This is a genomic window from Faecalibacterium sp. PGM34 (genome assembly GCF_054456555.1).
In genome coordinates this window covers 171,824-282,354 of record NZ_CM136898.1, presented here as the reverse complement: position 1 = coordinate 282,354, position 110,531 = coordinate 171,824, and the positions used below count along the sequence as shown (strand labels likewise).

General features: G+C 59.7%; 105 protein-coding genes, 5 tRNA genes, 1 pseudogene and 1 riboswitch (1 of these 112 cut by a window edge). Of the genes and pseudogenes, 72 read left to right on the top strand and 39 right to left on the bottom strand.

Features of this window, described 5'->3' with window-relative positions:
* The first annotated feature begins 670 nt into the window (after window positions 1-670).
* The 9 genes from ACXPUX_RS01355 (at window position 671) to pgsA (ending at window position 10,447) form a co-directional block, all read left to right on the top strand.
* Complete coding sequence (locus ACXPUX_RS01355; protein ID WP_458829461.1) at window positions 671-1,984, top strand: hypothetical protein; 1,314 nt, start codon at window positions 671-673, stop codon at window positions 1,982-1,984.
* A 17-nt stretch (window positions 1,985-2,001) separates the two neighbouring features.
* Complete coding sequence (locus tag ACXPUX_RS01350; RefSeq protein WP_458829459.1) at window positions 2,002-2,706, top strand: response regulator transcription factor; 705 nt, start codon at window positions 2,002-2,004, stop codon at window positions 2,704-2,706.
* 87 nt (window positions 2,707-2,793) lie between these two features.
* Entirely contained in the window at window positions 2,794-4,218 is a 1,425-nt protein-coding gene (locus ACXPUX_RS01345; RefSeq protein WP_249241220.1) for a sensor histidine kinase, read from the top strand.
* Window positions 4,219-4,350: 132 nt separating this feature from the next.
* Window positions 4,351-5,298, top strand: a complete 948-nt coding sequence (locus tag ACXPUX_RS01340) for a DUF1385 domain-containing protein (protein WP_458829457.1) — start codon at window positions 4,351-4,353, stop codon at window positions 5,296-5,298.
* Window positions 5,292-6,263 (top strand): N5-glutamine methyltransferase family protein, encoded by a 972-nt coding sequence (locus ACXPUX_RS01335; RefSeq protein WP_458829455.1) that lies wholly within the window; start codon window positions 5,292-5,294, stop codon window positions 6,261-6,263. The genes ACXPUX_RS01340 and ACXPUX_RS01335 overlap by 7 nt, the downstream gene beginning before the upstream one ends.
* Before the next feature lie 116 nt (window positions 6,264-6,379).
* A complete protein-coding gene (gene recA / locus ACXPUX_RS01330; RefSeq protein WP_081028509.1) occupies window positions 6,380-7,555 on the top strand; it encodes a recombinase RecA in 1,176 nt (391 codons plus the stop codon).
* Window positions 7,556-8,059 (top strand): regulatory protein RecX, encoded by a 504-nt coding sequence (locus ACXPUX_RS01325; RefSeq protein ID WP_458829453.1) that lies wholly within the window; start codon window positions 7,556-7,558, stop codon window positions 8,057-8,059. It begins immediately after the preceding gene.
* Between the two features lie 442 nt (window positions 8,060-8,501).
* Complete coding sequence (gene rimO, locus ACXPUX_RS01320) at window positions 8,502-9,827, top strand: 30S ribosomal protein S12 methylthiotransferase RimO (RefSeq protein WP_458829451.1); 1,326 nt, start codon at window positions 8,502-8,504, stop codon at window positions 9,825-9,827.
* A 20-nt stretch (window positions 9,828-9,847) separates the two neighbouring features.
* Entirely contained in the window at window positions 9,848-10,447 is a 600-nt protein-coding gene (gene pgsA / locus ACXPUX_RS01315; RefSeq protein WP_458829449.1) for a CDP-diacylglycerol--glycerol-3-phosphate 3-phosphatidyltransferase, read from the top strand.
* A gap of 669 nt (window positions 10,448-11,116) precedes the next feature.
* Here the strand turns inward: pgsA and ACXPUX_RS01310 are convergent.
* Entirely contained in the window at window positions 11,117-12,280 is a 1,164-nt protein-coding gene (locus ACXPUX_RS01310) for a trigger factor (RefSeq protein ID WP_458829447.1), read from the bottom strand.
* A 263-nt stretch (window positions 12,281-12,543) separates the two neighbouring features.
* Here ACXPUX_RS01310 and ACXPUX_RS01305 point away from each other — a divergent pair, with 263 nt between their 5' ends.
* From ACXPUX_RS01305 to ACXPUX_RS01275, 7 genes are all read left to right on the top strand, one after another.
* Window positions 12,544-13,716 carry an NAD(P)-dependent malic enzyme gene (locus ACXPUX_RS01305; protein ID WP_129872202.1) on the top strand — a complete coding sequence of 391 codons (1,173 nt, stop codon included), beginning with the start codon at window positions 12,544-12,546 and terminating at the stop codon, window positions 13,714-13,716.
* 15 nt (window positions 13,717-13,731) lie between these two features.
* Window positions 13,732-14,571, top strand: a complete 840-nt coding sequence (locus tag ACXPUX_RS01300; protein ID WP_458829444.1) for a fumarate hydratase — start codon at window positions 13,732-13,734, stop codon at window positions 14,569-14,571.
* 13 nt (window positions 14,572-14,584) lie between these two features.
* Window positions 14,585-15,139, top strand: coding sequence for a Fe-S-containing hydro-lyase (locus tag ACXPUX_RS01295; RefSeq protein ID WP_458829442.1), 555 nt, complete (start codon window positions 14,585-14,587; stop codon window positions 15,137-15,139).
* A gap of 206 nt (window positions 15,140-15,345) precedes the next feature.
* Entirely contained in the window at window positions 15,346-15,735 is a 390-nt protein-coding gene (locus ACXPUX_RS01290) for a metal-dependent transcriptional regulator (RefSeq protein ID WP_015537258.1), read from the top strand.
* Window positions 15,736-16,172: 437 nt separating this feature from the next.
* Window positions 16,173-19,478 carry a DEAD/DEAH box helicase gene (locus ACXPUX_RS01285; RefSeq protein ID WP_458829440.1) on the top strand — a complete coding sequence of 1,102 codons (3,306 nt, stop codon included), beginning with the start codon at window positions 16,173-16,175 and terminating at the stop codon, window positions 19,476-19,478.
* A gap of 15 nt (window positions 19,479-19,493) precedes the next feature.
* Entirely contained in the window at window positions 19,494-20,483 is a 990-nt protein-coding gene (locus tag ACXPUX_RS01280; RefSeq protein ID WP_458829438.1) for a dipeptidase, read from the top strand.
* Between the two features lie 159 nt (window positions 20,484-20,642).
* Window positions 20,643-21,416, top strand: a complete 774-nt coding sequence (locus ACXPUX_RS01275; RefSeq protein ID WP_458829436.1) for a TSUP family transporter — start codon at window positions 20,643-20,645, stop codon at window positions 21,414-21,416.
* 176 nt (window positions 21,417-21,592) lie between these two features.
* Here the strand turns inward: ACXPUX_RS01275 and ACXPUX_RS01270 are convergent, their stop codons facing one another.
* Window positions 21,593-22,450, bottom strand: coding sequence for a DegV family protein (locus tag ACXPUX_RS01270; RefSeq protein ID WP_458829435.1), 858 nt, complete (start codon window positions 22,448-22,450; stop codon window positions 21,593-21,595).
* A 200-nt stretch (window positions 22,451-22,650) separates the two neighbouring features.
* On the opposite strand from ACXPUX_RS01270, the gene ACXPUX_RS01265 reads away from it, so the two are divergent.
* The 4 genes from ACXPUX_RS01265 to ACXPUX_RS01250 all read left to right on the top strand — a co-directional run bounded on the left by ACXPUX_RS01265 (window position 22,651) and on the right by ACXPUX_RS01250 (window position 26,221).
* A complete protein-coding gene (locus tag ACXPUX_RS01265) occupies window positions 22,651-23,040 on the top strand; it encodes a lysostaphin resistance A-like protein (RefSeq protein WP_458829433.1) in 390 nt (129 codons plus the stop codon).
* Window positions 23,041-23,053: 13 nt separating this feature from the next.
* Window positions 23,054-23,554: a nucleoside deaminase gene (locus tag ACXPUX_RS01260; protein WP_044959752.1), complete on the top strand. Its 501-nt coding sequence runs from the start codon at window positions 23,054-23,056 to the stop codon at window positions 23,552-23,554.
* A 240-nt stretch (window positions 23,555-23,794) separates the two neighbouring features.
* The gene (gene ymfI, locus ACXPUX_RS01255; protein WP_458829430.1) at window positions 23,795-24,796 is read left to right on the top strand and encodes an elongation factor P 5-aminopentanone reductase; all 1,002 of its coding nucleotides are present in this window, start codon (window positions 23,795-23,797) and stop codon (window positions 24,794-24,796) included.
* Window positions 24,797-24,847: 51 nt separating this feature from the next.
* The gene (locus ACXPUX_RS01250; RefSeq protein ID WP_458829428.1) at window positions 24,848-26,221 is read left to right on the top strand and encodes a sigma-70 family RNA polymerase sigma factor; all 1,374 of its coding nucleotides are present in this window, start codon (window positions 24,848-24,850) and stop codon (window positions 26,219-26,221) included.
* A 215-nt stretch (window positions 26,222-26,436) separates the two neighbouring features.
* On the opposite strand, the gene ACXPUX_RS01245 is transcribed toward ACXPUX_RS01250, so the two are convergent.
* Together ACXPUX_RS01245 and ACXPUX_RS01240 are read right to left on the bottom strand one after the other, a co-directional pair.
* Complete coding sequence (locus ACXPUX_RS01245; RefSeq protein WP_005921241.1) at window positions 26,437-26,787, bottom strand: type II toxin-antitoxin system PemK/MazF family toxin; 351 nt, start codon at window positions 26,785-26,787, stop codon at window positions 26,437-26,439.
* 276 nt (window positions 26,788-27,063) lie between these two features.
* Window positions 27,064-27,333: pseudogene (locus ACXPUX_RS01240) on the bottom strand (4'-phosphopantetheinyl transferase superfamily protein); the annotation flags it as partial.
* Window positions 27,334-27,497: 164 nt separating this feature from the next.
* On the opposite strand from ACXPUX_RS01240, the gene ACXPUX_RS01235 reads away from it, so the two are divergent.
* Complete coding sequence (locus ACXPUX_RS01235) at window positions 27,498-27,743, top strand: IreB family regulatory phosphoprotein (protein WP_005921243.1); 246 nt, start codon at window positions 27,498-27,500, stop codon at window positions 27,741-27,743.
* Between the two features lie 58 nt (window positions 27,744-27,801).
* On the opposite strand, the gene ACXPUX_RS01230 is transcribed toward ACXPUX_RS01235, so the two are convergent.
* Both ACXPUX_RS01230 and cysK read right to left on the bottom strand, forming a co-directional pair.
* Window positions 27,802-28,752 (bottom strand): tRNA dihydrouridine synthase, encoded by a 951-nt coding sequence (locus ACXPUX_RS01230; protein ID WP_458829426.1) that lies wholly within the window; start codon window positions 28,750-28,752, stop codon window positions 27,802-27,804.
* 438 nt (window positions 28,753-29,190) lie between these two features.
* On the bottom strand, window positions 29,191-30,123 hold the full coding sequence (gene cysK, locus ACXPUX_RS01225; RefSeq protein ID WP_005922795.1) for a cysteine synthase A: 933 nt from the start codon (window positions 30,121-30,123) through the stop codon (window positions 29,191-29,193).
* Between the two features lie 236 nt (window positions 30,124-30,359).
* Here cysK and ACXPUX_RS01220 point away from each other — a divergent pair, with 236 nt between their 5' ends.
* The 4 genes from ACXPUX_RS01220 to ACXPUX_RS01205 all read left to right on the top strand — a co-directional run bounded on the left by ACXPUX_RS01220 (window position 30,360) and on the right by ACXPUX_RS01205 (window position 32,346).
* The gene (locus ACXPUX_RS01220; RefSeq protein WP_113992640.1) at window positions 30,360-30,791 is read left to right on the top strand and encodes an RrF2 family transcriptional regulator; all 432 of its coding nucleotides are present in this window, start codon (window positions 30,360-30,362) and stop codon (window positions 30,789-30,791) included.
* A 207-nt stretch (window positions 30,792-30,998) separates the two neighbouring features.
* Window positions 30,999-31,358: a CidA/LrgA family protein gene (locus ACXPUX_RS01215; RefSeq protein WP_458831126.1), complete on the top strand. Its 360-nt coding sequence runs from the start codon at window positions 30,999-31,001 to the stop codon at window positions 31,356-31,358.
* Window positions 31,351-32,058 carry an LrgB family protein gene (locus ACXPUX_RS01210; protein ID WP_458829423.1) on the top strand — a complete coding sequence of 236 codons (708 nt, stop codon included), beginning with the start codon at window positions 31,351-31,353 and terminating at the stop codon, window positions 32,056-32,058. The genes ACXPUX_RS01215 and ACXPUX_RS01210 overlap by 8 nt, the downstream gene beginning before the upstream one ends.
* A 102-nt stretch (window positions 32,059-32,160) precedes the next feature.
* The gene (locus ACXPUX_RS01205) at window positions 32,161-32,346 is read left to right on the top strand and encodes a hypothetical protein (protein WP_458829421.1); all 186 of its coding nucleotides are present in this window, start codon (window positions 32,161-32,163) and stop codon (window positions 32,344-32,346) included.
* On the opposite strand, the gene ACXPUX_RS01200 is transcribed toward ACXPUX_RS01205, so the two are convergent.
* Together ACXPUX_RS01200 and ACXPUX_RS01195 are read right to left on the bottom strand one after the other, a co-directional pair.
* Window positions 32,336-32,563: a heavy-metal-associated domain-containing protein gene (locus ACXPUX_RS01200; protein ID WP_458829419.1), complete on the bottom strand. Its 228-nt coding sequence runs from the start codon at window positions 32,561-32,563 to the stop codon at window positions 32,336-32,338. The two genes, ACXPUX_RS01205 and ACXPUX_RS01200, sit on opposite strands and share 11 nt — an antisense overlap.
* 26 nt (window positions 32,564-32,589) lie before the next feature.
* A complete protein-coding gene (locus tag ACXPUX_RS01195) occupies window positions 32,590-33,447 on the bottom strand; it encodes a helix-turn-helix transcriptional regulator (RefSeq protein WP_458829417.1) in 858 nt (285 codons plus the stop codon).
* A gap of 186 nt (window positions 33,448-33,633) precedes the next feature.
* On the opposite strand from ACXPUX_RS01195, the gene ACXPUX_RS01190 reads away from it, so the two are divergent.
* Window positions 33,634-35,895: a glycogen/starch/alpha-glucan phosphorylase gene (locus tag ACXPUX_RS01190; protein ID WP_458829415.1), complete on the top strand. Its 2,262-nt coding sequence runs from the start codon at window positions 33,634-33,636 to the stop codon at window positions 35,893-35,895.
* Window positions 35,896-36,048: 153 nt separating this feature from the next.
* Here the strand turns inward: ACXPUX_RS01190 and tatC are convergent, their stop codons facing one another.
* From tatC to ACXPUX_RS01165, 5 genes are all read right to left on the bottom strand, one after another.
* Window positions 36,049-36,858 (bottom strand): twin-arginine translocase subunit TatC, encoded by an 810-nt coding sequence (gene tatC, locus ACXPUX_RS01185; RefSeq protein WP_458829413.1) that lies wholly within the window; start codon window positions 36,856-36,858, stop codon window positions 36,049-36,051.
* A 2-nt stretch (window positions 36,859-36,860) separates the two neighbouring features.
* Window positions 36,861-37,058: a twin-arginine translocase TatA/TatE family subunit gene (gene tatA, locus ACXPUX_RS01180; protein WP_458829411.1), complete on the bottom strand. Its 198-nt coding sequence runs from the start codon at window positions 37,056-37,058 to the stop codon at window positions 36,861-36,863.
* 101 nt (window positions 37,059-37,159) lie between these two features.
* Window positions 37,160-37,711: a Sec-independent protein translocase subunit TatA/TatB gene (locus tag ACXPUX_RS01175; protein ID WP_458829409.1), complete on the bottom strand. Its 552-nt coding sequence runs from the start codon at window positions 37,709-37,711 to the stop codon at window positions 37,160-37,162.
* Between the two features lie 257 nt (window positions 37,712-37,968).
* Window positions 37,969-39,744 (bottom strand): ABC transporter ATP-binding protein, encoded by a 1,776-nt coding sequence (locus tag ACXPUX_RS01170; RefSeq protein WP_458829407.1) that lies wholly within the window; start codon window positions 39,742-39,744, stop codon window positions 37,969-37,971.
* Window positions 39,741-41,480, bottom strand: coding sequence for an ABC transporter ATP-binding protein (locus tag ACXPUX_RS01165; protein WP_458829405.1), 1,740 nt, complete (start codon window positions 41,478-41,480; stop codon window positions 39,741-39,743). Before ACXPUX_RS01165 ends, ACXPUX_RS01170 begins: the two co-directional genes overlap by 4 nt.
* A 148-nt stretch (window positions 41,481-41,628) precedes the next feature.
* Here ACXPUX_RS01165 and ACXPUX_RS01160 point away from each other — a divergent pair, with 148 nt between their 5' ends.
* The 5 genes from ACXPUX_RS01160 to mscL all read left to right on the top strand — a co-directional run bounded on the left by ACXPUX_RS01160 (window position 41,629) and on the right by mscL (window position 46,716).
* Complete coding sequence (locus ACXPUX_RS01160) at window positions 41,629-42,726, top strand: SseB family protein (RefSeq protein WP_458829403.1); 1,098 nt, start codon at window positions 41,629-41,631, stop codon at window positions 42,724-42,726.
* Window positions 42,727-42,808: 82 nt separating this feature from the next.
* A complete protein-coding gene (gene dnaK / locus ACXPUX_RS01155; RefSeq protein ID WP_458829401.1) occupies window positions 42,809-44,626 on the top strand; it encodes a molecular chaperone DnaK in 1,818 nt (605 codons plus the stop codon).
* A gap of 74 nt (window positions 44,627-44,700) precedes the next feature.
* Entirely contained in the window at window positions 44,701-44,928 is a 228-nt protein-coding gene (locus ACXPUX_RS01150; protein WP_044960207.1) for a DUF1653 domain-containing protein, read from the top strand.
* Between the two features lie 88 nt (window positions 44,929-45,016).
* A complete protein-coding gene (locus tag ACXPUX_RS01145) occupies window positions 45,017-46,066 on the top strand; it encodes a hypothetical protein (protein ID WP_458829399.1) in 1,050 nt (349 codons plus the stop codon).
* A 200-nt stretch (window positions 46,067-46,266) separates the two neighbouring features.
* On the top strand, window positions 46,267-46,716 hold the full coding sequence (gene mscL, locus ACXPUX_RS01140) for a large conductance mechanosensitive channel protein MscL (protein ID WP_270192541.1): 450 nt from the start codon (window positions 46,267-46,269) through the stop codon (window positions 46,714-46,716).
* 600 nt (window positions 46,717-47,316) lie between these two features.
* On the opposite strand, the gene ACXPUX_RS01135 is transcribed toward mscL, so the two are convergent.
* Complete coding sequence (locus tag ACXPUX_RS01135) at window positions 47,317-48,864, bottom strand: alkaline phosphatase (RefSeq protein WP_458829397.1); 1,548 nt, start codon at window positions 48,862-48,864, stop codon at window positions 47,317-47,319.
* Between the two features lie 542 nt (window positions 48,865-49,406).
* Between ACXPUX_RS01135 and ACXPUX_RS01130 the strand changes: the two genes are divergently transcribed.
* The 3 genes from ACXPUX_RS01130 to ACXPUX_RS01120 all read left to right on the top strand — a co-directional run bounded on the left by ACXPUX_RS01130 (window position 49,407) and on the right by ACXPUX_RS01120 (window position 52,001).
* Window positions 49,407-50,228, top strand: a complete 822-nt coding sequence (locus ACXPUX_RS01130; protein ID WP_458829395.1) for a Cof-type HAD-IIB family hydrolase — start codon at window positions 49,407-49,409, stop codon at window positions 50,226-50,228.
* Between the two features lie 7 nt (window positions 50,229-50,235).
* Window positions 50,236-51,228, top strand: a complete 993-nt coding sequence (locus ACXPUX_RS01125) for a 3'-5' exonuclease (protein WP_458829393.1) — start codon at window positions 50,236-50,238, stop codon at window positions 51,226-51,228.
* Between the two features lie 170 nt (window positions 51,229-51,398).
* Window positions 51,399-52,001 (top strand): TVP38/TMEM64 family protein, encoded by a 603-nt coding sequence (locus ACXPUX_RS01120; protein WP_458829391.1) that lies wholly within the window; start codon window positions 51,399-51,401, stop codon window positions 51,999-52,001.
* 112 nt (window positions 52,002-52,113) lie between these two features.
* On the opposite strand, the gene ACXPUX_RS01115 is transcribed toward ACXPUX_RS01120, so the two are convergent.
* Together ACXPUX_RS01115 and ACXPUX_RS01110 are read right to left on the bottom strand one after the other, a co-directional pair.
* Entirely contained in the window at window positions 52,114-53,067 is a 954-nt protein-coding gene (locus tag ACXPUX_RS01115; protein WP_458829389.1) for a SurA N-terminal domain-containing protein, read from the bottom strand.
* Between the two features lie 16 nt (window positions 53,068-53,083).
* The gene (locus ACXPUX_RS01110; protein WP_458829387.1) at window positions 53,084-53,461 is read right to left on the bottom strand and encodes a DUF3592 domain-containing protein; all 378 of its coding nucleotides are present in this window, start codon (window positions 53,459-53,461) and stop codon (window positions 53,084-53,086) included.
* Window positions 53,462-53,859: 398 nt separating this feature from the next.
* Here ACXPUX_RS01110 and ACXPUX_RS01105 point away from each other — a divergent pair.
* The 4 genes from ACXPUX_RS01105 to ACXPUX_RS01090 all read left to right on the top strand — a co-directional run bounded on the left by ACXPUX_RS01105 (window position 53,860) and on the right by ACXPUX_RS01090 (window position 58,286).
* A tRNA-Leu gene (locus tag ACXPUX_RS01105) sits at window positions 53,860-53,946 on the top strand.
* A 238-nt stretch (window positions 53,947-54,184) separates the two neighbouring features.
* Window positions 54,185-55,285, top strand: a complete 1,101-nt coding sequence (locus tag ACXPUX_RS01100; protein ID WP_458829385.1) for a leucine-rich repeat protein — start codon at window positions 54,185-54,187, stop codon at window positions 55,283-55,285.
* Between the two features lie 14 nt (window positions 55,286-55,299).
* Window positions 55,300-56,730 carry a vWA domain-containing protein gene (locus ACXPUX_RS01095; protein WP_458829383.1) on the top strand — a complete coding sequence of 477 codons (1,431 nt, stop codon included), beginning with the start codon at window positions 55,300-55,302 and terminating at the stop codon, window positions 56,728-56,730.
* Window positions 56,731-56,747: 17 nt separating this feature from the next.
* Window positions 56,748-58,286, top strand: coding sequence for an AAA family ATPase (locus tag ACXPUX_RS01090; RefSeq protein WP_458829381.1), 1,539 nt, complete (start codon window positions 56,748-56,750; stop codon window positions 58,284-58,286).
* 138 nt (window positions 58,287-58,424) lie between these two features.
* On the opposite strand, the gene nifU is transcribed toward ACXPUX_RS01090, so the two are convergent.
* The 4 genes from nifU to ACXPUX_RS01070 all read right to left on the bottom strand — a co-directional run bounded on the left by nifU (window position 58,425) and on the right by ACXPUX_RS01070 (window position 61,293).
* On the bottom strand, window positions 58,425-58,868 hold the full coding sequence (nifU, locus tag ACXPUX_RS01085) for a Fe-S cluster assembly scaffold protein NifU (protein WP_005922938.1): 444 nt from the start codon (window positions 58,866-58,868) through the stop codon (window positions 58,425-58,427).
* 2 nt (window positions 58,869-58,870) lie between these two features.
* The gene (locus tag ACXPUX_RS01080; RefSeq protein WP_458829379.1) at window positions 58,871-60,088 is read right to left on the bottom strand and encodes a cysteine desulfurase family protein; all 1,218 of its coding nucleotides are present in this window, start codon (window positions 60,086-60,088) and stop codon (window positions 58,871-58,873) included.
* Window positions 60,089-60,263: 175 nt separating this feature from the next.
* The gene (locus tag ACXPUX_RS01075) at window positions 60,264-60,695 is read right to left on the bottom strand and encodes a hypothetical protein (RefSeq protein WP_458829377.1); all 432 of its coding nucleotides are present in this window, start codon (window positions 60,693-60,695) and stop codon (window positions 60,264-60,266) included.
* A 274-nt stretch (window positions 60,696-60,969) separates the two neighbouring features.
* Entirely contained in the window at window positions 60,970-61,293 is a 324-nt protein-coding gene (locus tag ACXPUX_RS01070; protein ID WP_097782969.1) for a rhodanese-like domain-containing protein, read from the bottom strand.
* Window positions 61,294-61,425: 132 nt separating this feature from the next.
* Here ACXPUX_RS01070 and ACXPUX_RS01065 point away from each other — a divergent pair, with 132 nt between their 5' ends.
* The 5 genes from ACXPUX_RS01065 (at window position 61,426) to ACXPUX_RS01045 (ending at window position 64,215) form a co-directional block, all read left to right on the top strand.
* Window positions 61,426-61,896 (top strand): RrF2 family transcriptional regulator, encoded by a 471-nt coding sequence (locus tag ACXPUX_RS01065; RefSeq protein WP_458829374.1) that lies wholly within the window; start codon window positions 61,426-61,428, stop codon window positions 61,894-61,896.
* Between the two features lie 67 nt (window positions 61,897-61,963).
* Window positions 61,964-62,039: transfer RNA gene (locus tag ACXPUX_RS01060), tRNA-Trp, on the top strand.
* Between the two features lie 579 nt (window positions 62,040-62,618).
* Window positions 62,619-62,695: transfer RNA gene (locus ACXPUX_RS01055), tRNA-Asp, on the top strand.
* A gap of 3 nt (window positions 62,696-62,698) precedes the next feature.
* Window positions 62,699-62,774: transfer RNA gene (locus tag ACXPUX_RS01050), tRNA-Thr, on the top strand.
* 223 nt (window positions 62,775-62,997) lie between these two features.
* Window positions 62,998-64,215 carry an iron-containing alcohol dehydrogenase gene (locus tag ACXPUX_RS01045; RefSeq protein ID WP_458829372.1) on the top strand — a complete coding sequence of 406 codons (1,218 nt, stop codon included), beginning with the start codon at window positions 62,998-63,000 and terminating at the stop codon, window positions 64,213-64,215.
* An 89-nt stretch (window positions 64,216-64,304) separates the two neighbouring features.
* On the opposite strand, the gene ACXPUX_RS01040 is transcribed toward ACXPUX_RS01045, so the two are convergent.
* The 10 genes from ACXPUX_RS01040 to ACXPUX_RS00995 all read right to left on the bottom strand — a co-directional run bounded on the left by ACXPUX_RS01040 (window position 64,305) and on the right by ACXPUX_RS00995 (window position 76,791).
* Window positions 64,305-65,201: an IS3 family transposase gene (locus tag ACXPUX_RS01040; RefSeq protein WP_173016548.1), complete on the bottom strand. Its 897-nt coding sequence runs from the start codon at window positions 65,199-65,201 to the stop codon at window positions 64,305-64,307.
* The gene (locus ACXPUX_RS01035) at window positions 65,150-65,506 is read right to left on the bottom strand and encodes a helix-turn-helix domain-containing protein (RefSeq protein WP_173016547.1); all 357 of its coding nucleotides are present in this window, start codon (window positions 65,504-65,506) and stop codon (window positions 65,150-65,152) included. Before ACXPUX_RS01035 ends, ACXPUX_RS01040 begins: the two co-directional genes overlap by 52 nt.
* Before the next feature lie 256 nt (window positions 65,507-65,762).
* Window positions 65,763-67,160 (bottom strand): cysteine--tRNA ligase, encoded by a 1,398-nt coding sequence (gene cysS / locus ACXPUX_RS01030; RefSeq protein ID WP_458829370.1) that lies wholly within the window; start codon window positions 67,158-67,160, stop codon window positions 65,763-65,765.
* Between the two features lie 505 nt (window positions 67,161-67,665).
* Window positions 67,666-68,418 (bottom strand): pyruvate formate-lyase-activating protein, encoded by a 753-nt coding sequence (pflA, locus tag ACXPUX_RS01025; protein WP_097785378.1) that lies wholly within the window; start codon window positions 68,416-68,418, stop codon window positions 67,666-67,668.
* A complete protein-coding gene (gene pflB, locus ACXPUX_RS01020; protein ID WP_458829367.1) occupies window positions 68,405-70,657 on the bottom strand; it encodes a formate C-acetyltransferase in 2,253 nt (750 codons plus the stop codon). Before pflB ends, pflA begins: the two co-directional genes overlap by 14 nt.
* A gap of 579 nt (window positions 70,658-71,236) precedes the next feature.
* A complete protein-coding gene (locus ACXPUX_RS01015; protein ID WP_458829365.1) occupies window positions 71,237-71,695 on the bottom strand; it encodes a hypothetical protein in 459 nt (152 codons plus the stop codon).
* A gap of 4 nt (window positions 71,696-71,699) precedes the next feature.
* On the bottom strand, window positions 71,700-72,737 hold the full coding sequence (locus ACXPUX_RS01010) for a lysylphosphatidylglycerol synthase transmembrane domain-containing protein (RefSeq protein ID WP_458829363.1): 1,038 nt from the start codon (window positions 72,735-72,737) through the stop codon (window positions 71,700-71,702).
* 439 nt (window positions 72,738-73,176) lie between these two features.
* On the bottom strand, window positions 73,177-74,781 hold the full coding sequence (locus tag ACXPUX_RS01005) for a glycosyltransferase family 4 protein (protein WP_458829361.1): 1,605 nt from the start codon (window positions 74,779-74,781) through the stop codon (window positions 73,177-73,179).
* A 34-nt stretch (window positions 74,782-74,815) separates the two neighbouring features.
* Window positions 74,816-75,610, bottom strand: a complete 795-nt coding sequence (locus ACXPUX_RS01000; RefSeq protein WP_458829359.1) for a hypothetical protein — start codon at window positions 75,608-75,610, stop codon at window positions 74,816-74,818.
* Between the two features lie 65 nt (window positions 75,611-75,675).
* Window positions 75,676-76,791: an acyltransferase family protein gene (locus ACXPUX_RS00995; protein ID WP_458829357.1), complete on the bottom strand. Its 1,116-nt coding sequence runs from the start codon at window positions 76,789-76,791 to the stop codon at window positions 75,676-75,678.
* Between the two features lie 372 nt (window positions 76,792-77,163).
* Between ACXPUX_RS00995 and ACXPUX_RS00990 the strand changes: the two genes are divergently transcribed.
* From ACXPUX_RS00990 to ACXPUX_RS00975, 4 genes are all read left to right on the top strand, one after another.
* On the top strand, window positions 77,164-78,639 hold the full coding sequence (locus ACXPUX_RS00990; RefSeq protein WP_458829355.1) for a class I adenylate-forming enzyme family protein: 1,476 nt from the start codon (window positions 77,164-77,166) through the stop codon (window positions 78,637-78,639).
* A 27-nt stretch (window positions 78,640-78,666) separates the two neighbouring features.
* Window positions 78,667-78,909, top strand: a complete 243-nt coding sequence (locus ACXPUX_RS00985; protein WP_005922973.1) for an acyl carrier protein — start codon at window positions 78,667-78,669, stop codon at window positions 78,907-78,909.
* Between the two features lie 6 nt (window positions 78,910-78,915).
* A complete protein-coding gene (locus tag ACXPUX_RS00980; RefSeq protein WP_458829354.1) occupies window positions 78,916-80,124 on the top strand; it encodes a hypothetical protein in 1,209 nt (402 codons plus the stop codon).
* A gap of 143 nt (window positions 80,125-80,267) precedes the next feature.
* Complete coding sequence (locus ACXPUX_RS00975) at window positions 80,268-81,407, top strand: MFS transporter (protein WP_458829352.1); 1,140 nt, start codon at window positions 80,268-80,270, stop codon at window positions 81,405-81,407.
* Between the two features lie 399 nt (window positions 81,408-81,806).
* On the opposite strand, the gene ACXPUX_RS00970 is transcribed toward ACXPUX_RS00975, so the two are convergent.
* A complete protein-coding gene (locus ACXPUX_RS00970) occupies window positions 81,807-82,436 on the bottom strand; it encodes an epoxyqueuosine reductase QueH (protein WP_458829350.1) in 630 nt (209 codons plus the stop codon).
* 66 nt (window positions 82,437-82,502) lie between these two features.
* Here ACXPUX_RS00970 and ACXPUX_RS00965 point away from each other — a divergent pair, with 66 nt between their 5' ends.
* The 9 genes from ACXPUX_RS00965 (at window position 82,503) to ACXPUX_RS00925 (ending at window position 90,301) form a co-directional block, all read left to right on the top strand.
* Window positions 82,503-82,727, top strand: coding sequence for a DUF896 domain-containing protein (locus ACXPUX_RS00965; protein ID WP_458829348.1), 225 nt, complete (start codon window positions 82,503-82,505; stop codon window positions 82,725-82,727).
* A 150-nt stretch (window positions 82,728-82,877) separates the two neighbouring features.
* On the top strand, window positions 82,878-83,672 hold the full coding sequence (locus ACXPUX_RS00960) for an NAD(P)-dependent oxidoreductase (RefSeq protein ID WP_458829346.1): 795 nt from the start codon (window positions 82,878-82,880) through the stop codon (window positions 83,670-83,672).
* The gene (locus ACXPUX_RS00955; RefSeq protein ID WP_112090894.1) at window positions 83,669-84,262 is read left to right on the top strand and encodes a dipicolinate synthase subunit B; all 594 of its coding nucleotides are present in this window, start codon (window positions 83,669-83,671) and stop codon (window positions 84,260-84,262) included. The genes ACXPUX_RS00960 and ACXPUX_RS00955 overlap by 4 nt, the downstream gene beginning before the upstream one ends.
* An 81-nt stretch (window positions 84,263-84,343) precedes the next feature.
* Window positions 84,344-85,675 (top strand): D-alanyl-D-alanine carboxypeptidase family protein, encoded by a 1,332-nt coding sequence (locus ACXPUX_RS00950; RefSeq protein WP_458829345.1) that lies wholly within the window; start codon window positions 84,344-84,346, stop codon window positions 85,673-85,675.
* A gap of 67 nt (window positions 85,676-85,742) precedes the next feature.
* Window positions 85,743-86,309: a dTDP-4-dehydrorhamnose 3,5-epimerase gene (gene rfbC / locus ACXPUX_RS00945; protein WP_005923016.1), complete on the top strand. Its 567-nt coding sequence runs from the start codon at window positions 85,743-85,745 to the stop codon at window positions 86,307-86,309.
* Between the two features lie 6 nt (window positions 86,310-86,315).
* A complete protein-coding gene (locus tag ACXPUX_RS00940; RefSeq protein WP_458829344.1) occupies window positions 86,316-87,125 on the top strand; it encodes an ABC transporter permease in 810 nt (269 codons plus the stop codon).
* 12 nt (window positions 87,126-87,137) lie between these two features.
* Window positions 87,138-87,881, top strand: a complete 744-nt coding sequence (locus tag ACXPUX_RS00935) for an ABC transporter ATP-binding protein (RefSeq protein ID WP_458829343.1) — start codon at window positions 87,138-87,140, stop codon at window positions 87,879-87,881.
* A 1-nt stretch (window position 87,882) separates the two neighbouring features.
* Complete coding sequence (locus ACXPUX_RS00930) at window positions 87,883-89,760, top strand: glycosyltransferase family 2 protein (RefSeq protein ID WP_458829342.1); 1,878 nt, start codon at window positions 87,883-87,885, stop codon at window positions 89,758-89,760.
* Window positions 89,761-89,764: 4 nt separating this feature from the next.
* Window positions 89,765-90,301 (top strand): DUF5662 family protein, encoded by a 537-nt coding sequence (locus ACXPUX_RS00925; protein ID WP_117554455.1) that lies wholly within the window; start codon window positions 89,765-89,767, stop codon window positions 90,299-90,301.
* Between the two features lie 126 nt (window positions 90,302-90,427).
* Here the strand turns inward: ACXPUX_RS00925 and ACXPUX_RS00920 are convergent, their stop codons facing one another.
* Window positions 90,428-90,553 (bottom strand): hypothetical protein, encoded by a 126-nt coding sequence (locus ACXPUX_RS00920; RefSeq protein WP_256466526.1) that lies wholly within the window; start codon window positions 90,551-90,553, stop codon window positions 90,428-90,430.
* A gap of 302 nt (window positions 90,554-90,855) precedes the next feature.
* On the opposite strand from ACXPUX_RS00920, the gene rsxC reads away from it, so the two are divergent.
* From rsxC to ACXPUX_RS00890, 6 genes are read left to right on the top strand one after another with little or no spacing between them, the layout of a single operon-like run.
* Window positions 90,856-92,190 (top strand): electron transport complex subunit RsxC, encoded by a 1,335-nt coding sequence (gene rsxC / locus ACXPUX_RS00915; protein ID WP_458829340.1) that lies wholly within the window; start codon window positions 90,856-90,858, stop codon window positions 92,188-92,190.
* The gene (locus tag ACXPUX_RS00910) at window positions 92,190-93,149 is read left to right on the top strand and encodes an RnfABCDGE type electron transport complex subunit D (RefSeq protein ID WP_458829338.1); all 960 of its coding nucleotides are present in this window, start codon (window positions 92,190-92,192) and stop codon (window positions 93,147-93,149) included. The genes rsxC and ACXPUX_RS00910 overlap by 1 nt, the downstream gene beginning before the upstream one ends.
* Complete coding sequence (locus ACXPUX_RS00905) at window positions 93,146-93,700, top strand: FMN-binding protein (RefSeq protein ID WP_458829336.1); 555 nt, start codon at window positions 93,146-93,148, stop codon at window positions 93,698-93,700. The genes ACXPUX_RS00910 and ACXPUX_RS00905 overlap by 4 nt, the downstream gene beginning before the upstream one ends.
* Window positions 93,701-93,717: 17 nt before the next feature.
* Window positions 93,718-94,383 carry an electron transport complex subunit RsxE gene (gene rsxE, locus ACXPUX_RS00900; RefSeq protein ID WP_458829334.1) on the top strand — a complete coding sequence of 222 codons (666 nt, stop codon included), beginning with the start codon at window positions 93,718-93,720 and terminating at the stop codon, window positions 94,381-94,383.
* 1 nt (window position 94,384) lies between these two features.
* A complete protein-coding gene (locus ACXPUX_RS00895) occupies window positions 94,385-95,017 on the top strand; it encodes an electron transport complex protein RnfA (RefSeq protein ID WP_458829332.1) in 633 nt (210 codons plus the stop codon).
* Window positions 95,018-95,032: 15 nt separating this feature from the next.
* Complete coding sequence (locus tag ACXPUX_RS00890; protein ID WP_458829330.1) at window positions 95,033-95,875, top strand: RnfABCDGE type electron transport complex subunit B; 843 nt, start codon at window positions 95,033-95,035, stop codon at window positions 95,873-95,875.
* Window positions 95,876-95,929: 54 nt separating this feature from the next.
* Here ACXPUX_RS00890 and ACXPUX_RS00885 read toward each other — a convergent pair whose 3' ends face one another.
* Window positions 95,930-96,892 carry a biotin--[acetyl-CoA-carboxylase] ligase gene (locus ACXPUX_RS00885; RefSeq protein WP_458829328.1) on the bottom strand — a complete coding sequence of 321 codons (963 nt, stop codon included), beginning with the start codon at window positions 96,890-96,892 and terminating at the stop codon, window positions 95,930-95,932.
* A 172-nt stretch (window positions 96,893-97,064) separates the two neighbouring features.
* On the opposite strand from ACXPUX_RS00885, the gene ACXPUX_RS00880 reads away from it, so the two are divergent.
* Genes ACXPUX_RS00880 through ACXPUX_RS00865 form a run of 4 tightly spaced genes read left to right on the top strand, consistent with a single transcriptional unit; the run spans window position 97,065 to window position 99,672 of the window.
* A complete protein-coding gene (locus tag ACXPUX_RS00880) occupies window positions 97,065-97,610 on the top strand; it encodes an RNA polymerase sigma factor (RefSeq protein WP_458829326.1) in 546 nt (181 codons plus the stop codon).
* Window positions 97,597-98,118, top strand: coding sequence for an anti-sigma factor (locus tag ACXPUX_RS00875; protein ID WP_458829324.1), 522 nt, complete (start codon window positions 97,597-97,599; stop codon window positions 98,116-98,118). Before ACXPUX_RS00880 ends, ACXPUX_RS00875 begins: the two co-directional genes overlap by 14 nt.
* 11 nt (window positions 98,119-98,129) lie before the next feature.
* A complete protein-coding gene (locus ACXPUX_RS00870; protein WP_458829322.1) occupies window positions 98,130-98,855 on the top strand; it encodes a hypothetical protein in 726 nt (241 codons plus the stop codon).
* The gene (locus ACXPUX_RS00865; protein WP_458829320.1) at window positions 98,839-99,672 is read left to right on the top strand and encodes a hypothetical protein; all 834 of its coding nucleotides are present in this window, start codon (window positions 98,839-98,841) and stop codon (window positions 99,670-99,672) included. Before ACXPUX_RS00870 ends, ACXPUX_RS00865 begins: the two co-directional genes overlap by 17 nt.
* Window positions 99,673-99,771: 99 nt before the next feature.
* Here the strand turns inward: ACXPUX_RS00865 and ACXPUX_RS00860 are convergent.
* The 3 genes from ACXPUX_RS00860 to ACXPUX_RS00850 all read right to left on the bottom strand — a co-directional run bounded on the left by ACXPUX_RS00860 (window position 99,772) and on the right by ACXPUX_RS00850 (window position 102,454).
* A tRNA-Thr gene (locus ACXPUX_RS00860) sits at window positions 99,772-99,847 on the bottom strand.
* Between the two features lie 128 nt (window positions 99,848-99,975).
* Window positions 99,976-100,644 carry a hypothetical protein gene (locus ACXPUX_RS00855; protein ID WP_458829318.1) on the bottom strand — a complete coding sequence of 223 codons (669 nt, stop codon included), beginning with the start codon at window positions 100,642-100,644 and terminating at the stop codon, window positions 99,976-99,978.
* Between the two features lie 115 nt (window positions 100,645-100,759).
* The gene (locus ACXPUX_RS00850) at window positions 100,760-102,454 is read right to left on the bottom strand and encodes a M3 family oligoendopeptidase (protein ID WP_458829316.1); all 1,695 of its coding nucleotides are present in this window, start codon (window positions 102,452-102,454) and stop codon (window positions 100,760-100,762) included.
* A gap of 202 nt (window positions 102,455-102,656) precedes the next feature.
* Window positions 102,657-102,753: riboswitch (THF riboswitch) on the top strand.
* A gap of 149 nt (window positions 102,754-102,902) precedes the next feature.
* On the opposite strand from ACXPUX_RS00850, the gene ACXPUX_RS00845 reads away from it, so the two are divergent.
* Window positions 102,903-103,415 carry a folate family ECF transporter S component gene (locus tag ACXPUX_RS00845; protein WP_458829314.1) on the top strand — a complete coding sequence of 171 codons (513 nt, stop codon included), beginning with the start codon at window positions 102,903-102,905 and terminating at the stop codon, window positions 103,413-103,415.
* A gap of 89 nt (window positions 103,416-103,504) precedes the next feature.
* Window positions 103,505-104,776: a bifunctional folylpolyglutamate synthase/dihydrofolate synthase gene (locus ACXPUX_RS00840; RefSeq protein WP_458829312.1), complete on the top strand. Its 1,272-nt coding sequence runs from the start codon at window positions 103,505-103,507 to the stop codon at window positions 104,774-104,776.
* Window positions 104,777-104,859: 83 nt separating this feature from the next.
* Here ACXPUX_RS00840 and ACXPUX_RS00835 read toward each other — a convergent pair whose 3' ends face one another.
* From ACXPUX_RS00835 to ACXPUX_RS00825, 3 genes are all read right to left on the bottom strand, one after another.
* Window positions 104,860-105,399, bottom strand: coding sequence for a hypothetical protein (locus tag ACXPUX_RS00835; RefSeq protein WP_458829310.1), 540 nt, complete (start codon window positions 105,397-105,399; stop codon window positions 104,860-104,862).
* Entirely contained in the window at window positions 105,374-105,835 is a 462-nt protein-coding gene (locus ACXPUX_RS00830) for a DUF4430 domain-containing protein (RefSeq protein WP_458829308.1), read from the bottom strand. Before ACXPUX_RS00830 ends, ACXPUX_RS00835 begins: the two co-directional genes overlap by 26 nt.
* Before the next feature lie 75 nt (window positions 105,836-105,910).
* On the bottom strand, window positions 105,911-106,831 hold the full coding sequence (locus ACXPUX_RS00825) for an ROK family protein (RefSeq protein ID WP_458829306.1): 921 nt from the start codon (window positions 106,829-106,831) through the stop codon (window positions 105,911-105,913).
* Window positions 106,832-107,011: 180 nt separating this feature from the next.
* Here ACXPUX_RS00825 and rlmD point away from each other — a divergent pair, with 180 nt between their 5' ends.
* The 4 genes from rlmD to ACXPUX_RS00805 all read left to right on the top strand — a co-directional run.
* Complete coding sequence (gene rlmD, locus ACXPUX_RS00820; protein WP_458829304.1) at window positions 107,012-108,439, top strand: 23S rRNA (uracil(1939)-C(5))-methyltransferase RlmD; 1,428 nt, start codon at window positions 107,012-107,014, stop codon at window positions 108,437-108,439.
* Between the two features lie 108 nt (window positions 108,440-108,547).
* The gene (locus ACXPUX_RS00815; protein ID WP_458829303.1) at window positions 108,548-109,282 is read left to right on the top strand and encodes a FadR/GntR family transcriptional regulator; all 735 of its coding nucleotides are present in this window, start codon (window positions 108,548-108,550) and stop codon (window positions 109,280-109,282) included.
* A 177-nt stretch (window positions 109,283-109,459) separates the two neighbouring features.
* Complete coding sequence (locus ACXPUX_RS00810) at window positions 109,460-110,485, top strand: TRAP transporter substrate-binding protein (RefSeq protein WP_458829301.1); 1,026 nt, start codon at window positions 109,460-109,462, stop codon at window positions 110,483-110,485.
* Window positions 110,486-110,501: 16 nt separating this feature from the next.
* On the top strand, window positions 110,502-110,531 hold the beginning of the coding sequence (locus ACXPUX_RS00805; protein WP_458829299.1) for a TRAP transporter small permease. Its footprint extends 471 nt past the window's final position; the window shows 30 of its 501 coding nt (coding positions 1-30); the start codon lies at window positions 110,502-110,504; its stop codon lies beyond the right edge, outside the window.

Genomic DNA, 110,531 nt, shown 5'->3' with positions numbered 1-110,531 from the left:
ACCGCTGAAGCCTTCACCTGCCGGGGGAAGGTGGCGCGCAGCGCCGGATGAGGAGCAGCACCCGTTAGCCTTGCACGCCCTCTCAGGCGCTCCCGCGCCAGATTCCCCCTTTTGTCACCTACGGTGACATCTTCCCCCGGAGCGGGGGAAGTCTTTCCTCTCACAAGGGGAGAGCCAAGCCGTTATGCTCGTTGCTAAAGTTTTAAGTGTAATGAGAAAGTTTCCGGCAGTGCTCTTGGCTCTCCCTTTGGGAGAGCTGTCACCGCAGGTGCCTGAGAGGGCGAGCCCACTCTCCCCGCAGCGCCGCGCTTTCGCGGAAAGCGGTGCGGCAGCTGCCGTTTCCCTCCACGACCCCACCTATGAAAATGCAATGCCGGAGCGTCCGCAGACGCTCCGGCATTGCTCTATTAAAAATAATCTTTCCGCTGCAACGACGACGACCGCCGCCAGCGGCGGAAACAGGGAGCAGCTGTTGGGGCAGCGGCCAGCAAGATGCGAGTGCCGCCCAAGGCACGATGCGGATACTGGGTGCCGCAACCCGGAAGACGCGGCGCGCATTCAAAATCGTCCCACGCGCAAGCTTGCCGGATATGCCTCACCCCCTTTTTTGTGCCCGCAAAGTGTGGTATACTGAAAATAGCATTTTATGCCCGGAAGGAGGTTGACCGGTATGAACAGGACCCGCAGGCTGCGGCTGGTGCTGTGTATGCTGCTGTGCTTTGTGCTGTGCAACTGCCAGACCGTGCTGCCGGCCAACGAAAAGGCACAGGTAGAGGAGCTGCTGCGTGCCCCGAAGCTTTCCGGCGATTACGGCGCGCTGCAAACTGCCCTGAACGACTGGCTGGGGGAGAGCGCCCAGCTGAAATATCCCATTCAGGGCGAGCTGCTTTCTCCCTTTGTGCTGCAAGATTTGGACGGCGACGGTCAGCAGGATGCGGCGGTACTGTATACCACCGCCCAGACCGCCAACGTTTGCGTGGCCATTTTGCAGCGGGATGACGCCGGAAGCTGGCAGGTGCGCCAGAGCGTGGAAGGTCTTGCCGAAACGGTGGAGAACGTCAGCCTTGCCCAATTGCAGGATACAGACAGCTGCCAGCTGGTGGTGGGCTATACCGCCGCCCAGAATGACCACTATCTGGCGGTGTATTCCTATCAGGACGGCACCCTGTCCACCATTCTGGAGCAGCAGTACGAGCAGTATCTGGTGGAAAATATCACCGGCGGCAGCAGTCAGGATCTGATCCTGATGTCCACGCAGGAGGACGGCAGCGTGCAGATCGAGCTGCTGACCGCGGACCGCAAAGGCAGCTTCCGGCAGGTGGCAGTCAACGGCCTTTCCGCAGATAAGTTCTCCGGCTGCGCTTCGGTGGCGGCGGGCGCAGGCGCGGACGGGCGGCACTATCTGGTGCTGGACGGCTGGACCGGCATTTCCGGCAACAATCTGGCCTCGGTGCTGCTGTGCTACGATGAGAACAGCCAGCAGATGGTGCCCGCCACAAGGATCAGCAGCCAGCGGCTGTATAATGCCTCTCTGCGCAATGTGCCTACGCTGGTCAGCCGGGACTTGGATGGGGACGGCATCGTGGAGATCCCCACCCAGCCGGACGAGGCGGGTCTGCTGAACCTGAGCCAGAGCCGCCGCATGGACTTTATCGTCTGGATGGACTACACCAGCAGCCACCCGGAAAAAAGCTTTGGCCTGCTGGACGAGGAGACCAACTGTTATATCGAGCTGCCCGCCGAGTGGGAGGGCAATCTGAAACTGGCCGACAGCGAGGAATATGATGACGCGGTGGAGCTGCGCACCGTAGACGAGGATCAGCTGGTGCTGACGGTACGGCTGGCAAGGACCTCGGCCAACTCCACCGGCTGGACCCGGCTGGGCGTGGTGGCGTCCCGTCAGGTGCAGGCCAAAATGGGCCCGGGCGTTTTGCTTGCCGACACGAACTACCGCCTTTCCAAGGCGTTGTATCTGCTGAATTAAGGAATGGAGGATGCTGCATGGTACGAGTGCTTGTTGTAGAAGATGAAGCCAATATCCGCGATATGATCGCCCTGAACCTGCGCCATGCGGGGATGGAGGTAGTGGAGGCCGAAAGCGCCGAAGCCGCCCTGCCGCTGCTGGCGCAGAAGCCCGGCTGCGATGCCGCCATTCTGGACGTGATGCTGCCGGGCATGAACGGGTTCTCGCTGTGCGAGACCATCCGCCGCACCGACCAGCAGATCGGCATCATCATCCTCAGCGCGAAGGGGCAGGAGCAGGATAAGATCCGCGGTCTGTCCATCGGTGCAGACGATTACATGACCAAGCCCTTCAGCGTCAGCGAGCTGCTGGCGCGTGTGGAGGCGCTGTGCCGCCGGGTCATCCGCACCAAGGAAGGGGAGAGCCGGGAGAACACCCCGCTGGGTACCCTGACCAGCGGCGACTTTGTGCTGGACGAGAACCGCCGCGTGCTGCTGAAGGCCGGTCAGCCCATCGAGCTGACGCAGGTGGAGTTCCAGATCATGGAGCTGTTCTTCCGCAACCCGGGTACCGCGCTGGTGCGCGAAAAGATCCTGAAAGGGGTCTGGGGCGAGAACTACTTCGGCGATGTAAAGATCGTGGATGTGAACATCCGCCGTCTGCGCATGAAGGTGGAAGACGAGCCCAGCCACCCCACCCACATCATGACCGTGTGGGGCTACGGCTACCGGTGGGAAGAATAAAAATGTGATTCAGGAAAGTCCTGCGGACTTTCCTGAATCACAAAAAATATTTTTTTCGTCTATACTCACCGAAAGGAGGACACTGTTATGCGAAGCGGTATCACCCGCCGCTGGCTGCGGGGCAACCTGCTTATCACCGTACTGGTGGTGCTGCTGGCCGAGGCAATGTTTTTGTACAGCTATACCCGCAGCTACTACGGCAGTGTGCAGCAGATCATGTACCGGCGGTTCTCCTCGGTGACCGGTCAGCTGAAAATGTATACCGGCGATACCGCCCAGAGCGCCGCCGCCAGCCGCAGTCTGGCGCTGCGGCGCATGGTGGAACAGTTTGCCGATAAGGATAAATACGAGTTCATGCTGCTGGACAGCTACGGCGGCGTCATCGCCTCCTCCAGCGGTACAGATGCAGAGGGCATCGTCAGCAGTAAGGATTTTGAACAGGCGCTCGGCGCACCGGACGGACTGGGCGTGGCGGTGTACCGCACCCAGTCCGGCGAGATGGTCATGGCGGCCTGCTCGCTGGTGCCCTACGACGCCGAGGACGTGGCTGCTCTGCGGCTGGTCACCAGTCTGGCGCTGGTGGAGCGGCAGGTCAAAAACGCCGTTATCGTCAGCGGATTCATTGCAGTGGCAATTTTGCTGTTTACGGTTATGTCCGGCCTGTACTTTGTGCGGGGTATTGTGGTGCCGCTGGGGCAGGTGGAGCGCACCGCCGCCGGCATCGCCCGGGGCGAGCTGGATGTGCGTCTGCCCCTGACCGGCGACCCCCACGACGAGGTGGACCGGCTGCGCGGCACCATCAACCAGATGGCCGAGGGGCTGGAAGAGACCGAAAAGATGAAGAACGAGTTCATCAGCTCGGTGTCCCACGAACTGCGCACCCCGCTTACCTCCATCCGGGGCTGGGTGGAGACCTTGATGACTTTGGACGACCCCACCGACGAGAACTACCGCAAGGGGCTGGAGATCATCAACAATGAGACCGGGCGGCTGAACAACATGGTGGAGGAGCTGCTGGATTTCAGCCGCCTGCAGAACGGACGCATCCGCATGGAGTGCCGCCCGCTGGACTTGGTGGCAGAGCTGACCGATGCGGTGCTCTTCTGCGAGGCACGCATCCGGCAGGAGGGGCTGTTGCTTCACTACACCGAGCCGGAGGAGATGATCCCCGTCTACGCCGACCCTGACCGTCTGCGGCAGGTGTTCATCAATATTCTGGATAACGCCATCAAATACTCTGCCCCCGGCGGACGCATCACGGTCAAGCTGTGGGCAGGGGAGTACAAGGCCTTTGTGGAGATCATCGATCAGGGGCGCGGCATCCCGCCGGAGGATCTGGAAAACGTAAAGACCAAGTTCTACAAGGGCAGCAACTCGGTGCGCGGCAGCGGCATCGGTCTGGCGCTGGTGGATTCCATCATGACTGCGCTGGACGGTACGTTGGATATCAAGAGCACCCTCGGGCGCGGCACCGTGGTCACCTTGGGTCTGCCGCTGTACCATAAGGCGTGAGCAATGCCCCCAGAACACAGATTTTGTCACATTTGTGTGCTAGAATAAATTTTGCCCGGGTCTTGACCCGGATAAAATACAAAAAGACCGCTCTTTGCCCAAAGCGGCAGGGGCGGATATCGGGAGAAACCAATGAATCAACCTAAAAAGGAACGCTTTAAAACCAGCGTGGGCGGGCAGGCGCTGATGGAGGGCATCATGATGCGCGGCCCCAAGCAGATGTGCTGCGCCGTGCGCAAGCCGGACGGCACCATCGAGACCAAGCTCGACCCTACCCCCGCCCACGGGGTATGGACGAAGATCCCGCTGGTGCGCGGCGCTATTTCTATGATCGAGAGCATGATCGTGGGCTACCGCTACATGATGTACTCGGCACAGGTGAGCATGGGGGACGACTACGACCCCGCCGAGGAGGAGACCGCCTTTGAAAAATGGGTGGGGGAGCATCTGGGCGAGAAAGCCGAGAACGCACTGTTGACCGTGGCTGCGGTGCTGGGCGGCCTGCTGGCCATTTTGCTGTTCACCGTGCTGCCCACCTTCCTTGTGGGCGGGGTGAACCGTCTGCTGCCGCTGGGGCGCTGGGGCAAGGTGGTGCTGGAGGCCGTGCTGAAGGTGGCCATCTTCCTGACCTATATGGTGGGCATCTCCAAAATGAAGGAGATCCATCGCGTGTTCGAGTACCACGGTGCGGAGCACAAGACCATTGCCTGCTACGAGGCGGGCGACCCACTGACCGTGGAGAACGTGCGCAAGTACACCCGCTTCCATCCCCGCTGCGGCACCAGCTTCCTCATTCTGGTGGTCATCGTCAGCGTGTTCTTGTACAGCGTGCTGCCGTGGGGCAGCATCGGTCTGCGGGTGGTGTGCAAGCTGCTGCTGCTGCCGCTGGTCATGGGCATCAGCTACGAGCTGCTCAAGTGGTGCGGCCGGTCGGACAATATTGCCACCCGCATTATCCGGCAGCCGGGCATCTGGGTGCAGCATCTCACCGTCTTTGAACCGGACGACAGCATGATCGAGGTGGCCATTGCAGCCGTTACCCCCGTGCTGCCGGAGACCCCGGAGGAGGGCAAATGGTAAGCGAAGCAATGCTCCCCCGCGCAGCGGTGCGGGAGGTGGAGCAGCGGCTGACCGCCGCAGGCTGCCCGGACGCAGATTTTGACGCGCGGGAGCTGTTCCGGCTGGCGACCGGGCGGGACGTGCGCCTTTCCGACCGCCCGCTGACCGCAGAGCAGGCAGCGGCGCTGGAAGTGCTCTGCACCCGCCGTGCCGCGCGGGAGCCGCTGCAATACCTCTGCGGCAGCTGGAGCTTTCTGGACTTTGAGCTGGCGGTGGGCCCCGGGGTGCTCTGCCCCCGGGCAGACACCGAGGTGGTGGCGCAGGCCGCCGCCGAGACCCTTGCGGGCATCGCATCGCCCCGGGTGCTGGACCTGTGCGCCGGCACAGGCTGTCTGGGGCTGGGGGTCAAGCGCTTCTGCCCCGCCGCGCAGGTGACCTGTGTGGAAAAAAGCCCGGCGGCCTTTGCTTATCTGGAAAAGAACGCCCGCTGCGCTCTGACCGGGCAGGGCAGACAGACCGAGAACGTGCTGGAACCCTCTGCCTTAGAGCAGGCGGATGCCCCTGCTTTTGACTGGGGCCCGGCGCTGAACGCGCTGCGGGCAGGCAAAAAGCCCGCCTACGCGGTGCAGCCGGTGCAGGCAGATCTGTTCACCTACTGGGAAACGCTGCCGGAGGGGCAGCTGGAACTCATCGTCTCGAACCCGCCCTACCTGACCGCTGCCGAGATGGAGCAGCTGCAGCCCGAGGTGGCGCAGGAACCTGCCATGGCGCTGGAAGCCGGGGAGGACGGCCTTGTGTTCTACCGGGCGCTGGCGCAGCACTACCAAAATGTGCTGTGCCCCGGCGGGGCGCTGGTGCTGGAGATCGGCTGGCAGCAGCGGGAAGCCGTAACCGCCCTGCTGGCTGAGAACGGCTGGGCAGAGATCCGCTGCATCCAGGACTTTGGCGGCAACGACCGCTGCGTGATCGCCCATCGCCCAAAATAAATTGGAAAAAACAAACAACTTCTTGTTGTAATATTTTGATTTTGTGTTATACTAAGAAGGAAAGCAAAGCACCGCCCGCCCTCTGCGGGCCCAAAGGATAAAAGGAGCAGCAGGCTATGGCAAAAAATCAGAACAACAACGTTGCACCGGCTACCCAAAAGACCGAGCCGGAAGCCAAGAAGGACGCGCTGGCTACGGCGCTGGCGCAGATCGAAAAGCAGTTCGGCAAGGGCGCCGTTATGAAGCTGGGCGACAACGCCTCCATGCAGGTGGATGCCATTTCCACCGGCAGTCTGGGGCTGGATCTGGCGCTGGGCGTGGGCGGTGTGCCGCGCGGCCGCATCATCGAGGTGTACGGCCCGGAATCCAGCGGTAAGACCACGCTGGCACTGCACATCCTTGCCGAAGCCCAGAAGAAGGGCGGCGAGGTGGCCTTTATCGACGTAGAGCACGCACTGGATCCCACCTATGCCGAGGCACTGGGCGTGGACATCAATAACCTGCTGGTCAGCCAGCCGGACACCGGCGAGCAGGCTATGGAGATCTGCGAGGCACTGGTGCGCTCCGGTGCCATCGATGCCATCGTAGTGGACTCGGTAGCCGCCATGGTGCCCCGCGCCGAAATCGAGGGCGAGATGGGCGACAGCCATGTGGGTCTGCAGGCACGTCTGATGAGTCAGGCTATGCGCAAGCTGACCAGCGTCATCGGCAAGACAAACACGGTCTGCGTGTTCATCAACCAGCTGCGTGAGAAGGTGGGCGTCATGTACGGCAACCCGGAGGTGACCACCGGCGGCCGCGCCCTGAAGTACTACGCCTCGGTGCGTATCGACATCCGCCGCGTGGAGGGTCTGAAGGACTCCTCCGGTCAGTTCATCGGCAACCACACCCGCGCCAAGATCGTCAAGAACAAGGTGGCTCCGCCGTTCCGTGAGGCCGAGTTCGATATCATGTTCGGCGAGGGCATCTCCAAAATGAGCGAGCTCATTGACGTGGGCGTCAAGCTGGGCATCGTGCAGAAGAGCGGCGCATGGTTCAACTACGGCGATATCCGTCTGGGTCAGGGCCGCGACAATGCCAAGCAGTTCTTAAAGGATAACCCCGAGATCGCCAATGACATCGAGGGGCAGATCCGCGCCAACGCCGATAAGCTGTACGCCACCCGCCGCCCGGCAGGCCGCGCCGCAGCCGCAGCGGAAAAGCCCGCCGAGCCCGCCGCCGCAAAGGAGCCGGTAGTCAAGGCACCCACCCGCAGCAGCGAGAGCGAGCTGGACATCATGGTGGAGGACTAAATGGCCTTCTACCGACGCCGACCCCGCCCGGATGCGGAAAAGTGCGCCGACCCCGCCAAGGCGCGGGCCAGCGCGCTGGAAACGCTGGCCGGGCAGGAGGTCTCTGCCAATATGCTGTATGAGCGGCTCTGCCGCCGCTATACCGAGCAGGCCGCCGCCGCCGCTGTGGCGGAGATGGTGCAGCTGGACTATGTGAACGATGCCCGCTATGCCGAAGCACGGGCGCACAGCCTGCTGGCTGCCCGCAAAAGCCGCCGCGCCGCCGCCCAGAGCCTGCGCCAGAAGGGGCTTGCTCCCGCCGAGGTAGCAGGTGCGTTGGAAGCGGTCTACGCCCCGGAGGACGGCGATGACCCGGAGCTGGAAGCCGCCGCCGCGCTGGTGGACAGCCGCTACCGCAAAAAGCTTTCCATCGGCCGCCGAGACCTTGTGGTGGCCGCTCTGCAGCGCCGCGGCTTTGCCTACCCTGTCATCAAAGAAGCCATCCGCAGGGTGGAGGAGGAATAAAACGCCCTCTCAGGCGCTCCCGCGCCAGATTCCCCCTTTTGTCACCTACGGTGACATCTTCCCCCGGAGCGGGGGAAGTCTTTCCTCTCAGGGAGAGCCAAGCCGTTACGTTCGTTGCTGAAGTTTTAAATGTAATGAGAGAGTTTCCGGTAGTGCTCTTGCCTCTCCCTTTGGGAGAGGTGGATTTGCGAAGCAAAGACGGAGAGGGCGCACGCCGTTTCCCTCGGTGCTAAAGTCTCAAGTGCAATAAGAAGCTTTCCCGCCATGCTAAAGGCTCCCTCCCAGAGGGAGCTGTCAAAACCGACAGGTTTTGACTGAGGGAGTTCGTTCTAAACCCCTCCTGTGAAAATAGCGTTTGGAGCGCTCCGCGGAGCGCATTTTAAATCCTTAAATCGTCAAAATCAAAAGCATCCCTCAAAAGAGAAAGAGAGTATCGTCCCTTATGAAAATTGCGTGTATTTCCCTTGGCTGCCCGAAAAATCAGGTGGATCTGGATGTGATGGTGCACATCCTGCTGTCTGCCGGGCACGAGACCGTGGCCGATCTGGCCGAAGCCGATGTCATTCTTGTGAACACCTGCGGCTTTATCGAGAGCGCCAAGACCGAGGCCATTGAAAACATTCTGGAAGCCTGCGCTTACAAGCAGCAGAACCCGAACCTGAAGGTCATCGTTACCGGCTGCCTTGCCGAGCGCTACCGCAGCCAGATCGAGGAAGAGATCCCCGAGGTTGACGCTGTTGTGGGCTGCGCCTCCAACAAGGCCATTGACACCATCGTGGAGCGGCTGTTCCACGGCGAGGATCATCTGGAAAGCTACGGCGCCAAAAAGGACTTCCCGCTGGGCGGCAAGCGCGTCATCGGCACGCCCGCCCACTATGCGTACTTAAAGATCGCCGAGGGCTGCAACAACCGCTGCCACTACTGCGCCATCCCGGGCATCCGCGGCCCGCTGCGCAGCCGCGATATGGCCGACTGCGTTGCCGAGGCCCGCTGGCTGGCCGGTGAGGGCGTGAAGGAGCTTATCGTTGTGGCGCAGGACCCCACCGCCTACGGCGAGGACTGGGGCAAGCCCGGCAGCATCTGTGAGCTGCTGGACAAGCTGAACAAGGTGCCGGGGCTGGAATGGATCCGCATCATGTACGCCTACCCGGAGCGCATCACCGATGAATTCATCGCCGCCATGAAGCGCAACGAGAAGGTGGTGCCCTACCTCGATCTGCCCATCCAGCACTGCAATGATACCATCCTCAAGAACATGAACCGCCGCTCCACCCGTGCGGAGCTGTTGGAGGTCATCGGCAAGCTGCGCCGCGAGATCCCCGGCATCACCCTGCGCACCACCCTGATCGCGGGCTTCCCCGGCGAGACCGAGGAGCAGTTCGAGGATCTGTGCAACTTCGTCAAAGAAGTGCAGTTCGACCGTCTGGGCTGCTTTGCCTACTCCGCCGAGGAGAACACCGTGGCAGCACGGATGGACGGTCAGATCGAGCAGGAAGTCAAGGACAAGCGCGCCGAGCTGGTGATGCAGATCCAGACCGGCATCATGGCGCAGAAGCAGGCCGAAAAGGTGGGCCAGACCGTGCACGTTCTGTGTGACGGCATCGACGAGGAAAACGGCCTGTACCTCTGCCGCACCACCGGCGATGCGCCGGAGGTGGACGGCTGCGTCTGCGTTTCCAGCGAGGAACCGCTGTACCCCGGCCAGTTCTATGATGTGCTGGTAGAGGACAGCGACCTTTACGATCTGTATGGTACAGTCGTAAAATAACGAATTGGAGGATAAAATCTATGAATCTGCCCAATAAACTTACCCTGACCCGCATTATTCTGGTGCCGGTGTTCATGATCTTTGTGTCCCTGACCGGTCTGGACGGCATCGTAGACGGCACTTTCAACCCCACCTTCTACCTGCTGGCCGGTATCGTGTTTGCGGCTGCCAGCTTCACCGACTTTCTGGACGGCCATCTGGCACGCAAGTGGCACATGGTCACCGATTTCGGCAAGTTTGCCGACCCGCTGGCCGACAAGCTGCTGACCACCGTGGCCTTCATCTACATGCTGCGGGACGGCGTGTGCAGCCCTGTGGTGCTGTGCATCATTCTGGCCCGTGAGTTTGCGGTGTCCGGTCTGCGCATGGTGGCTGCTGGTGCCAAGGACGGCAAGGTCATCGCCGCCAATATGTGGGGCAAGGTAAAGACCGTGCTGCAGATGCTGAGCATCATCTTCTACTTCTTCGGCACTGCCCTGAGCTACCGCGGCACGCTGGAAAGCGTTTCCATCGTGGTGGTGGTCTCCATCGCCCTGTGCTGGCTGGTGGCTGCTGTGACCGCCATCTCCGGCATCAAGTACCTGTGGGATAACCGCAGCTTTATCAACACTGCCAAGTAAAGATGTGGAAAACCAAAGGCCGCTGCACCTCACCGTGCAGCGGCCTTTTGCTTTGTAAGGAGAAAATGCAGCGGAAAATTCATCTGCAACGCCGCTGGGGGAAAGCTTCTGCTTGCTTTCAGCGTGCAAAGACGCTCCGCTGGGCCAGAGGCAGGGAGGGGTGTTCCGACTCCCCCCTCCCTACCTCTGGACTCCACCCACCCCGCAACGCAACAACTGCGACCGCCGCCAGCGGCGGAAACAGGGAGCAGTTGTTGGGACAGCGGCCAGCAAGACGCGAGTGCCGCCCAAGGCACGAAGCGGATGCTGGGTGCCGCAACCCGTCGTCAAGGGCTGCACGCCCTTAACAATCCTAAAGAAGAAGTCGAAGCACAAAAAAGCTAGCGCTGCGCCGGTCGGCGCTAGCGCTTTAACGCTTTTTTCGCTTCTCCATTTATAACCCCTCAGTCGCTGCGCGACAGCTCCCCCCGGGGGAGCGGGCACGCCCGCCGCGCCGCGCTTTCGCAGAAAGCGGCGCTGCAGCTGCCGTTTTCCGTTACGACCCCTCCCGTGAAAATGGGGTTCAGGAAAGTCCGCAGACTTTCCTGAACCCCAAAATTTAAAATAATCTTTCCGCTGAACATGGCTAGAGCGCAGCGGAAGCCATTTTAAATCGTGTTTTGACGTCTGTCAGGAAAGCACGGCGCTTTCCTCCACCTTATCCAGCACCGCCAGCTGCAAAGCGTTCAGCATACTGCGCTGTGCGCCGTAGGTGTCGGCGTAGGAGCTGTTGGCGCTGTCGATCTGCTCCTGTGTGGGGGTGATGTCCAGCTGCTCTGCAATGGCTTGCATTACAAGATCCTGCTTTGCCAGATGCTCAAAGTAGGCATCGGAATCTGCCAGAAATGCGTCCGCATCGGCGTAGCCCTTGGCCTGTGCGTAGGTATCCAGCTCCATGTCGTACTTAGCGGCAAGCTGAGAGTGGTAGTTCAGGAACATACGAATGTAGTAGCTGGTGATCTGGGTGGGGACTTCTTTAAAGGTGGAGTTCGTGAGCAGATAGTCCATCGCGGCGGTGTCCAGATTGTTGGCATACAGGGCACGGTCAAAGTACTGGCGCAGGGCGTCTGCGGTGTGCAGGTCGTCGCTGGCGGCAAAATTGCTCTCCACCCACTCGTCGGTCAGGGTGGGCACAACGCTCTGGGTGATGGCGTTCAGGGTCACGCTGAACACGGCCTCCTTGCCGCTGAGGGGGATGGTGTTGCCCTCGGCATCGGTGGAGTCGCCGTAGCCCTCCGGGAAGGTAACGGTCACGTCAAAGACATCGCCGATGTTGTGACCGATGATCTGATCCTCGAAGCCGTCAATAAAGGTGTGGCTGCCCAGCGTCAGGTCGTAGCCGGTGGCGGTGCCGCCGGTAAAGGCTACGCCATCCACCGCGCCGGAATAGTCGATGTTCACGGTGTCGCCGCTCTGGGCCGCCCGGCCGGTGATGTTCTGGGTGGTGGCGTACCGGTTCAGCAAAGTGTCGATCTGGGTCTGGATCTCGGCTTCGGTGGGCTCAATGTCTGCCTTAGAAAGCGGCAGCGCGGATACATTATCCGGCAGGGTCACATAGTCCAGTGCGCGGATGCCGGTCCAGTGGCCGTTATCGTCCAGTCCCTCGGAGTAATCGAAGCTGGAATAGTCGAAATCCGACACCTTGCCGTAGGTGGACACGCTTGCGCCGGATGCGGCAGAGGATGCCGTGGTGCCGCTCTGCTTCTTGGTCAGCATAAAGCAGGCGAAAACCACGCACAGCACAGCGGCTACCGCGCACAGCACACACAACAGGGTCTTGGTATTGCGTTTCAAAAGAGGTACCTCCTAAAAATAGCAGACCGTTTTCACGGAGAATGCAAATATCATACCTTACTATTATAACGGAAAAATGCGAAAAGAAAAGATTTTTGCTAAAATTCCACAAATGCCGCCCGGCACAGGTATCACTTTTGACCGCTTTGAGGCGGGAAATACCGCAAAACCGGTGGAAATACCCCGGCGGTTCTGCTACAATAAAACTGTATGAGCCTTTCCCTGCGGGGGAAAGCCTTTTGCTGAAATTGGAGGATAAAACCATGGATTACAATAAAGCAGCTCTGGAAATGCACGAGACCCACAAGGGAAAGGTGGGCATCGTGAGCAAGGTGGAGGTCGCCACCCGTGACGACCTGTCCACCGCCTACACCCCCGGTGTGGCCGAGCCCTGCCGCAAGATCAAGGAAAACCCCGACGATGTGTATAAGTACACCTTCAAGGGCAACATGGTGGCCGTTGTCTCCAACGGTACCGCCGTGCTGGGCCTCGGCGATATCGGCCCGGAAGCCGGTCTGCCTGTCATGGAGGGCAAGGCCGTGCTGTTCAAGGAGTTCGGCGGCGTGGACGCCTTCCCGATCTGCATCGACGCCCACGACGCTGCCAGCGTCATCGCTGCCTGCAAGGCCATCGCACCCACCTTTGGCGGCATCAATCTGGAGGATATCAAGAGTCCCGAGTGCTTCGAGATCGAGGAGACCCTGGAGCGGGAGCTGGACATCCCCGTGTTCCACGATGACCAGCACGGCACCGCCATCGTGGTCACCGCTGCTCTCATCAACGCCCTGCGGGTGGTGGGCAAAAAGATGGAGGACGTGCACATCGTCCTGAACGGCCCCGGCGCTGCCGGTACTGCCATCATCAAGATGCTCATGACCGCCGGTGCCAAGGACATCGTGGCAGTGGATCAGTTCGGCACCCTGTACAAGGGCTGCAACAGCGCCGAAGCCCACAAGAACTGGCTGGGCGAGGTGACCAACCCCCGCCAGATCAAGGGCGGCCTGAAGGAAGCGCTGGAGGGCGCAGACGTGTTCATCGGTGTGTCCCGCCCCGGCATCCTGACCACTGAGCTGTGCAAGACCATGAACAAGGACGCCATCGTCTTTGCCATGGCAAACCCCACCCCGGAGATCATGCCGGACGAAGCCAAGGCGGGCGGCGTGCGCGTGATGGCTACCGGCCGCAGCGACTTCCCCAATCAGGTCAACAACGTGCTGTGCTTCCCCGGCCTGTTCAAGGGCGCGCTCAGCGTCCGCGCCCGGGATATCAACAACGAGATGAAGCTGGCTGCTGCCTACGCCATTGCAGACCTCATCACCGATGCCGACCGCAGCGAGGAGAACATCATCCCCGGCGCGTTCGACCCCCGCGTGGCTGAGGCTGTGGCAAATGCCGTGGCAAAGGCTGCCCGCGAGACCGGTGTGGCACGGCTGTAAGCGGAGGATACAGGCATGAGAACGATCTCCGCACAGAGCATTACGGATACGGTGGCGCGCCTTTGCATCCGAGCCAACACCCAGCTGCCGCAGGACGTGCAGGCCGCGCTGGAAAAGGCGCGGGAAGAAGAGCCGTGGCCGCTGGCAAAGAACACATTAGACCTGCTGTGGTCGAACCTTGACGCTGCAAAGGAGAAAGAACTGCCCATCTGTCAGGACACCGGCATGGCCTGTGTGTTCGTGGAGCTGGGCACCGAGGTGCACATTGACGGCAGCTTTGAAGCCGCCATCCACGAGGGCGTGCGCCGGGGCTATACGGACGGCTATCTGCGCAAGAGCATCGTGGCCGACCCGCTGCGCCGGGGCAACACCGGCGATAACACCCCCGCAGCCATCACGGTGCATCTGGTGGACGGCGAGGGCTGCCGCATCACGGTGGCGCCCAAGGGCTTTGGCAGCGAGAATATGAGCCGCATCCAGATGCTCAAGCCCGCCGACGGCGTGGAGGGCTTTAAAAAGTTCGTGGTGGATACCGTAAAGCTGGCCGGCTCCAACCCCTGCCCGCCCATCGTGCTGGGCATCGGCGTGGGCGGCAGCTTTGACAAGGTGGCGTATCTGGCCAAAAAGGCGCTGCTGCGTCCGCTGGATATCCCCAACCCCGACCCCTACTACGCCCAGTTGGAGCAGGAGCTGCTTACCGCCATCAATGCACTGGGCATCGGTCCGCAGGGCTTTGGCGGCAAAACTACCTGCCTTGGCCTTGCCATTGAGCAGATGCCCACCCATGTGGCGGGTCTGCCGGTGGCGGTGAACGTTTCCTGCCATGTGACCCGCCGCGCCAGCGCGGAGCTGTAAGGAGGGGAGAAGAATGGAATACAGACTGACGACCCCCTGCACCGCGCAGGATCTGGCCCCGCTGAAGGCGGGGGATACCGTGCTGCTTTCCGGTGTGGTGTACACCGCCCGGGATCAGGCACACAAGCGGATGATGGAAGCGCTGGACAAGGGCGAGACCCTGCCTTTTGATCTGGAAGGCAGCGCCATCTATTATGTAGGCCCCACCCCGGAACGCCCGGGCGAGGTCATCGGCTCGGCAGGGCCTACCACCAGCGGACGCATGGACGCCATGAGCCCCCGGCTGCTGGATCTGGGCAACAAGATCATGATCGGTAAAGGCAAGCGGGACGCCGCCGTCAAAGACGCTGTGGTGCGCAACGGTGCGGTGTATCTGGCTGCGCTGGGCGGTGCCGGTGCGCTGATGGCAAAAAGCGTGCAGACGCTGGAAGTGATCGCATGGCCGGACTTGGGCTGTGAAGCGGTGCGCCGCCTGACCGTGCAGGATATGCCCCTGACCGTGGTGCTGGACGCCCACGGCGGCGACCTGTACGAGGCAGGCCCTGCGGCCTATCTGGCTGCGCTGTAAATTGCACCCTTTGCACAAAACAGGGGCGGTGCAAAACCGGCAAAACAGCAGTTCTGTGCAGAAAAGTATGGTTAGTTTAACAAAACTTGCTGCGAATTACTTGCATCAACCGCAAAAGTGTGATATCCTTTAACATACGACAGAGGGTACACATACCCTGTCGGAAAAATCCCCCAGAGGGAATAAGGCAGGAGGCCGGACAAACCATGCAGATCCACCAGTCCGCGGAAGATTATCTTGAAACGATCCTGATGCTGAGCCAGCGTATGGGTAAAGTGCGCTCCATTGATGTTGTCAATGAGCTGGGCTTTACCAAAGCCAGCGTGAGCATCGCCATGAAAAAGCTGCGGGAGAACGGCTATATCGCGGTGGACGGCGAAGGCAACCTGACCCTGCTGGAGCCCGGGTTGGAGATCGCCCAGCGCATTTACAGCCGCCACCAGCTGCTGACCCACTTCTTTGTGCAGCTGGGCGTGGACGAGCAGACCGCCGCCGAGGACGCCTGCAAGGCAGAGCACATCCTCAGCGAGCAGACGCTGGAAAAGATCCGCGAAAGCGCCCTGCGCAACGATGCCGCCCATCCGCAGGCAAAGTGATTTGAGTTCAAAAGACACCGGAACGCCGAAAGATGTTCCGGTGTTTTTGCTTTTTATAGCGAAGAAGTTCGTGCCGCAAATGCCGTTTCCCGCTGCGACCCTTCCCGTGAAAATGGGATAACGGAGCGTCCGCAGACGCTCCGTTATCCCGAAATTAAAAATAATCCTTCCGCTGAATATGGCTAGCAACGACGACGACCGCCGCCAGCGGCGGAAACAGGAAGGAGTTGTTGGGGCAGCGGCCAGCAAGACGCACGTGCCGCCCAAGGCACGATGCGGATGCTGGGTGCCGCAACCCGATAGCGGAAGCCATTCAAAATCGTCCCGCCCGGCGTTTTCTAAACGTTTTTTACCCTTCTACCCTTGCATCCCGGGGTGGAACGCGGTATTCTTATAGAATAGGCCGGAACCGCGACAGCACAGGGGAGGGAGAACACATGGACGCACAGGAGATCCGCGCATTGCTGGGCAAAAGCATCTTTGAGCGGGCGCAGAAATACCGCAAGCGCATCCTGCAAAGCAGCTGCACCACCAACGAGGACGGGGTGCGGCATCTGACGGCGCTGGTGCAGGGCAGCGGGCCGGACTGCTATTATACGCAGGTCTGGCTGCGGGAAAACGGCAGCTTTGTCAGCGCCTCCTGCGACTGCCCCTATAATCAAAACGGCGACGGCACCTACTGCAAGCATATCGGTGCGCTGCTATTGCAGGACGCGGAAAAGAACCCGCCTGCCCCGGAGGCTCCGGTAAAGAAACTGGAGAGCATCCCCGGGGTGCAGCGGGGCGTGGCAGGCTTGAGCACCGAACCCCGCAAGGACAGTTACAGCGCTGGGCTGGATATGCTGTTCGGCCGCAAGTGGCGGGGAGAAGAGCCGGAGACCGATTACGCCGCCCAGCTGCTGCTGAAGCGCTACCAGCGGGAGGATGCGCAGCCCCTGCCCCAGCCCGCTGCCCAGCGCACCGGCTTTGCCCTGCTGGAACCGGAACTTACGGTGCACAACGACCGTATCTGGCTGCGGCTGCGGGTCTCGGACGGCATCGGCGGGCGGCAGTATCTGGTAAAAAGCATCCCGCAGTTTCTGGATGCGATCGAGCGGGGCGAAAGCGTCAGCTACGGGAAATCGTTGGCTTTCGTGCACCGGTGGGACGCTTTTGCCCCGGATGCGCAGCAGCTGCTGCGGCTGCTGCGCCGTCAGGTGAGCGCCCGGCAGGCATTTGAAGCCGAGGGCACGGTGCGCTCTGCTTGGGACAAAGGCCCGGCGGGCGGTCTGCCGCTGACCGGCGAGGGGCTGGATGCCCTTGTGGAGCTTTACGCCGCCGAGGGCGTTGTGGGCGGCTATACCCTTAAAGAGGGTCTGCCGGTCATCAGCCTGAAGGTGGAGCGCCGCAAAGGCGGCGTGCAGCTGAGCTGTACCCCGGCGCTCAGCGGGGTGCAGGGGCTGGACTATGCCTATCTGCTGGGCGAAAGCACCCTCTGGCGGATGCAGCGGGAGGAATGCCGCCGGGTGCTGCCGGTGCTGGAGACCTTTGGCGGGCGCAGCTTGTTCTTTACCAGCGCGGACGCCGCCGCCTTTTGCAGCTATGTGCTGCCGGAACTGGGCAACCGGGTCAACATCGTGGACCCCGACCGGCTGCTGCTGAACCAGATCCCGCTGGAACCGGTGGTGCAGTTTTATCTGGATGCCGACCGGGGGCTTACCGTTACGGCCTACCCGGTCTTTCTGTACGGAGAGGACAGGGTAGCCCCCGGCGAGCCGGTGCCGCCCGACCTTTTGCGGGATGCCCGCACCGAGAACCGGGCAAAGCGGCTGCTGGAAACCTATCTGGAACCCGAGACCGGCAAGCCGGGGCATTACAGCCTTTCCGGGGAGGAGGCGCTTTTCCAACTGCTGGAAGAGGGCATTCCCGCCCTGCTGGCCATGGGCGAGGTGTACCAGACCGATGCCTTCCGCAACTTACAAGCCGCCCCGCCTAAGATCTCGGTAGGGGTTTCGGTGCACGGCAGCGTGCTGGACTTGGAAGTGGACACCGGCGCCTTCCCGGTGGAGGAACTGCGGGAACTGCTGCAGTCCCTGCACCAGAAAAAACGCTACCACCGCCTGCGGGACGGCAGTCTGCTGCGGCTGGATGACAGTCTGGAAGGGCTGGACGAGCTGAACGACACGTTGGAACTTTCCGGCGCAAAGCTGAAGGACGGCCACGCCGCTCTGCCGCTCTACCGCGCCCCCACGCTGGACTGGGCGCTTTCGGGGCAGAACGGTCTGCGGTTCGACCGGGACGATGCTTTCCGGCGCATCAGCCGCAGCTTCCACGCCGTGCGGGACAGCGAATATACCCCGCCGCTCTCGCTGCAAAAGACCCTGCGCAAATACCAGCGGGACGGCTACCGCTGGCTGCGCACGCTGGACGGCTACGGCATGGGCGGCATTCTGGCCGATGATATGGGTCTGGGCAAGACCGTGCAGCTGCTCAGCTACCTGCTGGCCATGAAGGAAGGCGGGCAGCAGCTGCCCAGCCTCATCGTCTGCCCGGCGTCGCTGGTGCTGAACTGGCAGGAGGAATGCCAGAAGTTCACTCCGCAGCTGCAAAGCGTAGCCATGGACGGCGATGCCGCCCACCGCGCTGCACTGGTCGATGGGTGGGCGCAGGCAGATCTCGTCATTACCAGTTACGACCTGCTGCGCCGGGACGAAAAACTGTATGCCGGGCAAAGCTTTTACGCCTGCATTCTGGACGAAGCGCAGGCCATCAAAAACCACACCACCCAGAAATACAAGGCGGTGTGCCGGGTGAACAGCCGGGTGCGCTTTGCGCTGACCGGCACCCCGGTGGAGAACCGCTTGGGCGAGCTGTGGAGCATCTTCTCCTTTTTGATGCCCGGGTATCTGCCCCCCTACAAGACCTTCTGCGCCCGGTTTGAAAAGCCCATCGTGCAGGATGAGGATGCCAACGCCGTGCGGCGGCTGAACCAGTTCACCGGCCCCTTCATCCTGCGGCGCATGAAGTCCGAGGTGCTGCGGGAGCTGCCGCCCAAAACCGAGAATGTGCGCCGCGTCGAGCTGGAAGCGGAACAGCGCAAGCTGTATCTGGCAGCGGTGGTGGACGCCCGGGAAAAGCTGCGGGCGGCAAAGCCGGAGGACAAGATGACCGTGTTTGCCGTGCTGATGCGGCTGCGGGAGATCTGCTGTGACCCGCGCCTTGTGGCAGACAACTGGACCGGCAGCAGCGCCAAGCTGGAAGCCTGTCTGGAACTTGTCACCGAGGCGGTGGCGGGCGGGCACCGCATTCTGCTGTTCAGCCAGTTCACCTCCATGCTGGAGCTGCTGGCAAAGCGGCTGGACGAGGCCGGGGTGAGCCACTTCACCCTGCAAGGCTCTACCCCGAAGCCGGTGCGTGCCGAGCAGGTGCGCCGGTTCAATCAGGGCGAGGCGGACGTCTTTCTCATCTCGCTGCGGGCGGGCGGCACGGGCCTCAACCTGACCGCCGCCGATATCGTCATCCACTACGACCCGTGGTGGAACCTTGCCGCGCAAAATCAGGCCACCGACCGCGCCTACCGCATCGGTCAGCGCAACCCGGTACAGGTGTATCGGCTGATCGCGCAGGACACCATTGAGGAAAAGATCGTGGAGCTGCAGCAGGCCAAGCAGTCGTTGGCCGACACCGTTACCGGCGGGGCAGACGGCGCGATTCTGTCCATGAACCCCGAACAGCTGCTGCAGCTGCTGGGAGAAGAAGCATAAAGGAGTGCATCCATCATGAAGGTTTGGGATCTGCATTGCGATACCCTGTACGAACTGCGCCGCGCCGAAAAGGCGGGCGCACCCAAAAGCTTTTTGCACAACGATCTGCATATCGACCTCGAAAAATTGCAGCAGGGGGATTATCTGCTGCAATGCTTTGCGGCCTATGTGGATCTGGCCGACCCCGCACCCGGAGCCGACCCGCTGGTAAGCGTGCTGGAGGAGATCGACATCTTCAAGCGGCTCATGGCAGCTTACCCGGAAAAAATCGCCCCGGTGTACACCGCCGCCGACCTTGAGCGCAACCGCGCCGAAGGCAAGCTCAGCGCCATGCTGACGGTGGAAGAGGGCGGCTGCTGCAAGGGCAGTCTGGGCGTGCTGCGGCGGCTGCAGGAGCTGGGCGTGCGCATGATGACCCTGACATGGAACTACCCCAACGAGCTGGCAGCCCCCAACGCAAACCCCGGCGGGCCGCTGGTAGCCAACACCGAGACCGGCCTGACCGAGCGGGGCTTTGCCTTTTTGGAAGAAATGGAAAGGCTGCATATCACCGCAGACGTGAGCCACCTTTCCGATAAGGGCTTCTGGGACATCGCAAACCACAGCACCCGTCCCTTTGCGGCAAGTCACTCCAACTGCCGTGCTCTGTCGCCCCACAACCGCAACCTGACCGATGAGATGATCCGCGCACTGGCAGAAAAAGGCGGCATTGCGGGGCTGAACTACTGCGCTTCCTTTGTGGACGCAGACTCGGCACACCCGAAGCTTTGCCGCAGCACGGTGGAGCGGCTGGCAAAGCACGCGGCGCACTTCAAGCAGGTGGGCGGCATTGAGGTCATCAGCCTTGGCAGCGATTTTGACGGCATCGGCGGCCAGCACGAGCTGGAAACGGCGGCAGATATGCCGCTGCTGGCCGAGGCACTGCGCCGCGAGGGCTTTACCGAGGACGAGGTGGAGGCCATCTACTGGCGCAACGCCTACCGCTTCTTTAAAAACAACCTGTAATAAAACGTCTTAAAATTGCAAAATATGCCCGGGATACTCCTGCGCTGCGCGGGTATCCCGGGCTGTGTATTGCCCTGCGAGGGGAGGTTTTATATGGTCTGAGGCGCGCGTCCCCTGAAAAAGAACAAACGACTTGGAAAGATAAGAGGAATTATAACAATGGGTATCACGATCTCGCCGTGGATGATGGCGTTTCTCATTCTGATGACCGGCTTTGCAGGTTTTGTGGATTCGGCAGCCGGCGGCGGCGGGCTGATCAGCCTGCCTGCCTATCTGTTCGCCGGGCTGCCGCCCCACTACACCTATGCAACCAACAAGTTCAGCGCCGCCTGCGGCACGACCTTTGCCACGGCAAGCTTTTTCAAAAGCGGTGCCATGAATGTGAAGGTGGGTGTTCTTGCGGCCATCGGCAGCTTTGCGGGCAGTGCGCTGGGTGCGCACATCGTGCTGCTGCTCAGCGACGAGATGCTGCGCACCATGATGTTCATCATCCTGCCGGTGGCGGCGGTCATCATCCTGTGGCAGCGCAACCTGCCGGACGAGAACCGGGACGACGGCACGCTGGGCCTGAAAAAGATCCTACTGGCGCTGGCTATCGGCTTTGGCATCGGCCTGTACGATGGCGTCATGGGCCCGGGCACCGGCACCTTTGCCATCATCGCTTTTACCACCCTGATGGGCTTTGACCTGCGCACCGCCAACGGCAACGGCAAGGTGCTCAATCTGGCCAGCAACTACGCCAGCCTGTTCACCTACCTGATGAACGGTCTGGTGGTGTTCCACATCGGCATCCCCTGTGCAGTCAGCAACATTCTGGGCAACCTGCTGGGCTCCCACTTCGCCCTGAAAAAGGGTGCCCGCTTCATCCGCCCCATGATGCTGGTGGTGCTGGTGCTGCTGCTGGGCAAGCTCATCTCGGACGCGGTGCTGTAAGGCAGGGCGGGACGATTTGGAATGCGCTCCGCGCTGCTCTGCGCATCAATAGCGGAAAGAATATTTTATATTTCGTCATACCGGAGCGTCTGCGGACGCTCCGGTATGACATTTTCACGGATAAAAAACAAGTCGGGCAGCCAGCGGGCTGTCCGACTTGTTTTTACTAATAGGTTTTATTCCAGCGCCAGCTCTTTATCAAAGAACGCGATGCCGAAGGCACCGGGGCCGGTGTGGGTGCCGATGACGCAGCCGATCTGGCGCACCAGCGGTGCGTCCAGATGCAGGTTGTCCTGCAGGTAGGTCAGCAGCGGCTGCAGCTCCCGGGGGTTGACGGTGTAGCCCAGCAGCGGGGTGTAGTCCGGGTGGATGCCGCCCATCTCGTCGATCTTTTTGAACAGTGCCACATACACGCCGGGCAGACCGCGTGCCTTACCGGCCAGTGCCACCTTGCCCTCTATGACGGCGAGGATGGGCTTAATGCCCAGCATACCGCCCGCCACAGCGGCGGCGGCAGACAGTCTGCCGCCCTTGCGCAGGTACTTCAGATCGTCCACAGCGGCTACCAGATGCAGGTGCTGCTTGGCTTTTTCCAGATCGGCAGCGATCTGGGTGATGGTTTTGCCGGCGTCCCGCAGCTGCACCGCCAGACGCACCAGCAAAGACTGTCCCAGACAGACGTTCTCGGTGTTCACGAATACCACATTGTCCACGTTGGCAAGGTCGGCAGCAATTTTTGCGCACTGACCGGTGCCGGACAGCGCATCGGACAAAAAGATGCCCAGCACCTCGTCCCCGGCGGCAGCGGCATCCAGATACAGCCGCTCGAACTGCTCCGGGCTGGGCTGGCTGGTGGTGGGCAGCTTGCGGCAGGCTGCCAGATGGGTATAGTATTCGCTGGGGGTCATGTCGATGCCGTCCCGCAGGACAGTGCCGTCCTCCAGCGTCACGTTCAGGGGGATCACGGTCACGCCCAGCTGCTGCGCCTCGGCGGGCAGGATGTCGCACGCGGAATCGGTGAGGATACGGATCATAATAATACCTCCGGTCTACCGGTAAAATACAGTATACACAACTTTTTCGTCAAAAAGGTTGGAAATTATTATACCACCATGTAGGGCAATGTGTCAATATTTTGCATAAATTTGCCGCGACAGAACGCCGAAACCTTGCACACCCGGCGGCAGATATGGTACTATAACCGGGAACGAACCATAGCAGGAGGAGACCGACCATGCACAAGCTGAACCCCCGCACCGCCGCACTGCTGTCAGCCTTTGGCTGGGCGGTGGGGTATCTGCTGGCGGGCAAGGCGCTGGCGGTGCTGCTGCCCGCGCCGCCCGGCGGCGCAGCGCGGCTTTTCCGGGTCTGCCTGCTGGCTCCGCTGGCAGAGGAAGGGATGTTCCGGGGTGCGGTGCAGCGCCGGGCGCAGCCGCTGGGCAGGGGACAGGCCATTCTGCTGCAGGCGGTGCTGTTTGCCTTGCAGCACGGCAGCGTCGCCGCCATGGCCTATGCGCTGGTGTGCGGGCTGGGGTTGGGGTGGCTTGCCGACCGCACCGGGCATCTCTGGCCGGGGATGCTGCTGCACAGCGCAAACAACCTGCTGGTGCTGGCGATGGGATGAGAGGATGGGATACATGACCGATTTTGAACTGATGGGTCTTGCGCTGGAAGAAGCCGCCAAAGCCGCCGCCTTGGGCGAGGTGCCGGTGGGCGCTGTGGTGGCGCGGCACGGCGAGGTGGTGGCTACGGCGCACAACACCCGGGAGACCGAGAAAAACGCTTTGCACCACGCGGAGCTGCTGGCCATTGATGCCGCCTGCAAGGCGCTGGGCGGCTGGCGGCTGTGGGAGTGCGAGCTGTTCGTCACCTTAGAGCCCTGCCCCATGTGCGCGGGCGGCATCATCAACAGCCGCTTGCGCCGGGTGGTGTACGGCGCTGCCGATACCAAGGCCGGGTGCTGCGGCTCGGTGACCGACCTGTTTGCGCTGCCCTTCAACCACCATCCGGTGGTGGAAAAGGGGCTGCGGGAGGCCGAGGCGCAGCAGCTTTTGCAGGCGTTTTTTGTTTCCCTGCGGGAAAAGCGGGCGGGCAGACCCCGCTGGAAGCCCCCAGTGCCCGAAAACAGGGGAAAATAAGGAAAAATAGTGGGAACTGCGTAAAAAATTGCAGTTCCCACTTTCTTTTTGGGCTGGATTGTGGTATATTATTCAATGGAATCTTGTCGAAACCCATCATAAGTACAGGCAGGCACGCCAAAGCACCGGACCTTTGCCGGACATACGAACGGAACGCTGCACTGTCTGGGGATGGGCACAGGGTTTTTCCGGCTGGGGCACTGCGCCCGGCCGAGAATACCGAACAGGAGGGATACACTCTTGTACGAGGACGAGTTTGAACTGACCTTTCAGGTACCGGAGGAAGAGCCTGCGCCGGAGCCCCTTGCCGCACCGGCTGCAAAACCGGCTGCGCCGGTGGAGCCGGTGGTGGACGAACCCACCCGCATCATGACGCTGGAAAAACCGGCAGCGCCTGCGGTGGACGAGCCCACCCGGGTGATCACGCTGGAAAAGCCCGCAGAGCCGCCTGCACCGGAGCCGCCCGCAGAGCCTGCGCCGGAGCCTGTAAAAGAACAGCCTGCCCCTGCCGCACCCGCTGCGGTGCGCCGGGTGCTGATCTCCGGCGGCGACCGGGGCATCGGTGCTGCCGCTGCCCGCGCCTTTGCGGTAGCAGGGTATCAGGTGGCGGTGCTCTACCACCAGAATGCCGCTGCCGCCGCTGCGCTGGAGCAGCAGCTGCCCGGGTGCATCGCCATCCAGTGCGATGTAGCCAGCCGCGCCAGCTGTGAACTGGCGTTCCATGCAGTGGAGCAGGCCATGGGCAGGGTGGATGTGCTGGTGTGCAACGCCGGTATCGCGCAGCAGAAGCTGTTTACCGACATCACCCCGGAGGAATGGCAGCGGATGCTGGACGTGAACCTGAGCGGCGCGTTCCACCTGTGCCAGCTGGCACTGCCCGGCATGATCCGCCGCAAGCAGGGCCGCATCCTGACCGTGAGCAGTATGTGGGGCCAGACCGGCGGCAGCTGCGAGGTGCACTATTCCGCCGCGAAAGCCGGGCTCATCGGCCTGACCAAGGCACTGGCCAAGGAAGAAGGCCCCAGCGGCATCACGGTGAACTGCGTAGCGCCGGGGGTCATTGAGACCGATATGATGGCGGCCTTTACCGCCGAGGACAAGGCGGCGCTGGCCGAGGAGACCCCTGTGGGTCGGCTGGGCACCCCGGAAGAAGTTGCAAAGCTGCTGGTCTTTCTGGCCGGCGAGGATGCCGGATACATTACCGGACAGGTGTTTGGGGTGAACGGCGGCCTTGTGATCTGATGCACAGGGCGATATTACAGAATTTTCCCCGGAGTGGGAAGGAGAGAAAAAATGGGCATGACTTTGAAGGAACTGTTGACTAAGGGCGAGGGCACCCTCTCTGCACAGGAGGCCAAGGCGCTGGCGGCACAATGCCGCATGGATGTAGACACCCTCTACACCCTGCTGGAAGAGCGCGGCATCAAGATCCTGGAGGAAGAGAACGAGCCGAGTCTGGACGTGGACAGCATCATTGCTGAGGTGGAGAACGCCGAGAACAACAACGATGACATGGGCCTTGCCGATGAGAACGAAGAGGATGCCGAGGAGAACCCGGCAGACCTGAAGGCTGCCATGGACGAGCTGCTGGACGACCCGGTGAAGAACTACCTCAAGCAGATCGGTCAGATCCCGCTGCTGAGCGCCGAGCAGGAGGTGGAGCTGAGCCGCCGCATCCATGCCGGTGCCGAGGCTGCGCACATTTTGCAGGCAGACCGCCAGAAATACGGTGCGCCGGAGTACATCAAGAAGAACAGCGCCCGCTTCTCCTTTGAGGAGGACGAGAACAGCCGCAGCTACACCGAGGATCTGGACGAGGACGGCGAAAAGTCTGCCGAGGATGCCGAGGAGAAGGCAGACGAGGAAAAGGCCATGGAAGCCGTGGAGAACGGCACCCTGAGCGAGGAGCGCCGTCAGGAGCTGCTCAAGACCCGCCGCGATGGCCTGAACGCCCGCCGCAGCCTGAGCGAAGCGAACCTGCGTCTGGTGGTGTCCATCGCCAAGAAGCATGTTGGCCATAATCTGGCCTTTCTTGACCTCATTCAGGAGGGCAACATCGGCCTGATCAAGGCTGCCGAGAAGTTCGACTGCGACCGCGGCTTCCGCTTCTCCACCTACGCTACCTGGTGGATCCGTCAGGCCATCACCCGCGCTATTGCGGATCAGGCCCGTACCATCCGCATCCCGGTGCACATGGTGGAGACCATCAACCGGATGCGTCAGGCTACCAACCAGCTGGTGTACCAGAACGGTCACGAGCCCACCCCGGAGGAGCTGGCAAAGGCCATGGACATGAGCGTGGAGCGCGTGCGCGAGATCCAGCGCATGGCACAGGAGCCCGCCAGCTTGGAAAGCCCCGTGGGTGAGGAAGAGGATTCCTCTCTGGGTGATTTCGTCGCCGACGAAAACGCCGAAGCACCCGGCAAGGCAGCCGACCGCGCCATGGTGGCACAGCAGATCAATCTGGCACTCAAGAGCCTGACCCCCCGCGAGGAAAAGGTCATCCGCCTGCGCTTTGGTCTGGATGATGGCCGTCCCCGCACGCTGGAGGAGGTCGGCCGCGACTTCGGCGTCACCCGTGAGCGTGTGCGCCAGATCGAAGCCAAGGCTATCCGAAAGCTGCACAGCCGCAAGTGCCTGACCCTGCTCAATGGTCTGATCGAGTAATAATGTATTTTGGGATAGCAGAACACCCGCGTGGGTTCTGCTATCCCTTTTTTCATAGGGCATAGAGAGAAGCTGCAAATGCCGTTTTCCTCTACGACTCCTCCCGTGAAAAAGGGGTTCTGAAAAGCCCGCAGGCTTTTCAGAACCCCAAATTAAAAAATCTTTTTTCCGCTGATGATGCGCAGAGCACAGCGGAGCGCATTCCAAATCGTTTTTCAGTACGAGCTCAGCCCAAGGCTTACGTCCAGCGCCTGATCCACCCGCTTCTGGTCGGCGGCAGTGATCTGCCCGGCGCGCTCCCGCAGGCGGTGCTTATCCAGCGTGCGGATCTGCTCCAGCAGCACTACGCTGTCCTTGGCAAGGCCGGTGTCTGCCGCCCGGATGTTGATATGGGTGGGCAGGCGGGTCTTGTCCAGCCGGGATGTAATGGCTGCCGCGATTACCGTGGGGCTGTGCCGGTTGCCGATCTCGTTCTGTACGATCAGCACCGGGCGCACACCGCCCTGCTCCGAGCCCACCACCGGCGAAAGATCGGCGTAGAAAACTTCTCCTCTGTGTACCTCCATGGAATCTCCCTCCTGTTTGTCTGGAGGATGTGCCCCGCTATGTGATGCGTCCGGCGCATCCTGTCTGCTCTCAGTATGCGCAGACCGGGTGCGGCTTATGCAGTGCGGGGGCGATATTCCATTGTATGCACAAAGGGCGGTCAGCTTTCCTCTTCCAGCGTGCAGAAGGCCAGCGCCATGCCGCCCTCGTGGCTCAGGGAGAGCCGCGCGCAGCCGGTGCTGTGCCACCCATGCGGCGGTCTGTCCGCTGAACCGGTAGGCTGGGGCACCGTTCTCCTGCCGGACGGCTTCGATCTCCCGCAGGGAAAAAGGCTCCCGCAGGCCGGTGCCCGCCGCCTTGAGAAAGGCCTCCTTGGCGGCAAAATCTGCGGCGGCGCTGGCAAGGCGGTGGGCGTTCAGCGGCGCAGGGGAGGCTTCACAAAGGCCCAGCGCCGCCTGCTCGGCCGGGCCGTATACCCGGCGCACAAAGGCCGCCGCGTGGGCAGAGGAAAGGCTTTTTTCCAGATGGGAAAGGCTGCACAGGTCGCAGCCGATGCCGTAAAGCATACAAAGGCTCCTTTCGCGGGCAGAATGCCGCCCGGACATCGTTCATCTTGCCGGAACAATGCTGGAAATTTTGTGCAGGATGTGCAAATCCGGCGTAATTATCTTGAAGTTTCGGCGCATTTCGTGTACAATGGGACTAGTTTCAACCGAAGGGGGTGTATTGCGTGGGAGACGCAACCGCGATTTTCTCCATCCACGATAAAAAGGACTATGAGATCCACGAGATCGTACAACAGGTGTACGATGCTTTGAAGGAAAAAGGCTATAATCCGGTCAATCAGCTGGTGGGCTACATTTTGTCCGAAGACCCTACCTACATTACGACCTATAAGAATGCCCGTGCCATGATCCGCAAGGTGGATCGTGACGATCTGCTGCAAGCCATGCTGCGCAGCTACCTTAACGTGTAATACGGTCCTTTTCAGCTCCGCTGTCTTGCAAGACGGCGGGCTTTTTTTCGTGACCATTTTAATCGTTTTCCACCAGCGGCAGGGTGAAGATCTGGTTCACCACCACCTCATACTCCCACGGCTCCCGCAGCTTTTTCAGCTGTTTTTCCAGCTTTTCTGCCCCGGCAAAGCAGTGGATGAGGTAGAACCAGTGCCCTTTCATCCGGCTGATGGCGCAGCCCGCGCTGCCGAACAGTTCGGTGTAGCCGTGGTACAGGTCGGTCAGGTAGCCCCGCAGCTCCTCCTTGGTGGCGGGTGCACCGCCCCGCGCCCTGCGGAAGAGTGCAGGGTCTGCGATGAGCCCGCGACCCACCATGATACCGGACAGGGTGGGAAACTCTTCTTCCAGCGCGTGGAGCTGGGCGGCAGTGGTCACATCGCCGTTATAGCACACCGGCATGGTGCACCGGGGCAGCGCAGCCGCAAAGGCGGCGCGGTCGGCCTGTCCGCGGTATTGCTGCCGCATCACCCGGGGGTGGATGGTCAGCTCCGAGATAGGGTAGCGGCTGTAAATTTCCAGAATGGCGGAAAACTCCTCCGGTTTCTCCGCGCCCAGCCGGGTCTTGACCGAGACAGGCCCCTCGGCATGGGAGAATACACCGTCCAGAAAGGCGTCTACCTTGGCCGGGTCCCGCAGCATCCCGGAGCCCTTGCCCTTGGCGGTCACCGTCCCGGCGGGGCAGCCCAGATTCAGGTTCACCTCGGTATAGCCCAGCGCCCGCAGCTGCTCGATCATCCACGCAGCCAGTTCGCCGTCCTTCGCCAGCAATTGCGGGATGACCGGTGCACCCGGGTTTGCCGCCGGGGCAAGCTCTGCCATCTTCTTTTTAATGAGCACCCGGTTCTCCGGCGGAGAGATAAACGGCGCATAATAGCGGTCGGCAGCGCCTTGTGCGCCGAACCATTTCTGATGGGTCTGCCGCCAGACCCGGTCCGTGAAGCCCTCCATGGGGGCAGCATAATAAAGCATGGGCGTTTCTCCAAACGTTTTTGTTACCGGTATTGTAGCATAAAATCGAGTGAGGGGAAAGGGGGCACGCCCTCTCAGGCGCTCCCGCGCCAGATTCCCCCTTTTGCCACCTGTGGTGACATCTTCCCCCGGAGCGGGGGAAGTCTTTCCTCTCAGGGGGAGCCAAGATTTAAAGCCCGTTGCTAAAGTATTAGGCATAATGAGGAAGCTTCCGGCAGTGCTCTTGGCTCTCCCTTTGGGAGAGCTGTCACCGTAGGTGACTGAGAGGGCGCACGCCGTTAGCCCTGTCGCTAAAGCTTCAGGTGCAATAAGAAACCTTCCCGCTACCGCAAAAAGCTCCCCCTTCGGGGGAGCTGGCATCGCGCAGCGATGACTGAGGGGGTATAAAAAACTCCCGCCCTGCGGGGTGCAGAGCGGGAGAGGAGAGTTTTTGGGAAATTATTCAGCAAACAGCGGGGTGGACAGGTAGCGGTCGCCGGTATCGGGCAGCAGAACAACAATGTTCTTGCCTGCATTCTCCGGGCGCTTTGCCAGCTGGATGGCGGCCCAGACGGCAGCACCGGAGGAGATGCCCACCAGCACGCCTTCCTTGTGGCCGATCAGACGGCCGGTGGCGAAAGCGTCGTCGTTCTCCACGGCGATGATCTCGTCATAGACGGTGGTGTCCAGCACGTCCGGCACAAAGCCGGCGCCGATGCCCTGGATCTTATGTGCACCGGCAGTGCCCTTGCTCAGCACAGGGGAGGAGGCGGGCTCAACAGCCACCACCTTGACATCGGGATTCTTGCTCTTGAGGTACTTGCCTACGCCGGTCACGGTGCCGCCGGTGCCAACGCCTGCCACAAAGATATCCACCTTACCATCGGTGTCCTCCCAGATCTCGGGGCCGGTGGTCTCGATGTGTGCCTGCGGGTTGGCGGGGTTCACGAACTGGCCGGGGATAAAGGAATTGGGGATCTCCTTTGCCAGCTCGTCGGCCTTCGCAATGGCACCCTTCATGCCCTTGGCACCCTCGCTGAGCACCAGCTCGGCACCGTAGGCCTTCATCAGCTGGCGGCGCTCCACGCTCATGGTCTCGGGCATCACGATGATGATGCGGTAGCCCTTGGCGGCTGCCACAGCAGCCAGACCGATGCCGGTGTTGCCGGAGGTGGGCTCGATGATGACGGAGCCTTCCTTCAGCAGACCCTTGGCCTCGGCATCGTCGATCATCTTCTTGGCAATGCGATCCTTCACAGAACCGGCGGGGTTGAAGTACTCCAGCTTGGCAATAACGTGGGCGGGCAGCTGCTCTTCCTTCTCGATATGGCTGAGCTCCAGCAGCGGGGTGTGACCGATCAACTGATCTGCGGCGGTATAGATCTTGCTCATAATACTTGTCCCTCTTTCTGATATCGTTACGGGGTGTGTAGCCCTGTCTTGTGCCGGGGTGCCCGGCTGTGATTCCCTCTAAACCTTTAAACCAACATTGTTTGTGGGTTTGATGGCATTATAGCCCTGTTTTCTCTGCTTGTCAAGGGGTTTTTGAAAAAATGTGGGATTGAAAAGTGATTTACCCTGTTGTATAATGGGTTATAATAAAATTTAACCGGAAGGAAGTACGGATCATGATCGTTTCGACCAAAGGACGCTATGCGCTGCGGGTGATGATCGACCTCGCGGAGCATCAGTCTGAAAAATATGTTCCCTTAAAGGAAGTAGCCACCCGGCAGGAGATCTCGGAAAAGTATCTGGAGAATATCCTCAAGGTGCTGGTGCAGAACGGCTTTCTGGAGGGGCTGCGCGGCAAGGGCGGCGGCTACCGGCTGACCCGCAGCCCGGATCAGTACACGGTAAGCGAGATCCTGATGCTCACCGAGGGCAGTCTTGCCCCGGTAAGCTGCCTGACCCCCGGCGCTTCTGCCTGCGCCCGGATGGCCAACTGCCGTACCTACGAGATGTGGAAGGGGCTCAATGATTTGATCTCGGACTATTTCGGCAAGATCACGCTGGCAGATCTTGCCCTGCCGGATCAGGCCGGCAACGATTATGTGATCTGAACCTTGCGCACCGGAACTGCACCGGTGCGTTTTTGTACAGTTCTGCGCAAAAGGTGCAGAACTTCTTGGCAAGATTTACGGTTGATGGGACGGGCAGTCTGCGGTATACTTTTACCTTGTGTGAGACAGAAAATTCCGGGCAAAAAGCCCGTTGTCTGTTCGTTATAAAACCATAAGACCAGAAAGGGGAGTTCTGACACGAAGTATATTTTTCAGTTCGGGCGCATTCTCGCGTTCTGTTTTCTGGGCGAGGTGCTGCACGCGGTGCTGCCGCTGCCGGTACCTGCCAGTGTGTACGGCTTGGTGCTGCTGCTGGCAGCCCTGACCGCCGGGGTCGTAAAGCTGGAGCAGGTCAAGGAGACCGGCACCTACCTGACCGGTATCTTTCCGCTGCTGTTCGTGCCCGCCGCTGCGGGCATCATGGAGCTGTGGGCAGAGATGGGACAGCTGCTGCTGCCCATCCTGATCGCCATTCTGCCGGTGACGGTGCTGGTGATGGTGGCTGCAGGCCGCACCACGCAGGCGCTGACTGCCCGCAATAAAAAGGAGGAGACCGACCATGACTGAGCTGCTGAACGACTTTCTGACCGGCTCGGCAGCGTGGGGCGTGCTGCTTACGCTGGCAGCCTTTGGGCTGGGTGTGCTCATCAATAAGGTGACCGGCAAGGCCATCTTTAACCCGCTGCTGCTGGGCAGTATTTTTGTCATCATTTTTCTGTCGGTGTGCAATATCCCCTACGGGGACTACAAAACCAGCGCCGCGCCGGTAAGCTACCTGCTGCTGCCCGCCACGGTGGCGCTGGCCATCCCGCTGTATGAAAAGCTGGATCTGCTCAAAAAGAACGCGCCCGCCATCATCGCGGGCATCTCGGTGGGTACGCTGGTCAGTCTGGGCAGCGCTTTTGCGCTGGCGCTGGCAATGGACCTGACCCAGGAGCAGTACGCCACCCTGCTGCCGAAGTCCGTGACCACCGCCATCAGCATGGACGTGGCCGCAGAGCTGGGCGGCATTGCCGCCCTGACCGGTGCCATCGTCATCGTCACCGGCATCGTGGGTGCACTGCTGGCCGAGACGGTGTGCAAGCTGTTCCACATCACCGACCCCATCGCCAAGGGCGTGGGCATCGGCACGGCAGCCCATGCCGTGGGCACCAGCAAGGCGCTGCAGATGGGCGAGGTGGAAGGCGCCATGAGCGGCCTTTCCATCGCCGTAGCCGGTGTGCTGACCGCCGTGCTCTGCCCGGTGTTCGTGGGCTTTGTCCACTAAAGCCGAGTGCAAATCTAAAGATACAGAAACACCCCCGGCAACCGCAACGGCTGCCGGGGGTGTTTCTCTGTGGGTGGAAACAAAAAAGAGGTGAAAAGAAGAATGGTTGGTAGAGATCCGTTTTATGCGGCCTTTGCCGGGGCAAAGACCACGGCCTTCTTCTGCCGCGCCTGCATGGAGCGGACGATGCAGCTGAGGGATGATGTTGCGGTGGGCCTGCGGCAGAATGATGTACAGCAGCACCTCGGCAGTCAGCCAGCAGCGGCGGGGGGACATATCACTTTTTGAAAAAGGAGAACAGCCCCTTCTTTTCATACGGTGCGCTGTGGATGGTGCCCACATGGTATCCGGTGGCTTCGATGGCGGCGCGGAGCGCGTTTTCGTCCAGCGGCTCCTTGGAAAGGATCACGGTCTTGCCCTTAGAATGAGAGGACGAGACCTTCTCCACAGGGAACGCACTGCGCACGGCGTCATTGATATGGGCTTCGCACATGGAACACGCCATACAGCCGCAGCTGTCAAGCGCTTTGCTTATTTTTTCCGGTAGTCCCGCGGGGTCATGCCGAAATGCGCCTTGAACGCCCGGTTAAAATAGGAAAGGTTTTCAAACCCGCACCGGGAGGCGATGGTCAGCACGGTCTCGTCCGTGGTTTGCAGCGCTTCGGCTGCGGTGTTCAGCCGGTACTCGTTCAGAAAGGCGACAAAGCTCTGTCCGGTCATCTGCCGGAACCAGCGCATAAAATGGCTGGCGCTGAAGGAGCAGACCCCGGCGGCATCGGCTACCCGGAGCGGCTCGGCATAATGTGCCGAGAGCCATTGCAGTACGGTTTTCAGCCGCTGGGTGTCGGCAGTTTCGGTGGGGAGACACTGCCTGCCCTGCGCAATGAGCAGGGCAAGAAAGCGCAGCAGCGCTCCTTTTACCAGCAGCTCGTAGCCGGGGCGCTTGGCGCGGTTGGCATCCTCCAGCTCCCGCAGGCAGGCGGCGGCTTGCAGATAGCACAAATCGTTCGGGGTCAGACGCACCGGCAGCGACAGCCGACCGCTTTGCAGCGGCAGCAGATATTTCTCGGCGCAAAGATCCTCTGCGCCGCCCAGAAGCTCCGGCTCAAAGATGATATTTTCGTATTCCATGCGCTGCCCCTCTGCCTGCCGCAGCGCGTGGAGCGTGCCAGGGGCAAAAAGGAAGATATCCCCCCGGTAAGCCGGGTAGGTCACAGCGCCCACCTGTACCAGCCCCATGCCCTGCTTGACAAAGACCAGCTCCATGCTCTCGTGCCAGTGGAGTGCCACCTGCTGAAAATCTCCCGGAATGGTGCAGGGGTACAGATTGAACGGAAAGCGCACGGCACCGTGCTGTTTTGTCTCCTGCAAAGAAGCCCGATTTTGCATCGTCTCACCCCCTGATGATAGGATTGTACCATAGTTTGCACTGTTTAGGCAAGATTTTGAAGGTTCTATGTGGTATATCTTGAGGTACAGATGTCAAACCTGTTTTCCGTAAGGTGTATCTGAAAACAAAGAAATAGACTGAATTTTCGAATTTTCAGATATACCCTAGCAAAGGAGGATGCTTTTATGAGCTTTACCGAAACGTTACAGAGTATCACCGGCAAGCTGCTGGCAGACTGCACCGATCAGGAGCTGTATCTGGCACTGCTGGAACTTGTACGGCAGAAGAGCGCCGACCGCGTGCAGCCGGTCACCGGGCGTAAGCTGTACTATATCAGCGCCGAATTTCTCATTGGCAAGCTGCTGTCCAACAACCTCATCAATCTGGGGCTGTACGATGAAGCCCGGTCTGCACTGGCTGCTGCCGGAAAGCGCCTTTCCGATATTGAAGAGGTAGAGCCGGAGCCTTCTCTGGGCAACGGCGGCTTGGGGCGTCTGGCTGCCTGCTTCCTCGACTCTCTGGCAACGCTGAACCTGCCCGGCGACGGCGTGGGTCTGCGGTACCACTTCGGTCTGTTCCACCAGTCCTTTGAGGACGGCGTGCAGAACGAAAAGCCCGACCCGTGGCTGACTGCCCACAGCTGGGCAGAAAAGACCGACACCACCTACCCGGTGGAGCTGGCGGGCAAGGAGTACACCGCCCGGCTGTACAAGCTGGCGGTCACCGGCTACGAGGGACGCACCAACACCCTGAACCTGTTCGATCTGGATACCATCGATGAGAGCATCGTCCATGACGGCATTGCCTTCGACAAGACCGCTATTGATAAGAACCTGACCCTCTTCCTCTACCCGGACGATTCCGATGAGGCTGGCCGCCGTCTGCGGGTGTACCAGCAGTACCTGATGGTCTCCGCCGGTGCGCAGCTCATTCTGGCCGAGTGCGCCGCCCGGGGCTGCAACTTCCATGATCTGGCAGACTACGCCGCCATCCAGATCAACGACACCCACCCCAGCATGGTCATCCCGGAGCTCATTCGTCTGCTGGGCGCGCGCGGCATCGAATTTGAGGAGGCTGTGGAGATCGTTACCAAGACCTGCGCCTACACCAACCACACCATTCTGGCCGAAGCACTGGAAAAGTGGCCCCGGGCCTATCTGGATGCCGTGGTGCCCCAGCTGATGCCCATTATTGAAAAGCTGGACGCACTGGCACGCACCCGCACCCAGGACGAGAGCCTTGCCATCATCGACAAGGACGAGCGGGTGCACATGGCACACATGGACATCCACTTCACCCACTCCACCAACGGTGTAGCGGCGCTGCATACCGAGATCCTGAAAAATTCCGAGCTGCACGGCTTCTATGAGCTGTACCCGGAAAAGTTCAACAACAAGACCAACGGCATCACCTTCCGCCGCTGGCTGCTGGAGTGCGACCCGCGCCTGACCGCCACGCTGGAAAAGCACATCGGCTCCGGTTTCCGTAAGGACGCCGCCGAGCTGGAAAAGCTGCTGACCTTTGCCGACGACGAAACGGTGCTCAGCGAGCTGACCGCCGTGAAAAAGGCCAACAAGGAAGCGCTGGCCGACTGGCTGCTGCACACCCAGAAGGTGAGCGTGAACACCGATGCAGTGTTCGATATCCAGTCCAAGCGCCTGCATGAGTATAAGCGCCAGCAGCTCAACCTGCTGTACCTCATCCACCAGTACTATGAGATCAAGGCCGGGCATCTGCCTGCCGTGCCGCTGGTGAGCATCTTCGGCGCCAAGGCCGCGCCTGCGTATACCATTGCCAAGGACATCATCCATGCGCTGCTGACTCTCTCCAAAGTCATTGCTGCCGACCCGGTGGTGTCCAAGTGGCTGCAGGTGGTGTTCGTGGAAAACTACAATGTCACCGCCGCTGAAAAGCTCATCCCGGCCTGCGACCTGTCCGAGCAGATCAGCCTTGCTTCCAAGGAAGCCTCCGGCACCGGCAACATGAAGTTTATGCTGAACGGCGCGCTGACGCTGGGCACCATGGACGGTGCCAACGTGGAGATCAGCCAGCAGGTGGGCGAGGAGAACATCTATATCTTCGGCCAGACCTCCGATCAGGTCATCCACCGCTACGCCGTAGGCGACTACGACCCCGCCCAGTGGGTGGAGGGCGATGCCAACATCCGCCGCGCCATCAGCTTCCTCACCGGGCCGGAGATGCTGGCCGCCGGCCATGCCGAAAACCTGACCCGCCTGCACGATGAACTGATCCATAAAGACTGGTTCCAGACCCTGCCGGACTTCAACGCCTACGTTGTGCGCAAGGGACAGGCGCTCAGCGATTACGCCTGCGACCCCATGGGCTGGCGGCGCAAGTGCCTTGTGAACATTGCCAAGGCGGGCATGTTCTCCTCTGACCGCACCATTGCCGAGTACGACCGCGACATCTGGCATCTGGGCAAATAATCTTTTTTGAACCTGCGTTTCTCCTTTATTTTCTCATAGGCTGCTGCACAAAGCTGTGCGGCAGCTTTGTGTTTCCGTGCCAACAAGAAACGCCGCTGCACGGCTGTGCAGCGGCGTTTGATTCAGTTGATGAAAACCGGAACGGAAGCGGGATCAGTCCTTGCTCTCTGCTTCTTCCTCTTCTTCGTCCTCGTCATCCTCGTCCGTATCACGCGGCTTATAGAAGATGCCGCTCAGCAAGATGCTGACAAAGTACAGCAGCACCATGGGGCCAGCCACCATGCACTGGGACACGATGTCCGGCGGGGTGACTACAGCGGCGATGAAGAAGATGACCACGATGGCTACGCCGCGCACCTGCTTGAGGATCTGCGGGTTGATGATGCCCATCTTGGAAAGGATGATGGTGATCAGCGGCATCTCAAACACACAGCCAAAGATGATGAACATGGTCAGGCAGAGGTTGACGTAGCTTTCGATACTGGTGGTGGTCTGGATGTACTCAGCACCCTCGATGCCGGTGCTGAGGAACCGCAGCATGAACGGCATCATGAGCTTATAGGCGAACAGCACGCCTACGCAGAACAAAATCAGACCCAGCAGCATGACCAGCTTGAAAAAGGTGCTTTCGCTCTTTTTCAGGCCCGGCTTTGCAAAGGCGTAGATGTTGTAAAAGGCCACAGGCACCGTTACCACCACACCTGCCAGAATGGACACCCGGAAATACTGCATCAGTTTTTCCTGCGGGGCAATGGACACGAACTGATAATAGTCGCGGCCCATGGCGGTAAGCAGATCGATCAGACGGTCTGCATACGCCAGCGAGACCACCACGCCCACCACAAACACCACCGCGCAGATGATGAGCCGGTTCCGCAGTTCTTTCAGATGGTCGGTCAGCGTCATGCTGCCGTCCTCTGCCATGACTTCGGCTTTCTTTTTGCGCTTTTTGCTTGTAGCCACAATTACTCCTCGTCTTCGTCCTTCTTATCAGCCTTCTTCACGGTCTCCTCGGACTCCTCGGCGTCCTCGTCCTCCATGCCCTTCTTGAAGCCATTGATGGTCTTACCGAACATCTTGCCCAGCTTCGGCAGGTTCTTGGGTTCAAAGATCAGCAGAACGACAACCAGAATGATCAGCAGCTCATTAGTACCAATACGCATAATAAATATCTCCTTTTTCTTGCCGCGCCGCGTGGCGGGCGTATTACAGAATGTATCTGGCAACCGCAGGCGCGGGTGCATCCATAAATAAGTAGGGGCGCTTACACCTTTGCTTCCTCAGCGGGTGCAGCTTCGGCAGCCTCTTCGGCTGCGGCAGGGGCTTCCTGCACGGGCTCAGCCACCGGCTCTGCGGCAGGCTGTGCGGCCTCGGCAGCGGGCTGCTCCGGCTTATCGGTGGGAGTCTCAGCAACTTCGGCAGCTTCTGCCGGGGCTTCGGCGGGCTGCTCGGGCAGTTCCTCCACAGCATCCTCGGTCAGGTCGGTGACCTCCTCGGTCTCAGCCTGCTTCTTTGCGGCCTCCTCCTTGCTGGTCTTGCCAATGCCGGTAAAGCTCTTGGTCACATCCCGCATGCTGCTGTCGATATCCTTCTTGATATCGGTCAGGGGGGCAACAGCTTCTTTCAGGGGTGCCTGGATCTCGTTCAGGGGCTCCACCACGTTCTTCTGGATTTCCTCAGAAGCAGCGCCGGTGTACTTCTTCAGCTCGCGGAGCATCTTGCCGATCTTCTTTGCGTAGACAGGCAGCTGGTCCAGACCGATGAACACAAACGCCACGATGACGATGACGATAAGTTCCCAAAAACCAATTTTCATAAGTAACGTTTCCTTTCCTGTACCAAGGGCGTTTCCAAGGCCGCTGCACACCACAGCGGTCTGCGTATTTCTGCCCTTTTTGGCGGGGATTCGGCGTACTGCGCGCCTTTGTTGCCCTATGTATACCGAAAAGTGGTGTACTGAATGTTAACTTATTATTAACATTCTGTGAATGAGCGCCTATTCAGCCCGTTTTATTTAACAAAACGCATTTTCGGCATTTGTTATTACAGGCTGGATAGGATACAACAGTGTTCTCAGGTCTGCACGCCCTCGAACTGACTGTTGTAGAGCTTGGCATAGAAGCCGCCCTGCGCCAGCAGCTGGTCGTGGTTGCCCTGCTCCACGATATGGCCGTCCTTCATCACAAGGATGACGTCTGCTTCCCGGATGGTGGAAAGGCGGTGCGCCACGATGAAGCTGGTGCGCCCCTGCATCATGCGGGCAAAAGCCTTCTGGATGCGTACCTCGGTGCGGGTATCAATGGAGGAGGTAGCTTCGTCCAAGATCAGCATGGGCGGCAGGCAGAGCATCACGCGGGCGATGCAGAGCAGCTGCTTTTGTCCCTGACTGATGTTGCCGCCGTCCTCTGCAATGACGGTATTGTAGCCATCGGGCAGGCGGCGGATAAAGCTGTGGGCATGGGCAGCCTTGGCGGCGGCGATCACCTCGTCCATGGTAGCGTCCGGCTTGCCGTAGGCGATGTTCTCCCGCACCGTACCGGCGCGCAGCCAGGTGTCCTGCAGCACCATGCCGTAGCTGCCGCGCAGGGAAGCGCGGGTCACATCCCGGATATCGGTGCCAGACACCCTGATGCTGCCGCTGTTTACATCATAGAACCGCATAAGCAGGTTGATGAGGGTGGTCTTGCCGCAGCCGGTAGGGCCTACGATGGCGATGCGCTGGCCGGGCTGCACGTCCAGCGAGAGCCCCTCAATGAGCGGGCGGTCCGGCAGGTAGCGGAAGGATACATCCTGCAGCTGCACATGGCCGTCCGGCTGCAAGGCGGCGGCGTTTTCGGCCTCCGGCACCTGATCCTCGGCGTCCAGCAATTCAAACACCCGGGCGGCGCAGGCCAGTGCGTTCTGCAGCTCGGTGACAACGCCCGAGATCTCGTTGAAGGGTTTGGTGTACTGGTTGGCGTAGCTTAAAAAGACGCTCAGCTGGCCGATGGTGATGCCGCCGCGCACGGCGTACAGCGCCCCCACAAGCCCCACGCCCGCGTACACGATGTTGTTCACAAAGCGGGTGGCGGGGTTGGTCAGGCTGGAGAAAAAGATAGCCTTCAGGCTCACGTCCTGTAATTGTCCGTTCACTTTGTCAAAGGCGGCAAGGCTCTCGGCTTCGTGGCCAAAGGCCTGCACCACCTTCTGGCCCTCGACCATCTCGTTGACCAGCGCGGTCTGCTTGCCGCGGACGGTGCTCTGGCTCTGGAAGTAGCCGTAGCTGCGCTTTGCCAGAAAGCCCGCCACCACAAGGCTCAGCGGGGTGATGCACACCACCACCAGCGTAATGGGCACGTTTTCCCGCAGCATGAACAGCAGGGTGCCAAAGATGGTCAGAATGCCGGAGAACAGCTGGGTAAAGCCCATCAATAGACCGTCCGCAAAGGTGTCCACATCTGCCACCATGCGGCTGACGATATCGCCGGAGGGGTGGCTGTCCAGATAGGACAGCGGCAAGGTCTGGATCTTGCGCAGCGCCTCGTTGCGCAGGTCGCGGCTGACCGAAAAGGTGATGCGGTTGTTGCACACGCTCAAAAGCCACTGCGCAAGGGCGGCTACGGCTGCCACCACCAGAATGCTCACTGCAATGCGCAGCACCCCGGCAAGGTCTACATTGCCCTTGCCCAGCATCTTATCAATGGCGTCGCCGCACAGGATGGGGATATACAGCTGGGCGGCTACGCTTACCGCCGCCACCAGCAGACTGCACACCACAAAAATGCTGTACGGGCGTATCTTGTGCAGCACCCGGTTCAGGGTGGCCTTGCGCTGCTGCGGGGTCAGCTTGTTTTTTGCTTTTGCACTCATGCTTCTGCCTCCCCTTTCTTGAACTGGCTCTCGTAGATCTCCTCGTACACCGGGCAGCTGCTGCGCAGGGCGCTGTGGGTGCCGATGCCCACCAGATGACCGTCATCCAATACTAAGATCTGGTCGGCGTGCTGCAAACTGGCGGCACGCTGGCTGACGATGAACACAGTCAGTGCCCCGGGCAGCGCCGCCAGTGCCTTGCGCAGGGCGGCGTCGGTGGCGTAGTCCAGCGCGCTGGCGCTGTCATCCAAAATCAGAATGTCCGGCTTGCCCACCAGCGCACGGGCGATGGTCAGGCGCTGCTTCTGTCCGCCGGAGAGGTTACGTCCGCCCTGCTCCACCGGCTCGTCCAGCCCAAGGGGCTTTGCACGCACAAAGTCTGCGGCCTGTGCCGTTTCCAGCGCCGCCCACAGGTCGGCATCGGTGGCATCCTTGTTGCCCCACAGCAGATTGGAGCGGATGGTGCCGCCGAAGAGCTGCGCCTTCTGCATGACCACCGCCACCCTGCCGCGTAAAGCGTCCCGGGGGTAGCTTTGCACCGGACGGCCAAAGATCTCCACGCTGCCCTCGGTGGCATCGTAAAAGCGCGGGATGAGGTTTACAAGGCTGGATTTGCCGCTGCCGGTGCCGCCGATGACGCCGATGGTCTGGCCTTTTTTGGCGGTAAAGCTGATATCGGTCAGGCTGGGTGCGCCCGCCCCGGTGTAGGTCAGCCCTACATGGTCAAAGCGCACGGCATCGCCGCTTTTGTCGGCGGGCACTTCGCCCAGCAGTTCTGCCGGGAAGGTCATGCCGGGTTTGGTGTCCAGCACCGCCTGCACACGGCCCGCGCAGGCCAGCGCCTTGCTGATTTGTACGATGAGATTGGCAAGCTTTACCAGCTCCACAAGGATCTGGTTCATGTAGTTCACCAGCGCAATGACATCGCCGGAGGCCATGCCGCCCACGTTGATCTCGATGCTGCCCACATACAGCAGCGCCACGATGGAAAGGTTGATGAGCACATAGGTCAGCGGGTTCATCAGCGCCGAAAGATGGCCGACGTGCAGCTGCATCCCGGTCAGCAGGGCGTTGGCGTGCTCAAAGCGGTCGATCTCGCTCTGCTCCTTATCAAAAGCGCGCACCACGCGCACGCCGGTCAGGTTCTCGCGGGTCAGACCCAGCACCCGATCCAGCCGGGTCTGCACCGTCTTGTACAGCGGACGGGTGATGACCATCACACCAAACACCACCACGCTGAGCAGCGGGATGGTGACTACAAAGATCATTGCCGCCCGGGCGTTGACCGTAAAGGCCATGACCATAGCGCCCAGCACTACAAAGGGGCTGCGCAGGAACAGGCGCAAAAACAGGTTGAGCCCGCTCTGCACCTGATTGATATCGCTGGTCATGCGGGTGATAAGGGTGCTGGTGCCCAGCGTATCCATCTCTGAAAAGCTCAGGCTCTGGATATGGGCAAACAGAGCGTGCCGCAGCGCGGTGGAGTAGCCCACCGCCGCCTTGGCGGAAAAATACTGCGCGGTCAGGCTGCAGGTAAGGCCGATGAAAGCCAGCAGCAGCAAAAGGCCGCACCGCACCAGAATATAATGCAGGTCATGTGCTGCAATGCCAACATTGACGATATCGGCCATGACCAGCGGCACAAACAGATCAAAGGTGGCTTCCAGCATCTTAAAGAGCGGTGCAAGCACACTTTCGCGCTCGTAGCCCTTCAGGTAGCCAAGCATCCGGTTCAAAAAAATTCCTCCTTTGGGGGTCAAAATCTACCTTATTATAGCGCGCTGTATGCTGAAAATCCAGTGCAGCAGCTGCGTTTTGCATTGTACAAGCTGCCAAATCCTGTTATACTAGAGCTGAGATTGATAGGGAAGTATGGTGAACACAATGGTAAGACGAACAGACGGCGGGGTACGCTTCCGCCCGGTGGGCAGCCGCCGCAGCCGCACCGCACCGGTGTACAGCCCGCGCGGCACCGGCTGCCCGGCTATCGAGCAGGCAGTGCAGAGGCTGTACAAGGGGCAGAATGAGGAAAGCTTCTGGTCTTTGATGAGCGCCTTGAATTACGCGCTGGAGCTGGAGACCCATGTGCTGGTGCCGCTGCAAACGGCGCTTTCGGCGCAGGGTGCGCCCGCCCCGTGGATGGAGCACCCCATTCCGGCAGAAAAGGCCGACGGTCTTGCCTTGTGGACGCTGCGCAACGATAAAGGGCGCTGCTGGCTGCCGCTGTTTACCTCGGTGGCAGCTGCCGGTGCGGACCGCAGCACCGCAAGCCGCCCCATGGCTGACCGCACCTTGGAACAGGCCATGCAGCTGGCGCTGGACACCCCGGGCATCGACGGCGTGGTGCTGGACCCATGGAGCAACTCGGCCTCGCTGGACGGTGCGCTGCTCAACGGTCTGCTGCACGCAGGGCACACCCCAGAGGGCCCCGGTGCAGAGGAAGCCGAAGCCGGTAAGGAGGCCGCCCGCGCCGGACACTGGGCGGCAGCGGCAGAGTGCTACCAGAAAGCCGCTGAGCAGGGAAATTCTGCCGGGCTATCGCTGCTGGGCGAGTGCTTGTATCAGGGGCGCGGCGTGCCCAAAAGCGCTGCGCAGGCGCGCAAGCTGTGGAAGGCCGCAGCCGAAAGCGGCGAACCCATCGCCCTTTTGAACCTTGGCGATGACTGCGCCGCCCGGGGCGATAACGGCAAGGCACTATTGTGGTACCGCCGGGCGCGGCAGAACGCGGCAGCGGTGCCGGATATCGAGTACACGCCCCGGGTCTGTCTGCGGCTGGCGCAGTACGAGACCCGCTACACCTCCCGCAAAAAGGCGCTGGCGCAGGCGGCAGAAGCAAAGCAGGCTTTTACCATTTTGCAGCGGGAGCACGAGCCGGACGCCGACCGCTGGTTACAGGAAGCGGAGCAGCTGCTCTACGAGCTGACCCACGAGCCGCCCGCGGCTCCGGCGGCATATAACATAGAATCTTTACAATTGGACTAAAAAATGGTCACAGCCGTCCGGTAAGATAGACTGGAGAAAAATCAGCCCGCAGACACGGCGGACAAGAAATAGAGGAAACAGTATGAGCAAAGTGATCGGCATTGATCTGGGTACGACCAATTCCTGTGTAGCAGTAGTAGAGGGCGGCAAGCCCGTGGTCATCACCAATGCAGAGGGCGAGCGCACCACCCCCAGCGTGGTGGCCTTTACCAAGGACGGTGAGCGTCTGGTGGGCGGTGCAGCCAAGCGCCAGATCGCCACAAACTCCGGGCGCACGATCTCCAGCATCAAGCGGTACATGGGCTCAGACTACCGGGCGCACATTGACGGCAAGGACCTTGCCCCGCAGGAGATCAGCGCCATGATTCTTGCCAAGATCCGCCGAGACGCCGAAAGCTATCTGGGCGAGCCCGTCACCGAGGCTGTCATCACCGTGCCCGCCTATTTTGACGACAGCCAGCGCAAGGCCACGCAGGATGCAGGCCGCATTGCGGGGCTGAACGTGCTGCGCATCATCAACGAGCCTACCGCCGCCGCTGTGGCCTACGGCTTGGACAACGAAGCCGCACAGAAGATCCTGGTCTACGACCTTGGCGGCGGCACCTTTGACGTGTCCATCATCGAGATCGAGGACGGCACCTTTACGGTGCTTGCCACCGGCGGCGACACCCATCTGGGCGGCGATGATTTTGACCAGCGCATCGTGGAGTACGCGGTGGCAGAGTTCAAAAAGTCTGACCGCATCGACCTGACCCGCGACCCCGCCGCCATGGGACGGCTGAAGGAGGAAGCGGAAAAGGCCAAGAAGGAGCTTTCCAGTGCGCTCTCCGCCCAGCTGAACCTGCCCTTTATCACGGTGGGCAAGGATGGACCCCACCACTTGGATATCGCCCTGTCCCGCCCGCAGTTCGAGATGATGACCGGCGATCTGCTGTCCCGCACCGTGACCCCGGTGCAGAACGCTTTGCGGGATGCCGGCATCTCTGCCAGCCAGCTGGGCAAGGTGCTGCTGGTGGGCGGCAGCACCCGGATGCCCGCCGTGGAGCGGCAGGTGCGGGAGCTGCTGGGCAAGGAGCCCAGCCACAGTCTGAACCCGGACGAGTGCGTTGCCATGGGCGCAGCGGTGCAGGGTGCACTGCTGCAGGGCGGCGGCAAGCTGGCGGGTGCCACCGGCGCGGCAGCGCAGGGATTGGTGCTGATGGATGTGACCCCGCTGACTTTGTCCATCGAGACGCTGGGCGGGGTCGCCACCCCGCTGATCACCCGCAACAGCATGATCCCCACCCGCAAGAGCCAGATCTTTACCACCGCCCGTCCCATGCAGACCAGCGTGGAGATCAACGTTTTGCAGGGCGAGCGCCACTTTGCGCGGGACAACAAGTCTTTGGGCAAGTTCAAGCTGAACGGCATCCGGGCAAGCTTTTCGTCTAAGCCCCAGATCGAGGTCACCTTTGATATCGACGTGAACGGCGTGGTGAAGGTATCTGCCAAGGACCTTGCCACCGGGCGGGAGCAGAACATCACCATCACCGGCAGCACCAACCTTTCCGAAAACGAGATCCAGCGCGCCATGGCAGACGCCGCCGCCTACGAGGCCGAGGACAGCCGCCGCAAGGAGCGTCTGGAGCTGCACAATCAGGCCGAGGTGCTGGCTTATAAGGTGGACGAAGCACTTTCTAAGTGCAAAAAGGAGCTGGACAAGGACGAAAAGTCCCGCGTGAAGGCCGACCTTGCCAACCTGCGCCACTGCCTGCGCAAGGATAAGCCCGAAAAGATGAACGAGACCGAGGAAGCCGCCCTGCGGCAGGCCAAGAGCCAGCTGGAAACCTCGGCCAACCACCTGATGCTGTTGTACTCTGCCGAGCAGACCCCCGGCGATGGAACGGACAGCACGCTTTAATATAATAAGGTTTGTGGGCTGCTGCACCCGCCCGGCGCAGCAGCCCTTTTTTGAAGAAAGAGAAGGGAGCCGTTATGAAGGAACTGCAATATCCGGTGCGCCCCGGGCGCTACCGCCACTTTAAAGGCAACGAATATCAGGTGCTGGGCGTAGCACGCCACAGCGAGACCGAGGAGGAAATGGTGGTGTACCGCGCCCTGTACGGCGAGGGCGGGCTGTGGGTGCGCCCCGCCGCCATGTGGCTGGAGACTGTGACCCGGGATGGCGTTACCCAGCCCCGCTTTACCTATATCGGAGAGTGAGGCCCCCGGCTTGAATCCCGTTATTGACCCTAGGATTATTTTGCGGTAAAATGTGGGTATGATGCCAAACAATAAAGGAGGTTTTCGTATGAAGGCCAAACGATGGATCTCGCTGCTGCTTGCGGTCAGCATGATGCTTGGTGTGCTGGCAATGCCCGCCTCGGCGGCAGCGCAGCAGCCGGAAAGCACCGCTGTTGTCAGCGAGGAGCTGCCCGATGCCGCAGCGCTGAGCGCGGCAGAGGATGAAAATGATATCGTCAGCATCCGCATCCGGGCGACCGGCAACCTTGTCTATGGTTCCGATTATAAGCTGGAGGTGGAGACCCGGCCTGAAAACACCCAGTATATCGCTGTGGTGCTGGGCACCAGCGGCGAAGCCTACGGCTATGTGACCCTGATGATCTCGGATAAGCTGCGCACCCTGCTCAAGCTGATCCCCCTGCCCAAAAAGATGTCCCAGACCCCGGATCAGACCGAGGAATTCAACGTATACAGCTACCTCAAGCAGCTGATCGACGGCAACGACGTCAGCGTACTGCTGCGGGTGGCGGACGAGGTAGTGTCGGTAATGGACACCGTCAGCTTCTTTATCCCGGCCAGCTACCTGACCACCGTGAAGAACGTTTCCAACGGCATGAAGCTGGCACTGAGCCTGATCCGTAAGTATCTGCCCGAGGGCGCGCTGAGCCGCATCTATCTGGACGAGCAGCCCAAGGACAGCGGCAAGTACTTTGCCGGTGCCATCGCGCTGGAAAGCAGCGATATCAATGCCGCCGGCTTTGCCATGTTCAAAATCAAGCCTAAGACGGAAAACGTCAGCCTGAGCTGGGCAGCCGATGCCCCGTCCAGCATGACCATCTCCCAGCTGCAAAACGCCGACCTGACCGCCAAGGTCATTTCGGACGGACAGGTGGCTGAAAACGGCAAGGTGAGCTACACCTACAAGAAAAAGACCTTCCTGTGGTTCAGCAGCAAAATGAGCGGTGTGCCCACCGAGCCCGGTACCTACATCCAGACTGCCAAGGCAGGGGGCAACTACTCCTGCGGCAGCATCAGCCGCACCATTACGGTGACCGCTGACCCCCAGCCCGCAGCCGAGCAGCCCGCCGAACAAGCGGCAGAGCAGCCCGCAGCATAAATCAGCGGAAAACTACTTTTAAATAGGACGCTCCCGGAAAGTCCGCAGACTTTCCGGGAGCGTTTTTTCACAACAGAAGCTACTTTTTATTTTCCATGAAATGGGCTGCTTTACTCTTGCAAATCGCCGCGCAATACGCTATTATAAAAATAAATAACCCCTTTCGGTAAAAAAAGGGGACAAGAAGGAGCGGTTTATCTATGGAAGAGAAAAAAAGCGGCATCAAAAAGTTCCTTGAAGAGTTCAAGGCGTTTGCCATGCGCGGCAACGTGCTGGACATGGCAGTGGGCGTTGTCATCGGCGGTGCCTTCACTGCCATTGTCACCGCGCTGGTGGAGGATATCATCAACCCGCTGATCGGCCTGTTCTTCAAGGCGGATTTTTCCGATGTGGTCATCGGTCTGGGCGGCTCCAGCATCAAGATCGGCGAGTTCGTCAACTCCATCATTAACTTCCTCATCGTTGCCTTTGTGCTGTTCGTTGTGATCAAGTTTGTCAACTCCCTGCACAAAAAGCCCGAAGAGCCCGCCGAGCCGGAGGAGCCCACCACCAAGGTGTGCCCCTACTGCCAGAGTGAGATCTCCATCAAGGCTGTGCGCTGCCCCCACTGCACCTCCAAGCTGGAGGGCTTTCCCGAAATGAAGGCCTGAAGCATTCAGCATTGACAATTGGCGCAGATGCGCTATAATAGAAGTAGAAAAGGCGCTGGTCGGCAAACGGCTACCCGTTACCGGCGATCGCTTGTTCCTAAGAGTAAAGAAAGCAAGTGACCGTTAGCTTGGGGAAGCGTGTGGCGGTTACTTGCTTTTCTTGTTGTCATCGTTCGATTTGTCATGAGAGATTTTCCACGCGATGTCAAATGTAGTGTTTACTACATCAACGATCAACGCTGCCACTGTCGCTAACAAAGTCAGCAACAGCATCACTTCCGACAAGGTCATGCAACTCCCCCCTTCCTCGTAATGCTACAAGTAAGGGGATGACTTCAAAATAAGCCTGCCCCTCGGCATTCCGTTCATTCCATGGGTCTCCGTGGAACAAACTCCTGTCGGTAAGAGCAGCCGCCTGCGTTTTCGACACAGCACCTTTTCACCGCTTTGCAGCGGCAGACCCATTGTAACACGTTTTTCTTCGCATTACAACAAAACCCTCCCTGCCGGGCGCAGTCTTTGCGCTTGCGGCAGGGAGGTTTTTGCACATTTTGCGGCTTGGTTGTGGAAAAGTGGAGTGGGAAAATCAAGATATATTACTTACTGAACCTTGGTCAGCTCAGCCAGCTTGTGGTAGATCTCAGTGTTGTCGTACACGCCGCCGAACTTCTCGGCGCCGACACCCATGGCGTACACGTTGACCATGGCACCGGTGTGGGCGTAGGTGGTGTGGTCCATGCCGGACTTATGGTTGATGGCATGGCAGACAGCCATGCTGAAGGGGATGTAGGTACCGTACAGCTCGTAATCCTGCTGGCTCATCTTGCTCTGGCTGGAGGAACCCACCTGCAGGGTGCGCTCGTAGGCCTTGCGCAGGTTCTCCACCTCGTAGTCGGTCAGCAGTAGTTTGCCTGCGCTGGCGGCAGCGGGGTCGGTGGGCAGGGTCAGGCCAAAGACGCTCTTCACATCCTGCATGGCAGTCTCAAAGGGGGTCTTGTTGGCAATGTAGCCCTGCACATAGGTGGAATCGAACTTTGCATAGGACATCTTCTGGTGTGCCAGATTGGTCAGGAAGGTGTCGTAGTTGGTGGTCTTGTAGCCGATGGCCATGCCGCCGGTCTCGTGGTCGGCGGTGACGAGGATCAAAGTCTCATTGGGGTGCTCGTTGTAGAAGTCCACAGCAGCCTGCACTGCGTTGCTCATCTCCAGCACATCATGGATGGAGGCAGCGGCATCGTTGGCGTGGCAGGCCCAGTCGATTTTGCCGGACTCGGTCATCAGGAAGAAGCCCTTCTTGTTGTTCAGCAGTTCGATGCCCTTCTTGACGTAATCGGTCAGCTGCCACTCGCCGTTGGCAGCGTCCATAGCGTAATTCATGGACTTACCGTCGCCTAGGTTCTCGGCGATGATCAGGGTCTTGCCTGCACCGGCGGTCAGGGCAGCTGCACCGGCCTGCGTGGTGACCACATTGTAGCCTGCGTTGGCAGCCACGGTGTGGTTGTCGGGGCCGGTGCCGTCGCCGTTCACCTTCTGGAATTCGCCGCCGGCGAAGTATTCAAAGTCGGAGTTTGCCAGCTCCACGCCGATCTGATAGTAGTTCTTGCGGGTTTTTTGGTGGGCATAGAAAGCAGCAGGGGTAGCGTGGTCGATGTTCACGGTGGAGATGACGCCCACCTTATAGCCCTTCTGGGCGTGCAGCTTTTCGGCGATGGTCTCGTAGGGCACATCGCGGGTCCACGGGCACATATTGATGACACCGCTCTCGGTCTTGTGGCCGGTGGCGATGGAGGTGGCGGTGGAAGCGGAGTCCGGGCAGAAGGAGGTGCTGTCGTAGGTAGTCACGCTGCCCACCTGCGGGAAGCTGGTAAAGCTCAGGTCAGCCTCGGTCACAGCGCCGTTGTTGTCCACGGTGCCCTTGTAGAAGCGTGCGGACTGGATCTGGGCAGTGCCCATGCCGTCACCGATGAACAGGAAAACATACTTGGGCTTTTTGAATACGTCCAGCAGACCGTTCTCTTCGTCTGCAGCGGCAGAAGCATCGGCCTCGGCGGCGTGAGCGGCTACGGGGGCAGCCGACAGCATGCCCACTGCCGATGCAACGGCACCGGCCTTCAGGAAGCTGCGGCGGGAAATTTTCGCATTTTTCATAACAGATATCCTCTCTTTTTTCAGCCCGGCTTGGGGCGGTTCTACTATTTCTTGTGGGAACACCTGTATTGTAGCACACCGCCCGCAGCGGCGAAACCAGCCCCGTGTAACACTTAGGTAAACCTTTGGCGTGCGGAAGGGCGGGGGTGTAAAATCCGGGCAAAGCAGGTAAAATCTGCCTGTAACGCCCGCCGAAGGGTCACTTTTTGCCACAGAAATCAATTTTCCTCTAAAGGCTTCCCCCGGAAGGGACAGATTCTCCCCGCGCCGGGGAGAAATGTCACCGAAGGTGACAAAGAGGGGAACAGCTGTCACCGCAGGTGACTGATGAGGGCGCTGTTGCCGTAGTTACTCCTCATCCGGCGCTACGCGCTACCTTCCCCCAAGGGGTGAAGGCTTTTGCTCCGGGGCAAACTTCAAACGTTGATTTTCGTGACTTTTTGGCCGAACCGCCCCGCAAGGGTTGCAAGCAGGGGGCTTTTCATTGTACAATAGAGAGAGCAAGCTGAGATATACTTCTATAATGAGAGGATCTTTTAAATATGTTTGATATCAAAGTGCTGGCGCTGGATCTGGATGGCACTCTGACCAACGACCAGAAGCTCGTCACCCCGCGCACCCGCGCCGCGCTGGATGCCGCCATTGAAAAAGGCGTCACCATCGTGCTGGCGTCCGGTCGGCCCACCGCCGGCATCCAGCCGCTGGCTGAGGAGCTGGGTCTGGACAAAAAGGGCGGCTGCATCCTGTCCTACAACGGCGGCAAGATCGTGGACTGCCGCACCGGCGAGACGCTGGTGGAAAAGACGCTGGACCCCGCCCTTGTGCCCGAGCTGTGCGCCTTTGCCGCCGCGCAGGATATTGCCATCCTGACCTATAACCGCGAGGGCATCGTCTGCGAGCGAGACAAGGACGAGTGGGCCAACAAGGAGTGCTTTACCACCAAGCTGCCCATGATCCATGTGGACGATCTGGCATCCTATGTGAACTACCCCGTGTGCAAGATGCTTATCACGCTGGACCCCGCCCGCCGGGACGCGGTGTGTGCCGCCGGGCAGCAGCAGTTTGCGGGCCGCGCCGACCTGTACCCCTCCAGCCCCTTCTTTATCGAGGCGGTGCCGCTGGGCGTTGCGAAGGACGGTAGTCTGGCGGAGCTTCTGAACCGCATGGGGCTGACCCGCGAGAACCTGATGGCCTGCGGCGATGGCCTGAATGACCGCTCCATGATCGCCTACGCCGGGGTGGGCGTCGCCATGCAGAACGCCGAGCAGCCGGTAAAGGACTGCGCCGACTATGTGACCACCGCCGACAACAACCACGACGGCGTGGCCGAGGCCGTGGAGAAGTTTATTTTACGAGAGGACTAACAAAGCAATGCCGCGTAACTTGGTTTTATTTGATCTGGAATGGAACATCGGCTACCAGCCGTATACCTTTAACTACCATGGGGTGCAGCAGACCCTGCGGGGCGAGATCGTGGAGATCGGCGCTGTAAAGATCGACGAGGACGCCAATGTGCTGGACACCTTTTCCATCCATCTGCGTCCCCGCATCTTCCGCAAATTGCAGCACCATATCGCCAAGGTGACCGGCCTGACGCAGGCAGATCTGGACAAGGGCGAGCCCATCGTGCAGGGACTGCGCCGTTTTATGCAGTGGTGCGGCCCGGATGCCGAGTTTGCCGAGTGGGGTCTGGACGATGTGCCGGTACTCAAGCAGAACCTGTTCCTGTGCAATCTGGACGAATCCAAGCCCACCGTGTGGTACGATCTGCAGCAGGTCTTTCTGCGGGAGCATCCCCGCAAGGAGGGCGAGGGCATGACGCTGGAAAGTGTAGTTACCCGCATGGGCATCCCCATGGAGCGCCCCTTCCACGATGCACTTTCGGACACGCTGTACACCGCCGATGTCTGCCGTCTGCTGGATCTGCGCGCCGGGCTTGCCGCCTACCCCACCGAGGACGAGGCGCTGCGCCAGAGCTTGTGCCAGACCCCCGGTGACTACCGGGATTTTACGGTGTTCCACGGCTATGTGGAGCAGTACGCATGGCGGGTTGACCCCAAGATCAGCCAGATGCCCTGCCCGGAGTGCGGCACCACCCTGCAGCCGGATGAGATTTGGCTGAAAAAGGGCAGCAACAGCTGGTATACACTATGTCAGTGCCCCAGCTGCACCGGCAGCGGCAACGCCGCCGGGCAGGGCGTGTTCCAGCGGTACAAGCTGTCCCGCCGGGACGGTCTGCACTGGAGCTTTGCCCGCTGTGCCCAGATGCCGGACGCCGAAAGCCTTGCCCGCTGGGAAAAGCTGCGCACCGCCCAGCTGGAGCGGATGCGCGCCAAGGCCGAAAAGCAGGCCGCGGAAAAGTAAATGAAGGAAAATCCCTTTTCATCTCGTAGTATTGGTAGCAGAGCCTGAAGCGTGTCGAAAAATGCACACTCTGTTCACGGCTCTGTCATAGAGAATGGATATACTAAGCATGATACAGCCTGCCCGGGAACGCCCCGGCACCGGCTGCACGGAAAGGGATCGGACACAGGATGCAAACCACACTGATGGGCTGGATACACCAGCTTGGAACACTGGAATACTGGGAGGCACTGCTGGCGGGCTTTGAGGGGCTTGGCCCCCTTGTGCCCATTCTGCTGGCGATGGTGGAGTCCTTTTTTCCGCCGCTGCCGCTCATCGCCATTGTGGCACTGAACGTAGCCGCACACGGCGGTCTGCTGGGCTTTTTGTACAGCTGGGCAGGCGTGGCGCTGGGCGGCACCATCATGTTTTTGTTCTGGCGGCGGCTCATCAAGCGCTTTTTCTGGAAGGTAGCCAGCCGCTCTCCCAAGCTGGAAAAGGCACAGCAGTGGGTGAACCGCTTCGATACCTCGTCCCTGTTCATGCTGTCGCTGCTGCCCTTCACCCCCACCTCCTTCATGCACTTTGCCTTCGGGATGTCGGACTTTGACGAAAAGCGCTACCTGCGCACTGTTCTTTTGGGCAAAGGCTTGATGGTCGCCATGATGGCCGTCTTTGGGCAGTCACTGGTCAGCTCCCTGAAGAACCCGGTCTACCTTGTGCTCGCAGTCCTGCTGTGGGGCGGGATGTACTGGGTAAGCAAAAGGTTCTGCCAGAAGCATCATCTGGAATAAAGCGATACTGTTCGGGACAGCGGAGCACCTGCGGGCGCACTGCTGTCTCTTTTTTTGCAGAAAAAAGCCATGACGGACAGCCCGCAGACTGCCCGCCATGGTGTAGGTCGTATTATTTTGCTTCCGGTTCCTGCACAAGGGGCTCGGACGGCGGCGGGGTGAGGGTGGAATGCGCTACCACAAAGGCCGTTGCCTTTGCCCGGGCAAGGCGCTGTCGCACCTTGCGGGCATCGTTCGCGGGAAAGGTGCGCTCCCCGTCCAGCTTCTCGTTCCAGTGCGCAAGGGCGGCGTTCACCTCGGCTTCGGTGGGCTGTAAGCCCTCCCGCTCAGCCACCAGCAAAAGCCCCAGCCAGCTGCGCAGCTTGCGCTCTGCCTGCCGATGCAGCCACTGCCGAAACTGCTCCACCGTCTGCCCGCGCACGGCCAAAAACTGGTCAAAGTTGACCCCGTTCGCCTGCAAACCCAGATTGAACTGCCGCTGCTCGGCAAAGTAGTTGCCCGCTTCCAGCCGTTTGGGCACCGGGCCGGTCACCTCGTCGCCCAGCTGCCAGACCAGCTCCTTCTCGGCACGGTCTTTGGCCTGTGCGCAGCGCTTTGCGTAGAGTTCCCGGGTCACCCGGTCGCGCAGCGCGGCCTTGCCTGCGGCATCGGCGGCGCGCTCTTCATCGCCGTAGTTGCGGTTGATCTCCAATTCAATGGTCAACCGGCGCAGCGGGTGCGGCTCGATGGCCTGCACAAAGCCGGTATCCCGTCCCAGCTCCAGCGGCGGCAGGGTGTAGAACTGCGCTCCTGCCCGGAAGCCCTCGGCCCTGTTGACCGCCAGCAGCTCAAAATCCGGGTCGGTCACCGGTACAAGCTGCTGCTCCTGCACCAGCTGTCGGTAAAGAGGGTCAAAGCCCTCCAGAATGGTGCGGTTCACCGCTGCCGTCAGCAGCTCTTCCTCGTCCTGCGGGGCATCCGGGGTGGCCTGCTCCTTTGCCAGCGCAGCGGCCAGCTCCTCTGCACTTGCCGTGAATACCAGTCGGCAGTCCCCCGGCTCAGCCATGCCGAAATGTTCCAGTTTCATGCGGTGTCCCTCCTTCTCAGCGGTTCATGATACCGAACATCAGCACCAGCAGCGCCACGCCGATGCCGACGTACAGCAGCTCAGCACCCAGCACGGACTTGTCGCCCTCCACGAACATCTTCTCCGGGGCATCGGGGTCGTAGTACAGGGTGACCACGCTGCCCTCGGCAAAGGGCTTGCCCTTGGCGGGCTTGGGATATTGCAGCCGGTGGCTGCCGCCTGCGGTGGTAAACTCCAGCACATAGGCAGCGCCGTCCCGGCTCTGCACCGTGCCGCTTACCGTGGCCTGCACGCAGACGCCCTTGGTGCGCAGCTGCTGCCGCGCCCGCACGCTGCGCAGCGCCATGTAAAACATGATCAGTGCACCCACCAGAAAAATAATCACATTCAGCATCGTTTTCCCTCGTTTTTCCGTAATCGCCGGGTTGTGCCCGGACGTATAGGCAATACCACATAATTCTAAGTGCCGATACGGCGCGCGAGGTGCGGCAGATGCTAAGCCAAAAGCGCAGATAATACTTTTTGTATTATCGAGCATTTTGGCAGCGCAGATGCCGTGCCGCAGCCGCCGGAACGGTGCTTAAGCCGTCAGGCGGGAATTGTGCGGTGTTGCCTTTCGTTTATTGTACCATAATCTGCCCTAAAAAGCGCCCCACAGCCGCTATCCAGAGTGCACCAACTTTGCCGTAAAATTTTGTCGAATAATTTTGAAATTAAGCCTTGACATTTCTCTTGTATCTGGTATAATAACTATCGTTCCCGGCGCTGCGGTGCAGGAACAAAACAGAATATGCGGATATGGCGGAATTGGCAGACGCGTTAGATTCAGGTTCTAATCGGGGCAACTCGGTGGAGGTTCAAGTCCTCTTATCCGCACCACAGAAAAGACAGCTTTTGATAGCTGTCTTTTTTGCTTTATATGGCAATTTTCTTTCAGCAGCACCGGCAGAACAGCGGACTTGAACAGGGCGGCAACAAAAGGGAAGCACCGGCAGCGCTGCCGGGCACCGCGGCCTATTTGCACAGAACCGTTCAAATCGTTCTCTGCACTGGACAACCACCCCCTGTTCGCGGTATACTGAAAGCTGAATGAATGCAGAAAAAACGAGGTCGCAGCATGGTGGAACAGGCAAACGAACTGATATTGGATCTCCTGCCCCTTTCGGCAGATGCAGCACGGCTGGTGCGGGTGTACGGCACAGCGCCCTGCGTGGTGCTGCCGGGCACTCTGCCCGCCCCGGCGGGCGGCAGCTTTGCCCTGACCGAGCTGGGCGACTACTGCTTCTCGGAAAAGCCCCGCAGTCTGCCTGTGGCAGATGCCCTCTGCCGCTACGCAGTAGGCGCGGACGGCACGGTGCGGCTGACCCGGGCATTCGGGCAGGCGGTGGGGCAAAAGCCCGCCCGCCGGTACGATTTTGACCTCGATGCCCCGACAGCGGAGGAAGCAGAACTGCACCCGGTGTGCGGCAGCTTTTTAGAGGAAGTCACCCTGCCGGACAGTGTACAGGTCATTGGCAGCTGCGCCTTTTACAACTGCCGCAGCCTGCGTCTGCTCACGGTGGGCAGCAGCAGCCTGACCGTTGGCAGCGATGTGTTTTTGAACTGCTTTGCGCTGGAGACCCTGCGGGTGCAGGCCGCACCGGAGCAGCCCACCGGGCTGTTTGCGCTGGTGAACAACATCACCGAGGCCGTGCAGGCGCAGTTCTGGCCCGCCGATGCCCCCGCGCCGCTGGCGGCGCTGTGGTACCCCGCCTACTGGGAGGATATCGAGGAGACCCCCGCCCACATCCTGCTGCACACCTTTTCCGGGCAGGGATATCATTACCGGCAGTGTTTTCTCGACAATAAATTCCTCCCCGCAGAATATGACGCTATCTTCCCGCAGGGGCACGATGCCGATGACGCCGCCATTATGGCCATGCTCTGCTTTGCCCGTCTGCGGTACCCGTGGCAGCTGACCGAAGCTGCCGCCGGACACTACCGGGCGTTTCTGGCAGCCAACACCGACCGGGTGTTCGCCCGCCTTTTAAAGGCGCAGGACACCGACAGCATCCGCGCCCTGCTGGCGTTGGACGTGCTGGATAAAGACGCTTTTGCGTCCGCCGCCGCCCTTGCCGCCAAGGCAGAGAACGCCGCCGCTGCCGCCCTGCTGGCAGATGCGGAGCACAAAAAATATGCTCCCCAGCCCAAAAAGCAGCGGTACGATTTTGATTTTTGAGAGGTGACCACACGTTGCCAAAGGAAAAATTTTTCGACCCCCGCAAGCCCTTCCAGTCCCAGCGGCCGGAGACCCACGAGGAGTGGCAGGCGCGCATGGGCGGTGAGGTGCTGGCGGTGGTGCGCAGCGGGCTGTATCTGGACTTCCGGTTTCTGGATATGGCACTCAGCGCCCTGACCCCCGCCCCGGACGAGCGCTGCCGGGTGCTGGCTACGGACGGACAGACCCTGTATTACCAGCCGCAGCGCCTGTTGCAGCTTTATCAGGAGAACCCGAAATATCTCAACCGGTTGTATCTGCACACCATATTCCACTGCGTATTCCGGCATTTGTGGCTGAAAGGCCGCCGCGAGCCGCAGCTGTGGAGCCTTGCGTGCGATATCGCGGTGGAAAACGTCATCGACAGCTTACAGCGCAAAAGCGTGATGCGCCCACTGACCTATGTGCGGCAGAACGCCTACCGGCAGATCACCGCCGAGGAAAAGGTAGTGGCAGCAGCGCCGGTGTACCGCTGGCTCACCCGGCAGACGCCCGGCGTGCTGCGGCAGCTGGAGCGGGAGTTTTTCACCGATGACCACCGCCTGTGGCCGAAGGATGCCCCGGAGCAGCCCCAGCAGTTGCCCACCCCTCTGCCGCAGAAAACGTGGCAGAAGATCGGGGAACGGATGCAGACCGAGCTGAACCTGCGGGACAAGGAGGCAGGCGAGGGCACCGATGCCTTGAAGCAGCAGGTCAAAGCCGCCAACCGCAGCCGCCGCAGCTACAAGGACTTTCTGCGCCGGTTCTGCGTCCTGCGCGAGGAGGTCAAGCTGGACCCGGACGAGTTTGATCTGAACTTTTATACCTACGGCCTTTCGGTGTACGGCAACCTGCCCCTCATCGAGCCGCTGGAAAGCCGGGAGAGCAAAAAGATCGAGGAACTGGCATTGGTCATTGATACCAGCTACTCCACCTCCGGCGAGCTGGTGCGCGCCTTTCTGGCCGAGACCTACACCCTGCTGAAAGGGCGGGAGAACTTTTTCCACCGCATGAATTTGCACCTGATTCAGGCTGACAACGCCGTGCGGCAGGATATCCTCATCCGCAACGAGGACGAACTCATCCACGCCATGAACCACTTTGAACTGCGGGGCGGCGGCGGAACGGACTTCCGCCCGGCCTTTGAATATGTAAACCAGCTCTGCGCCGAAAAGAAGTTTTCGAACCTGCGCGGCCTGCTGTACTTCACCGACGGCATGGGCACCTACCCGGCGCGGCGTCCCGGCTACGATACCGCCTTTCTGTTTTTGGGGGAGCGGTTCGATGATGCCAACGTGCCGCCGTGGGCGATGAAGGTGGTACTGGACGAAGAAGAATTTACCGGCGCGGCAGCCCGTCCGGCCAGCGCCCTTGCGGACGCTCTGGCTGAGGAGGACGACCTGTACCGCGAGCTGAACAACTCCTGACAAGAGGGGGAACCATTATGAACATCAAACGTGCCAAAGAAGAGATCGAGCATACCGTAAAAGCCTACCTTGCCAAGGATGCGCTGGGCGAATACGCCATTCCCGCCATCCGGCAGCGCCCCATCCTGCTGATGGGTCCTCCGGGCATTGGCAAAACGCAGGTGATGGAGCAGGTGGCCCGGGAGTGCGGGGTGGCGCTGGTGGCCTACACCATCACCCACCACACCCGCCAGAGCGCCGTGGGTCTGCCCTTTATCCGGCAGCGCCACTACGGCGATAAGGACGTATCGGTGACCGAGTACACCATGAGCGAGATCATCGCCAGCATCTACGCTAAAATGGAGGCCACAGGCCTTTCGGAGGGTATTCTGTTCATCGACGAGATCAACTGCGTGTCCGAGACGCTGGCGCCCACCATGCTGCAATTTTTGCAGTGCAAGACCTTTGGCAATCAGGCTGTGCCTGCGGGCTGGGTCATCGTGGCGGCAGGTAACCCGCCGGAGTACAACAAATCCGTCCGGGATTTTGACATCGTCACCCTTGACCGCGTGCGCCGCATGGACATCGAGCCTGACCTGCCGGTGTGGAAGGACTACGCCCGCGCTGCGCACATCCACAGTGCCATCCTGAGTTATCTGGAGCTGCATCCCCAGAACTTTTACCAGATCAATGCGGACGTGGACGGCACCCAGTTCGTCACCGCCCGCGGCTGGGAGGATCTTTCCAACCTGCTGGATACCTACGAGGCACTGGGCTTGCAGGCGGACGAGGAGCTGATCCGGGAGTATATCCAGCACCCCAAGATCGCCGAGGACTTTTCGGCCTATCTGGATCTGTACTACAAGTACCGGGACGACTACGGCGTGGAGGAAATTCTTGCCGGGCAGGCAAAGCCCGCCGTGTTCGCACGGCTGCTGCAGGCTCCCTTTGACGAGCGGCTCAGCCTTGTCAGCCTGCTGCTGGCGGGGCTGGACACCCGCTTTGCCGCCTCCTTGCAGGCGGACGCCGTGGCCGATGCCTGCTACGCCTTTTTGCGGGAGACCAAAAAGGCGCTGGCTACCCTGCCGGAGGATATCCCGGACGGCTCCGCAGAGCTGTTCAGCCAGCAGATCAAGGACTACGAGACGGAGACCCAGCAAAAGCGCGATGCCGGGCTGCTGGGCAAGGCAGAGCTGACCAACCGCCTGCAGGTGCAGGCCGCGCTGCACCAGTGGGAAGGGGAGCTGCGCCGCGCCAACGCCGCCGGCACGCAGGAGGCCTTCGACCTGCTGCGCGGTCAGTTCCGTGCACTGGCAGATCAGCGCGAGACTACGCAAAAGACCGCCGCCGCTGCGCTGGAAGCCGCCTTCGACTTTATGGAGCAGGCCTTTGCGGAAAGTCAGGAGATGGTGGTGTTCGTCACCGAGCTTACGGTGAACCCCGTCTCCCACCAGTTCCTCACCGAGAACGGCTGCGAGCGGTACTTCAAGTACAACAAGGACCTGCTGCTGGATCACCGCAAGGCCGCTTTGCAGCAGGAGCTTGCCGCCGAGCAGCGCCGCCATGGCGGGGTGTAAGGCGCGGAAAACGATTTGATTTTTTGGGGTTCAGAAACGCCTGCGGGCGTTTCTGAACCCCTTTTCTCACAAGTGGGGGCGCAAAAAAGGACACCGCGCGCAGCGGTGTCCTCTTTTTTGCTTAGGATATTGTCAGGATCAGTGGCCGCAGCTCTCGCAGTGCTCGCAATCCTCTTCCAGCTTGCCCACGATGGGCTCCGGGTCGATGCCCTGACGGCGGTAGTAGTCGGACAGAGCAGCCTTGACAGCCTGCTCGGCCAGAACAGAGCAGTGCACCTTGACCGGGGGCAGACCCTCCAGAGCCTCCACAACGGCCTTGTTAGTCAGCTTCAGCGCCTCGTCCACGGTCTTGCCCTTGATCAGGTCGGTGGCCATGCTGCTGGTGGCAATGGCTGCGCCGCAGCCAAAGGTGAGGAACTTGACGTCCACGATCACATTGTTCTCGATCTTCAGGTACATGCGCATGATGTCGCCGCACTTGGGATTGCCCACTTCGCCCACGCCGTTTGCGTCGGGCAGCTCACCTACGTTGTGCGGATTTGCGAAATGCTCCATGACCTTGGCACTATACATACTTGCCATAATTACTGTTCTCCCTTCAGGCTGAACTGGCGGGCCTTGTTCTGACCCTGCAGCCACATACAACTCATAGCGCGGCGGCGGGGAATGACCTCCTCCAGCACGTCACACAGATATTTTGCTTCTTCCATGGTGTTCTGCGGGCCAAAGGTGAACCGCATGGAACCGTGGCCGATCTCCTCCGGCAGACCGATGCTCAGCAGCACATGGCTGGGGTCCAGACTGTCGGAGTTGCAGGCAGAGCCGGTAGAAGCGCAGATGCCGTGCATATCCAGATCCAGCAGAATGGTCTCGCCCTCCAGCCCCGGGAAGCTGATGTTCACATTGCCGGGCAGACGGGGTGCGCGGCCGCCGTTCAGGCGTGCCTCCGGGATGTTCTTCAGGATGCGGTCGATGACATAATCCCGCAGCTCCTGTTCATGTGCCATGCGCTCTTCCAGATGCGTGGTAGCCATTTCCAGTGCCTTGCCCATGCCGGCGATACCGGCAACGTTCTCGGTACCGGCGCGGTGGCGGGCTTCCTGACTGCCGCCGTCGATCAGGTTCTGGGGCCATACGCCCTTGCGGCAGTACAGCACGCCCACGCCCTTGGGGCCGTTGAACTTGTGGGCGCTCATGGACAGCATATCCACGCCCAGCTCCTTCACGTCCACAGGGATGGCACCCACAGCCTGCACGGCATCGGTGTGCATCCACACGCCATGCTTGTGGGCGATCTCGGCGATCTCCTTGATGGGCTGGATGGTGCCGATCTCGTTGTTGGCCATCATGATGCTGACCAGTGCGGTGTCGGGACGGATGGCAGCCTCCACATCCTCGGGGCGGATGTAGCCCTCGGAGGTGGGACGGATATAGGTCACCTCAAAGCCCATGCGCTCCAGTGCAGCCATGCTGTGCATGATAGCGTGGTGCTCGAAAGCACTGGTGATGAGGTGCTTTTTATTCTGGCGTGCCTTGGTAAAGGCAGTGCCCTTCACCGCCCAGTTGTCGGCCTCGGAGCCGCAGCCGGTGAAGAAGATCTCGGCGGGGGTAGCATTGATGGCCTTTGCCACCTGTGCGCGGCCGGTATCCACAAATTCCTTTGCCTCGTAGCCGATGCTGTAATGGCTGCTGGGGTTGCCGCAGGCACCGCTGAGCGCCTGCACCATTACCTCCAGTACCTCCGGTGCACAGGCTGTGGTGGCAGCATTATCTACATAAACCACTTTTTCTGTGTTTTCCATAAGAATGACCCTTTCTCATTGAATGCGTGTGCCACAGGGCGGCACCCCCGCACGCACGCGCGGAATCCTTTCAACGGATAAGTTATACCATATCATTCCCTAGTATGTCAATAGGAATACTGGAACTTCCCGGTTCAAAAGCAGTTTTCTGCACTCCGAAAGCCGGGAAAAACCATTATCTTCCTTTTCCGGTCAGCTTGCCCAGCACCACCTTCCACTTGGGGTAGCCCCAGCGCTTATCCTCGGCAAAGTCGTCCGCCAGCTTCCACGGGAACACCCCGCCGTCAAAGTACAAGTTTCCGGCTTCGTCCACCTTATCCAGCTTTTTGGGCAGGTAGCTTTCGTCGTAGTAGCTCTTGCGGCGGTCCGGCAGCACCCAGTGCAGCGTGCCGTCCTCATCCATGCCGGACGCCCACACGCCGAACACAAAGGTGGCAGCCTCGCCGTAGCAGTGCTGCTCAAAGCGGATGGCGCCATCGTAGTAGAACTTGATGACCTCCAGCGTGCCGGATTCCTTTTTGCCGTCTCGACCCAAGGTGGGGCGGTAATCCTGCTGGTAACGGCAGCCGCAGTGGCTGCCCGCGAACTCTTTTGCATGGAACGACATGGCATGGTTTCCTTTCTGTTGTGGTTTTGTGCCTCTTATTATAGTAAGCAGCTTTTTGGCGGGTTCGCCCTCTCCGTCACGGCTTACGCCGTGCCACCTCTCCCAAAGGGAGAGGCAAGAGCACTGCCGGAAACTTTCTCATTGCGCCTAATGCTTTAGTGCCAAACTTTACGGCTTGGCTCTCCCTGAGAGGAAAGACTTCCCCCGCTCCGGGGGAAGATGTCACAGCAGGTGACAAAAGGGGGAATCTGGCGCGGGAGCGCCTGAGAGGGTTTTAAAAATGCCCCTCAAAATCGCCCTCGATCTCGTAGGGCCAGCTTAAAATGCCGCCTAAGTCCCGCAGGTCGGTGTAGCCAAGGGCTTCCAGCTTCTGCACGGCGTCGGCGCTGCGGCGTCCTGTGCGGCAGTACACCAGCCACAGGGCGTTTTTGTCCGGCAGCACCTCGGCGGCGCGGTCGATGACCTGCCCCAGCGGCAGCAGCTTTGCCCCCGGGATGTGCCCCACGGCGTACTCGTCCGGCTCGCGCACATCCACGGCCACGGCCTTGCCGGAATCCAGCAGACGAATGGCGTCTGCGGCGGTGATCTTTTCTGTCATACTCTCACTCCTCAAAGATAGGTTCTGTTCCATCCTATGATAACAGACCTTTTTTGTTTGCACAAGAGGTTTCTCCTTTGCAAAATCCGAGTAACGTGCTATACTATAAACTGCAACAAGGAGAGGACGACCATGAAATTTTCCACCAAGAGCCGCTACGCCCTGCGCCTGATGGCGGAGCTGGCGCGCTATGCGCCGGGCACCACCGTCAGCCTGAAGGAGATCAGCGAGCGGCAGAACCTGAGCCTGAAATATCTGGAGCAGATCGTCACCCCGCTGGCGCGGGTGGGGCTGGTCAAGAGCGAGCGGGGCAGTCAGGGCGGCTACCGCCTGACAAAGGACCCCGCCGGCTACACCGCCGGCGAGATCCTGCGCGCCATCGAGGGCAGCGTAGCGCCCATTCCGTGCCTTGGCAGTGTGACCAACGAGTGCCCCATGTCTGAGCAGTGCTTCACCCTGCCGTTCTGGGCCGGGCTGGACGAGGTGATCAACCAGTATATCGACAGCGTTACGCTGGAACAGTTGGCAAGCCAGCTGCCCGCACCGGATTCTGACGCACAGGAGAACTGCTGCAGCTGCGGCGGTGCGAAAAATGAGAAATAAGTAAAAATAAGGCTTGACATTCCCCTTTGCATCGGCTATAATAATCAAGCATTCAGCGAATGTATATAGGGGTATAGCTCAGCTGGTAGAGCAGCGGTCTCCAAAACCGCGTGCCGTGAGTTCGAAACTTACTACCCCTGCCATGACGCACAGGTTCTTCGGAGCTTGTGCGTTTTGTTTTTGAACCCTCTCAGGCGCTCCCGCGCCAGATTCCCCCTTTTGTCCCCTACGGTGACATCTTCCCCCGGAGCGGGGGAAGTCTTTCCTCTCAGGGAGAGCCAAGCCGTAAAGTTTGGCACTAAAGCATTAGGCGCAATGAGAAAGTTTTCGGCAGTGCTCTTGCCTCTCCCTTTGGGAGAGGTGGCATCGCGCAGCGATGACGGAGAGGGCGCACGCCGTTAGCCTTATTTTTAAAGTATCAAACGCAATGAGAAAATTTCCCACCATGCCAAAGGATCCCTCCCAGAGGGAGCTGTCAAAACCGTCAGGTTTTGACTGAGGGAGTTCGTTCTAAACCCCTCCCGTGAAAATGCGTTTGGAGCGCTCCGCAGAGCGCGACAAACGCGAAATTTAAAATCGTCCCAGCTCCTCCAAACAGCCCACCTTTACCGCTTTTGCAAAAAATTGCATTTTCCGCAAATTTGTGCTTGACAACAGACCGACTTTCCGATATAATAGAGCACGTTCCCGCGGTAAGACGCCGCACGAACTTGAGCGATCATGGCCCGGTAGCTCAGTTGGTTAGAGCACCAGCCTGTCACGCTGGGGGTCGTCGGTTCGAGCCCGATCCGGGTCGCCATTTGCTGCTATAGCTCAGTTGGTAGAGCGCATCCTTGGTAAGGATGAGGTCTCCAGTTCGAATCTGGATAGCAGCTCCAAAGGCAGACACCTCGAAGTCTTAGGACTTCGGGGTGTTTTTTTGCGCTTTTTCAGGGCAGGGGAGCTGTTGCATCCTACTGCTTGTGAAAACCGCCCAAAATAGAACGACTTTTTCTCCCGGTACGTCAATTGAAGCTGCCTCCAAATTGTTATATAATTAACATAATGATGAAATATGGCACAGCGCTGCGTGTGCCGTGATAATTTTGGAGGTTTTGTATTATGGCTCGTTTTACTCTGCCCCGTGATCTGTACCATGGCAAGGGCGCTCTGGAAGCGCTGAAGTCCTTCACTGGCAAAAAGGCAATGATCTGTGTCGGCGGCGGCTCCATGAAGCGTTTCGGCTTCCTGAACCGTGCCGTGGAGTACCTGAAGGAAGCCGGCATGGAAGTGGAACTGTTCGAGGGCATCGAACCCGATCCTTCCGTGGAGACCGTCATGCGCGGTGCCGAGGCCATGCTGAAGTTTGAGCCCGACTGGATCATCGCCATGGGCGGCGGCTCTCCCATCGATGCAGCCAAGGCCATGTGGATCAAGTACGAGTACCCCGAGATCACCTTTGAGGAGATGTGCAAGGTGTTCGGCATCCCGCCGCTGCGCCGCAAGGCACACTTCTGCGCCATTTCCTCCACCTCCGGCACTGCTACCGAGGTGACCGCCTTCTCCATCATTACCGACTACCAGAAAGGCATCAAGTACCCCATCGCGGACTTCGAGATCACCCCGGACGTGGCCATCGTTGACCCCGATCTGGCTGAGACCATGCCCAAGAAGCTGGTTGCCCACACCGGTATGGACGCTATGACCCATGCCGTGGAGGCTTACGTTTCCACCGCACACTGCGACTACACCGATCCGCTGGCCATTTTTGCCATCCGCATGATCCAGGGTGATCTGGTGGACAGCTACAATGGCGATATGTCTAAGCGCGACTCCATGCACAACGCACAGTGCCTTGCCGGTATGGCCTTCTCCAACGCACTGCTGGGCATCGTGCACTCCATGGCACACAAGACCGGCGCTGCCTTTGCAGACTACGGTGCACACATCATCCACGGCGCTGCCAACGCCATGTACCTGCCCAAGGTCATCGCCTTCAACGCCAAGGACCCCGAGGCCAAGAAGCGCTACGGCGTCATCGCAGACGAGATGAAGCTGGGCGGCGCAAACGATGACGAGAAGGTCAAGCTGCTCATCGAGTACCTGCGCGGCATGAACGATGCGCTGAACATCCCCCACTGCATCCAGCACTACGGCCCGGACTCCTACCCCACTGAGCAGGGCTTTGTGCCGGAGAATGTGTTCCTCGAGCGTCTGCCCGAGATCGCCAAGAATGCCATCGCCGACGCCTGCACCGGCTCCAACCCCCGCCAGCCCAGTCAGGAGGAGATGGAGAAGCTGCTCAAGTGCTGCTACTACGACACCGAGGTGGATTTCTAATCCGTCCTTTCTTCGTTACACCTCCCCTAGCGCCAAAAGCCCCGCAGAGCACAACTGAAATGAACCCCAAAAGTTAGACAAAAATTGAATTAAGCAGCTCCAACGGTCTGAATCCTGTACTGTACAGGGCTCAGACCGTTTAGTTTTAATTTGATTCGGCGATTGTTGTAATAGTCGATGTAATCGACAATAGCCTTTTCGAGCTGGTCAATGGAATCAAATTTTTCCAGATAGAACAGCTCCGTCTTGAGCAGTCCGAAGAAGTTCTCGGCAACAGCATTGTCCAGACAAGTGGCTTTCCGAGACATACTTTGCGTAATTCCTTTTGCTTTCAGTAGATTCTGGTAGGACTTCATCTGGTATTGCCAGCCCTGATCCGAATGCAGAATCAGATTGTCAACCTTGTCCGGCAGCTTTTGAAAAGCACCTTCCAGCATATCCGTGATTTGCTTAAAGTTCGGATGGCGGCTCAGATTGTAGCTAACAACTTCGCCATTGAACAAATCAAGAATTGGAGACAGGTAGAGTTTCTGGTCGTTCACTTTGAACTCGGTAACATCTGTGACCCATTTCCGATTCGGCTGGTTTGTCTTGAAATGCCGTTCCAGCAGGTTTGGAGCTACTTCTCCAACTTCGCCTTTGTAAGAACTGTACTTCCTTTTTGCACGAACCTGACAGACTAAACCAAGCTGCTTCATAAGTTTCCGAACCGTCTTGTGGTTCACACAAATATCGTTGTTATGCAGTTCTTTTGTGATTCTGCGGTATCCGTATCGTTTTTTGTTCTCGTTGAAGATTATAACAATCTGTTCCTTTACCATTTGGTATTTGGCAGGATTCTGAGACTGGTGCAGATAGTAGTAGAACGTGCTGCGAGGAAGTCCGGCAAGTTGCAGCAGTGCTTTCAGAGGGTATTTCTGCCTTAGTTCCTGAACTACTTGTGCTTTCTGTTTTGGCGTTCCTCTTCCAGCACCAAGGCATTCAATTTTTTTAAGTAGTCGATTTCCATCCGAAGTCGCTGATTTTCTGCAATAAGATCTTCTTCTACTTGCTTATCCAGCTTTGGCTTCCGACCTTTCTGCGTCCCACTGGCGGCACAGGCTCGTCCTCGACGCTCTAACAGAAGCGCTTCTTCTCCTTCCTCCCAATAAATGCGCTCCCAGTCCCTGAGTGTACGGTCCGAAATGCCATATTCTCTGGACGCTCCCTTAAAGCTCAGGTTTTCTCTGTGGATTCGTTTAATGATTTCTACCTTCTGCGTTCCGTTGTACTTTCGTTGTCCCTTTGGCATACAAAAACACCCCATTTCCTAAACAGTATACCATACTGTCTAACAAATGGGGTGCAGTTCAAACGCCCTGCGGGGCTTTTGCCGTTTATGTGGGACGATTTGAAATGCCCGCCGCGTGCGCTCCAACCGTAAAAAAGGGGTTCAGAAACGCCCGCAGGCGTTTCTGAACCCCAAATTTTAAAATAGTTTTCCTTGAATGATGGTCAGAGCAGCGCGGAGGCCATTCAAAATGGTCCTCCTACCAGCTGAGCAAAGCTTACAGCTTGCTCAGCTGGGGACCCTGTGCGGTATCCTTGACAGCCCAGCCCAGTTCGGTCAGCTGTGCGCGGATGGCGTCGGCAGTGGCCCAGTCCTTGGCCTTCTTGGCGGCAGCGCGCTTCTCCACCAGCTCGGTCACCTCGGCGGGCACCTCGTCCTTCTTGCGGTTGTACAGCAGACCCAGCACACCGGTGATCTCGTCAAAGGCGGCGGCAGCGATCTCCAGCGCAGCCTTGCTGGAAGCAGCAGACAGGGTGTTGATCTCCTTGACCAGATCGAACACGGCAGCCAGCGCATCCGGGGTGTTCAGGTCGTCATCCATGGCGGTGCAGAACTTGGTGCGTGCCTCGGCAGCCTTTTCCTTCAGGGTCTCGTCGGTGCCAAAGTCGGTCTTGCTCAGGGCAAAGTCCAGATTCTCGCGGCAGGTGTACAGGCGCTCCAGACTGTTCTTGCAGCTCTCGATGAGGTCCACAGTGTAGTTCAGGGGCATCCGGTAGCCGGCGGTCAGCATGAAGTAGCGGATGGGCTCGTAGCCGTAAAGGTTTGCCACATCCCGCACGGTAAAGAAGTTGTGCAGGCTCTTGGACATCTTCTGATTGTCCACGTTGATGAAGCCATTGTGCATCCAGTAGCGGGCAAAGGTGCAGCCGTTGGCGCACTCGCTCTGGGCGATCTCGTTCTCGTGGTGAGGGAAGATCAAATCCTGACCGCCGCAGTGCAGGTCGATGGTCTTGCCCAGATGGGTGCGGCTCATGGCGCTGCACTCAATGTGCCAGCCCGGACGGCCCATGCCGTAGGGACTTTCCCATGCGGGCTCACCGGGCTTTGCTGCCTTCCAGACGGCAAAGTCGGCGGGGTCCTCCTTCAGATCGTCCTCCATGCGGCTGCGCAGCTCGCGGTTGCCGCTTTCCAGATCGTCCAGATTCAGGTGGCTCAGCTTGCCGTAGCCGGGGTCGCTCTTCACGCGGAAGTACACATCGCCGTTCTTGGCAACGTAGGCATGGCCGGAGTCGATCAGATCCTTCACGATGTCCAGGATCTGCTGGATATGCTCGGTGGCCCGGGGCTGGACGGTGGGCTTTTTGCAGTTCAGACCGGCGGCATCCTTCAGGTACTCGGCCTCAAAGTGCTGTGCAACCTCCTTCATGGAGGTGCCCTCTTCCTGTCCCTTCTGGATGAGTTTATCGTCGATATCGGTGATGTTGGAAACATAGATCACCTTGTTGCCCCGGTATTCCAGATAGCGGCGCAGAGTGTCGAACACGATCAGCGGGCGTGCGTTGCCAATGTGGATATAGTTGTACACGGTGGGGCCGCAGACGTAGATGCGGTACTCGCCGGGCACCTGCGGCACAAATTCTTCCTTCTGTCGGGTCAGGGTGTTGAAGATCTGCATGGTCAATTCTCCTTTTTGTTCCAAACAGAAGCCGCAAAACAAAACGCCCCCGGAGCGGTGCACAAGGCACAACTCCGAAGGCGGTTTTAAAATCAAAATCGCGGTTCCACTTCTGTTTGTCGCTCAAAGCCGGTAACGGCGGCACACCGCACGGCGATACTTCCCCGCAGGGGTTCCCGCCGCGTGCTGTCCGGGCGCACTTTGCGCAGCGGTCTGCAAACAGGCTTCCAGCCAGTGTCCTGTTCTCTCTGCGCAGACGGTGTGCGGCGCTACTCTGCCCGGATAAACGCATTTATCCTTTTACCCCTTTATTATAGCGGTGCCGCACAGGGAAGTCAAGGAGGAACAAAGAACGATTCAGAATGCCCTCCGCGTTGCTTTGGGCATCTTCAGCGGAAGAATTATTCTGAATTTCGGGATATCGGAACGCCTGCGGGCGTTCCGATATCCCATTTTCACGGGAAGGGCGCAGAGCGAAGCGGAGCGCAATCAAAATCGTCTGGCTTTACCCGGGATACCGGTTCACTTCCAGCAGTTCTTCTGCCCGCTTTACCTGCTCTGCGGTGGGCGGCACAGCGTCCGGCAGGGGGTAGGGGATGCCCAGCTTCTGCCACTTGAACAGCCCCAAGGTGTGGTAGGGCAGCACCTCCACCCGCTGCACCGTTTTCAGGCTGCGGATGAAGTCTGCTGTTTTGCGCAGCCCCTCCTCGTCATCGGTCAGACCGGGCACAAGGACGTGCCGCACCCACAGCGGGATGCCGAGGTCGGAGATGTGCCGCGCCATGGCAAGAATGTTGGCGTTGTCCTTGCCGGTGAGCTGCCGGTGACGCTCCGGGTCGATCTCCTTAAGATCTAAGATCACCAGACTGGTGTTAGCCATCAGGCGGTCGAATGCGGCAAGATAGGCCGGGTCGTCCGGGCGGAAGGGCTGCCCGGCGGTGTCCAGCGCCGTGTGCACGCCCTTGGCACGTGCCAGCGTGAAGAACTCAGTCAAAAAGTCCATCTGCCGCAGCGGCTCGCCGCCGCTGACCGTAATGCCGCCCTTTTTGCCCCAGTAGTTGCGGTAGCGGTATACCCGCTGGAACAGCGCTTCCGCCGTCCACGCCTCGCCGCCCTCTGCCCATGTTTCGGGGTTGTGGCAGTACTTGCACCGCAGGGCACACCCCTGCAAAAACACCACAAAGCGCACGCCGGGGCCGTCCACAGAGCCGAAGGATTCCAGCGAGTGGACGTACCCAAGGGTCTTACAGAGCGCCATGGCAGGTACGGGCCAGCACGTCCAGCTGCTGCTCACGGGTCAGGTCGATGAACTTGACGGCGTAGCCGGAAACGCGGATGGTGAAGTTGGCGTACTCTTCCTTCTCGGGGTGCTCCATGGCGTCCAGCAGCTTCTCCTTGCCAAAGACGTTCACGTTCAGGTGGTGTGCGCCCTGATCGAAGTAGCCGTCCAGCACCTGCACCAGATTCTCCACGCGCTCGCCCTCGCTGTGACCCAGTGCCTCGGGGTTGATGGTCTGGGTGTTGGAGATGCCGTCCAGTGCCCAGTGGTAGGGCAGCTTTGCCACGGAATTCAGCGAAGCCAGCAGGCCGTTCTGCTCTGCGCCGTAGCTGGGGGTAGCGCCGGGTGCAAACGGGGTGAAGGCGGCGCGGCCGTCCGGCAGAGCGCCGGTATACTTGCCGTACACCACGTTGGAGGTGATGGTCAGGATGGAGGTGGTAGCTTCGGAGTTGCGGTAGGTGTGGCGCTTCTTGATCATCTCAAGGAAGGTCTTGAGCAGCCACACGCCGATCTCATCGGCGCGGTCGTCATCGTTGCCGTACTTGGGGAAGTCGCCCTCGGTCTCAAAGCCGGTGGCAAGGCCGTTTTCATCGCGCACCACCTTCACCTTGGCGTACTTGATGGCGCTCAGGGAGTCGATGACGTGGGAGAAGCCTGCAATGCCGGTGGCAAAGGTGCGGCGCACATCGGTGTCGATGAGTGCCATCTCGGCTTCCTCGTAGTAGTACTTGTCGTGCATATACTGGATGAGGTTCAGCACGTTGACGTACAGCCCGGCCAGCCAGTCCAGCATCTGCACATACTTGGGCAGCACCTCGTCATAGGTCAGGTACTCGCTGGTGATGGGGGCGTAATTGGGGCCGCACTGCTCGTGGCTCTTCTCGTCCACGCCGCCGTTGATGGCGTACAGCAGGCACTTGGCAAGGTTGGCGCGTGCGCCGAAGAACTGCATCTCCTTGCCGGTCTGGGTGGCAGACACGCAGCAGCAGATGGAGTAATCATCGCCCCAGACGGGCTTCATCACATCGTCGTTCTCGTACTGGACGCTGCTGGTGTTGATGGACACCTTGGCGGCGTACTTCTTAAAGGCCTCCGGCAGGGCAGAGGAGTACAGCACGGTCAGGTTGGGCTCCGGTGCGGGGCCCATATTTTCCAGCGTGTGCAGGAAGCGGTAGCAGTTCTTGGTAACCATGCTGCGGCCGTCCATGCCGATGCCGCCCACCTCCAGCGTCGCCCACACGGGGTCGCCGGAGAACAGCTGGTTGTAGCTGGGGATGCGGGCAAACTTGACCATGCGGAACTTCATGACCATGTGGTCGATGAGCTCCTGTGCCTGACTTTCGGTCAGGATGCCCTTGTCCAGATCGCGCTGGATATAAATGTCAAGGAAGGTGGAGATGCGGCCCACGCTCATGGCGGCGCCGTTCTGGGTCTTGATGGCGGCCAGATAGCCGAAGTACAGCCACTGGCAGGCCTCCTTGGCGTCCTTGGCGGGCTGGGAGATGTCGTAGCCGTAGGCCTCGGCCATCTTCTTCATGCCCTTCAGGGCGCTGATCTGGCGGGCGATCTCCTCGCGCAGGCGGATGACGTCATCGGTCATGGTGCCGTCGCCGCAGTTGGCAAGATCCTCCTGCTTGAACTGGATCAGGGCGTCGATGCCGTACAGGGCAACACGGCGGTAGTCGCCCACGATGCGGCCGCGGCCGTAGGTGTCCGGCAGACCGGTGATGATGTGGGTGTGGCGTGCCTTCTTCATCTCCGGGGTGTAGGCATCGAACACAGCCTGATTGTGGGTGCGGGTGTAGTCGGTAAAGATCTTGTGCAGCTCGGCAGAGGGCTGGTAGCCGTAGGTGGTGCAGGCCTGCTCTGCCATCTTGATGCCGCCGTAGGGCATAAAGGCGCGCTTGAGGGGCTTGTCGGTCTGCAAGCCCACGATCTGCTCCAGATCCTTCAGGTTTTCGTCAATATAGCCGGGGCCGTAGGAGGTCAGGCTGCTGACCACCTCGGTCTCCATATCCAGCACGCCGCCCTTGGCGCGCTCAGCCTTTTGCAGCTGCTGCAAAGCACCCCAAAGCTTATCGGTAGCCTCGGTGGGGCCAGCCAGAAAGCTTTCGTCGCCGTCATACGGGGTGTAGTTTTTCTGGATGAAGTCACGCACATTGACTTCTTCCTTCCAGATGCGGCCTTCAAAGCCTTCCCACTGTTCAAACTGGATCATTGGAACCTCCTTGCTCCATTACACGGTTAGCATTTTCTAACTAATGAGCCTTTGAAAAACCGCTCTGTCTGGGCGGCTTTCTGGGGGCGAAACGGTCTTGCGCTGCCGTCTGCGGCAGCCCTTACTACAAGGTGTAGACAAAAATAAAAACCTGCCCACAAAATCTTGCGTTACTATAATAGCAAGAACCGTTTTAAAAAGCAATAGAAAACAAGTGGGTTTTCTTCCAGCGGAAAGGCTGTTCTTTGGGCAGAATGTAGAAAAACGGCAGAAACTCCGGTGGCGCGGCAACTTTGCGAAAAAATTTGCAAATTAAGGGTTGACAAGACTAACCGTCTGTGGTATCCTGTTCTCGCAGCGGCGGTTAGCTAATTCTAACCACGTTGCACCAGAAAAAAGGAGCGTCTGCAAGCGCTCCGCTCCATTCCTCCATTCCTTTCTCTTTTCTACGGGAAGCAGCAGCACGGTTTGCTCTGCTGCTTCCGGCGCGGCACCGGCTGTGTTTGGTACCACAGCCGATGCAAAGAAAACAAAAACGGGACGTGCAGCTTGACCACCTGCACGCCCCGATTTTTGTTTTTACTTCCCCAGCCCCGCCAGCTGTTCATACAGCTGCGCTGCGCCGCCGCCGGGGTATTTTACGCTGACAAAGGCGCTGTTCAGGATGCACACGCCGTCGGAGTACACCGTCAGCAGAAACTTCTGGTTTTCGGCATCGTCATAAAAGCTGACGGTGACCGACTGCACCGGAAAGGTGGTGTGGGTGTAGGAAGAGTATTTCTGGTTCAGTTTTTTGCGGCAGGAGACGGTGGAAAGCAGCTCTGCCGTTTGCTGGAACTCTTCGCTGTCCATGGAGAGGAGGTGATAGTCCATGTCGTTTGTGCTGCCAAAATGCGCCACTTCCTCGGTGCGGAGCGTGCCCTGCGAGCTGGCGCGTACCAGTGCCTTCAGGTCGATGGGACGGTACAGCACTGCAAAAGCTGCCAGTGCAAACAGGATAAAAAATAAAGCGGTGCGGGGAATGTGGAAGCTTTTCATCTGCTCACCCCTCCTTTGGCGGCTCCATTTGGGACAGATGCCGCTGGGCGATGAAGAAGCCTACGGCGCTGGCGGCAAATACTACATAATAGCTGGCGATGCGGTAGAGCATCAGCACGCTCATCACCTCGCCCCGTTCCAGAAAGCTGCCGAACACCAGCAGAAAGGCGGTCTCAATAGAACCCATCCCGGCTACATTGGGCAGGGCGTTGGAGACGAAGAGCATCAGGCTGGTGAGCAGCTGCACCTGCCAGAAGCCCAGCGGCGAAAGCCCCATGAACCGGATGCACAGGTAGGGCAGGCAGAACAGCCCGAACAGCTTGAGCGCCTGCAGCGCAAAAATTTTCAGGCAGCGGGGCTTATCCACCAGCAGGCGGCGGCTCTCGGTGCCCAGCACTTCCAGCTGCTCCAGCCAGTCGGCGCGGCGCTGCTGCCACTTTTCGGTCTTGGGCAGAAAGCCCAGCAGCCAGCGGGCGAGGTTCTGCACCAGCGGCGAGACGCACAGCAGCACCAGCGCCACGATAACTACCGCTACCACAGCGTATGCCATGGGCAGGTAGCGCATGACACCGGTGGTGTTGGCGGCAAGCCAGCGGCGCTGTAACAGCAGCATCACGGTGGCGTACAAAAGCACCGTGCTCTTGTGGAAAACGTATTCCAGCGTCATCAGCCCCGCGCCGGGGCCCAGCGGCAGCCCGGCCTTGTGCAGGTAGTACAGCTGCACCGGCACAGCACCGGCACCCAGCGTGACCACGTTGCCAAAGGTGCCGCACCAGCCCACGTCCAGCCCCTGCCGCAGCTTGAACTGCGGCAGACGGCTGCGCACGATGACCCACGCCACGCACCCTTCCAGCAGGGGGTAACTGAGGCCGACGGCCAGCACCGCCAGCACCTGCCACACCGACAGCTGCGCCAGCGCCGTGGTGATCTCGGCCCAGTGATCCTTAAAAGTGAACACGATGATGCAGGTAAGTGCCAGCAGCACCAGCAGAGAGATCACGGTCTTTTTGCGGGAGGGCTGCTGCGCGGCGGCTTGGCTCATGGAAATAAAACTCCTTTCACAACCGGAAATTCTGGAACCAGTATAGCACATCTCCCGCCGCCCTTTGTGAACGGAAGCGGAACTTTGTTTTGCAATTTGGGGGATTTGATAAAATGAGAATGTGCTGCGGAGAACTTTCTCATTGCTGCTGATATCATATACAATATGGTCAACAGTTTGCGCCCTCTCAGTCACCTGCGGTGACAGCTCTCCCAAAGGGAGAGCCAAGAGCACTGCCGGAAACTTTCTCATTACACTTAAAACTTCAGTAACGAACTTAACGGCTTGGCTCCCCCTTTGAGAAAAGACTTCCCCCGCTCCGGGGGAAGATGTCACCGTAGGTGACAAAAGGGGGAATCTGGCGCGGGAGCGCCTGAGAGGGCAAACCTTCTAAAAAATAATGCCGGGCAGCGTGCGGCTGTCCGGCATTGTTTTTCAATTATTCTTCCCCGTCCGTCAGCTCTTTTACCAGCCTTGTCAGGGTGGCTACATAGGATTCGTTGGAGAACTGTTGTTCATACAGGCGGCGGCAGCTGTCGTGCATGGCAGCCAGCGCCTCCGGGTGCTCGATGGCCCATGTCAGCTTGTCGGCAAGCTGCTGCGGGTCGTCGTCTTTGTAGAGGAAACCATCCACGCCCTCGGTCACCAGTCCGGCGGTGCCGGTGTGCTCCGATACGATGGAGGGCTTGCCGAAGATCAGACCCTCGGTGACGAAGGTGGGCATGGGGTCATCCCGGGAGGCACACACCACGCAGTTGCACTGCTCCATCAGGGATTTGACCTCCGGGCGTTCTAACCGTTTACGGTAGAAAACGGTCTGGGGGTAGTCCCGCACCAGACTGTCCACGGCATTGTACATCCCCTTGTCGGCGGCTTTGCCCACAAAGAGGAAGGCGGCTTTCTCCCGCACCGCAGAGGGCAGCAGCCGGATGGCGTTGCAGAAGATATCCGGCCCCTTGCGGTGCTCCAGCGAGCCTACCGTTACAAAGAGGGGACGCCCACCGGCAAAGCTGATGTCATAGCGGGGAAACTGCTCGGCGGCGTAGTCCGGCAGACCGTAGATCAGCTGCTCGATTTCAAAATCCGGCCGGACGGAGTGCATGGCGGCGGTGGCGTGGGAGCCTACGGCGCAGACGTGGATATTTTTGCCCAGCGCCTTGGGGATGCTGTGAGAGATGAAGGGGTAGCCCGCAAAGGCATCGTGCAGCCACCACAGCACCGGCACAAAGGAGCCGTTCAGGGTGTTCACCACCGGCGCTTCTACCACCGTATTGGCCAGCACAAGGTCTGCGCTGGTGGCCAGCCCCCACAGGGCACTGGAAGTAACGCAGTCCGGGCGGGTGACCACGGCGGCTCCGGCATCCAGAAACAGCGGCAGCGAGCCTTCGTCCGCCGGCCCCAGCACCACCACCTCAAAGCCTAAGCTGCGCAGCACCGGTACGGCGCTTACCAGCACGATGGGCGCGCCGGTCATGGTCAGCTCGTGGCTCAGGATCAGCGCACGGCGTCCCTTGGCGGAGAACACGTCGTCGGCGCACAGCTCCCGGCGGAAGTGCAGCAGTGCCTGCGGGATGCGGCAGCTGTGCTGCGCCATGGAATGGGCCAGACGCAGCAGCTCGGTAACGCTGTCCTTGCCACGGGCGGCGGCGCGCACTTCGTCCAGTAATGCGCGGGACACCAGTGCGCAGCGGCTGCCGGGCAGGTGCTGGGTGCTCAGGTACAGGGCGGTAGCGCCGTCAAAGCCAAAGGAGGCGTCGCAGATCGCAAGGTCTGCGCCCTCCCGCAGGGCAGCGGCAAAATAGGTCAGGGCGGTGGGGGTGCACTCCACATCCTCGCTTGCCAGCAGCACCCCGGCCACAGCGGGGGTCAGCTCGTCCTCCAGCTGTGTCACCAGACGGAACTTGCGGTGCAGCTGGTTTTGCAGCGCCGTTTCCAGCGCCTTGTGACGCCCCGGCGCGTAGACCAGAAGATAGGTGCTCTGGGTATCGGTATAGACCTGCTTGGACAATTGCTTGCGCTGCAGGGTACTGTAACTGGTGTACATGATCCAACTCCTCCGGGCAGAATATCGGGCGGGCTCAGTGGCCGCGCAGCAGGGTCAGCAGCCTGCGCAGCGGGGCGGTCAGCCGCCAGCTGCTGCTGGCGCGCATATTTTCCAGCGAGACCTGATATTCGTGCTGGATGCCCTGCAAGGTCAGCAGCTGCTGATTCAGCCGCATACACTCGGCGCGGCTGGCCTGCAATACCTCGTCTGCTTCCTGTGCGGCGGTGGCGTTTTTCAGCTTCAGGTCGTTCAGCGCCCGCAACAGGGATTTGCCGGGCTGCTCGTGCAGAAAACGTCCCAGCGGGTAGTAGTGATAGTTCACCGCAAACTTCATGCCGGCACCAAAGCCGGTGGTGCAGTGCAGCGAGAGGTTGGGGTCTACGTCCAAAAACAGCAGGCTGTCCTCCTGCAATACAAGGCCGTTGACCGGCTGAAAGCTGATGCGCTCGTCCGAGATGGCAAGGTCGGTGATGCAGCAGGCCAGCTCGCCCGGGTCCAGCCGGACGGCGCGGGCGTCCTCCGGCAGAATAAAGGTGACCGACACCTCGTGGGTCAGCTCGTTGTAGACATCCTCGGTGGCGACAAGGCATTCCCGGGGCGAAAAGCCGCTGCCGGTGTCGTAGAACAGCTGCGGCAGGGTAAGGGTGATGTTCTCGGCTTCGGCGCTGTGCCTGGAAAGCTCGGTCTGGCAGGTCAGCAGCTGCTGTTCCAGCTCCAGACACCGCTGCGCCAGCCGGGAAACACCCTCGTCCGAAAGCTTGAGCTGCTGCTCCAGCTCGGCAATGTGTGCCTGCATGGCAGCAGGGGTCACGGGGGCATCGTGGTTCATAACGGGATCCTCCTCTTCCTTATCCTAAGATCGGCTGCGCCGCCGCAGCCGGAACATTCAGAATATCAGTGCCGTGGGGTGTAGTGTACCTGCGGGGTGTGCCGCCGGGCGGGGAACAGCTTGATGATCAGGTCCCGCCGCCGCTGCAGCAGGGCGCAGATCAGCCAGATGGAGCCCAGCGAAAGGACATATTGCAGACAGATGCCCAAAACAGGGCGGTCGGCGTATTTCGCCGCGAACAGATACCACGGAATAGCGGTAAGCTCCACCGTATGTATGCAGAAGATGTACAGGGAGCGGCGGCCAATGGCCTCAAAAAAGCTCACCAGCGCATTCCGGTGCCGGTTCAAGCGCAGAAACAGCCGGACGAACAGCAGCCCGGCAAGGCCGTCCAGCAGGATGCTGATGGGACCCATCGTCCACTCTGCCATGGACACACAGTCGGTGCTGCCGGTGGCAAAGGCGGCCACCGGGATCAGCAGCACGGCTGCCCACAGGATGCAGGACATCCGGCGGGACAAGGGCTGATCCAGCCAGTGCTGACGCTTGGCAAGGTAGCCAAGGTACAGGTACGGCGTGATCACCGCGCCTTGGATCAGGCAGAAGGGCAGCTCCCATACAAGGCTGGCACCCCAGCCCAGCAGGGCGCAGCCGCCCACCGCCCATGGAATGTACCGCTCCGGGAAGATGTTCAGGATAACGTCCAGTGCAATCCAGCCCATCAGCAGCGCCAGCAGGTACCACATGGGCCCACAGGAAAAGAACTCCTGCCCGAAGTAGGTGGCGGTGTGGGGCAACCCCAGCAGAAAGCCGCCCGCCACCTTGATGCTCTCGGTCAGGGAGCCGGGCAGATAGTGAAAGGTATTATAATGAATGATAAAATGCAGCACCGTGGTAAAGACCGCAGTGTAGCAAAAGGGCTTGAGCAGGCTTTTGAGCTGCTGGTGGATGCACTTGCCGATGGAGCGCTTGCGGAAGCCGTAGCCGCTGGCGATAAAAAAGGCCGCCATCAGCGTTTCGCGGTAGACAAAGACCAAAAAGGCGGTCAGCGACAGGCCGTTCGACAACTGAAGCGGATAAAGCTCCGCAGTGTGCCCCAGCACGATGGCCAGCATCCCTGCGCCCTTGAGCATATCAAACATCCCGATGGAGCTGACAGTGCGGGGCTTGGTTGTTTCCATGAAAGATTCCTTCCCTGCGCCGGGCCAATACCCCTCAAGAAAAAAGCCGGATACGGCGCAAATGATCAATTTTTATACAGCATTGTCATGATATATGGCTAGTATAATGCTTTTTATAGAGACTGTCAATTTTGTTTTGCAGTCTGCACCATACCGGAACTGGTATTTTGCGCTAAAAATTGTAGCACGAAAACCGGCGGATTGCAACGAAAGGTAGAATTTGGCCGGGGCGTGTCCCGAGATACGCAATTGAAAGTTGTCAAAGTGAGAAATTAAATGTTGCGGAAGTATTGCATTGCACTGGAAGATATTGTATACTGGGCACAGTGCGATGCACCGTTGCATGAAAGGACAACGTGGGAGGAAAAAGCAATGATGAAGGTAAAAGTATTGGACAACGTTTATGATCTGGTCACCCTGAATATGGAACAGCGTTTTTCGGAGCGTGTGGCGCTCCGTTTTTATGATAAGGAGACGGACACAGTGACCGCAGTCCATTATAAGGATTATGCGCGGGACATCCGCCGTGCGGTCAGCTACTTCCAAAGCACTATCCCGGATATCAAGGGTAAAAAGATCTGCCTGCTGAATAAAAACAGCTACGAATACGCCGTGAACACCTTCGGCATCATTCTGGCGGGCGGTGTGCTGGTACTGCTCAACCAGCACAAGAGCTGGGACGAGCTGTCCTACGAGCTGGAGCTGGTGGAACCCGCCGCCATCCTGACCGATGGTGACGACTACGGCACCAAGGAGCAGCTGGAAGCCGCCTACGGCAGCATCATGCGCCCGATGGACGGCTTCCGCGCTTATGAGCCGGTGGCAGAAATGCCCCGCTGCATCGGCCACGATGACCTGATGGTGCTGATGTTCACCTCCGGCACCACCGGACGCAGCAAGGGCGTGATGCTGAGCGAGCGCAACTTCTTCAGCGTCATGCGCGCCCATGTGCAGATCGGTGAGCACATGATGGAGTATAAGCACGACCCGGAGCTTGTGGTCAGCCAGTACACGGTGCTGCCCATGTTCCATCTGGGCGCGTTCATCTGCCTGTTCTCGTGGGCGCACGCGGGCTGGGCGCTGAACATCAGCGGCGATATCCGCAACTTCTACAAGGAGATCCAGCGGATGCCCAGTCAGGTCATGGCGGTGGTGCCGGTGATCATGAACTCCCTGCACAAGGACGTAATGCGCGGCCGCAAGGAGCGCTTGGGCGAGCTGTGGGTGCCCATCTGCTCCTCTGCCATGTTTGACCCGCAGGTGATGCTGGATATGGCCACCAACGGGATGCTCGTGGTGCAGACCTACGGCGCTACCGAGACCTGCGGCGATGGCATCATCAACTATGCACAGGATGCAAAGCACATCGGCGCTGTGGGACAGGGCAACGATTATCTGGATTACAAGCTCGAGCCGGACGGAGAGCTGTGCATCCGGGGCGACAGCATCATGCTGGGCTACTACAAGGATCCCGAGGCCACCGCTGCGGTCATCGACAAGGACGGCTGGTTCCACACCGGCGACCTTGCCCGGGTGGACGAGGACGGCTACTATTACATTACCGGCCGCAAGAAGAACCTGATCATTCTGAACAGCGGTGAGAACGTCAGCCCCGAGGAGCTGGAGGGCATGTTAGAAAAATGTCCCGCCGTACAGGAATGTATCGTAAAAGAACTGGGCAAAAAGATAGGTGTTGTGGTATACTGTGAAAAGGAGCACCAGCAGACCGTGCGTGACTTTGTTACCCAAGTGAACCGCACCATCCCGCTGTACAAGCGCATCGGTGTGGTGGAGTTCAGCGAAACGCCGCTGCCCCGCAACGCTGCGGGCAAGCTGGTGCGCAAGTAAAACGCAACAGAAAGGAAGCATAATACGATGGAACGTGCAGAAATCATTTCTCAGATCACGGCTATTCTGGAGGATGTCGCAGAGGTATCGCCGGAGGATGTGACCGAAAGCAGCGTCCTGATGGACGATCTGGATCTGTCCTCTATGGAGATTTTGACCATTGTGGCAGATCTTGAGGAGACCTTTGGCCTGCGCATCCCGGAAAAGGAGCTGCGCAACTTTGTCACCATGGGTGATCTGGTGGATTATCTGGCAGCAAACGTGGGGTAAAAACCAATGGAAACACAACAGCGCTCGACGGAATATAACTTTCAGGGAATCATGTACTTTTTCCGTCGGGAAAAGATCCAGTGCCGGTACCAGTTCTCGCTGCGGGATGCGGTGGATATCACCCTCTTGCAGCGAGCACTGACAGCGGCTTTGGCAAGTGCGCCTTATTATACGCAGCGTCTGGTGCAGGAAAAGCAGGAGATGTGGCTGGAGCCCAATACGGAGCCCTGCCTTGTGTACCCCGGCAGCACCATGCGCAATATCCCGGAACAGACGAACGGCTACCTGTTCTGCGTCAGCTGCGAAGGGGATACCGTCTACTTTGACTGGCATCACTTCCTGCTGGACGGCCACGGGGTATCGCCCCTGTTCACCAGCATTCTGGAGCAGTACTGCAACCTGCGTTACGGCACGGCCTTTGCGGTGCAGCAGATCGTGTGCGACCCGCCCTATGATATGGAGGCTATGCTGGCAGAGCACCCGCCCGTGGAGGGCGGGTGCGATGCCATCCAGCGGGACGTGGTGCAGACTTATGAGGGTGCGCTGCGCCGCACCCGGGTGTGCCTGAGCAAGCAGAGCCTTGTGGAAAAAGCGCTGGCAAACAACGCAAAGCCGGTAAGCGCCCTGATGGGGCTGTTGTGCATGGCCATGCGGGAGTATCTGGGTAAGGAGAAGATCCAGTATTCCTACTCCTCCGATACCCGCGATGTGGCTGGTGTGCCGAATGCGCTGTACAACTGCGTGTGCTCCTTCCAGCATGAGGTACAGCTGCAGCCGCAGACCCGCCTTGCAGATTTTGTGGGAGATATTGATGCAGATATCAAGCAGGACTTGCAGCCGCAGTCCAAGCGCCGCCGTATGACCGAGCAGATGGGCTGGGTGTACAAGGTGGATCAGCAAAAAGCGCCCCTGCGCATCAAGCAGCGGGTGTTCCAGATGGGCGAGTACATCGGCGGCACCATTTCAGATTTCTGGCTCAGCTATCTGGGTAATCCGCTGATGCCCGCCACCCCGGAGCTGGCACAGTACACCACGGATTTTGGCGTCTGGGTACCGCCGGAGGGCGCATCTGTGGGCGTGGAAGCCGCCAGCCTGAACGGAAAGATCATCCTGTGCATCCACAACAAGGCACCCAACCCGGGTCTGGCCGAAACTCTCCGCAAGACCTTTGAAAACGAAGGTGTTGCGGTGCTGGAAGCCGAAGATCTGGACTGAGAAATACATATTGTAAAAGCAAAAGGCTGCCGCACGTTTTTGTGCAGTGGCTTTTTTGCTGCTTTTTGTAAGAAAATCCGGTTGCAAAGCTGCGAAAAAATGGTTAAATAGAGAAAGGATATTTCCGCAAGGAGAGGAACACCATGGAACAACAGAACACGCGCCTGCGCAATGCGGGCTTTGCAACCTTTTTCTTCAGCGGCATCTGCTCCATCAGTGCGGGTGTGGTGGTCAGCCTGCTGCAGGAGCGCTACGGCTTTGCCTACGGCATGACCGGTACACTGCTCTCCCTGATGAGCGTGGGCAACCTGCTGGCAGGGCTGCTGATGGGCATGCTGCCCAGTGCGCTGGGCATGAAACGCAGTGTGCTGCTGCTGACCATCGGCTATGCGGCGGGCTACGCCGTCATGGGACTGACCGGCGCAGTGGCGCTGCTGGCAGCGGCCTTTTTTGTGGTGGGCATCGCCAAGGGCAGCGTGATCAATACCTGTACCATTCTGGTCAGCGATCATTCCGCCGACCGCACCCGGGGCATGAACCTGATGCACAGCTGCTACGCCTGCGGCGCACTGCTGTGCCCCTTCCTCATCGCGGCAGCAGCCCGGGTAAGCACCGAGCTGGCCGTCTTTCTGCTGGCGGCCATGGGCCTTTTGCTCTGGCTGGTATACGTCTTTACCCCGCTGCGCGGCGGCAAGAGCAAGGGCAATGCAGAGAAAGAGACCATCGACTGGAGCTTTCTGCGCTCTGCCCGCTTCTGGCTGCTGACCGGATTGCTCTTTTTCCAGAACGCCGCCGAGCAGAGTGTCAACGGCTGGATGGTGACCTACTTCAAGGACAGCGGCATCATTGCGGGCACGCTGGCGGCCTACACCGTCACCGTGATGTGGGGCGCTACGCTGGTGGGGCGTCTGCTCATTGCCTTTGTGTTCCCCTTAAAAAAGCCCCGCAAGGCCATGGTGGGCATGAGCGTGCTGTGCACCGTGTTCTATGTGCTGCTGGTCATGGCGCACACGCAGGGCGCAGCCATTGCGCTGCTGTTCGCCTTTGCCATCTCCATGTCCGGGCTGAACCCCACCGCCGTGGCCAGCGCGGGACGCATGACCAGCGTGACCAGCATGGGCATCATGCTGCCGGTGGCCTCCAGCGGTGCCATCCTGATGCCGTGGGTCATCGGCATGGTGGCCGAGCGTGCGGGGCTTGCCGCCGGTATGGCCTCCAACATCGTGCCCTGCGTGGGGCTGGTGGCCTTTACCATTCTGGTGGCAAGACTGCCGGAGGAATGATGTGCCGCTGCGCGGCAATGCCGGGGACGCCCTCTCAGGCGCTCCCGCGCCAGATTCCCCCTTTTGTCACCTACGGTGACATCTTCCCCCGGAGCGGGGGAAGTCTTTCCTCTCAGGGAGAGCCAAGCCGTAGAGCTCATCGCTAAAGTGTTAGGAGTAACGAAAAAGTTTCCGGCAGTGCTCTTGGCTCTCCCTTTGGGAGAGCTGGCATCGAGCAAAGCGAGATGACTGAGAGGGCGAGGCCGCTAAAGGCGGCAGCTGCTGTTCCCCTCTACGACTCCTCCTGTGAAAATGGGGTTCAGGAAAGTCCGCAGACTTTCCTGAACCCCGAAATTATAAATAATGATTCCGCTGATGATGCGCAAAGCGAACGCGGAGCGCATTTTAAATCGTTTTGCATTATCCCTCAATGCCTCTTGCTTTTGCGCTGAACTCGCAGCCGCAGTAGTCCTGCCGGTACAGGCCGTACTGCTCCGAAAGCTGCAGGCTGCGCAGGTAGCCGTTGTGCTTTTTGAAGTCCGAGGGCAGGTGCTTGACCCCGAACTCGGCTTCCAATTCCTGCCCGATGGCGTTGATGCGGGCGGCGTCCTTGTGGGGGCTGATGGACAGGGTGGTGGTGAACCAGTCAAAGCCATTGTCCCGGGCGTACTGCGCCGCGCGGCGCATCCGCAGCCGGTAGCAGACGGTGCAGCGGCTGCCGCGCTCCGGCTCGTTTTCCAGCCCGGCTACGGCGGTGTAGAACTGCTGCGGGTCGTAAGTGTCCTCCACCACGGTCACCCCCAGCGGGTGGGCGGCGGCTACGAACTTTTGCAGCTCCTCGCCCCGGCGGTGGTACTCTGCCGCAGGCCATGTGTTAGGGTTATAGTACAGCACCGTGATCTCAAAATACCGGCACAGCTGTTCCAGCACGGCACTGGAACAGGGGCCGCAGCAGGCGTGGAGCAAAAGCCGCGGGCGGGTATCGCCAAGGGTTGCCAGCACGGCGTCCATCTGCTGGGCATAGTTGCGTTGTGTTGCCATTGGTATCATCCTTTGCTATAATGGTCTTGCCTACATTATAGCATATTTTACGATGAAATACAGGAGGTTCCCCCCATGACGAAAGAAAAGATCGCCCGCATCAATGCGCTGGCCAAAAAGAGCAAGACCACCGGCCTGACCGAGGCCGAAAAAGCCGAGCAGCAGGCATTGCGGCAGGAGTATCTGGCCGACATCAAGGCCAGCCTGCGCAGCCAGCTGGAGCGCACGTCCATTCAGGAGCCGGACGGCACCATCCACAAGGTGACCCGCCGCACCGACCTGACCGGGGAGCGCAGCTGAGCGCGGAAGAATCGTTTGGATTTCGGGGCACAGAACCGTCTGCGGGCGTTTCTGTGCCCCATTTTTACAGGTGGTGCCGCAAGGCGTTCCCTCACGCATTTTTGCCCACTCGCATAGGATGGCGCACAGCGGAAAAGGGGAGATGACGGCATGAAGCAGACAAAGCGGTTTGCGGTGTTGGGCAGCGATGCCCGGCAGGCGGCGGCAGGGCGTGCACTGGCGCGGGCGGGGTATACGGTGGGCGGCGTGCAGCAGCTGCCGCAGGCAGACTACATCCTGCTGCCGCTCCCGCTGGAACAGGCCGGTCTGCCGCTGGCGCAGCTGCTGGGCGCGGCAAAGCCCGGCGCGCTGGCGCTGGGCGGCAAGGTGACGGACGGTGCAATTTCCATTGCCCGGGCGGCGGGGGTGGAGCTGGTGGATTACTTTGCCCGCCCGGAGCTGACCGTGTATAACGCCATCCCCACCGCCGAGGGCTGCATCGGTATTTTGCTGGAACGGCGCAGCCGTACCCTGTGGGGTGCAGCGGTGCTGGTGCTGGGCTTTGGCCCTGTGGGGCGGGCGCTTGCGGTACGTCTGGCAGCACTGGGCGCGCGGGTGACCGTGGCGGCACGCCGCCCGGTGCAGCGGGCGATGGCAGAGGAGCTTGGTCTGCGGGCGGTGCCGCTGACAGACCTTGCCGCCGCAGCGGCCGCCTTTGATACGGTGGTGAACACCATCCCCGCGCCGGTGCTGACGGCGGCAGTGCTGGCAGCGCTGCCAAAGAAAAGTCTGATCGTAGATCTGGCCTCAAAGCCCGGCGGCACAGACTTTGCCGCCGCCCGGCGGCTGGGGCACACGGCGCTGCACGCGCTGAGCCTGCCGACGGTCTGGGCGCCGGAAACGGCAGGGGAGGCGCTGGCGCGCACGGTACAGGCCATTTTGCAGGAGCGGGAGGGAACGATATGACCACAGAGAAAAAGGGCTGTCTTGCCTTTGCGGTGTGCGGCAGCTTTTGCACGCTGGAGGACGCCTTGGGCGCGGCGCAGGCACTGACGGCACAGGGCTGGACGCTGCTGCCCGTCATGAGTTTTGCCGCGCAGCAGGATACCCGGTTCGGCACCGGGGAAAGCTGGCGGCAGCGTTTACAGGCCGTTACCGGGCAGCCGGTGCTGGACACCCTGCAGGCGGTGGAGCCGCTGGGCCCCCGGCGGCTGGCACAGGCGCTGGTGGTCGCCCCCTGCACCGGTGCAACACTTGCGCGGCTGGCGGCGGGGCTTTCGGATACGCCGGTGACCCTTGCCGCCAAAAGCCTGCTGCGGGTGGGCAGCCCGGTGGTGCTGGCGGTCTCCACCAACGACGGCCTTGGCGCTTCCGGCGAAAACATGGCGCGGCTGTGCCAGCGCAAGCACTATTACTTTGTGCCCTACGGGCAGGACGACCCCTTTGCCAAGCCCCAGAGCCTGAAAGCAGACCTTGCCCTGCTGCCCGCCGCCGTGGACGCCGCTTTGCGGGGCGAGCAGCTGCAGCCGGTGCTGCTGGGGCAAAGGAATGCGTAAATCTCTTTTCAGCGGGGAAAAAATGTGGTATACTTCAAACGATGTCTTGCGGGCATAAAACTGACAAGCGGAGAATACCTGATGAAAAAATTTACCGCAGCACTGTGCACTGTGCTGCTTTTGATAGGCGCTGTGCTGGTGCCCGGCGCGGCAGCAGCCGGCCCGGCACTGGCCAATACCCGGGCATACTGCATCATGGATGCAGACACCGGCCTTGTGCTGGCGCAGCAGAATATGGACGAGGAACTGCACCCGGCCTCCATTACCAAGGTGATGACCCTCGGTCTTGCCTGCGAAAAGGCGCAGGGAGATTGGGACGATGTCAAGCTGACCGTGACCCACGAGGATGTCTACTCGCTGGCGGGCACGGATTCCAGCCATATCGCCCTGCTGGAAGGGGAAGAAGTCCCCTTGGTGGATGCGCTGTACGCCACCCAGATGGCCAGCGCCAATGACGGTGCCAACCTGCTGGCGGAGTATTTCGGCGGCGGCACCATCGCGGACGGCGTGGCGGCCATGAATGCACAGGTGGAGGAGCTGGGGCTTGCCCACACCCACTTTGCAAACCCCCACGGCATCAGCGATGAGGACCACTACACCAGCTGCTATGATATGGCGCAGATCCTGCGCTGGGCATTGCAGCAGCCGGGGTTTGAGGATGTGTTCACCCGCAACCAGATGTACACCATGCAGTCCACCAACATCCAGCCGGTGACCCGCTACTTCTCCCAGCAGGATAAGATCCGCATCGGCTCCAGCCGCTACCATATCGGCAGCGTGCTGGGCTCCAAGCTGGGCTACACCAACACCGCCCGGTACAGCTATGTCTGTCTGGCGGAGCAGGATGGGGTACGGCTGATCTGCGTGACCATGCAAAGTCAGCTGAGCACCGATAAATATAACGATATGCGCACCCTGCTGGACTACGCCTTTGCTACCTATAAAAGCTACACCCAGCTGCCTGGCGGCAGCGTCACCGCACAGCTGGCAGTGGCGGGCGGCGGGCAGAGCCTTGGCACTGTTACCGTAGCCGACCCCGGGGTGAAGCTGCTGCTGGCCGAGGGCTTATCCGCGCAGGACGTGACCGTGGACTTGGAGCTGCCGGAGCAGTATCTGCTGGGCGCAGAGCCCGCCGTGTATGCAGTGTACACCCTGAACGGCGGCGCAAAGCAGGAGAGTACCAGCGTGCGGGTAAAGGCCGAGATCACCGGTCTGGCGGATTTGCTGGAGCAGAGCACCGGCACAACGCTGGAAGCCGCCAAGGACGTGGAGCCGGGCAGCAGCGCATGGCTGCTGGCGGGCATCTCGATAGGCTGTACGGTAGGCGCAGCAGTGGTCACGGTGCTGGTGCTGCGGGTGCACGCACGTCTGAAAAAGCGCCGCAAAACGGCAAGACACCGCAACAAAGCGTAAAAGCCTGTTTTAAACCAGACTTTTCCAGATAAAGAAAAAGCTTTCAGAAAAAGAGAGGTAAAATATCATGGGTAAGTTTATTTTTACGCAGACCGAGATCCCCGGCGTGGTGGTCATTGAGCCGCAGGTGTTCGGCGATGACCGCGGCTATTTTATGGAGACCTACCAGAAGGATCAGTTCGCAGAGGCCGGCATCGACAAGGAATTCGTGCAGGACAACCAGAGCCGCTCCACCCGGGGCGTGCTGCGCGGGCTGCACTTCCAGAAGAACCACACCCAGGGCAAGCTGGTGCGCGTGACCAAGGGCGAGGTGTATGACGTTGCCGTGGACTGCCGCCCCCACAGCGCTACCTTTGGCAAGTGGGTGGGCGTGACCCTTTCCGAGGACAACAAGAAGATGTTCTATATCCCGGAGGGCTTTGCCCACGGTTTTCTGGTGCTGAGCGATGTGGCAGAGTTCTGCTATAAGTGCACCGATGTCTACGACCCCACCAGTGAGGGCGGCATCCCCTACGACGACCCCACCGTCAACGTGCAGTGGCCGGACTGCGGCTGCGAGCACAAGACCAGCGCAAAGGACAAGCTGCACGAGCCCTTTGCCGCCCAGAAGTTCGAGTATTTTGAAAAGTGGTGATCGCCCGTGGCAAAATTCAAAGCAATGTGGAACGGCTTCTGGCGCTACCGCTATCTGCTGTGGAACCTTGTAAGCCGTGATTTCAAGCTGAAGTACCGCCGCAGCGTGCTGGGCGTGGTGTGGAGCGTTTTGAACCCGCTGCTGATGTGCCTTGTGTACTGGGCGGTGTTCAGCAGTCTGATGGATATGCGGGGCAGCGGCATCGACAATTTTGCCGTCTTTCTGATGTGCGGTCAGCTGCTGTTCAACTTCTTCAACGAGGCTACCTCCACCAGCATGAGCAGCGTGCTCAGCGCTGCCCCGCTGCTGAAAAAGGTGTATATCCCCAAGTATATCTTCCCGCTGGAAAAATGCTGCTTTGCCATGGTGAACTGCGTGTTCAGCTTTGTGGCGCTGCTGCTGGTCATGATCTTTACCGGCTCACCCTTCCACCTGACCATTCTCGAGGCGCTGTACCCGCTGGTGACCTTGTTCTTCTTCAGCCTCGGGGTCAGTATGTTCTTGGCGGCGGCTACTGTGTTCTTCCGGGATATCATGCATATCTGGAGCGTGTTCGTCACCGCGCTGCTGTATTTCTCCGCCATCTTCTACGACCCCACCCAGATGACCTTTTCCATCGGCGGGTTCAATATGCAGCAGATCATCAAGCTGAACCCTATGTACTGGTATATCACGGGCTTCCGCCGTACGGTGATGTGGGGCATCCCGCTGGATTGGAATATGTTCCTTGTCTGCGGCATCTGCGCCGTAGTGTCCATGGTAGTGGGGCTGCAGGTGTTCCGCAAAACGCAGGACCGCTTTGTGCTGCACATTTAAGGAGGGTGAACAATGGAACCGATCATCAAAGTGGACAATGTTTCCATGTGCTTCAACCTTTCCAAGGAAAAGCATGAGAGCCTGAAGGAGTACTTTCTGGCCATGGTGCAGGGACGGCTGCAATACGATGAGTTCTACGCTTTAAAGGACGTCAGTCTGGACATTATGCCCGGCGATTTTTACGGCCTTGTGGGCTTGAACGGCTCGGGCAAATCCACCCTGCTCAAGACCATTGCCGGGGTGTACAAGCCCAGCAAGGGCAAGGTGACCGTAAACGGCACCATCGCCCCGCTCATCGAGCTGGGCGCGGGCTTTGATATGGATCTGACCGCCCGCGAGAATATCTACCTCAACGGCACGGTGCTGGGCTTCTCGCCCAAGTATCTGGACGAAAAATTTGACGAGATCGTGGAATTCAGCGAGCTGGAAAACTTTCTGGATGTGCCGCTGAAAAACTACTCCTCCGGCATGGTGGCGCGCATCGGCTTTGCCATTGCCACCATCACAAAGCCCGATATCCTTATCGCGGACGAGGTGCTGTCGGTGGGCGATTTTTTGTTCCAGCAGAAGTGCGAAAAGCGGATGCAGGAGCTGATGGCGGGCGGCACCACGGTCATTCTGGTGTCCCACTCCATCGAGCAGATCGAGCGGATGTGCACCAAGGTGGCATGGCTGAGCCACGGTCACCTGAAAATGAACGGGGACACCCAGACAGTCTGCACCGCCTACAAGGCGACCCAGCGCGGCGAGGTCTGATATGAATGTACGGTTGAAACGCGCCAAGGAGCTTGTCGGCTATGCTGTGCGGCTGACAAAGGATGAGGGTCTGCCCACCATGGTCAAACGCGGCGCGGGCTTTGTGAAGCGCCGCTGCTTTGGCAAGCGTGCACGCTACCTGCCCACTAAAAAGGTGCTGGAGGCGCAGTGCGCAGAGGTGGCAGGCAAAACGGCGGCAGATTGCGGCCTGCCCACCATTTCGATATTGACCCCGCTGTACAATACCCCGGAAAAATATCTGCGGGAGTTTCTGGATTCCTTTGTGGGGCAGACCGCGCCCAACGGGCAGCTCTGCCTTGCCGATGCGTCGGACGCTGCCCACGGGGACGTGGAGCGCATCATAAAGGAATATCAGCAAAAAAATCAACAGATCGTATATAAAAAGATCGAAAATCAGGGCATTGCCGCCAACACCAACGCCGCCGCGCAGCTGGCAACGGGGGAGTATCTGGCGCTGGCTGACCACGACGACATTCTGGCACCCCATGCCCTGTACACCATGGGCAAGGCCATCCTGCAGCTGCGGCAGCGCGGCGAGCCGGACGGCTTTCTGTACAGCGATGAAGCCCTGTTCACCAAAGACATCCGCCGCCCCATGGTGGCGCACTTCAAGCCAGACTATGCCCCGGACTACCTGTTGTGCTGCAACTACATCTGCCATCTGGCGGTGTTCCAAAAAACTTTGTGGGAGCAGCTGGGCGGCGAGCGCCCGGAATGCGATGGCAGTCAGGATCATGATCTGTTCCTGCGGCTGTTGGAAAAGACCGGCGGTGCTGCCCATGTGCCGCAGGTGCTGTATTACTGGCGGGTGCACGCGGGGTCTACCTCCGGCGGTGCAGACGCCAAGCCATACGTTGCGGCGGCAGCCAAAAAGGCGCTGGCAGATCACCTGACCCGCACCGGGCGCACCGGCACGGTGGAGGACGGCCTGTTCCCCAGCACCTACCGGGTGAAATGGGACATCGTGGGCGAACCGAAGGTGAGCATCCTCATCCCCAATAAGGACCACACCGAGGACCTCGAAAAGTGCCTGCACAGCATCTGGACAAAGACCGCATGGGAGCACTTTGAGGTCATTGTGGTGGAAAACAACTCCACCGACCCCGCCACCTTTGCCTACTATAAAAAGGCGCAGCAGCGCTACGACGGTCTGCGGGTGGTCACCTACCCGAAAAAGGGCTTCAACTTTTCCGGCATCAACAACTTTGGCCGCAAGTACGCTACGGGCGAGTATCTGCTGCTGCTGAACAACGATGTGGAGGTGCGCAGCGGCGAATGGCTCACTGAACTTTTGCGCCAATGCGCCCACCCCGGCGGGGCGGCCGTGTGCGGTGCGATGCTTTATTACCCGGACGAGACCATCCAGCACGCGGGGGTCATCACCGGGCTGGGGGGCTACGCGGGGCACAGCCACAAGTACAAAAAGGCAGGCGGCAGCGGGTATCTGTTCCGCACCGCCACGGTGCAGGACTTTTCTGCTGTGACCGGTGCCTGCCTGCTGGTAAAGACCAGCGTGTGGGACGAGGTAAAGGGGTTGGACGAAGCCTTTGCGGTGGCCTTCAACGACGTGGACTTCTGCCTGCGGGTGCGGGATGCGGGCTACCGCATTGCGTGGACGCCCTATGCCCAGCTGACCCATTACGAGAGCAAGAGCCGCGGTGGGGACGAAAAAGACCCGGTAAAAGCACGGCGCTTTGCCGCCGAGCAGCAGCGCCTGTACGAGGTGCACGGCAAGGCGAACATCCTGCACGATCCCTACTACAACCCCAACCTGACCATGGACCGGGAGGATTTTTCCGAAAGCGATGATCTGCGCGGACTGAAAGAGGGACGCATCACGGTGCAGTGGAGGGAATAACAGCATGAACATCAAGGGCCATTTCGAGACTATCACCCGGCACAAGTTGCTGGTGATGAAATACTGCTTTGAATGCGGACTGTATGAGCAGGGGCTTGCCCACGACCTGAGCAAGTACAGCCCCACCGAGTTCATCCCCGGGTGCATCTACTATCAGGGCGACCACAGCCCCAACGAGGCCGAGCGCGCAGCCAAGGGCTACACCTCGGCGTGGCTGCACCACAAGGGGCGCAATAAGCATCATCTGGAATACTGGATCGATTACAGCACCACCAAGACCGGCCTGACCGGCATGAAGATCCCCCTGCGGTACGTCTGCGAGATGGTGTGCGACCGGGTGGCGGCAAGCCAGATCTATCTGGGCGACAAGTACACCGATGCCTCCGCGTGGGAGTACTACCAGCGCAGTAAGGATCACTACCTGATGCACCCGGAGACCCGGGCGCTGCTGGAAAAGCTGCTGTGCATGGTGCGGGACCTGGGGCGGGAGCGCACCTTTGCCTACATGAAATTCCTGCTTGGCTGCGAAACCGATTACTGAGCATATTTGGCAAACGCCGCTGACGAAAAGTCGGCGGCGTTTTTGTGTGGTTTGCCGGACAACGAAAAAACACCCCGGCCGGGCGGTTTTACCGCTTGGCCGGGGTGCTGTTTTTGCAAGAAATAATTACTGCTCGTTTTCGTAGATCTTGATATAGCGCGGGGCGCTTTTATCCTGCCAGAACAGCAGAATGGCGGTCAAAGCGACAGCCAGTGTGGTGAGGACGGCGAGCAGAGCTTTGAGAACTTTCATGGTTTGGTGCCTCCTTGTGAAGTTCGGGAGCGGAGCGGGGGACGTTCCGCCTGTCATGTTAGGTATAGTATAGCATATTCCCGCAGTAAAGGCAAACGGCAGAGAGGGGAGAACAAAAAGAAAAATACGGAGGTTAGTCAAAACTAATCGACGAAAATGAATAAGAAAGTTCAGGAAAATTCATCATTTGGGGCGTGTTGTCGTTGACTTCCCGCGCCAAAATGATACAATAGGTGTGTTAAGCAGCTGCTGTCCCTGTACCAGTGCGCCTGCATGGGCGTGGGGATGGCAATTCAAGCAGAATGGGGGATTTGAAATCCATGTTGAACAAGCTGAAACGTGCGGCGCTTGGCGCGCATACGCCGCATGACAAGGCAACTGCTGCAAGCAAACCTGTCCCGATGCCTCTGCCCGCGCAGGTACGCATCCTTATGAGCCAGCACATTGGCGCACCCGCCAAGGCGCTGGTGAAAAAAGGCGATGAAGTGTTCGTCGGCACCAAGATCGGTGAGGCGGGCGGCTTTGTCTCCGCAAACATCCACTCCAGCGTTTCCGGTACGGTAGCTGCAGTGGAAGCTTTCCGTCTGTCCAATGGCCGTATGTGCGATTCTGTTGTCATCAAGACCGATGGCAAGCAGACCGTAGACCCGGCCGTCAAGGCACCGGAAGTCACTGATAAGGCCAGCTTCCTTGCTGCTGTGCGCGAGTGCGGTCTGGTCGGTCTGGGCGGCGCAGGCTTCCCCACCGATGTGAAGCTGCAGCCCAAGCAGCCGGTGGATACTTTGCTGATCAATGCCTCCGAGTGCGAGGTGTGGCTGACCAGCGACACGCAGGAGATGCTGGAGTGCAGCGATGATATCATCCGCGGCATCAAGGCTGTGCTGCAGTATACCGGCATCCCGAAGTGCATCATTGGTATTGAGAACAACAAGCCCGAGTGCATCGACCTGCTGTGCAAAAAGACCAAGGACGACAGCACCATCGAGGTAAAGCCCCTGCCCAGTGTCTACGGCACCGGCGCAGAGCTGATCCTGATCGAGAAGTGTCTCGGCCGCGAGGTGCCCCACGGCGGTCTGCCCGCCGATGCAGGCGCTATCGTGATGAACGTGACCAGCGTTTCCACGCTGGGCAAGTATCTGGCTACCGGTATGCCGGTGGTCCAGCGTACCATCACCGTGGACGGCGATGCCTGCGCAAAGCCCCAGAACGTTGTTGTGCCCGTGGGCACCGCCTATCAGGACATTCTGGACTATGTGGGCGTCAAGGGCGAGCTGGGCAAGGTGGTTGCCGGCGGTGCCATGATGGGCCCCGCTGTGGAGAACCTTGCTTACCCCACCACCAAGACCACTTCCGGTCTGATCCTGCTGAGCAAGGCAGCTGCACAGCCCGCACAGGTCAACCCCTGCATCCGCTGCGGCCGCTGCGTGGAGTACTGCCCCATGGGTCTGGAGCCCGTGGAGGTGAATCAGGCCTACGCCGCCCGCGATGTGCAGGAGCTGGGCAAGCTGCACACTGACTACTGCTTCAACTGCGGCAGCTGCTCCTTCGTCTGCCCGGCAAAGCGCCCGGTTACCCAGATGATGAGTCTGGCCAAGGCCTTCTATCTTGGCGAAATCAAAAAAGGAGGCAATAAGTAATGGATACGAAGCTTATTGTTTCGGCTTCCCCGCACGTCCGCAGTGACGAGACCACCCAGAGCCTGATGGCTAATGTGATCGTTGCACTGTGCCCCTGCGTGGTTGCCTCTGCGATCATTTTCGGCGTGCGCGCCCTGCTGGTCACCGCCGTTTCCGTGGTGGCCTGTGTGGCCTTTGAGTGGCTGTACTGCAAGCTGCTGAAGCGTGCAAACCCCATCAGCGACCTGTCTGCTGTGGTCACCGGCATCATTCTGGCCATGAACGTGCCCGTGGGCATGCCCATCGGTCAGCTGATCATCGGCGATCTGGTGGCAATTATTGTTGTCAAGCAGCTGTTCGGCGGCATTGGCATGAACTTTGCAAACCCCGCTCTGGTGGGCCGTATCGTGCTGTTTATCAGCTTTGCCGGTTCCATGAATAAGTGGGTGTTCCCGGATGCAGCGGTGGATCAGCTGTCCAAGGCTACCCCGCTGGCTGTGGCAGATCCCTCCAAGCTGAGCCTGCTGGACCTGTTCATGGGCATCCACGGCGGTGTGCTGGGCGAGACCTGCGCACTGGCCATCGTGCTGGGTCTTATCTATCTGGTGGCTACCAAGACCATCAGCATCGCCATCCCGGCTTCCTACGTTGGCAGCGTGTTCGTGTTCTACCTGATCGCTACCAGGGATCTGCACAGCGCACTGGTTGCCGTGCTGAGCGGCGGCCTGCTGTTCGGCGCTGTGTTCATGGCTACCGACTACGTTACCAGCCCCTTTACCCTGAAGGGCAAGCTGGTGTACGGCGTGTGCCTTGGCATCGTTACCTTTGCCATCCGCTACTGGGGCAGCTACACCGAGGGCGTGTCCTTCGCGCTGCTGTTCATGAACCTGTGGGTCCCGTACATCAATGATCTGACCCGTCAGACCCCGTATGGCTATGTGAAGCCTGCAAAGAAAGCGAAGGAGGGTGCTGGCAAATGAGTAAGACTGCAAATTCCAGCTGGGAAACCACCGGTAAGCCGATCGTTGTGCTGACCGTTATCTCTCTGATCGTCAGCCTGCTGCTGGCTCTGGTGAACGGCATGACCGCTCCCGTTATCAAGGAGAACACCCGCCGCACCACGCTGGCTGCTTATGTCAGCGTGATGCCCACCGTTTCGGACGCAGCTACGCTGGAGGAAGTGACCGATTACACCACCGCCAATGTTACCGGCGTGGTAAAGGCTCCCGATGGCGGCATTGCCATCAAGGCCGAGGAAAAGGGCTTTGACGGCGGCATCCTGACCGTGATCATGGGCTTTGATGCCAACGGCGCCGAGACCGGCATCTGGGTGGACGCTTCTACCCAGACCAAGGGCATCGGCTCCAATGTGTCCACCGATGACTATCTGGCACAGTTCAACGGCATGGACGGCACCAAGAACATTGTGATGAATCAGGATTTCGATGCGTACAGCGGCGCAACCATTTCGTCCACCGCTCTGTTTGCTGCCATCAATGACTGTATCAACTGCTTCAACGAGCTGGCATAAAAGGAGGTTGGTAAGAAATGGCACAAGAAAATAAGTCCAAGGTAAGCATCCTTACCAACGGCATCATCAAGGAAAACCCTGTTCTGCGTCTGGTTCTGGGCACCTGCTCCATTCTGGCCGTTACCACGGCAGTTTCCAACGCACTGGGCATGGGCGCCGCCTTCACCTTCGTGCTGGTGTGCTCCAATATCATGATCTCCCTGCTGCGCAAGGTGATCCCCGGCAAGGTGCATCTGCCTTGCTACATCGTCATCATTGCAGGCTTTGTGACCATCGTGCAGATGTTCATGCAGGCCTACATGGAAAGCCTGTACAACGCACTGGGCGTGTTCCTGCCCCTGATCGTTGTCAACTGTATCATTCTGGGCCGTGCTGAGATGTTCGCCTGCAAGAACAATGTGGTGGATTCTGCACTGGACGGCGTGGGCATGGGCCTCGGCTACACCCTCACCGCTACCCTGATGGCCTCCATCCGCGAGATCCTGGGCAGCGGCACCTGGCTGGGCTTCCAGATCATCCCGGAAAGCGTTGCCAAGGTGTCCATCATGACGCAGGCTCCCGGCGCCTTCTTCTGCTACGGCATCCTGATGGCAGGCTGCATCTGGCTGGAAGGCAAGCTGGACGCCCGTATCGAGCGCAAGAGCTGCTGTGATCTTGACAATCTGAAGAAGGAGGCGGAATAAGATGCTCGTCAAACTCGCTGCGATCTTCTTCAGCATGATCCTTGTCAACAACTATGTGCTGGTGAAGTTCTACGGTATCTGCCCGTTCCTGGGCGTTTCCAAAAAGCTGGATTCCGCTGTGGGTATGTCCGGTGCTGTCATCTTTGTTATGTTCATGGCAACGGCCGTTACCTTCCCCATCCAGATCTTCATCCTTGAGCCGGCAGAGCTGGGCTACCTGCAGACCATCGTGTTCATTCTGGTCATCGCTGTGCTGGTGCAGTTCATCGAGATCTTCCTCAAGAAGTACATCGTTGCACTGTATAACTCGCTGGGCGTTTATCTGCCTCTGATCACCACCAACTGCTGCGTGCTGGCTGTGACCATTCTGGTCGTGGGCGACTACGGCGCAGATGTGGCTGCACACGGCTTCGGCTACGCCTATATCGAGGCTCTGATCTGCGCCATCGGCGCAGGCTGCGGCTTTATGCTGGCTATGGTCATGTTCAGCGGCGTGCGCAAGCGCGTGGAAGCCTGCGATCCCCCGGCACCCTTCAAGGGCCTGCCCATCACCCTGATCGCAGCTGCAATCACCAGCCTGTCCTTCATGGGCTTCGGCGGCATCGTCGAAAACCTGTTCAATGTTACGCTGTAAGGGAGGAACAGGACTATGAATATTGTATCTGCTGTTATCCTGTGCACCATCGTGGGCGCTGTGGGTGCTATCATTCTGGTAGCCGCCGCAAAGTTCATGGCGGTGGAGGAAGACCCCCGCATTGAGGAAGTTTCCGCCTGTCTGGCCGGCGCAAACTGCGGCGGCTGCGGCTACGCAGGCTGTGCCGACTATGCCAAGGCTGTTGTTCTGGACGGCGTGCCCTGCGACAAATGCGCACCCGGCGGCCCCAAGGCTGCCGCTGCCATTGCCAAGATCATGGGCGGCGAGGCAAGCGCCGTAGAGAAGAAGGCTGTTGTGCAGTGTCAGGGCAGCTCCGAGCACTGCAAGCCCGCCTACGACTACAAGGGCATCCAGACCTGTGCTGCTGCGGCAGCCCTGTACGGCGGCCCCAAGACCTGCTCTTTCGCCTGCATCGGTTTGGGCGACTGCACCAAGGTGTGTAAGTTCGACGCCATCCACATCGTGGACGGTGTGGCAAAGGTGGACAAGGACAAGTGCACCGGCTGTGGTGCCTGTGCCAATATCTGTCCCAAGCAGGTGATCATGATCGATACTGCAGGCCCCCGCAAGCCGGTGGTCATGTGCTCCAACAAGGACAAGGGTGCTGTGGCAAACAAGCTGTGCACCACCTCCTGCATTGCCTGCGGTATGTGCGAGCGCACCTGTAAGTTCGACGCCATCCATGTTGTGGACGGCGTGGCACGCGTTGATTACGACAAGTGCAAGGGCTGCGGTATGTGCGCCCAGAAGTGCCCCAAGCACATCATCCTGTTCCCGCTGAAGGATGACCCCAATCCCCCGAAGCCCGTGGTGAAGCCCGAGACCAAGGCAGAGTAAACTGTAAACCAAAGCCCGCCGTGCTGCAATGCCCGGCGGGCTTTTTGTATCCGTTTATTCCGTCTTGGTGGGGCGGATGGTCACCTCGCCGCAGCGCAGCGCCTCGGTGCGGCCGCTCTCCCGCTGCACCACCAGCCGCCCGATGTCGTCAATAGAAAGCGCCTGCGCGGCGTAGGTCTCGGTGCCGGTGCACACGGTCACCCAATGGCCGGGCACAAAGCAGCGGGCGCGGTACTCGTCCAGACAGGCAAAGCCCGGGCAGAGCGCCAACAGCTCCCGCCCGATGGCACCTGCCAGCGCCGCACGGCTTACCGGGGCAGGGCCGCCGGGGTATAGGCTGCCTGCCTTGACGGCAAGCTCCGGGGGAAAGTCCTCGGCGGTGGCGGTCAGGTTCAGCCCGATGCCCACCACCAGCCATTCCAGCTGGCCGCTTTCAAGGTCTGTACCGGCCTCGGTCAGGATGCCGCACACCTTTTTGCCCTTGTAATACAGGTCGTTCACCCACTTGATGGCAAGCTCCAGCCCGCAAAGCATCTGCACCGCCCGGCACACTGCCACTGCCGCGCCGATGGTGGCGGTCTGGGCGTTGGCGGCAGGCAGCGGCGGGCGCAGCACCACCGAGCAGTACACCCCCTTGCCCGCCGGGCTGGCAAAGCTGCGCCCCAGCCGCCCGCGCCCGGCGGTCTGCCCGCCCGCCAGCACCAGTGTGCCGTGGGCAGCGCCTTCCAGCGCCAGCAGCTTGGCGGTGCGGTTGGTGCTTTCCAGCGTGTCGTACAGCTGCACCGGGGCAGGGTAGACACCTACCGCCTCGGTGCAGAAGGGGTCGCCGCCCAGCAGACGGTACCCCCGGCGGGAGGCGGCTTCCAGCGCATAGCCCTGCGCGGTAAGTGCAGCCGCCGCCTTGTGCACGGCGGCGCGGCTGACCCCCAGCTGCTGCGCCAGCTGCTGGCCGGAAATATACGCGCCCTCGGCGGCGCTCAGCGCCTGTAAAAGCGCCTGACGGGTGGTAGAAGCCATGGCGAAAATCCTCCCTGTGTGCTATACTGCTATTGTACCATATCTGCGGCAGAAGAAAAAGTTTGAAAATATTTCAGTTTTTTGCAGGAACTGCCGCCGCTGTCTCGTATTAAAGACAGAAGGGCGGCGCAGAGCACCGCATCCAGAACCGGAAAGGAGGCCGTGCAGCGCGTTGACAACACAGGAATTCAGCACGATGGTGCAGAAATATCAGGCGCTCGTGTACACGGTCTGCCACCAGCTGGTACCGGATGTGCAGGAAGCGCAGGATCTGACGCAGGAGACCTTTCTGGCGGCGTGGCGGGCCATCGACCGCTGCCCGTCCGGCTTTGAAAAGCAATGGCTGGCGCGCATCGCCGCCAACAAAGCCAAGGACTATCTGCGCAGCGCGTGGGTGCGCAAGATGAACACCCCCGGCGACGAGGTGCTGGCGCTGGAGGGCGCGCCGCCCGGTATGCAGCCGGAACAGCAGGTGCTGGAGGCGCTGGGCGAAGAAGAGCTTACTGGGATGATCTTAAATCTGCGCGAGCCCTACTGCACGCCCTGCCGTCTGGTGCTGCTGGAACAGCACACCATGGCCGAAGCTGCAAGACTGTGCGGCCGACCGCTCAAAACGGTGGAAGCGCAGGTCTACCGCGCCAAAAAGATGCTGGCGCAGCAGATTTTGCAAAACGACCGCGTACCCTGTGAAAGGAGGAGCGTACATGGAACTGTTTGACGCAAAAGGCTGTCTGAGCGAGGAAGGCTTACAGGCACTGGTCGGCGGGCAATTGGACGAAACGCAGCGGCTGGAAGCCGCCGAGCACCTTGCCTACTGCGACCGCTGCATGGACCGCTACACCGCTCTGCTGACCGACGATCTGCTGGAGCAGCCGCCGCGCTCCGCCCGGGGCGCGGTGATGGGCACCATCTGGATACGGCTGATGCAGAACACATGGGGACGCGCCGCTGTGGCAACGGTGGCGGCGGTTCTGGCGCTGACGCTGTGGCGCGCCGGTACGCTGGAACAGATTTTGCACACCGGGCAGCAGCTGAACACATGGCTGCCGCAGACCACACAGCAGACCGAACCGGAGCTGCTGGGCAAGCCGGTGAACGACAAAGCACCGCAGCCCTCCACCGCCCCGCTGGGCAAGCCCATAGAGGACAAAAAGCAGCTGACCGAAAAACTATTCGACGCACTGGACGCGCTTTTGCACCACAGTGCAGACACCACTGAGAAATGAGGGAACTGATTATGAAGAAAAACGGGATCCTGACCCTGCTGTTTGCCTGCATCCCCGGTGCGGGGCAGATGTATCAGGGCTATATGAAGCGGGGGCTCTCGCTCATCACCATGTTCTGCCTGTTTATTATCCTAGGCAGCACCACGGGGCTGGACGCACTGGTAGTCGGCTGCATCGTTGTGTATATGTACAGCTTTTTCGATACCTTGAACCTCCGCGCGCAGCTGGCGGCGGAAAAAGCCCCGGAGGACGATTATCTGGTGCACTTTAACTGGCACGATGCCCGCATGACCCAGTTCATGGGCGAAAGCCACAAGCTGGTGGGCTGGGGGCTCATCGCGCTGGGCGCGATCGTGTTCTACAACAACATCATCATGCGGGTGCTGGGCGATGTGATGTGGCGCTGGGGACAGGATAACCCGGTTTTCCGCGCCATCTACCTGATGCTGGATTCCCTGCCGCAGATCGTGGTCTGCGTGGCACTGATCGTGTGTGGTATGTGGCTGGTGCGCGGCCCGAAAAACAAAAAGGGCAAGCAGCCCCCTGAAGAGGAGACCGAGGAAGCCGAAGATTTCCACGCCTACACGGCTGCGCCGCAGGCTGAGGATGCCGAGGATACCGCGGACACGGACACCCATTTTGCCATGCCGGAGCTTTCGGCACTGCTGGGCGAGCCGGTGACCGGCGCAGAGCAGGACGAAACCCCTGTGGAGGATGACGATGGCCGAGCAGAATAAGACCCCCTTGACGGCACAGCCGGGCAGTGTGCCCGCGCCGGAGCACAAGCCCGCAGAAAAGCCTCTGCGCCGGGTGGGCAGCCTGACCTTGGGCGCGTGCCTCATTGCGGCGGGCGTGTTCTTCCTGCTGTATTTCTTTGTGCCGGGCTTTGATGTGCAGCTGACCCTGAAAATTGCCCCGGCGGTGGCGCTGGTGCTGCTGGGGTGTGAGGTGCTCTTCTTTGCCGCCCGCCCCGGCCGCTGGAAGTACGATTTTGTGTCTGTGCTGGTCTGTCTGGTGCTGATGGCGGGCTGCTTTTGCATGGCGATGCTGCCCCTGCTGTGGGACGAAGTGAGCGGCGAAAACCAGCAGACGATGAACCGCCTGAGCGCACAGGCCATTGATGAGCTGTACACCGCCTGCAAGCAGGATGCGCAGGATATCGCCATCCGGGACATCAGCGGCAGGCTGTACCTGAGCGGCCCGAAGGCGGAAACATTGCAGGAGGCAGCCGCCCTGCCCGCCGGGGATACCTGCCTGACCTTGACCGTGGAGCTGTTCGGCCCTTACGACAGCGCCGCCGCCTTTGCCCGGGACTGCTACACCCTGACCGCACTGGCAAAGCAGTGCACCGTGCCGCCGGAAAAGCTGCACTTTACATGGGATGCCCTCAGCGCGGCAGAAAGCAGCCTGAACACCGGCAGTCTGCTGTATACCGAGGACTATTCGCTGGACCTGAGCGGCGCTGTGCAGCTGGACTGGACAGAGCATCAGATGGAGCAGCAGACCGAGACCGAGTATCTGCTGGATGCAGAGAATATTCCTGATGAGGATTAAAAAATACCGCCGCACAGCTGTGCGGCGGTATTTTTGCAGTGCGGCTGAAGGGATAAATGAAAACCGCCCCGAAGTCCTAAGACTTCAGGGCGGTTAAGCTGGAGCTGCTATCCAGATTCGAACTGGAGACCTCATCCTTACCAAGGATGCGCTCTACCAACTGAGCTATAGCAGCACATCACAGCTCGATTAGTATAGCACAGCTTGACCGGTTTTGCAAGTGATTTTTACAAAAAATAATATTTTTGCGCAAAAAAGAACCCGGAGCATCCGCAGACGCTCCGGGAACACTGTAAAATGCGTTTACTTTGCCAGACTGGTCAGGATGGGCTCGCACTGCTCCACGGTGGAGGAGAGCATCAGGTTGTAGGCGGTGACCATCTCCTGAATGGCGGTGCGGTTCTCCTTGGTCAGGGCATAGCTCTGGGTGGTGCCGTCCCGGCCAACGAACACGGCGGTGACGCTCTTGGCGTTCAGCCACTCGCTCAGCCAGCTGATCTCCTCATCGCTCAGCTGGAACAGCTCCATGTCGAACCAGCAGCCCAGATCCTGATCGTAGCCGCCGCCGTACTCCTCGTCACAGGTGAAGGTGTACAGATCGTCATCGGCAGCCACATTGACCGTCTTGATGTCCAGCTTCTTGCTGCCCACATAGGTCAGGATCATGTTGAAGGCAATGCCGTCGTCCTGCACGAACATATAGGGGTACAGCCCGCAGGACTTTTTGGCCATGCTGGCCTGCTCCTGCGGAGAGGAAAGATCCCAGCCACCGGCCTCCTCATCGTAGGTGACGGTGAACTTGGAAAAAGCGGTCTTGAGCTCGGCATCACTGGGGGCAGCGTTGGTGGCTTCCACCGCAGCGGGGGCGGCGGGCAGTGCGGGCGCAGCAGCCGCTGCCGCCATGCCGCCGCACAGCATGGCGGCAGCGCAAAGACCGGCGATGACGCGCCGGAACAAACGGGAAGATCTCATAAGTCAGTACTCCTTTCCATTTTCGAAGGGGAATCTGCTGGCTTCAGTATACCGCAGCCCGGCGGAAAAGCAAGAAAACTGACACGAAACGCCCTGACGCAGTCACGAAACGACTTTAGCCCACCTGATGCTCTTCCAGCCAGCGGGTCATCTGCTGAGCAATGCCCTTGACGCTGCCTTCCTCAAAAGGCACCTTCAGTCCGGCAGTCTGCATCAGCTCGGTGTAGCTGGCAAGACCGGCGCGGCGCACCAGCTTGAGGTAGCGCTCCCATGCGTCCTTGTGGTCATCAAGGCTCAGCAGGAAGAACTGCAAGGCCGCCATGGTGGACAGGCAGTAGTCGATATAGTAGAAGGGGCACTCGTAGATGTGCAGCTGGCGCTGCCACCCGGCACCGCGGCCGTAGAAGGGCAGGTTGTCAAAATCGATCCACGGGCGGTACTTCTTTTCCAGCTTGAGCCACTCGGCGTTGCGCTGGTCGGGGGTCAGGTCGGGGTTCTGGTACATGATATGCTGGAACTCGTCCACGGCGCAGCCGTAGGCAAGGAACACAAAGCTGTCCTCAGCGTGGAGCAGGGCGTACTTCTCGGTGTCCTTGCCGAACAGCAGGTGGTGCCACGGCGCGGTGAGGAACTCCATCGCCATGGAGTGGATCTCGGCGCTTTCCATGGCGGGGCATTCCAGATCGGCGGGCACATTGGGGTCGCGCTCGGCCACATAGCCCTCAAAGGCGTGGCCGCACTCGTGGGTCAGCACGTCCACATCACCGGAGGTGTTATTCCAGTTGGCAAAGATAAAGGGTGCCTTGTAGCTGGGCAGGCTGGTCATGTAGCCGCCGGACATCTTGCCGGGGCGGCTCTCCACATCAAACAGCTCGTTGTCCTGCATAAAGTCGATGAACTTGGCGGTCTCGGGGCTCAGCTCGTGGTACATGGTGCGGGCGGCATCCATGCGTGCCTGATAGCCCGGGATGGGCTTGGGGTTGCCGTCCTTGAAGATGATGGGCAGATCGGTAAAGGTGGGGTGGGTGATGCCGGTGCGCTTGGCGCGCATAGCCATCACCTTTTGCAGTTCGGGCACAACGTCCCTTGCCACCTGATCCCGGAAGGCCTGAATTTCAGCCTGACCGTAGCCGATGCGGTTCATGCGCACATAGGAAAGCTCGCTGTAATCCTTATAGCCCAGCACCTTGGCCTGCTGATTCAGGTTTTTGACGATCTTGGTGTACAGTGCGTCCAGCTCGTCCCGGTGGGCGTCAAAGTAACCGGCCTCGGCTTCGTAGGCGGCGCGGCGCACGGCGGGATCCAGATCCTCCTTGTAGGGGCCCAGCTGGGGGATGGTCAGCTGCTTACCGTCCAGCTCCACCAGCGCGCCGCCGTAGATCTGCTGGTACTGACTGACCAGCGCGTTGAACTCCTGCTGCAATTCCACGGTACGGTCGTCCATGCCCAGCACGGCGTTCTTCATACCGGCCACGCAGGTGGTGCCGAAGTGCTCGGTGAGGGCATCCACATAGGGATTTGCCAGAAATGCCCGGCTGATCTCCACGCTGGCGTTGGTCACGGCGGGGCCGTTGGCATCAAAAAAGTCCTGCTCGGCCTTCCAGTAGGCATCGCGGGTGTCGCAGGTGTAGTGGATGTTGGCCAGCTGGGAGGCGGTGGTGTAGTCTGCAAAGGCGCGGCTCTGCTCGTAGTACACCTGAATGAGGGCGTCGCCGTCTGGGGCGTCAGCGGCCTTGGCAGCCAGCTGCTTGCACCGTGCCAGCAGGGCGTCGATGTCCGGGCGGGTATAGGTCATTTCGCTGAATTTCATGGAAAATTTCCTTTCCGGGGCAGTTCCCCCTTTGGTATCTTGTGTTCATCTTACCACGTTCTGCGCCAAAAGAAAAGAGGGAGACAAGCGGGCAAAAGTCCTACGTTTATACAACACTGCCAAAAATAAAAACGCTCCTTTGGCAAAGATGTCTGTTTAAGCGCTTGCAGAGCGGCAAAAAAAGGTTTATAATGGCATCATCAACAGAGTAAGACCCTGCGCGTTAAGTGCCGCATCAACGGGGAGTTGTGCTGCGGACGAAGGCATTGACCGCGGTGCAGGGTCTGCATCCCGCTGCTGCATGGACTTGGGTGCAGGCGAGAGCCGTCTGCGGTTTTTGCCCGGAAGTGAATGTTGTTGGAATTCACGCCCTCCTTTGTGCGGTCTGTCACAGGGGAGGGCGTTTTTGCGTCCTGCCTGCTGTTCCTTTTTAAGGAGGACAACTACGATGAACGACAAAAAAACTTCGGTGCGTACCCTGACCATGCTGGCTTTGCTGGTAGCTATGAGCATCGTGTTCAGCCGGGTGCTGAGCATCTCTACCGGCTTCGTCCGGTTCAATCTGGGCAGTCTGCCGGTGCTGCTGGCGGCGGTGGTGTTCGGCCCCGGCGCAGGCTTTGCGGTGGGCGCAGTGGCCGATATCATCGGCGGTGTGCTGGCGGGCTACGCCATCAACCCGCTCATCACGCTGGGCGCGGGCGCCACTGGTTTAGTGGCGGGCTTTGCATGGCAGAAGCTGAACCGCCTTTCCACAAATTTGCGGCTTGCAGTCAGCGTGCTGCTGGGGCATTTTGTGGGCTCCATGGTCATCACCTCGCTGGCGCTGCGCCTGTTTTACGGCTATCCGTGGGCAACGCTGGCAGTGCGCATCCCTAACGCCCTCATCCTGAGCGCCGTGAACGTTGTGCTGCTGCGCATCCTGCTGGAAAACCGCAGCCTGATGAAGCTGGCAAAGAAGTAAGAGATTCGTAAAATGGAACACCGGAGCGTCGGCAGACGCTCCGGTGTTCCGAAATTTTTAATATTATTCCTTGAATCGAGGCAGTATCTATGAACTACGAACAGGCAATGGAATACATCCACGCGGTGCAGTGGGCGGGGCATAAGCCCGGGCTTACCCGCACCCGCACCCTGCTGGCTGCACTGGGCGACCCGCACAAAAAGCTGCAGTTCGTCCATGTGGCGGGCACCAACGGCAAGGGCAGTACGGCGGCGATGCTGGCTTCCTGCCTGCAAGCCGCCGGTTACCGGGTGGGACTGTATACCTCGCCCTTCATCAACCGGTTCAACGAGCGCATCCAGATCGACGGACAGCAGATCCCGGACGAGGCGCTGGTGGAACTGGTGGAGCAGGTAAAACCCGCCGCCGACGCCATGGAGGACGTGCCCACCGAGTTCGAGATCATCACCGCACTGGGAATGCTCTATTTTGCGCAGCAGCAATGCGATATCGTGGTGCTGGAGGTGGGGCTTGGCGGCACGCTGGATTCCACCAATGTCATCGAAAAGCCTGCCTGCGCGGTGATCACTGCACTGGGCATGGACCACGTCAAGGAACTTGGCCCTACGCTGGCGGATATCGCCGCTGCCAAGGCGGGCATCATCAAACCGGGCTGCCCGGTGGTGAGCTACGGCGGTGCACCGGAGGCAGACGCCGTGCTGCGCCGGGTGGCAGCGCAGCAGAATGCCCCCTTTACCGAGGTGGATCTTGCAAAGCTGCAGATCACCGGCGGAGATCTGGATGCAGTTACCTTCAGCTTTGACGGGCTGGATGAGGTGCGTCTGCCGCTCATCGGCAGCTATCAGCCCCGCAACGCCGCGCTGGCCATCACCGCCCTGCGGGTGCTGCGGCAGCAGGGCTGGAACATCCCGGAAAGCGCCATCCGCGCCGGGCTGGAGCAGGTAAGCTGGCCCGGGCGCTTTGAGCTGCTGCGCCACAGCCCGGCCTTTGTGCTGGACGGCAGCCACAACGCCCACGGGATGCGCGCCACGGTGCAGAGCCTCGAAGACCGCTTCCCCGGGCAGAAATTCGTCTTTCTGGTCAGCATCATGGCAGACAAGGACGTGGACGAGATGCTGGCGCTGCTGGCACCGCTGGCCGAGCGGTTCGTGACCGTGACGGCGCACAACCCCCGCGCCATGCCGGCGCAGACGCTGGCAGAGCATATCCGCGCCTACGGCTGCACCGCCGAGGCTGCGGACAGCATCGAGGCCGGTGTAGCGCGTGCGGAAGAACTGGGCGGCGAAGGCCCGGTGTGCGCACTGGGTACGCTGTATTTCTCCGGCGATGTCCGGCAGGCCTTTGCCCGCCTGAATGCGTAACGATGCAGAAAAAATATTTTTGAATACAAGCAGAGCCGGACAGCCCGCGGGCTGTCCGGCTCTGCTTTTTTATAAAGAAAACATTAGATCCGCAGCTGCTTTTTTGCCATTTGCAGCGCACGGCGCAGCGGACGGTAGAGCAGCAGCATCAGCACAAAATTGCCAACGCCGTGCATTGCATCGTAGCTCAGCCCGCTGAGCCACCAGCTCAGGGCAAAGGCAGGCGTTTTGGCAAACAGATACACCGCCGCGCACAGCCCGCCGAAGCACAGGCCGTACAGCCCGCTGAACACCGCCCAGAAAAAGGCGTTGTCCATGCGGCGCAGCAGCCATGCCAGCAGCGCCAGCAGATACCACACATACAGGTACATCACCCACCACAGGCCAAAGCCGTACAGCACGCCCTGCAGCAGAATGAATACCGTAATAGCACCGGGCGTCTCCCGGGGCAGCTCCAGCGCAAACAGGATGATGAGCAGGCTCACCGGCTCCAGATTGGGTAGGCCGCTCATGGCCTGCTTGCTCACCACCAGCAGTGCGCCCATCAGGCCGCTGAGCACCAGCCGCAGCACCCGGGTGTGCAGCGCCACCGGCTTTTTAGCCCTTGGTGTAGGTAAAGGCATAGCTGTCACCGTCGTGGAGCTCGATGTCGGCCACGCCCACCGTGGTCATCTCACCGGCAGCATCGGTCAGGCACCACCATGCCTGATCCTTATCATAGTCGGCGGTCTCACCGTTCACGGTGGTCACAAAGCCTGCATCGGCTTCTTCCTGACTGATGATCCCGGCCTCGGCCAGTGCGGTGCTCAGCTTTTCGCCATCGGTCACGTTCAGCAGAACGCTGGAAACGCTGCCGTCCGCAGCGGTAACGGTGAACTCCACCGTGACCTGTGCCTTGCTGGCAGCGGAAGAGACAGCCTCGGAAGCGGCCACAGAAGAAGCCACGGAGGAGGCAGTGCTGGAAGCAGTAGAGGACGCAGAAGCGCCGCAGCCTGCCAGCAGGCAGACGGACAGCACAGCACTGAGGGTCAGAACGGCAAATTTATGCAGAGTGTTCATGGTTCAAAATCTCCTTGTTTCGTGTTTTGCGTGCAGAACGCACGGCAGATATAGTACCATGAAACCGGCTGAAAATCAACATTTTTTCTGCATGGCTTCAAAATATGCGGCGGCAACGCCCACCTGATTGGCTTCACTGCTGAAGGCACAGGGCACGATCTGGCAGCGGGGTAAGCCCTCCATGTAAGCTTGTCCCGCCCGGGAGGCGTACAGTCCATCGTAGGCGCTGCGCAGGCTTTCCAGCAGCAGGGGCTGCTTGCTGATGCCGCCGCCGATGGCCACCTTTTCCACATCCAGCAGAACGGTCAGGTTGTAGATCTGCACCGCCACCGCGTGGCAGAACCGCCGCAGCACCTCCAGCGCCTCCGGCTCCCCGGCGTTGGCGGCAGCAAAAAAGCTGCGTCCGTCCAGCGGGGCGTTTTCCGGCAGCGCCTTGCGGGCGCGGTACCATTTGAGCAGATTGCTGGTGCTGCACTGGCAGGCCATGTTCTGGTCCGGGGCGTCCCACGCCTCGGCGTTGGTGTTGACAAAGCTGTACTCCCCGGCGGTAAAGTGCACCCCGCGCACCAGCTGTCCGTTGGCGATGATGCCGCCGCCCACGCCGGTGCCGATGATGAACACCGCTGCGTTGCAGCAGCCTTTCAGCGCGCCGTTTGCCAACTCTGCCATGGCGGCGGCCTTGCCATCGTTTTCCAGTATGACAGGGCAGCTGCACTTTTCTGCCAGCAGCTGCCCCACCGGGGTAGCGGTGTTGTACAGCAGCGCCCCGCCGTTGGACACATAGCCGGTGCGGTTGTCCACAAAGCCCGGCAGCGCCATGGCAATGCCGACTACCTCGCCCTTGTGGGGCGCATACAGCCGGTAGATGGTATCCAGAAACTGCGCCTGCGTATCCTGCGGCGTGGGCACCGCGCCGCTGTTCGTGCGGTGCATCTGCTCATCCATGACCGAGTATTTGATCTCGGTTCCGCCTACATCAAAAACCATGACCTTCATCTTGTAGCCCTCCCGTAAACGGTCGTTTTCTGTCCCTATTATGGCAAATCATCACGGGAAAGTAAAGCCCCGGCGGTAAAAAAGAAAACTGCAAAAAACGCACCGGCTTGCGGTTGCAATCCGCCCTGCCCTGTGATATCCTGAAAAGAGAGTATCTGCTATATAAAGGAAAAAACTGCCATGGATTGCAAACTGCGTGCCAAAAACTGCGGCGGCTGCCCCTTGCTGGGGCTGGACTATGCCGCGCAGCTGAAACAGAAGGAAGAAAAAGTGCGTGCTCTTTTGGGCAAATACGGCCCGGTGCACCCCATCCGGGGCATGGAGCAGCCTTACCACTACCGCAACAAGGTGATCTCCACCTTTGCCCCCGGCTGGGGTGGAAAACTGACCTCCGGCATCTATGCGGCAAACAGCCACAAGGTGCTGCCGGTGGAAAGCTGTCTGCTGCAGGACGAGGTGCTGGACAAGACGATGCAGGCGGTGCGGTCTGCCGCCAACGCCTGCCGCTACCAGCCCTACGATGAGGACAAGGGCACCGGCCTTGTGCGCCACTGTTTGCTGCGGCGGGGCGTAGCCACCGGGCAGGTGATGGTGGTGCTGGTGACGGCGCAGCCGGTGCTGCCGGGCGCGAAGAACTTTGTCAAGGCGCTGCTGGCGGAAACTGCGCAGCGCGGTGTGACTGTGACTACCGTGGTGCAGAACGTGAACAGCCGCAAGACCAGCGTGGTGCTGGGCGAAGCGGAAAAGGTGCTGTACGGCAAGGGGTTTATTCTGGATACCCTTTGCGGCAAGACCTACGCCATCAGCCCGCGCAGCTTTTATCAAATCAATCACTCCCAGACCGAAGTGCTGTACGGCCTTGCGGTGGAGGCCGCGAAGCTGACCGGCAAAGAGGTAGTGCTGGACGCCTACTGCGGCATCGGCACCATCGGTCTGACCGCCGCCGACCATGCAAAGCAGGTGGTGGGCGTGGAGCTGAACCGGGACGCCGTGCAGGATGCCATTGGCAACGCAAGGCATAACGGCGTAAAGAACGCCCGCTTCTTTGCCGCCGACGCCACCCGCTGGATCCGCGAGGCAGCCGCAGCAGGGGAGAAGGCAGACGTCATCTTTATGGACCCCCCGCGCGAGGGCTCTACCCCGGAATTCCTTGCCAGCGTGGCGCGCATGGCCCCGAAGCGGGTGGTCTATGTCAGCTGCAACCCCGTTACCCTCGCCCGCGACCTTGCCACCCTGACAAAGCTGGGCTATAAGGCCGAGGACTTTACCCCGGTGGATATGTTCCCGCATACGGAGCATATCGAGGCGGTATGTGCATTGTCCAAACTAGATATCTACCAGAAGATCACGGTAGACCTGAAGATGGATGAGTTGGACGTGACTGCTGCGGAGACCAAGGCTACTTATGAAGAGATCCGGGAGTACGTCAAGGAGCACACCGGTCTGAACGTGAGCGACCTCTATATTGCACAGGTCAAGCAGAAATGCGGCATCAAGGAGCGGCAGAACTACAACAAGCCTAAGGCTGAGAACCCCAAGCGGCTCAAGTGCCCGGCAGAGAAGGAAAGAGCCATCCGGGAGGCGCTGAAGTATTTTAAGATGATATGAGAGGCAGTCCTATCTACAAAAAGCAGAAACCTCTTGCAGGAACAGGAAATTTTCAGTATACTGAAAGTATGATGTCGGATGTTGGATCAATGTGAAAGAAGGACTAGAATGATGCAGAATAACGAGATGCTTTCCACCATGAAGCATATAAAATCCACCAACCAGTCTTTGCCGGAGCAGGTGGCGGCGCAGATCAACCAGTTGATCATTGATCAGAACATCGGCCCGGAGCAGAAGCTTCCGAATGAGTTTGAGCTTGCTGAACGCCTGAATGTCGGTCGCGGAACCATCCGGGAAGCGGTAAAGCTGTTGGTGGCCCGGAACTGTCTGGAAGTCCGTCGCGGCAAGGGCACTTTTGTGGTGGAAAAGACCGGCCAGATCGAGGACCCTTTGGGATTTGCCTATGTAAAGGATAAGATCACCCTTGCGGAGGATCTGATGGAACTGCGTCTCCGGGTAGAGCCATGGGCAGCCCAGTTGGCGGCTCAACGCATCACAGATGAAGAAATGCCGGAGCTTCAGGCTCGGTGTGAGGAGGTTACCCGGATCATCCGCAGTGGGGAGGATCATGGTGCGGCAGACAAGGCGTTCCATGCCTATATTGCCCAGTGCACCCACAACAGTGTTATTACCGAGATCATGCCGGTGATCACTTACAGCATTGAGATGTACACCCACTTCCGCTCCAAACGGCTGCTGGAAGATACCATCCGCACGCACACGCAGATCACAGAGGCTATCTGCGCCCGCGATCCCCAAAAAGCATACGATGCAATGTACAAGCATGTGGCGCAGAATCAGGACAGTATCGACATGGCAAAGCAGGCTGTTGTGGAAAACTGACAAAACCATGCTGTTAAAATTGTAGCAAACAGAGAAAACCACAGAACACCGTTGACAGTTCCTATCGGCGGTGTTATATTTTTGTCAACAAATGACGTATGACGTCGCACGACACACGTCGAACAAGCTGAGAGACCGAACAACAGATTCCGTACTAAGAAGAAAAGGAGAAACATCATGAAAACTTTGATTTCCCGCCGTTCCTTCCTGAAAGCCGCCGGTGTTCTGGGCGCCGCAGCCGCTTTGTCTGCCTGTGGCGGCAGCAATAGTTCTGCTTCTGCCGGTGCATCTGCAGGTGGTGCAGTAAAGCTGACCATGTCCCTGCAGGACAACACCTCTTCCAACTACTATCAGGGTGCTCTGAAGATCGCAGAGTGCGTGGAAAAGGCTACCAACGGCCAGATCACCATGACGGTTCAGGCTGGCGGTACGCTGGGCAGCGAGGGCGACTGCCTGGATATGGCCATTCAGGGCGACCTTGATATTGCGTCCTGCGCAAACTCGGTGCTGGCAAACTATATCCCGGAGATGACCATTCTGGATCAGGCCTTTCTGTGGGATACCGCTGCGCAGGCAAACTACGCCGTCACCCATGAGCTGGGCGAGCTGATCCAAGCCAAGGCCAATGCTCTGGGTCTGCATGTGATCGGCTATCTGGAATCTGGCTTCCGCGATGTATTTGCTACCCGCGCTGTTGATTCCATGGCTGACTTCAAGGGCCTGAAGATCCGCGTGATGCAGAACGAAGGCCAGCTGACCGCCTTCACCTCCTTTGGTGCAAACCCCATCGCACTGTCCTCCTCCGAGCAGTTCACCGCTCTGCAGCAGGGCACTATCGATGCCTGCGAGAACGCCGTTTCCAACTGCTGGATCAACAAGTATTACGAGGCAGGCACTACACATGTCATCAACACGCATCACTGCTTTGTTTACATTCCCATGTGCATGAGCGATACTGCATGGAACAAGATCCCCGAAGACCTGAGGGAGACTTTCCTTGCTGCCGTGCAGGAGGGCTGCGAGGCACAGTGGCAGTACCTGATCGACGCGAATGAGGAAGCCATCAAGAACCTGAAGGAGGTCGGCGTTACTTTCCACGACATTGATTTGGAGGAGCTGAAAGCCGCCTACGACAAGGTAAATACCACTGCCTACGATGCAGACTGGGCAGCAGCTGTGGATGCTGCAAAAGCAGCCGTCTAAGAGAAGGGGATGCTTTATGAAAAAGACAAAAAAGGTCCTTGAATGG

What these genes read in the sequence shown, in the direction of transcription:
- rsxE (WP_458829334.1), top strand. Translation starts at nt 93,718, where the DNA reads ATGGCACAAGAAAATAAGTCCAAGGTAAGCATCCTTACCAACGGCATC.
- ACXPUX_RS01120 (WP_458829391.1), top strand. Translation starts at nt 51,399, where the DNA reads ATGCAAACCACACTGATGGGCTGGATACACCAGCTTGGAACACTGGAA.
- pflA (WP_097785378.1), bottom strand. Translation starts at nt 68,418, where the DNA reads ATGGCGCTCTGTAAGACCCTTGGGTACGTCCACTCGCTGGAATCCTTC.
- rfbC (WP_005923016.1), top strand. Translation starts at nt 85,743, where the DNA reads ATGGGTAAGTTTATTTTTACGCAGACCGAGATCCCCGGCGTGGTGGTC.
- ACXPUX_RS00845 (WP_458829314.1), top strand. Translation starts at nt 102,903, where the DNA reads ATGAACGACAAAAAAACTTCGGTGCGTACCCTGACCATGCTGGCTTTG.
- ACXPUX_RS01195 (WP_458829417.1), bottom strand. Translation starts at nt 33,447, where the DNA reads ATGCAAAATCGGGCTTCTTTGCAGGAGACAAAACAGCACGGTGCCGTG.
- ACXPUX_RS01080 (WP_458829379.1), bottom strand. Translation starts at nt 60,088, where the DNA reads ATGGAAAACACAGAAAAAGTGGTTTATGTAGATAATGCTGCCACCACA.
- ACXPUX_RS00855 (WP_458829318.1), bottom strand. Translation starts at nt 100,644, where the DNA reads ATGAGATCTTCCCGTTTGTTCCGGCGCGTCATCGCCGGTCTTTGCGCT.
- ACXPUX_RS01285 (WP_458829440.1), top strand. Translation starts at nt 16,173, where the DNA reads ATGGACGCACAGGAGATCCGCGCATTGCTGGGCAAAAGCATCTTTGAG.
- ACXPUX_RS00960 (WP_458829346.1), top strand. Translation starts at nt 82,878, where the DNA reads ATGAAGCAGACAAAGCGGTTTGCGGTGTTGGGCAGCGATGCCCGGCAG.
- dnaK (WP_458829401.1), top strand. Translation starts at nt 42,809, where the DNA reads ATGAGCAAAGTGATCGGCATTGATCTGGGTACGACCAATTCCTGTGTA.
- pflB (WP_458829367.1), bottom strand. Translation starts at nt 70,657, where the DNA reads ATGATCCAGTTTGAACAGTGGGAAGGCTTTGAAGGCCGCATCTGGAAG.
- ACXPUX_RS00980 (WP_458829354.1), top strand. Translation starts at nt 78,916, where the DNA reads ATGGAAACACAACAGCGCTCGACGGAATATAACTTTCAGGGAATCATG.
- ACXPUX_RS01295 (WP_458829442.1), top strand. Translation starts at nt 14,585, where the DNA reads ATGGAATACAGACTGACGACCCCCTGCACCGCGCAGGATCTGGCCCCG.
- ACXPUX_RS00850 (WP_458829316.1), bottom strand. Translation starts at nt 102,454, where the DNA reads ATGAAATTCAGCGAAATGACCTATACCCGCCCGGACATCGACGCCCTG.
- ACXPUX_RS01010 (WP_458829363.1), bottom strand. Translation starts at nt 72,737, where the DNA reads ATGAGCCAAGCCGCCGCGCAGCAGCCCTCCCGCAAAAAGACCGTGATC.
- ACXPUX_RS01145 (WP_458829399.1), top strand. Translation starts at nt 45,017, where the DNA reads ATGAAGGCCAAACGATGGATCTCGCTGCTGCTTGCGGTCAGCATGATG.
- ACXPUX_RS00935 (WP_458829343.1), top strand. Translation starts at nt 87,138, where the DNA reads ATGGAACCGATCATCAAAGTGGACAATGTTTCCATGTGCTTCAACCTT.
- ACXPUX_RS00875 (WP_458829324.1), top strand. Translation starts at nt 97,597, where the DNA reads ATGGAACTGTTTGACGCAAAAGGCTGTCTGAGCGAGGAAGGCTTACAG.
- ACXPUX_RS00830 (WP_458829308.1), bottom strand. Translation starts at nt 105,835, where the DNA reads ATGAACACTCTGCATAAATTTGCCGTTCTGACCCTCAGTGCTGTGCTG.
- ACXPUX_RS01230 (WP_458829426.1), bottom strand. Translation starts at nt 28,752, where the DNA reads ATGCTTTATTATGCTGCCCCCATGGAGGGCTTCACGGACCGGGTCTGG.
- ACXPUX_RS00905 (WP_458829336.1), top strand. Translation starts at nt 93,146, where the DNA reads ATGAGTAAGACTGCAAATTCCAGCTGGGAAACCACCGGTAAGCCGATC.
- ACXPUX_RS01175 (WP_458829409.1), bottom strand. Translation starts at nt 37,711, where the DNA reads ATGAAAATTGGTTTTTGGGAACTTATCGTCATCGTCATCGTGGCGTTT.
- ACXPUX_RS01300 (WP_458829444.1), top strand. Translation starts at nt 13,732, where the DNA reads ATGAGAACGATCTCCGCACAGAGCATTACGGATACGGTGGCGCGCCTT.
- mscL (WP_270192541.1), top strand. Translation starts at nt 46,267, where the DNA reads ATGGAAGAGAAAAAAAGCGGCATCAAAAAGTTCCTTGAAGAGTTCAAG.
- ACXPUX_RS01130 (WP_458829395.1), top strand. Translation starts at nt 49,407, where the DNA reads ATGTTTGATATCAAAGTGCTGGCGCTGGATCTGGATGGCACTCTGACC.
- ACXPUX_RS01045 (WP_458829372.1), top strand. Translation starts at nt 62,998, where the DNA reads ATGGCTCGTTTTACTCTGCCCCGTGATCTGTACCATGGCAAGGGCGCT.
- ACXPUX_RS00955 (WP_112090894.1), top strand. Translation starts at nt 83,669, where the DNA reads ATGACCACAGAGAAAAAGGGCTGTCTTGCCTTTGCGGTGTGCGGCAGC.
- ACXPUX_RS00965 (WP_458829348.1), top strand. Translation starts at nt 82,503, where the DNA reads ATGACGAAAGAAAAGATCGCCCGCATCAATGCGCTGGCCAAAAAGAGC.
- ACXPUX_RS01115 (WP_458829389.1), bottom strand. Translation starts at nt 53,067, where the DNA reads ATGAAACTGGAACATTTCGGCATGGCTGAGCCGGGGGACTGCCGACTG.
- ACXPUX_RS01340 (WP_458829457.1), top strand. Translation starts at nt 4,351, where the DNA reads ATGAATCAACCTAAAAAGGAACGCTTTAAAACCAGCGTGGGCGGGCAG.
- pgsA (WP_458829449.1), top strand. Translation starts at nt 9,848, where the DNA reads ATGAATCTGCCCAATAAACTTACCCTGACCCGCATTATTCTGGTGCCG.
- tatA (WP_458829411.1), bottom strand. Translation starts at nt 37,058, where the DNA reads ATGCGTATTGGTACTAATGAGCTGCTGATCATTCTGGTTGTCGTTCTG.
- ACXPUX_RS00890 (WP_458829330.1), top strand. Translation starts at nt 95,033, where the DNA reads ATGAATATTGTATCTGCTGTTATCCTGTGCACCATCGTGGGCGCTGTG.
- ACXPUX_RS00885 (WP_458829328.1), bottom strand. Translation starts at nt 96,892, where the DNA reads ATGGCTTCTACCACCCGTCAGGCGCTTTTACAGGCGCTGAGCGCCGCC.
- ACXPUX_RS01190 (WP_458829415.1), top strand. Translation starts at nt 33,634, where the DNA reads ATGAGCTTTACCGAAACGTTACAGAGTATCACCGGCAAGCTGCTGGCA.
- ACXPUX_RS01280 (WP_458829438.1), top strand. Translation starts at nt 19,494, where the DNA reads ATGAAGGTTTGGGATCTGCATTGCGATACCCTGTACGAACTGCGCCGC.
- ACXPUX_RS01125 (WP_458829393.1), top strand. Translation starts at nt 50,236, where the DNA reads ATGCCGCGTAACTTGGTTTTATTTGATCTGGAATGGAACATCGGCTAC.
- ACXPUX_RS00970 (WP_458829350.1), bottom strand. Translation starts at nt 82,436, where the DNA reads ATGATACCAATGGCAACACAACGCAACTATGCCCAGCAGATGGACGCC.
- ACXPUX_RS01160 (WP_458829403.1), top strand. Translation starts at nt 41,629, where the DNA reads ATGGTAAGACGAACAGACGGCGGGGTACGCTTCCGCCCGGTGGGCAGC.
- ACXPUX_RS01260 (WP_044959752.1), top strand. Translation starts at nt 23,054, where the DNA reads ATGACCGATTTTGAACTGATGGGTCTTGCGCTGGAAGAAGCCGCCAAA.
- ACXPUX_RS01275 (WP_458829436.1), top strand. Translation starts at nt 20,643, where the DNA reads ATGGGTATCACGATCTCGCCGTGGATGATGGCGTTTCTCATTCTGATG.
- ACXPUX_RS01015 (WP_458829365.1), bottom strand. Translation starts at nt 71,695, where the DNA reads ATGAAAAGCTTCCACATTCCCCGCACCGCTTTATTTTTTATCCTGTTT.
- ACXPUX_RS00835 (WP_458829310.1), bottom strand. Translation starts at nt 105,399, where the DNA reads ATGCCTTTACCTACACCAAGGGCTAAAAAGCCGGTGGCGCTGCACACC.
- ACXPUX_RS01350 (WP_458829459.1), top strand. Translation starts at nt 2,002, where the DNA reads ATGGTACGAGTGCTTGTTGTAGAAGATGAAGCCAATATCCGCGATATG.
- ACXPUX_RS01170 (WP_458829407.1), bottom strand. Translation starts at nt 39,744, where the DNA reads ATGAGTGCAAAAGCAAAAAACAAGCTGACCCCGCAGCAGCGCAAGGCC.
- ACXPUX_RS01210 (WP_458829423.1), top strand. Translation starts at nt 31,351, where the DNA reads ATGACTGAGCTGCTGAACGACTTTCTGACCGGCTCGGCAGCGTGGGGC.
- ACXPUX_RS01200 (WP_458829419.1), bottom strand. Translation starts at nt 32,563, where the DNA reads ATGGCGTGTTCCATGTGCGAAGCCCATATCAATGACGCCGTGCGCAGT.
- ACXPUX_RS01035 (WP_173016547.1), bottom strand. Translation starts at nt 65,506, where the DNA reads ATGCCAAAGGGACAACGAAAGTACAACGGAACGCAGAAGGTAGAAATC.
- ACXPUX_RS01065 (WP_458829374.1), top strand. Translation starts at nt 61,426, where the DNA reads ATGAAATTTTCCACCAAGAGCCGCTACGCCCTGCGCCTGATGGCGGAG.
- ACXPUX_RS00870 (WP_458829322.1), top strand. Translation starts at nt 98,130, where the DNA reads ATGAAGAAAAACGGGATCCTGACCCTGCTGTTTGCCTGCATCCCCGGT.
- ACXPUX_RS00975 (WP_458829352.1), top strand. Translation starts at nt 80,268, where the DNA reads ATGGAACAACAGAACACGCGCCTGCGCAATGCGGGCTTTGCAACCTTT.
- ACXPUX_RS01345 (WP_249241220.1), top strand. Translation starts at nt 2,794, where the DNA reads ATGCGAAGCGGTATCACCCGCCGCTGGCTGCGGGGCAACCTGCTTATC.
- ACXPUX_RS01220 (WP_113992640.1), top strand. Translation starts at nt 30,360, where the DNA reads ATGATCGTTTCGACCAAAGGACGCTATGCGCTGCGGGTGATGATCGAC.
- cysK (WP_005922795.1), bottom strand. Translation starts at nt 30,123, where the DNA reads ATGAGCAAGATCTATACCGCCGCAGATCAGTTGATCGGTCACACCCCG.
- ACXPUX_RS01305 (WP_129872202.1), top strand. Translation starts at nt 12,544, where the DNA reads ATGGATTACAATAAAGCAGCTCTGGAAATGCACGAGACCCACAAGGGA.
- ACXPUX_RS00950 (WP_458829345.1), top strand. Translation starts at nt 84,344, where the DNA reads ATGAAAAAATTTACCGCAGCACTGTGCACTGTGCTGCTTTTGATAGGC.
- ACXPUX_RS01005 (WP_458829361.1), bottom strand. Translation starts at nt 74,781, where the DNA reads ATGTACACCAGTTACAGTACCCTGCAGCGCAAGCAATTGTCCAAGCAG.
- ACXPUX_RS00985 (WP_005922973.1), top strand. Translation starts at nt 78,667, where the DNA reads ATGGAACGTGCAGAAATCATTTCTCAGATCACGGCTATTCTGGAGGAT.
- ACXPUX_RS01270 (WP_458829435.1), bottom strand. Translation starts at nt 22,450, where the DNA reads ATGATCCGTATCCTCACCGATTCCGCGTGCGACATCCTGCCCGCCGAG.
- ACXPUX_RS00995 (WP_458829357.1), bottom strand. Translation starts at nt 76,791, where the DNA reads ATGGAAACAACCAAGCCCCGCACTGTCAGCTCCATCGGGATGTTTGAT.
- ACXPUX_RS00910 (WP_458829338.1), top strand. Translation starts at nt 92,190, where the DNA reads ATGGATACGAAGCTTATTGTTTCGGCTTCCCCGCACGTCCGCAGTGAC.
- recA (WP_081028509.1), top strand. Translation starts at nt 6,380, where the DNA reads ATGGCAAAAAATCAGAACAACAACGTTGCACCGGCTACCCAAAAGACC.
- ACXPUX_RS01290 (WP_015537258.1), top strand. Translation starts at nt 15,346, where the DNA reads ATGCAGATCCACCAGTCCGCGGAAGATTATCTTGAAACGATCCTGATG.
- ACXPUX_RS01100 (WP_458829385.1), top strand. Translation starts at nt 54,185, where the DNA reads ATGGTGGAACAGGCAAACGAACTGATATTGGATCTCCTGCCCCTTTCG.
- ACXPUX_RS01110 (WP_458829387.1), bottom strand. Translation starts at nt 53,461, where the DNA reads ATGCTGAATGTGATTATTTTTCTGGTGGGTGCACTGATCATGTTTTAC.
- nifU (WP_005922938.1), bottom strand. Translation starts at nt 58,868, where the DNA reads ATGGCAAGTATGTATAGTGCCAAGGTCATGGAGCATTTCGCAAATCCG.
- ACXPUX_RS01000 (WP_458829359.1), bottom strand. Translation starts at nt 75,610, where the DNA reads ATGAACCACGATGCCCCCGTGACCCCTGCTGCCATGCAGGCACACATT.
- ACXPUX_RS01265 (WP_458829433.1), top strand. Translation starts at nt 22,651, where the DNA reads ATGCACAAGCTGAACCCCCGCACCGCCGCACTGCTGTCAGCCTTTGGC.
- ACXPUX_RS01075 (WP_458829377.1), bottom strand. Translation starts at nt 60,695, where the DNA reads ATGTCGTTCCATGCAAAAGAGTTCGCGGGCAGCCACTGCGGCTGCCGT.
- ACXPUX_RS01205 (WP_458829421.1), top strand. Translation starts at nt 32,161, where the DNA reads ATGGTTGGTAGAGATCCGTTTTATGCGGCCTTTGCCGGGGCAAAGACC.
- ACXPUX_RS01135 (WP_458829397.1), bottom strand. Translation starts at nt 48,864, where the DNA reads ATGAAAAATGCGAAAATTTCCCGCCGCAGCTTCCTGAAGGCCGGTGCC.
- ACXPUX_RS01335 (WP_458829455.1), top strand. Translation starts at nt 5,292, where the DNA reads ATGGTAAGCGAAGCAATGCTCCCCCGCGCAGCGGTGCGGGAGGTGGAG.
- ACXPUX_RS00825 (WP_458829306.1), bottom strand. Translation starts at nt 106,831, where the DNA reads ATGAAGGTCATGGTTTTTGATGTAGGCGGAACCGAGATCAAATACTCG.
- ACXPUX_RS00990 (WP_458829355.1), top strand. Translation starts at nt 77,164, where the DNA reads ATGATGAAGGTAAAAGTATTGGACAACGTTTATGATCTGGTCACCCTG.
- ACXPUX_RS00865 (WP_458829320.1), top strand. Translation starts at nt 98,839, where the DNA reads ATGGCCGAGCAGAATAAGACCCCCTTGACGGCACAGCCGGGCAGTGTG.
- ACXPUX_RS00815 (WP_458829303.1), top strand. Translation starts at nt 108,548, where the DNA reads ATGATGCAGAATAACGAGATGCTTTCCACCATGAAGCATATAAAATCC.
- ACXPUX_RS00925 (WP_117554455.1), top strand. Translation starts at nt 89,765, where the DNA reads ATGAACATCAAGGGCCATTTCGAGACTATCACCCGGCACAAGTTGCTG.
- ACXPUX_RS01150 (WP_044960207.1), top strand. Translation starts at nt 44,701, where the DNA reads ATGAAGGAACTGCAATATCCGGTGCGCCCCGGGCGCTACCGCCACTTT.
- ACXPUX_RS01325 (WP_458829453.1), top strand. Translation starts at nt 7,556, where the DNA reads ATGGCCTTCTACCGACGCCGACCCCGCCCGGATGCGGAAAAGTGCGCC.
- ACXPUX_RS00920 (WP_256466526.1), bottom strand. Translation starts at nt 90,553, where the DNA reads ATGAAAGTTCTCAAAGCTCTGCTCGCCGTCCTCACCACACTGGCTGTC.
- ACXPUX_RS01245 (WP_005921241.1), bottom strand. Translation starts at nt 26,787, where the DNA reads ATGGAGGTACACAGAGGAGAAGTTTTCTACGCCGATCTTTCGCCGGTG.
- rsxC (WP_458829340.1), top strand. Translation starts at nt 90,856, where the DNA reads ATGGGGGATTTGAAATCCATGTTGAACAAGCTGAAACGTGCGGCGCTT.
- ACXPUX_RS00930 (WP_458829342.1), top strand. Translation starts at nt 87,883, where the DNA reads ATGAATGTACGGTTGAAACGCGCCAAGGAGCTTGTCGGCTATGCTGTG.
- ACXPUX_RS01070 (WP_097782969.1), bottom strand. Translation starts at nt 61,293, where the DNA reads ATGACAGAAAAGATCACCGCCGCAGACGCCATTCGTCTGCTGGATTCC.
- rimO (WP_458829451.1), top strand. Translation starts at nt 8,502, where the DNA reads ATGAAAATTGCGTGTATTTCCCTTGGCTGCCCGAAAAATCAGGTGGAT.
- ACXPUX_RS01355 (WP_458829461.1), top strand. Translation starts at nt 671, where the DNA reads ATGAACAGGACCCGCAGGCTGCGGCTGGTGCTGTGTATGCTGCTGTGC.
- ACXPUX_RS01090 (WP_458829381.1), top strand. Translation starts at nt 56,748, where the DNA reads ATGAACATCAAACGTGCCAAAGAAGAGATCGAGCATACCGTAAAAGCC.
- ACXPUX_RS00895 (WP_458829332.1), top strand. Translation starts at nt 94,385, where the DNA reads ATGCTCGTCAAACTCGCTGCGATCTTCTTCAGCATGATCCTTGTCAAC.
- ACXPUX_RS01250 (WP_458829428.1), top strand. Translation starts at nt 24,848, where the DNA reads ATGGGCATGACTTTGAAGGAACTGTTGACTAAGGGCGAGGGCACCCTC.
- ACXPUX_RS00840 (WP_458829312.1), top strand. Translation starts at nt 103,505, where the DNA reads ATGAACTACGAACAGGCAATGGAATACATCCACGCGGTGCAGTGGGCG.
- cysS (WP_458829370.1), bottom strand. Translation starts at nt 67,160, where the DNA reads ATGCAGATCTTCAACACCCTGACCCGACAGAAGGAAGAATTTGTGCCG.
- ACXPUX_RS00810 (WP_458829301.1), top strand. Translation starts at nt 109,460, where the DNA reads ATGAAAACTTTGATTTCCCGCCGTTCCTTCCTGAAAGCCGCCGGTGTT.
- rlmD (WP_458829304.1), top strand. Translation starts at nt 107,012, where the DNA reads ATGGATTGCAAACTGCGTGCCAAAAACTGCGGCGGCTGCCCCTTGCTG.